Here is a 115,343-nt window from a genome sequence, read left to right on the forward strand (position 1 = left end):
GCGCCTTTAATAATACTCACACCACCAATCTCATAGCCCGTACCTTCACACGGTGCAATCAGTTCTAATGGAGCACCTTTATCTTTCTCTAGTGAATAATCATGTAAAAAGCCAATACCAATCGCTATTTCCCCACGAGCAGCATTACGAGATGGAGCAATACCAGACTTAGTATATTGCGATACGTTTTTATCCAACGCAGTGAGGTAATTAAACGCCTTATCTTCATCCCATAATTGAATAAATGTCGCTAACGCGGTGTAGGCGGTACCCGAGCTTTGTGGATCGGCCATTTGAATTTCGCCTTTATATTCAGGTTTGGTCAGGTCAGACCAACATCGAGGGATGTCTAACCCTTTTTGTTGTAAACGCTCCGTGTTGACACCAAAGCCTAAAATTCCCATATACACAGCAGAGGAATAATTCCCTTTACGTTTAGCCGGATCTCGAAATTGCTCCATAATATTAACCAGCTCTGGTGACTGATAAGGAGTGAGGAGATCCATCTCTCCCGCCTGAGATTGAGGATCAAGCGTTCCACCGTACCAAACATCAGCACGAGGGTTGTTTTTTTCCGCTTCAATTTTAGCAAAGGTACTTCCCGAGCCGTTGCGAACCACGGAAGTGCGTACATTGTATTTTTCAGAAAACGCTTTGGTTTCAGCCTCACACATTGCATTAGTAGCGCTACAATAAACCACCAAACGACCCGCAGCACTCGCCTGTAAAGGGGAAAGTAAAGCGCCCGCTACGCACAATCCAAGCAAGCTACGTTTTATATCAACTTTCATCGTCCATTCCTTATTATTATCTACCGTTAAGTATCCTCAACGGTAGGTTTCACGTTATCGTCAAGGTCATAATTTATCCTGACGAGGATGCTCTGAAGCAGTTCGACAAACAGATAACCGATGATTTGGATGAGCTCATCAAACTGGTAAGAGTCACTTTTATTCCATTTGCTGTGCTTTAATAAAAGGCAGTAAATGTAAGCTGATTAACGCAGCGCACACCGTGAGTAGACAAAAGAAGCCTTCCCACCCCCATGCTTCAATCAGCAATGATAATGGGTAACCCGTTAAAGCCGCACCAAGATAACTAAACAGGCCAATAAAACCCGTTGCTGTTCCTGCTAAATCTTTACGTGAACATTCAGCCGCAGCCATACCTATCATCATTTGAGGGCCAAAAACAAAAAAACCAATCGAAAAAAAACAACCTGATAAAAACCAAACATGATTAATAGGCGTTAACCATAGTGCTGTTACTGAAATAAAAATTCCCAAGGCAAACAACAAATTCATTGGCGCTCGATTACCACGAAAATATTTATCTGAACCCCAACCACCAAATAATGAACCGAGAAAACCGCCGACTTCAAATAAAGAGACAGAAAGGTTGGCAGTTAAAATATTATATCCATGTCGTTCAACTAAATAGAGAGGTCCCCAATCATTAATTGCCATACGAACCATATAAACCAACAAATAAGATCCACATAACAGCCATAAGTATCGATTGAATAATACATAACGCATCACTGCGGTTTTAAATTTTAAAGCTTGTCCTTCTTTCTCATGAGCAAGCTCTAACTTATCTTGTCGCCATTGTCCGACGGAAGGAAGCCCTAATTCCATCGGTTTAGGTTGAATACGGTAACAAAGCCAAACCCCAACACAGACAGCAATACAGCCTGGAATAATAAAACCATAACGCCAACCAAAAGCGAGACTAATAGAACCAATAGCTATCGGAATCAACGCCCCACTTAAATTATGACAAGTATTCCAGATTGACCACCAAAAACCACGCTCACTTCTTGAATACCATGTGGTTAAAATTTTTGCACAGGCAGGCCAACCCCATCCTTGAAAAAAAGCATTACTCATCCACAACACAGAAAACAATAACAACGATGAGCTAAAACCAAATAAAATATTGATGATACCTGTTGCGATTAACCCTAACCCCATAAAATATCGAGAGCCTGAGTGATCGCTTAATAATCCTGATAAAAACTTTGAAATACCATAAGTCAGATAAAATAACGTGCCCAGAAAACCAATATCAGAATAGCGTAAGCCTAAATCATTGAGCATTTCTGGCATCGCAAAGTTCAGACTCTTGCGAGTGAGATAAAATACACCATAACCTAAATACATCGACACCATTAAATGCCAGCGCCAATAACGGTAACGTATTGCTACCTCACTATCATGAGTCTGCGCTGTACTTATCATCTGGTCGCCCATCCTCGCGCTTGACCTTGCCTCATCCTAGACAATGAAACGACAAAAAACATGAGACCTCACTTTAATTGACTAGGAATAATTCCTATTTTTGGATAACCAATGACTATTTTGTGGGCAAGTTAACAACAATATGCATGCCTTGACCGCTTCGTTGACTGGTTAACACAGAAAAATCGCCACCTAGTGCACTCACACGTTCGCGAATACCAATCAAACCATGCCCTCTTATGGACCAGTCATCAGGCAAGCCAATACCGTTATCTTTGACTTCTAAAGTCAAATCACTACCAGGAAAAAGGGTAATTTGCACTTCGCTTGCTTGAGCATGCTTAGCAATGTTGTTGAGTAATTCTTGTAGCATTCGAAACAGCGTCACTGACGTCATATCATCGAGTTTATAGCTGTCTAAGCCAATATTGAGCAACACATTAATTCCATGTTCGGCAAAACGCATATCTTGAATAAGCTGTCGTATCGCAGATTCAAGTCCTAGCTCATCTAATAGATGAGGCCTTAACCGTTTTAGTAATTGGCGGGTGGCTTGATGGATATTCATTGCAATGTGATGAATTTGGCTAGCGCTTTGCCGTACTGGGTCTGTCGACGCCAAACGTTCGGTTAACCTTGCTTGGATCTGAATTGCGGTAATATTTTGTCCAATATCATCATGCAGTTCACGAGCAACCGATTTACGAACCTCTTCCTCGATAGTGATCAACTGCCTCGCGAGACGCTGCTTATCCATTAGCTGAGTCGCTAAACGCTGATTGGCTTGCTGTAACGCCTTCGCCAAACTATGCTGACGGCTGATAGCGATCCCTAATCCCAATCCCACTAAGGATTGAGAGGCCATAAAGATCAAAAGCTCCTGCTCAGACGAAAATGAGCCACTCACCTGTCTCGCTGCAGCCAGTAAAATGGAATTCATGACACTAGCCAGTACCCCTCCCTGCCAACCATACCGATACGCCAAGAAAATATTTGGCAAAATAATGATCAGTAGAGCTAATGGTTTCATCTGCTCCAGCAAAACCAGCTCAGCCAATAACCCCAAGCTAAAAAAGAACAGACTCCACACTAAGACCCAAGGACTTAAGCGAACGTCTTGGTGAATGAGACTTGGAGTGAGAGGTAGCCAAATTTGATGTTTTAAATAATCAGATAATAAATAAAGAAATGGCGTTACCACTACAGCGCCGGTTAAGGTCACCACAGAGGCGTTGATCATATCAATGAAAGAAAGTGCTAATGGTTTGGATAACAAAAAAAAGACGATACCAACGAAGAGGGCATGGCTAATCATCAATCCCATCAGTAGTAAAAGTTTCTGCCAGTAATGAAGTAAAGCCGCTTTATATAAACCGCATATAGCCGCAAGGCTAAAACTCAAGATTGGAAAAATAAACATAAAATAGGTCACTGGCGTGGCAGATAATAACCATAAAATCACCCCAGCGAGTAACAAATCTGTCCCTAAGCAAACCCAACGCACGAAGTTAGGGGCTAATAATCCTACTGCAAGCCTCAAACCAGACGGAAAGAGTAAATATGCCATCAAATGATCCGTCGTTAGATAACGACTGATATTCCATAAACAAAACTGACTTATCCCATAAAAAAGAAAAGCAAACATGCCATGAAATAAATAATGACTATTTTTCATTACGAATCTTGAGCAAGTAAACGATGTTGTATCGCGAAACGAATCAAATCGACAATATTACTTAAACCAAGTTTGTTCAAAATATTGGCTCGATGAACATGGACAGTTTTATAACTCAGAAATAGCACTTGTCCAATTTCCTTAGCATCTTTGCCTTGGATCAATAAGAAAAAAATCTCACGCTCTCGTTTGGTTAACTCCATCAGCACATTTTTTTCTTGAGGATTACTCAAATTAAACAACGCATCAGCACACAAATAACGGTGTCCACGTGCCACCATACGAATCGCATCGACTAATTCACTAGGACCACATCGCTTCGATAAATAACCACTCGCTCCACTATCGATCGCTTTACTCACAAAAGAAGCTGAGTCATAAATACTTAAAATAATCGCTTTGAAATGAGGGTGCAGCGTTTTCAGACGAGCCAAGAGACTTAAGCCACTTTCATCAGGCATCGAGATATCCATAATCACGACATCTACTGGTTTTTTTGAAAGCGCTAAAAATGCAGCTTGTGCATCACCGTATTCACCAACCACTTGAATATCATCTTCTACATTAAGCAATTGAGCAAAGCCAGAACGAACCACTGCATGGTCATCCACTAACGCAACCGTAATCATTACTGACCTCAACAGACCTCTTTTCCTGTGAGAGTTATCATTACAGTGATGCATGATAACTGCAAATAAAGTCGGTCAAGCTGTGATTTCGGTTAACTAAATACCCCTCTTATCACTTCCTCACCAAGCGTGACCTTATTCACGCTTTGTACAACACCTTGCCGTTTCTAAGACTTTTTCTTAGTTGATCTAAGACCCTCTCTCATGCTCAACCAGCCAACAAGCCATACACTTTGCGACAACGCTTAAATACCCCTTTTATTTATACGGCAAAGAGAACGTATTATGTTGAAATTTCTAGAGCAGGTCAGAAAACCGACGTTAGATCTTCCACTCGAAGTCAGACGGAAAATGTGGTTTAAACCCTTTATCCAATCTTATTTGGTGGTCTTTATTGGCTATATGGCAATGTATTTGGTGCGTAAAAACTTCAATATTGCCCAAAATGATTTGATTTCGACTTACGGTTTATCAATGACGGAGCTGGGCTTAATTGGCCTTGGTTTCTCAATTACTTACGGCATCGGTAAAACGGTGGTGTCTTACTATGCCGATGGCAAAAATACCAAACAATTTCTGCCTTTTATGCTGATCCTCTCCGGTATCGCCATGCTGGGCTTCAGTTTCAGTATGGGCGGCGGTAGCGTCAGTCTATTTTTGATGATCGCCTTTTACTCTTTAAGCGGCCTATTCCAAAGTACTGGGGGACCATCGAGTTATTCAACCATCACCAAATGGACCCCGCGTAATAAACGCGGCTCTTATTTAGGTTTGTGGAATATGTCACACAACGTGGGAGGCGCTGGCGCAGCTGGGGTCGCTTTGTTTGGCGCTAACTACTTGTTTGATGGCCATGTGATCGGCATGTTCGTTTTCCCTTCGCTACTGGCGATTGTCATCGGTTTTATTGGCCTACGCTACGGTAGTGATTCGCCAGAAGCCTATGGTTTAGGTAAAGTAGAAGAACTGTTTAATGAGGTCATCAGCGAAGAAGATACCGCCGCCGAAGAGAACCAGATGACGCAGCGACAAATCTTTGTTGAATATATACTAAAAAACAAAGTGATTTGGTTGCTCTGTTTTGCCAATATCTTTCTCTACGTGGTACGTATTGGTATCGACCAATGGTCCACGGTTTATGCCTTCCAAGAGCTAGGACTATCAAAAGAAGTCGCGATTTCCGGCTTTACCATGTTTGAAGTCGGTGCGCTGGTCGGAACCTTAATGTGGGGATACTTATCCGATTTAGCGAATGGTCGCCGAGCCTTAGTTGCCTGCGTATCGCTTGCGTTGATCATCATGACCTTAGAGTTTTATCAACACGCCACCAGCGAATTGATGTACCTTTCTTCACTCTTTGCCTTAGGCTTTTTAGTGTTTGGCCCTCAGTTGTTGATCGGTGTTGCTGCGGTCGGTTTCGTGCCGAAAAAAGCCATCTCGGTGGCCGATGGCGTCAAAGGCACCTTTGCTTATCTGATTGGTGATAGCTTTGCGAAATTAGGCTTAGGTATGATCGCCGATGGCACGCCGATTTTTGGATTAACCGGCTGGAAGGGCACTTTTGCCGCGCTCGATACCTCAGCTTTCCTCTGCATTGGTCTACTGGCATTTGTCGCGATTGCCGAAGAGAAGAAAATCCGTAAAGAGAAAAAACGCTTATTATCTCTTTCTAGCTCACAAGCTTAATCTCCTCATCAATCTCCCGATCACATCCATTCACGGTGTGATGGGGAGAAGCTCAATAACTACCGATTGCCAGCGCGTCTATTTAGCGTTAATTTACCCTCTTGGTTACAGACTGATTCAATTTTATGCACAACGTGGTACTCGTCGATGATCATGTCATCGTCCGCTCAGGCTTTGCCCAGCTGCTCAATTTAGACCCAGATATTCAAGTTGTCGGCTCTTTTGGTTCCCTTGATGAAGCTCGGCGAGGCCTACCAAGCTGCCATGCCGATGTGGTGATATTGGATATTTCGATGGCCAATGAAAGTGGCTTTAGTTTATTGGCGGATCTGCCCTCTGGGTTGGCAGCGATTATGCTCAGTGTTCACGATTCTCCCGCCATGGTGGAAAAAGCGTTAGAGCTCGGTGCTAAAGGTTACCTGAGTAAACGCTGTAGCCCTGATGAATTAATCCAAGCGGTAAAGACCTGCGCGAGTGGAGGCTGTTATTTAACGGCTGATATTGCCAGCCGTTTAGTAACACCGAAACATCCGATTTCACCGCTGGCATCACTGACCCCACGCGAGCGAGAAGTGTGTCAATTGCTCGCCGATGGTATCGACGTTAAAACGATCGCCCAACAATTAGGACTGAGCCCAAAAACTGTCCATGTCCATCGAGCGAACGGTATGGAAAAGCTCGGCGTGAGTAACACCGTTGCTTTGGCGAACCTCATTCATCACAACTTAACCTAATGCGCTTACATCCTTTTACCGCCGTATGTAGCTTTTGCCTCATCGCTTGCACTTGGTTTTGCTTATGGGTGATTGGTTTTTACTTTGTCAACGATCCTGAATTAGCGATCCTGTTTTTCCCTTTTGCTTTGCGATTAGGAATTGCGCTCCATTGTTCCCATCGCTATTGGCCGATTCTGTATTTCACCGAGTGGGCGCTGACCATCAGTTTAGCGCTGCTCTTGGCACAACCGCAGTGGCTAACAATTTTGATTGCCAGTGGATTGAGTATCCCGATCACCGCTTTTGCTCAGCGCTATTATCATGGCGAACAATGGCGACGCTTAACGGTGATCTGTCTGACCATTGCGCTATGCGCCACCCTCAATACCGCTTCGGTAAGTTTCCATGTCCCTTCAATCTACCTCACTTGGTTAGTCAGTTTAACTGGTGGATTAATGCTTGTGCCAACCTGCTACTTACTCTGGAATTATCTGTTTCAAACACGTTGGTTACCACTTTCCGTACAACTGATCCGTCGAAAACCCAGCTTTAATGTCAAAGCGGTTTTGCTTTGTGGTCTCTTATTTACCGTTAGTATTATTCTACAAACCAGCCTACCAGAAGAGCTACGCCGCTTTGCCCCTTTTTGTCTTGCTATCCCGATCATCGTGTTGGCTTTTCGCTACGGTTGGCAAGGCGCGTTATTAGCAACCCTACTCAATAGCGTTGCTTTAATCGCGACGCGAAATGATGTCTCTAACTTAGCCATCACTGATTTACTGCTGTCGATTTCCGCGCAAAGCCTGACTGGCATTTTCCTTGGCGTCGCCGTACAAAGGCTACAAGATCTCAATCGCCAACTGAGTAAAGAGTTATACCGCAATCAGTCGCTCTCTCAACAATTGGTCAGAGCCGAAGAATCGGTCAGAAAAGAAGTCGCGCGTGAATTACACGATGAAATTGGCCAAAGCATCACCGCCATTCGTACTCAAGCGAGCATTATCAAACGCACCGAACAAGCCCAGATGCGTGAAGACAGTGCCAATACTATCGAGTCTTTATCGCTTAACGTTTATGACACCACCAAACGACTGCTGAGTAAACTTAGGCCGCAATCATTGGATGATTTGCAGCTATTAGAAGCGATTGGGCAGCTCATTCGTGAAATGGAATTTGCTCACAATGGCATTGAGGTTCGTTTAACTAGCCAAGGGCCAACGGAGCAACTGAGCGATACTTTGCAAGTCACCGTATTTCGACTCTGCCAAGAAGCGCTTAATAATGCCCGCAAATACGCTCATGCGCGCCATATTGAGATTGACTTAACCATCGACAAACAGGTGTCTTTGACGATTAAAGATGATGGTGTCGGGATCAGTAAAATCGACCCACTCAAGGGAATGGGAATTAAAGGCATGCAAGAGCGCGTACAAGCGCTCGGCGGACACTTTAAGCTACAATCGCAACCAATACTTCCTAGCGGAACCCATTTGCACATTCAATTGCCTAGGGTATGACATCGCTTATGTTTCGTTTTCTTTATCACTCAACCACGCCACCAGCGCTGACTAATCCGCATACCATCAAAGCCACGTACGATCATTGGCGATTGCATATCATGATCGGCATGTATTTGGGCTACGCTGGCTTTTATTTTACTCGGCGCACACTCAATTACGCCGCGCCGAGTTTGCTGACTGATTTAGGATTGGATAAAGGCGATTTAGGACTGCTCGGGACACTTTTTTATATCACCTATGGCTGTTCAAAGTTTCTCTCTGGCACCATCTCAGATCGGGCCAATCCTCGCTACTTTATGGGGCTGGGCTTAATCGCCACCGGATTGATTAACATCGCTTTTGGTTTTTCCAGTTCGCTCAGCGTCTTTATTTTGCTCTGGGTCTTGAACGCTTGGTTTCAGGGCTGGGGATGGCCAGCTTGCTCAAAGCTGTTAACCACCTGGTATTCACGATCTGAACGAGGCTGGTATTGGGCCATTTGGAATACGGCGCATAATGTTGGCGGCGCATTGATCCCTATTTTAGTCGGATTTTTAACCCTGCATTTTGGCTGGCGACACGGCTTTATTTGGCCGGGAGTGATTGGCGTGCTGATCGGCATCGTACTGTGCTGGCGACTTAGAGATAAACCCGTTTCATTAGGCTTGCCAAGCATCGGGCGCTGGCGTAAAGATACCCTTGAACTTGCGCAAGAAAATGAAGGCAAAGGACTGAGCTATCGAGAGATTTTAGCGCAATATGTCTTTAGTAATCCCTACATCTGGTTACTTGCTGCGAGTTACATCTTGGTGTATATCGTGCGCACCGCGATCAATGATTGGGGAAATTTGTATTTAACCGAGCAGCATCATTACAGCCTAATTAATGCCAATGCCGCGTTATCACTGTTTGAAGTGGGTGGGTTTGTTGGTTCTCTTGTCGCAGGCTGGGGGTCGGACAAGCTTTTTTCTGGCAATCGTGGACCAATGAATCTATTGTTCGCCAGCGGTATTTTCCTTTCTGTGGCCGCATTATGGTTAATGCCAATGACCCATTTTATCTTTCAATCCGCCGCACTATTTTGTATTGGCTTTTTTGTATTTGGCCCGCAAATGTTGATTGGTATGGCCGCCGCAGAGTGTTCACATAAAGATTCAGCAGGCGCTGCAACCGGATTTGTCGGCTTATTTGCCTACATGGGCGCAGCTCTCGCCGGTTATCCATTAGCGATGATTTTAGAAACCTATCATTGGAACGGTTTTTTCATCGCCATTTCTCTTTGTGCCAGCGTAATTGGTTTATTGTTACTGCCCTTTTTATTAGCGCAGTTACCGAAGGCTGAGTGAAACATTGAGATTAAATACAAACAGAAAATCGAAGTCCTGATCAATAAAGAAGATTAAAATGGTATCACAATGCCGAGAGTAAGATTCAATATTGTTGCTTGTTGATAATCCAGTTGATCACTTTGAACACCAAAAGTAAACCATCGCCATTGACCTTCAACTCCAATGGCCTTGGTTTGCCAATTATAACTCAAACGGGAACGGAAATTGTCTCGCCATTGAGTTGACCATTCCAAGTCAGTTAACCAGAGTCTATCGACATAAACGTTTTTGATACTGTAAGCATGTTGTCCAGAAAGATAACCGAATCGAGTATGATACTTAACGGGGAGACGCTGAGTATAATCGCGAAATCCTTCAACCCCATTAACTAAAGGTTTAATAGAAACAAAACCATTTTCATCAGTCTCCGCCGTTGCCGTATTAGCGGTAGCAACCGTATAAGGCATATCACGCCAATAAATACTGCTGTAGAAATCTTGCGCTAGCAAGGAGAGGAATGCTCGCTCGTGGAACTGCCAATGAATGCCGATATCACTGGTATAACCAAAGTAACTGGATGGCGCTTGTACCTTGCGTTTTAATAATACATCTTTACTGTAGGCATAATCTAACTCGAGTAGGCCATCATAATCATTCTTTCCCGTTTGCCCTACTTGCCCATGTAACCGGCCACTCATCATGTCTTGAGCTTGTAAATAACTTGCGGAAACATGCCAGATAAAAGACTGAGAGGGATCCGATGTCCACGCCAGTTTAATGCCTTGGCTGATTAAATGCTCAACACGTAAGTCAACATCATAACGTTTACCCGCTTGCATATCTTGTCGATTGACCGATTCGCCATACAGCAACATGGTATCGGGACTAAAGCGCAAGTACCACTCATAACGAGCGAGTAAAGAAAAAGAAAACTGCTGATAACGGACCCCCATTTCCGCTTGGTTTAAAGTAAACGCATGTTTGGCCGGTGTATAGGCCATTTTATCGCCCTTCACCAACGGATAAATACCATTCTCTTGTGAATAACCAAAAGCCTGAGCCTGGCTAAATAGCTGCCATTCGGTATTCGGTTCGGATACTGGAAACAGACTTAAGCTTGGCAATAACAAAAAAGCACTCGACATAATGACATCTCAAACGTTCAAGAGCCCTGTATAGGGCTCTTGAGTATAGCAACACCTAATTAGAATAATGATTCAAACTGGCCATTGATATAACGGACCACACTGACAGAATTACGTGGTGCATCAATACTAGCCACTTGTTTATTGCCAACTCTGATCGTTCCTACCACTTGTCCCTTATCATCTTCACGTAAATGAGCAATTGCTTGACCATTAGAGAGTTCAACGTTTAATGGCTCATCTTTCTCAGTATTGATTTGAGTTTTTAACGTCAATGATTGCTCGTTATAAACAATGGTGCCATTCAGATTCAACAAATCAAACGCTGGGCGAGAGGCTTGTAAGCTAACTTTCGCGAGTTGTGGGTTATCTGGATTAACTTTACTCTCTAAACTCACTAATAAAGAACCACGCAGGAACTGCGTTGGCGTCTCTGGCTTAATGTCATCCAAGCTTGAACCCGGTAGCGCAAGATCACTTCCTTTGCTAACGTCATAGTTATAACCCTCACCCCATTGCCATGCTTCACGCATACTGGTGAAATAAACCACACCGTTTGGATTATCGAGAGCAATACTTAAAGAAGCCTCTAATGTTTGATCTTGATAGTCTAAACGAACCCCTAAGTTAAAATCGAGGCTACGCGCGCTGAAGGTTTCTTCATCAAAGTTCTCCGACTGGCCTTGCTGTCCCGTCGATGTGTATGAAGAAGAATGCTTACCTTTTATTTCAGGTTGGTTAGCGGTAAATGCAATACTACCAGTTAATAACAAAGGATTTTCTTTATTATCCTTGGCTTGAAGGCTGATTTCATTCAACGCAAAATGCAATTTTTCAGCTTTAAGCATCCATGTTTCGCTAAAGTCATGATCGCCCTCTGAAGCTTCGTGCTCCCAACTCTCTTGCGAGACAAACGACACCACCTCAGCTTTACCACTGGCAGCTTCCAGCTCAACCGAGCCCTGTTTTATCCACAGTTCAGAAATAGTCAGATTAATAGCAGCACTGTCATTCATCGAACCGCCTTGTTCGGTTTCTTGCTCATCCAAAACAAGGCTGGCTGAACCAGAAACGACCAGCTTCACCGTCTCTGTATTAATCGTATAGGTATCGCCTTGCTGAGTGATTTGCCAATCACCCGCCTCTTCAACCAATTGATCATCGATTTTATGGGCGATAGACATGAGCGCAGAAGTCAATGTTTCAAAAGTGGTTGTCACATCATCTTGTAATAAATCAGGGATCGGATCTAAGCTGTCGCCTAAACGAATAAACCCTTCTCGCAGTGCTCCCTCCTCTTGAGTGGCGTCGTACACAGTACGAACTTGCTGAACTAACGCTTTAGCTGTAGTAATCTCATCCGTTTCGGCAGGCGGGGTAATATTGGGTTTGGACGCTTTGGCTTCGTCAATTTTTTGCACGACATCATCTAACTTAAGATCGACACTTTCATCTTTAGAAAGTTCAGTAACCACGGTATTAATGACTGAAGAAGCACCGTTTAGTAAAGCTTTACGCTCCTCTTCCCAAGTGTTGGTCTCATCATCATCTACTGAGTTAATCAGATTATCAGCCAGGGTAAATAAATTATCTAAATTCGGTTTTGTATCTGCAAATGCTGCAGACAGCGCGGCAACTTTGAGAGACTCAACATCACCAGCATCCGCGGCAGCTTGTATCGCCGCCGCGTCCGTTAAATCGACAGCACCTAACGACATCACTTTTTGTGCATCAAGCCCAAATAATTGAGCCATCACACTGCGGCTACTATTAATCACGTCAAGGTTGACTTCTTCACTGCCACGTGAAGCACGAATAGTGTGTTTAGCGATCGCATCAGTGATACTGGTCATGTGTGCGGTTATTGAATCAGCATCAGGGGCGAGAATCGAGATGAGTTTAAAATCATCATCAACATTCATCCACTCACCGAGGGTTTTACCCTCATCAAGACAAGCCTGAAAGTCACACTTCATTTGCGTGATAATGTCAGGATCATCATGTGAGGTCAGCACAAACAGTAGCGCTCTATTTTGAGGTAAGCCACTGAAAGTATATTGTCCACGTTCATCGGTTTTAGTGCTACCTAGCACTTCTCCATTCGGACATTGCTGTTCAGTAACATTTGCTGCACTAGCCACACAAACTTTCACTAAACCATCGCGAACTAAACCTTTATTCACCACACCAGATACTTTTGATTGACTCTCAGGAGTCACTTTGGAACTGCTACTTCCACCACCACAGCCAACCAAGGCAATGGAAGTAAGAATAGCCGTTGCTAATAACGTTCTGTTCATTCCATGTATTCCTATATTATGAGGTTATCCATAGAACAGACCACCCGCCTGCTCAGTCACAAACCCTTACCATTAGTTACAGGTATGCTCAATGTTAAACTATAGTCCACGTGAATAAATCAGAGCAATTTAATTGTGAATTTAGTATGAAATGAAAGTTGAAACGAAACATAAAAGACCGAAGGATCTAGGTTCTATGTAAACGGAAATCTAGAACCCATGATGAAGATCATTACATAAACTCAAAAAATCAGCGGCCAAGATCTGAATACCGTATACAACAGAATAGTAAACGAAATCTACGACACCTAGGTCCCTAGGCTCGAAATCTTGCGCACTCCACACTCCAATGTTATATCTAAATTCTAACCTCTCCCCTATAACCGATAATTTCCAACGCTTTAGCAAAACCTTGCTTAGCTGAGCGTTCACCGTGAATCAAATGTATTTCCTTTGGTGGTTGGTCGATACATTTAATAAACGCGAGTAATTCAGATTGATCCGCGTGGGCGGAGTACCCCGATATAACATGAATACTGGCTTTCACATCAATCTCTTCCCCATCAATACAAATCGATTTTTCGCCTTGGGCAATTGCTCGACCTAGGGTTCCCTCCGCTTGAAAGCCTGCAAAAATCACATCGGTACGCTCATCTCCAAGCAAGGCTTTTAAATATTCAACGATTCGTCCGCCTTGGCACATCCCCGATGCGGCAACCACAATCGCGGGCGCACCGGTTGAGGCGAGACGATTGACTAGCGCCTGATGAGTACGATAATCACTAATTTGTATGCACTGATCGAAAGCCAGCGGATGACGATGCATCTCTAAACGCTGCTTGGCCTCTTCTCCCCATAGTGTTTTGAAGCGGCGATACGATTGGGTGACTTGTTGAGCCATCGGTGAATCAAGAATAATCGGCAGATCGGCATCAATTTTGTGCTCAAAAATCAAGCGTTCAATATCAAACAATAGCTCTTGGGTACGGCCAACACTGAAGGCGGGAATCAAAATCGTGCCGCCATTTTCTAATGAGCGTTGGATGATTTCGCGTAACTTCTCAGCGCGACCAGCCACATCGTCATGATTACGGTTACCATACGTTGTCTCAATGACAAGATAATCGGCGCGCTGTGGTGATTGGGGATCAGGTAATAACGGAGTATTGCTTGGTCCTAAATCGCCTGAAAACACCACCACTTCACTGTTAGCTAAACGAAGCTCAACATAAGCGGAACCGAGAATATGTCCAGCCGGTTGAAAGCGAAGTTGCAGTGACGCCTGAGCCTGACCATAGTCCGAAATGGTTACCCATTCACCATAACAAAGAGGACGTAACCATTGTTTTATGGCTTGCAAAACTTGCTGAATTTGCTCACGATTCAGGCCCAATTGCAATTTAAGCCCATCTTCTAACATTAATGGGATAAGCTCTGCACTGGCTGGCGTACAATAAATCGGCCCGGTAAAACCGGCAGCAAGCAACCACGGTATACGGCCAATATGATCAATATGAGCATGAGTCACAATCAGTGCATCGATATGCTCCACCGGAAAATCCAACTCAATGTCTGTCGCATCTTTACCTTGAAACAGCCCACAATCGATCAGTACCGCTACACCATCGACGCGCAACTCGTGACAAGAACCGGTGACAGTATGTTTACCGCCATGATGAAGTATTTGCATATCCTTTGCCTTATTCACAAACCCAATAAGCAAACACTAGCATAATGAATAAAAAAACAAGATGGGGAGAAAAAGAAAATTCGAGGCAGTTGGCAGGAAAAGATAGTAACAGAGTGGGATTTTCTAAAAACTAATTTAGCCTTCATTATTTTTGATAATAAATAAAACTCAAATGTAAAGGCATAAAAACAAAAAGCAAACGATAACTCTCTCAAAAAATAAACATCGTTAAAAATAATTACAATTAATGTTTAATTAGTGATCATCCATATATATAAACTGATTAACCATTTTTAAATATTATAAGTCCAACACTAATCACAATGATAATTTTAGTATCGTTTAAAATATTGATATAAATTGCAGCTTATAGATATGAGTTTATGATGAATAAAGTAAATATAGTCGCACTTGCAATAATGTGCGCATTACCAGCCCATAGCCAAATAATCATTTCAGAAACAACTGAAGGTTCAGGAAACAACAAAGCGATAGAACTCACTAATATTAGTCAAGAAAATATCAATCTTGAACAATACACGCTAAGAATTGCCCATAATGGTGCACAGGACTGGAGCAGTAGTACACTCAGTCTTCCTATTACCGTTATGCAGCCTTCACAAACCTATGTAATTGCTCATTCTCAAGCAGATCCAGAATTATTAGCACTGGCCGATCTACAAGATACTCGCGTAACAACCTTTAATGGCGACGATATTGTTGGCTTATTTCATCAACAGCAACTGATTGATATTGTTGGAACACTCGGTATTCGTGAAGACTTTAATAAAGATACATCATTACGAAGAATTAACGTTCAATCCTCGACCACCTTTAAACCTGAACATTGGCACAGTACAGGAATCATCAACGATTGGAGTCATATCGGCACTCCACCGAAACTGGATAATCAAGAGATACCACCAACGATCCCACCAATCACCGCTATAGATACAACTATCATGGATCTACAAGGGGACGGTTGGGCCTCACCTTATACGGATCCAGCTAATGGTAAACTTGAATCTGATGAAGTTTTTCGAGTTAATGGCGTGATTACCCATATTCAAACTAATAGCGACCTTGGAAAGGATCTACCAATTGGATTTTTTATACAAGATGAATTTGGTGACAATAACCCGCTGACTTCTGACGCTATTTTCGTTCAGGGCCTCGTACAAGGCTATTCGATTGGCGATAAAGTGACTGTTACAGGAAAAGTGATTGAGCAATTTGGTTCAACCCAGTTAGTCCCTACTGGTAATATCACAAAAATATCGTCCGGCCATAATATCGAACCGACAACCGTGACCAGATTACTATCTGATCGCTATTACGCCGAAACCCTTGAGCGCCACGAAGGGATGTTGGTGCGCTTTACCGATGATTCAAATATGTACGTTTCACGTAGCTTTGCTTTCGATACCGGCCCTCAGCGCTATAATATGGTGCTAGCTTATCAACAACCTAACATTCATCCTCATCAAAATCATTTACCCGGCAGTAATGAAGCGATCCGTCAAGCCGATTGTAACCTAGACCAACGATTGGTTGTCGAAGCAACCCAAACAGGAAGCAAACATCAACCGATAGTTTGGTATCCCGATTTTGCAAAAAACACTAACGGTATTGAGCAGAATTTGATCTCAATTGGCGATCGAGCCTCGAACATTGAGGGGATCATTGGTTACTCTCATTCTGATTATCGTTTATATGTCACTAAACAAGCCAATTCAGAGTCATTCACTCGACAGATAAATAGCTCTGATCCCGTCATTAATGAAGGTAATATAAAAATTGTCACCTTCAATACCGAAGGATTGTTTATTTCCCACCTTCACGGTAATAACAATCCAGCGGTCGATAATCATAGTCAAACTGGATTTGTGACTGGTGGAGCTAAAGATCAAGCCGATCTTGACTTACAAATTAAAAAATTAACGGCTGCCATTCACACTATGAATTCCGATCTAATTGCACTCTTACAAGTCGAAAATAACGGTTTTGAACAGGGCTCCGCTATTGATTATTTACTAACGAAAATCAATAAAGGCCAAGAGAACAAACAGCATTATCAAGTCGCTAAATGGAACGCCAGCAATCAAGATCACTACGTAGGGAATAATCCAACCGCAAGTTATATTCTTTATCGGCCCTCTGTTTTCAAGTTAAATGATCTTGAATTATTAACAATGCCAAGCGATGACAAGCAAAGCATCTCCATGAACGAGACTGTTATCGCAACATTAAACATTCACTCTAAAGAAAACCCCATAGAGCTAGTTGTGGCCGCTGTTGACCTAGTCAATCGCGATCAAAACTGTCATGGTGACACGACTCAACAAACGACTCCTTGTGACCAATTACGCCAACAAGCCAGCCAAGCAATTATTGAAGCGATGAGTAAGAAAACTGACCACCAGTTAATTCTGGGTAGCCTACACGCTTATCCAAAAGAAAAAGCAGCTCTCGTTTTTAGCCCAACGGAGCTAAATTCATACGTCGATGCTGTTGCGATCCGAGATAGAAACTCTGAACGGTATTCTATTGAACGCAACGCTGAATCAGGTCGAGTGGACTATATTTTCATGTCAACTTCGCTGAGAGATAAATTCGTCGATTCTGCACCTTGGTCAATTAACTCAGCTCAATCTGCACTGTTAAATTATCAATCTGGGATGACATTTGACGAAACCAATTGGTACCGCTCATCTTCCCACGATCCGATCCTTTTGACGCTAAACCTAGCGCTTAGCTCAAACAATGATCTTGGTGATGATTCAGAGACAGGTACACAACCTGATGCTGCTGAAAATAGTAGCAGTGGGGGTGGCCTTGGTTTGTTCAGTTTTTTACTGTTATTGCCATTGTTACGCCGCATACGCAATCAACAAGCCTAATGCCGTTTAAACTCCATCAGAATCAGAATAAGAGATACAAATAATGAAAAAGCTATTGTGCATCGCCTTAATGGTTAGCTTTAATGCCAGTGCCAAGTATATTGAAGCTCATCACCCTCATGTGATGCAGCCATTTTCTTCGACTTGCATCATCAATGCTACACCGACGCCTCCTGAAAATTCGGATATTTTTAATCCTAATGGCTACTATAATGCGGCCTTGGAAAAAACGGGCGATGAATTAAAGCACGCCTTGAATACAATCGTCTCCACCGGTCATATTCGTCTGCAATATACGGATAATAGTAATCTTCAAACACCAGATGTTTGGCGAGCATTAATGATCACCGATGAAGACCCATATAACTCAGACAACGTGATTTTACTGTATACCGGACGATCACAATCAAAAGAGCAACGCACAGGACAAGGCTCGTTGGGACAAGATAATTGGAACCGGGAACATGTCTGGCCAAGGTCAAAAGGAGGATGGAGTCGTAGTTCATACGCTGACACCGATATTCATCATCTTCGCCCCGCAGATGAGGGAATGAACAATGAACGAGGTAATTTTGAATTTTATGAAGGTGGCGTCGCGACGAGTGAATCACCAGATGTCGGTAATAAAAAAGATACCAGTAAACAAACCTTTGAGCCACGTGATGAGGTGAAAGGTGATATTGCACGGATGATGTTTTATATGGCTACGCGTTATCAAGGTAACGATAATGATGGCCTAAAGTTAGACCTCCTCCCTGGATACAGTACACCTACAACTAAACTTGGTGATTTATGCACGCTACTCAGATGGCACCAGCAAGATCCGGTTGATGAATTTGAACGTAACCGTCACGAGAAAATTTATGACATACAAAATAACCGTAACCCGTTTATCGACAACCCAAGCTGGGTCGATGAGATATTCTATCATTCAGACTGTCGTTAGAAATTTTCCAGCGGTTATTTGGTCTGATCTGAACATAACTTAAAACTTGGTTATGGAGTACAGAGACAACAACATAAGTCCCTGTATTCCATAATCGATAATCAGAACTAAAAAGCACGATGATATCCCCTTCCTAGGATCTTAGTTTAAAACCTACTCCGTTAGGCTGTGGACATCAAACAGCAAGCTGCACATTATGATTAATGCTATCAATGACTAACGTTTTAAATAATGTTTGTAAGAGTAAGTCTTCGGCTTACTGACGATCTCAGTGTATTCAAACAGCTGACCGTCCGTTAATTTTCCTACTGAAATTAACTTCAATAATGGTGTTTGTTCACTAACCGTTAAACATTGAGCCATATGTTCATTGGGTAAAATGGCTTCAAAATCTTGAATCGCACCATCAATCTTCAACCCTAAGATCTGTTCTAGATAGTAGTACTTAGAGCCTCTCAAATGATTCAGGCTAAGATCTGGAAATAAGCGCACTGGCATATAAGAATCTTCGTAAATCGACAACACCTCATTAATGTACATAAAGCGTCGAATAAAAAAGACTTTTTCATTGCGATCGATCATTAAAGCCTGAGCGACATGATCGGGTGGCGTTATCAAGGAAAACTGATCAACTTCATAACTCAGTTTTCCTCCCGACTCAGCAAGGTATTCTCGATTACTACGCAGATTAGACATAGAACCTGTCATACTTTGACCAATTACCGTTGTTCCAGCCCCTTGGCGTTTTTCGACCATCGCCATTTTCACTAATTCATCTATGGCCTTACGCACGGTAATTCGGCTAACAGCGTACTCTTCAACCAATTTGCTTTCGGTCGGTAAATTATCACCAATTTGAAACTCACCTGAATCAATACGCTGCTTTAGCGCCAACATGACTTTTTTATATAACATTATCTCTCTCCAGCGAGAAAGCATCATGCACCAAAAAGTAACAAATTAAATACCTATCAACTCGTAGATTTTACTTTTAGCTCGAACTCATGCACAGCAACTACGAATACATTATATATTTATATCTAAATCACAACTTGTAATGATCACTTTGTTTTTTTATTACCAGGATAACAATAAATACATCCTATATTTGTACTATATATATCATATCGGTACATTAACTCTGTCTTAAGGCAATTTACCATTATCTCCCAAGAAGTTTGGGACACATTAATCGATACACTAGAAGGATTTTCCAATGTTAAGTGCAATACAACGCTTAGGTGGGGCAATGTTTACCCCCGTACTGCTCTTTCCTTTTGTTGGGATTATGGTTGGCCTGACGATCGTACTCAAAAACCCAATTTTTGTCGGTGATTTAGCGAATCCCGACGGCCTGTATTATCAGATACTCTTTATCATTGAAGAAGGAGCTTGGACACTTTTCCGCAATATGCCACTACTATTTGCGGTTGGTCTGCCGATTGGCTTGGCAAAAACGGCTCATGCTCGGGCTGTACTCGTGGTCATGGTCTCCTACTTAACCTTTAACTATTTTGTTCATGCGATGGGCTTACAGTGGGGGGCATTCTTCGATGTCGATTTTTCACAATCGATTGGTGGGGTATCAGGACTGACTGATATTGCTGGAATAAAAACCTTAGATACCGGTATCTTTGGAGCCATTATTATCTCCGCCATTGTCACGGGATTACATAATCGTTTTTTTGATAAACCCCTCCCAGCGTATTTAGGTATTTTCCAAGGCACCGCTTTTGTCGCAATCATTGCTTTTTGCGCTATGTTACCCGCGGCTTGGTTAACCCTTTATATCTGGCCTAGTATTCAACACAGCATCTTAGATTTACAAGGTTTTCTTGTAAATTCAGGGGCATTTGGAGTTTGGCTATATACTTTCCTAGAACGAATTTTAATTCCGACTGGCCTACATCACTTTATTTATGCGCCTTTTGTCTTCGGTAATATCGCCACCCCTAATGGAATTTATGTCGACTGGTTTGCTGGCTTAGAAACCTTTAATCAATCTAGCCAAGCGATTAAAGACCTTTTCCCTGCTGGCGGTTTCGCCTTACATGGTAACTCTAAAGTCTTCGGTTGCAGCGGAATCGCCCTTGCCATGTACCATACCGCTAAACCAGAAAATCGTAAAAAAGTAGCCGCGTTACTGATCCCTGCCACCTTAACCGCGGTGTTTGTTGGCATTACCGAGCCCTTAGAATTCACCTTCTTATTTATCGCTCCTTGGCTATTCGCTGTTCATGCGTTATTGGCTGGAACCATGGCGATGGTGATGTATATGTTCGGTGTCGTTGGCAATATGGGAGGCGGACTGATCGAAATCGTCACTGGCAATTGGATTCCACTGCTTGGCAGCCATACTTATATGATGGTGACCCAAACCGCTATCGGACTGAGCTTTACCGTTATTTATTACTTAACTTTCAAATACTTAATCATTAAATTTAATGTACTGTTACCTGGCAGAGATGGCGCTGAACTCAAACTGCGCACCAAACAAGACTTCAACCAAAAACACGGTATTGTCGACAACGGCTCTTCATCAGCCACACCACTACAAGTCCAAGCCATGCAAACCATTGAAGGGCTTGGAGGCATAGACAATATCACTGACTTAAGTAATTGCGCGACTCGCCTGCGTGTGACAGTCAAAGATCCACAACAAGTTGCTAACGCCACCTATTTTATGGAAAACGGTGCTGTGAACCTAGTCAAAAACGGCTGCGCCATTCAAGTGATTATTGGCTTACACGTTCCGCAACTCAGGGAGGCTTGTGAACGAATTATGCAGCAAAGACAAGAAATCACAGATTCAGTCGTCATTGCCGCAAGTTAGCTCAAAAGAGCAACAGTGAATACACCCATATACGACATAACCAATGAATAACATGATTTAAAGGAGCGCCGCAATGTGGCGATGCTCAACACAAACACAGACTAATTTAAAAGTGAGGTTTAACATGAAAAAACAATTCTCTATCGTTATTGCAGGTGGCGGCTCAACATTTACCCCAGGCATCGTGATGATGCTATTAGAAAACCAAGAACGCTTCCCTATTCGTCAATTAAAGTTCTATGATAACTTCGCCGAGCGTCAAGAAGTAGTGGCTAAAGCTTGTCAAATCTTGCTCAAAGAACGGGCTCCGCACATTGAGTTTTCTTACACCACGGATCCAAAAGAAGCCTTTACCGATGTTGATTTTTGTATGGCGCACATTCGTGCTGGCTTGTATGCCATGCGTGAACAGGATGAGAAGATCCCTCTCAAGCATGGTTGTGTAGGACAAGAAACTTGTGGTGCAGGCGGAATCGCTTATGGTCTACGCTCTATTCCAGCGGTCATTGAATTAATTGACTATATGGAAAAATATTCACCGAATGCTTGGATGCTGAATTACTCTAATCCAGCAGCGATTGTCGCTGAAGCTTGTCGAGTCATGCGTCCAAACTCAAAAGTATTGAATATTTTGTGATATGCCAATTGGTATCGAAACCCGTATCGCGGAAATTCTTGGTTATCAAGACCGTAAACAGTTTGATGTCATGTATTACGGCTTAAACCACTTTGGTTGGTGGAAAGAGTTTAAAGATGGCAAAACAGGGGAAGATTTACTACCACGCATTAAACAATACATTAAAGAGCACGGCTATTTACCGCCAAGTGCCCTCAATGGCGCTCAACATACGGATGAATCTTGGAAAGAGACGTTTATTAAAGTACGTGATGTTTACGCCCTAGATCCTGAGACGATTCCAAACACCTATTTAAAATACTATTTATTCCCAGACTACGTGGTGGAACATTCAAATAAAGAATACACCCGAGCCAATGAAGTGATGGATGGAAGAGAAAAAGAAGTGTTCACCGAATGCCGCCGGATTATTGCACATGGTACCGCGATTGATACCACTATCGAAGTAGAAGAGCATGCTTCTTACATCGTCGACCTTGCGACAGCCATCGCCTTCAATACTAAAGAGCGCATGTTACTGATTGTTCCCAATAATGGTGCGATCAGCAACTTTGATCCAACGGCTATGGTAGAAATACCTTGTATTGTCGACAGTACTGGGGCAAAACCGCTGCAAATTGGCGCTATTCCCGAGTTCCAGAAAGGTATGATGAATCAACAAGTTTCAGTAGAAAAACTGGCCGTACAAGCTCATGTTGAAGGCTCTTACCAAAAACTATGGCAAGCACTAACACTGTCAGCCACCATTCCTAGTGCTTCAGTGGCTAAAGCCATTTTGGATGATTTATTGGAAGCAAATAAGGACTATTGGACTGAATTAAAATAATCCGTGGTAGGTAATGATTGCTCCTCACTTTCGTGAGGGGCAAATTAAGTGAAATTCATTAAGTGATTGATTAAACGCTCCCACTCACGTTCTTCATCCCCGCGCAGGCGGGGATCCATTCCGCCGAAAACGCCAAGTGACGAGCGCAGGTGCGAGACTAACCCTTAGCGCCATATAAATTTTCATAACAGTAATTGGTCGCTTCAATGTAGCCCTCAACACTGCCGCAATCAAAACGCTGGCCCTTAAACTTATAGGCCAATACACAACCGGATTTGGCTTGCTTTAACAGCGCATCAGTAATTTGAATCTCGCCACCTTTACCCGGCTCAGTTTGCTCGATCAGCTCAAAAATATCCGGCGTTAAAATATAGCGGCCAATAATCGCTAGGTTACTTGGCGCCGTGCCTGGCTCAGGTTTCTCAACCATGGTATCAACTCGATAAATATCATCTTTGATCATTTCACCAGCAATCACGCCATACTTATGAGTTTCATCTTCAGGCACTTCTTGCACGGCAATGATTGAACAACGAAACTGGTTATATAAAGCCACCATTTGCGCTAATACCCCTTGCTCAGGATTAACACATAAATCATCCGCTAACACCACCGCAAAAGGATTATCACCAATCAAAGGCTGGCCGGTTAAAATTGCATGACCTAAACCTTTCATTTCACGTTGGCGGATATAAGTAAAGTTGGCCGCATCAATCAGTGAGCGAATACCGGTTAAGAGATTCTCTTTGTTAGTGCCACTGATCTGATGTTCTAATTCATAGTTTTTATCAAAGTGATCCATTAAGACATTTTTTCCACGCCCAGTGACCACACACATATCGGTCATCCCCGCCTGAATGGCCTCATCAACGCCGTATTCAATTAAGGGCTTGTTGACAACCGGCATCATTTCTTTAGGCATTGATTTGGTGGCAGGTAAAAAGCGGGTGCCGTAGCCAGCGGCAGGAAATAAGCATTTTTTAATCATAATAATAACTTACTGGGTAATGGGTAATGGTTAATGGTTAATGGTTAATGGTTATAGGATCCTAGGTCCTAGGAAAACAACACTCTCAGGTTTGGCATACATACTCACGTTTGGCATCCGCATTCATCAACGTCATCGGAGCTCAAATACAGCATCTGCACTTACGTTCGTCATCCCCGCGTAGGCGGGGATCCATTCTGCCACATACGCCAAGTGGTTGGGTGAGCGATTTACTTACCGCCAACGCTGTCGGGTTTAATTCCCTCTTGAGGGGGAGTTTGGATCTGGCTTTTGCTTTCCCTAGGACCGGCTTTTCCCTAGGACCTAGGTCCTGCTCTTCCCTGGACCTGCTTTTCCTAGAACCTAGGACCTCATAGTTTATAAAACTCGCGATACCAATTAATAAACTCCGCCACACCTTCTTTGACACCAACCCGTGGGCGATAACCTGTGGCCGTAAATAAATCTTCGGTATCTGCGTAAGTTTGATAAACATCCCCTGGTTGCATACCACGGAAGTTTTTCTTGGCTTCAATGCCAAGTTGATCTTCAATCGCTTTAACAAATTCCATCAAATTAATTGGCGAACCATGACCAATGTTATAAATCGCGTAAGGGGCTGAGCTGGTCGCTGGCGTGCCAGATTCTACCGTCCAAGCCGCATTACGAGTTGGTAGCACATCTGCAATGCGTACTACGCCCTCAACAATATCGTCAACATGGGTAAAATCACGCCACATATCACCATGGTTATTAATATCTATGGTTTCGCCCGCTAAAATCTTCTTGGTAAAGATAAATGGAGCCATATCAGGACGCCCCCAAGAACCATAGACAGTAAAAAAGCGCAACCCCGTGGTCGGAATATCGTAAAGGTGCGAATAACTGTGCGCCATTAGCTCATTAGATTTTTTAGTGGCTGCATATAACGAGACTGGGTGATCGACCGAGTCAGAAGTCGCGAAAGGGACTTTAGCATTTAAGCCATACACAGAGCTGGACGAAGCGTAGACTAGATGGCCCACTTTATTTTGTCGGCAACCTTCAAGAATATTCAGATGACCGACCAAGTTTGAATCGGCGTAAGCATGAGGGTTTTCAAGTGAATAACGTACCCCGGCTTGCGCGGCAAGGTGAATCACGCGCTCAAACTTCTCTTGTTCGAAAAGCTGCGCCATGGCAGCACGATCAGCGATATCGAGTTGAATAAAACGAAATAGCGGGTGGTCAATCCGTGCCAGTCTGGCGTGTTTTAGATTAACATCGTAATAGTCGTTGATATTATCAATGCCAACCACATGATGGCCTTGGTCGGTCAATTTTTTAACGGTGGCGCTACCAATAAAGCCAGCAGCACCAGTAACTAGATATTTCATGTTTAAGTCTCGAAAATAATGGGGGAGTTAGGTTTTAGGTCCTAGGTTCTTGGATTTTGCTTTTCCCCTAGGACCTGCTCTTCCCTAATCACTACCAAACAAATCACGGGTGTAGACCTTATCGACCACATCCGCTAACTCTTCCACCATACGGTTAGAGACAATCACATCCGCGGTTTGTTTAAACTCGTTTAAATCTTTAATTACTCGTGAATGGAAAAACTCCGGCTCATCGAGTACCGGCTCGTAAACCACCACTTCAATACCCTTAGCCTTAATCCGTTTCATAATGCCTTGAATGCTCGATGCACGGAAGTTATCTGAGCCCGCTTTCATGATCAAACGGTAAATACCCACCACTTTTGGCTGGCGCTTGATAATTGAATCAGCCACAAAATCTTTACGGGTACGGTTCGCCTCGACAATCGCACCAATGATGTTATTTGGCACACTGCTGTAGTTAGCGAGTAACTGCTTGGTATCTTTCGGTAAACAATAACCACCATAACCAAAAGAAGGGTTATTATAGTGACTACCAATACGAGGGTCTAAACCGACACCTTCAATGATCTGACGCGCATCTAAACCATTGGCCTCAGCATAAGAATCTAATTCATTAAAGTAAGCCACACGCATGGCTAAATAAGTATTCGAGAACAGCTTCACCGCTTCTGCTTCGGTAGAATCGGTAAACAGTACAGCAACGTCTTTCTTTTCAGCCCCTTCCAGCAACAAATTGGCGAATACTTGTGCCCTTTCGCTGCGCTCACCGACAATAATTCGTGATGGGTGCAGGTTATCGTACAGCGCTTTGCCTTCACGTAAAAACTCAGGGGAGAAGAGGATATTATCGCAATTGAGCTCTTGTTTAATCCGTGCGGTATAGCCCACAGGGACGGTCGATTTTATCACCATCACCGCATCAGGGTTAATCGCCATCACATCGCGGATCACCGCCTCAACTGAACTGGTATTAAAATAGTTAGTTTGCGGGTCGTAATCGGTGGGGGTGGCGATAATCACGAACTCGGCATCTTGATAGGCTTGCTGCTTATCTAAGGTGGCCACAAAATTAAGCGGCTTATGAGCAAGAAAGTGTTCAATTTCTGCATCGACAATTGGCGATTGCTTATGATTTAACATGGTGACTTTATGTTCAACGATATCAACCGCCACCACTTGATGATGCTGGGCTAATAACATCGCATTGGAAAGGCCAACATAGCCAGTACCTGCTACTGCAATTTTCATTGTTTGTTCCTGATTTGAATATTTGAGATTCTGATTTGAGGTTCTAGGTGCTTAATGCGTAATGATGACAAAGGTTATGGGGCTGGATACTCTAGGTCTTAGGAAAAACACCACTCTCACCATCGTCATCCCCGCGAAGGCGGGGATCCATTCTGCCACATGCGCCAATTGGTGAGGTGAGCGCCTAAGTTCTAACTGTCTAGATACAGACTCAGTTTAAGCCGTCTGGGTCGTTTTTAACTCTACAATATTAGACTGAGCCTGCTCTTTTTTTTGTTTTTCATTCCACACCAAATCACCGATACCATCAGTAGGGTCAAAACCTGTAGGTGCATCTAATAGAATTTGGCGAATTGCTTCATGATCAAAGTGATGACAAGCTTTATCAAGATTATCGAGGATAATCGCAAACTCATTTAATGGTAAGAAACGCTCATTCGCTGTCATGATCCGCTCATGTTCAGTGCCCTCAACGTTATCGCCGATCAAGAGTTCTTCATAGAGCTTCTCGCCTGGGCGTAAACCGGTGAATTTAATTTCAATATCACCATTCGGGTTTTCAACACTTTTCACTTCTAATCCCGATAAACGAATCAAGTTTTTCGCTAAATCGACAATTTTAACTGGCTCACCCATGTCCAGAACAAACACATCTCCACCTTTACCCATGGCGCCAGCTTGAATCACCAACTGTGCTGCTTCAGGAATCGTCATAAAGTAGCGAATAATATCTGGATGAGTCACAGTGATCGGCTTACCTTCAGCTATTTGACGTTTAAATAAAGGGATAACCGAGCCTGAAGAGCCCAATACATTACCAAAGCGAACCATACAAAAACGCGTGCCACGGGCTTTTTGCGCTTCTTGCTGGGCTAAAGCTTGCAATCCTAATTCTGCCATACGTTTAGTGGTGCCCATGACATTCGTTGGCCGCACCGCTTTATCGGTTGAGATAAGGACAAAAGATTCAACTTTGGCTTCAATCGCGGCTCTGGCGCAATAATAAGTGCCAAACACATTATTACGTACCCCTTCAACCACATTGTACTCAACTAAAGGAACGTGCTTATAAGCCGCAGCATGATAAACCGTTTGTACATTAAAAGCCTTCATCACTGTAGATAAGCGGTTAATACGTTGCACAGAGTCCAGCAGTGGGATGATCTCCACCGCCAGCTGTTCAGCTTCAACAAACAGTGATAACTCTTTATCGATTTGATACAAAGCAAATTCTGACAGTTCAAATAAGATCAAGGTGTTAGGCTTTTGCATCACAATTTGACGACAAAGCTCAGAACCTATCGAGCCGCCAGCGCCAGTGACCATCACCACTTTGCCTTGAATATTTGACTGCATTAAATCCACATCGGGAGCAACCGGATCGCGACCTAATAAGTCTTCTATCGCGACATCTTTTAATTCATCAACAGTAGCGTGCCCCTCAACAATATCGGCAAAATCAGGTACGGTGAGCACTTCTACTGGTAAATGCAGTAACTCATCAAGGATCTGCTTTCTTTCTGCACGAGAAGTACGAGGAATAGCCAATAAAATTTTATCTACCTGATATTTATCAACTAATCTTTCAGCCATCTGTGCCGGATAAACGGTTACCCCTTGAATAATGGTATTGGCCAGGGTCAGATCATTATCTAAAAATGCTTTAATTTGGTAATGAGGGGAATTACGCAGTGCAATGGCGAGTTGCCGCCCGGTGCTACCAGCCCCATAAATCAGCACTTGAGCGCGATCATTATTACGGCACTGGGTTTGTACTATCATTGAACGCACTAACATGCGCGCGCCACCACAAAGCAACACGAGAAAAGTTAAATAAATAACTGGCACGGTGCGAGGTATGGCAGCGTTAAAATAATAAGCAAAGGATGTTAATGCTAATGAAGACAGCAAGGCACCAGCGAAAATCACCACCAGCGCATGGAAGGTTAAAAAGCGCAGCACCGCGCGATAAAGCCCTAAACGAGTAAAGACTACTAAGGTGACAACCACAGTACCAAGTAAAGTCAATGTGGTTAAAGATGAAGGGGGTATAACTACCTCACCTAATCTCGCCCATAGCGCAGCAAAAAAAGACACGGTGATTAACAAGGTGTCAATTGCTAAGCTAATTAAACGTTTATAAGCTCTGGGTAAGGACCAAAGGTAAGCCAACTTGTCCATAAATACTGATCACTTTTATCGTAGATTAAGATTTTTTAACAGCGTCACCCGAACCGCTACCTGTTACTGTCATGATTATATACTTAAAGTAGTTTGTTATAGTTAAAGTATCAATCATTTCACGGTCTGTTTGTGCCAGTAGCGCTGGGGTGGACATATCGATATTTTGTACTTGTGCTAAGCCAGTAATACCAGGGAGTACATCATATACCCCAAGGGCATCACGCTCTTTAATTAATTCTTGTTGGTTAAAGAGATTGGGGCGCGGGCCCACTAAGCTCATTTCACCTTTCAGCACATTAATCAATTGTGGTAGCTCATCGATCTTGGTTTTGCGCAAAAACGCACCTAATTTAGTGATTGAAGCATTACTTGCTAAGTGCGAGGCCACTGACTGAGTATCCACTGACATAGTGCGGAATTTCACCAGTTTGAATGGTTTTTTGTTTCGCCCGACACGCTCTTGCACGAAAATCGGCGAACCCGTATCGAACAAACCGATGAGAGTGACGACAAGTAAAACTGGCCATAAAAATAGCAAGCCAAAGAAAGCTGCTAAGAAATCTATTAGACGAATCATGATTTACCACTATTTTGCTTAGAATTTAAAAAGGCTAATGCAGTTTTCTTAAAACCTTCTTGTAAGGTTTGAGGAGGAGTCCAGCCAAGCGTCTCTTTTGTGTGTGAAATATCAACTTGCAATGAGCCAACCAATCTATCAACAATATCTGATTTATTAAATAGCTTTCCTGCTAGATTATAGCACCAAATAGGGACAGGCAGCTGCCAACTTGGTTTGCCTAAAGCAATGGCCATTTCACGCACCATTTCACTAGTCGACACATCATAATCATCCGAAACTAAGAAAACCTGATTTGCTGCTTTCGGGTGATCGATACAGGTTATGATTAAATCGACTAAGTTATCAACGGAAACTAGGCTTCGTTTATTATTCGTGATACAGCCAAATGGTAATGGAATACCTTTTGCCACCAATCCCATTAGTGAAGCAAAGTTGGCTTTTACACCTGGGCCATAAACAAGTGTCGGACGGATTATTACTATCTCCATGCCTGTTTGTTTACCTAGCTCTAAAAGCTGCTCTTCCGCTTCGGCCTTAGACTGACCATAAGGATCTTCTGGACTACGCGTATCAAACGCCGTAAAAGACTGACGACCAGACGTGGATTCACCGTTTACTTTGATGGAGCTTAAAAAGATGAAACGTTTCACACCCGTTTTTGCGGCTTGGCGAGCTAGGTTTAACGTACCTTCCGTGTTGACGGCTCGAAATTCAGATAAGGGATCAGAGGAGTCATCATTCATAATGTGGACGCGAGCGGCGCAGTGTATTAATACTTCAACCCTATTCAACTTACTTGCTAAATCTAAAGCATCAGACTTAGATAGATCAAAATCATTAAAATGAGGATAATTCGTAAGAGAGTTTCGCCCTAACAACAAACAATCTGTTGTATTTAACATCTCTAATAAATGCAGCCCTACAAAACCTGTATAACCAGTTATTGCAATCATTTTTCCACACGACTTAATAAGTTATTATAAATTTCTAAATGCTTATTAACTACACTGTTTACATCAAATTCTTTTTCAGCAAAAACTCTAGCTTTAGCACCCATTGAAATTCTTAATTCAGGTTGCTCTATAAGTTTAAGTATTGCTGCTGCAAGGGCTTTAGCATCACGTATCGGCACAGTAAGTCCTGTTTCATTTTCAATGACTGCATCTCTACAGCCAGGGTTATCGGTTGTTACAATAGCTCTGCCACAGGCAGCAGCCTCTATGAGCACTTTGGGTACTCCTTCACCATAGAATGAAGGTAAACAAACAATATTAGATTGCGAAAATACATTAGGTATATTATCACTATGACCCAGGTAATTTATCGTACCTTCACTTATCCACTTGTCAACTTCAGTTTGTTTAATTGAATTTGGATTTTCTAAGTCAGGTGTACCAACAAGTAAAAACTCAGCGCTGGGGTGCTGATTTTTTACAATTTTAGCAGCATCTACATATTGATACACACCTTTCTCTTTTAATAGGCGGCAAGCCATAACTATTTTAATCGTGTCATCTGTACTTTCTGGGAGGTAATTATAGACAGAAAGATCCGCGCCCGAGCCTTTAATCAAAGTTTTATCGACTAATTTTAATTTAGCAACTTTTGTTAAAATAGCCTCGTCATATGTATTCTGAAAAATAACTGTTTTATATTTTTGCGACAAAGAAATCTTATAAAATACAGTCGCAATTAGTTTTGTAACTTTAGCTCGTAGAGTATTAGCGGTAAAGACGTAGCCAAGCCCCGATATAGCAGCAACGAAAGGAATATCTTTGTATATATTTTTAAGCGCTAAACCTGTATATAAAATAGGTTTAATTGTTACTGCATGGATAACAGATGGCTGTTGCTGAATAACTAAATTACGTATTGCTTTAATTGTTCTCAGCTCATTACCAATACTTCCACCACTCCGAGTAAATGGCAGATCAACAACATTAAACCCCATATCAATAAGCTCTTGTTTATGCTCTGTGAAATAACAAGCTAAAGTAACTTTATACCCCTGTTTTAGAGCTTTTTGCGCAATGGGCAAACGATGAGAAACAAAAAACCAATCAACATTTACAATAAAAAGTAATTTCAAACTACAAACCCCTAGGAAATATCACCCTTAATTTTGATAAAAACTTATTAAAAATAAAACTAGAATTTTATTTTTTAGATATGCAGCCATAGTGACAAGAAAACTTCCATTGAGCCAATGATTATTACAAGTATTAATTGAACCAAACCTGGTGGTAACATCCACGGCAATCGCAAGAGCACCCTCGTCATACAAGGACTCCAAGTACCTTACTTAAGTATTTCACATCCATCGCGCACTTCATCCGCTTGCATACAGAGCGATTAAAAAGCAACCAAAATAATCGTCCAGCTGATCTTTAATCGGTTGCGAATTAGGGAAAAATCATGAACATTCCCGTAAATAAAGGCTTCCCAACACCTTCAAAAGGTACTCTGGATCCATCGCGCACATCGCTCTTTTGTGTTTAATACTCGATTTTAGCGTCGTTTCACTTTTTAGCATGTTTAAGCACATTTGTCTGATCCTGGCGAAATTTTCTGCTCGTTCTTCCGCTCGTTTACGGCAAGCATCTTCACCAAATTCTGTATCCAACATCCAATGCATCGACTCAACTAACCAGTGCGAGCGTGAAGCATTTAACAATTCTTTAGCACTGAGCGCTTTCGAACTAATATAATATCGAACCGTTACATCTGACTCTTGAGCCGCTGCTGATTCTTGACGAATAGATACCACAATTCCCATCGTTTTGAGCCCTGGCCAATCAAATTCAAGATCGCCCAAAACACTTAAATCTTCATTCACTAAGGCCAATCGTGTTTCTTGTCGGCCTCGCGATTTTTCTTGAGTACTGTAAGAATCACCGTCATGTTTTTGCAGCATGCTCATATTAAAATAATTGTTAAAAGCTTGCTCAAGTCGGCCTTGGTTTCCTTTCACCGCCAACAAATAATCTGCGTTCTTTTCAAGGATTTTTTGCGCGATTTTCTTTTGGCAACCCATCGCATCAATCGTCACTAAACAACCAGATATATCCAGTAGTTGCAGCAATTCAGGAATAGCGGTTATCTCATTGGATTTCTCGTATACTTTATGTTGTCCGAGGCACACGCCATTCTCTGTAGCAAAGGCATTAACCATATGAATCGCACCAAGACCACGGGAATCATCATAAGAGCCTCGAACGGTTTTACCGTCTATCGCTATCACTTCACCGTCAGTGAGTTCACAGCATGATTTCATCCATTCGATAAAACACTTTTGTAAGCGTGTCGCATTAATCATGCCCATCACTCTAGCTATGGTAATGGCAGAGGGAACACCATGACTAAAATCACCAAAGCGTTTGAGAAAATCTAACCACCTTGTGCCGTAAAGATGAATGGCTTTCCAATCATCCTGACCGGAAAGTACTGCACAGATTGTTAACAAAATGATATCCGTTAACTTGTGTTCGACTTTGCCTTGTTGGCGGTAATCTGGGATGACATCGAAATGCATAAATGGGTGCTGGTTACTCATTATTTGACCTCCAATTTGTCTATGGAGGTATTAGAAAACATTGAAAATGATCGTCAAATTGATCATCGGTTAATTGTTTATTGTGTGATAACGTTATCCATCGGAACAAGAAAACTGTGAGCTATCTAGACCAAAAACCCTTTAAACATGGGCATGTTCATTATTTTTCCCTAGGTTTCAAATAAGCTAAACAATATAAAACCACAAGAATATATGGCATGAAATCTTGGCGATATCGAATAGCACTACCATAATTCATAACGCCAAACGGATACGCCGAAAATAGCAATAAAACGAAGGAATAAAACGTAAGAGAAAATACAGATAGTCTAACTTTTTCCATTTTAAATATTTTAATATTTATACGAAGAAAAAGAAATATCAACAAGAAAATTAAAGCTAAAGATTCAATAAAAACAATCATCACAGAAATGTTTCTTCTTGCTTCTTGAAAGGTAGGTCCTAAAACTGTCAATAACATCCCTTCCGGCGCTTTCATGTACCAATCAGAATATGAATTCCAAAATGGTTCTCGACTAGCTCCAGCCTCAAGATCAAAACCGCGTACAACTCGAAGTACAGTATCGCCTATTAAATCACTAAAATAAATCATGGCTAGAATTATAAAAGACCAGCCGAAAATAGAGGTTAGGAAAAATGACCACTTTCCAAAATTTAATCTACCATAAAATAATGCAGAAATATAACCAACAAACACCCCAGGAAAAAATTGTGGTTTAAATACCAGTAAAATATAGAAAGAAAAAACAATCCAAGTTTTAGGTATACGACAGCGATTAAAATAAACCCTAATTACTTGAGATCCAATTAACAGGATAGCTCCTGAAGCAAATACTTCTTTTGACGGGACGCTAGTCCATAAAATAAATGAAGGGAAGTTGAGTATAATTAAAAAAAAACTTAACTGCTGAACATTATCAAAAAGACCATCTAATGCTTTATATATAAAAATAAAATTAATTAAAGCAAACCCTCCTGCAGCTAATGGTCCAAGAAGCAAACTTAGCACACCTCCTAAGAAGTCCAAGAAAAAAGATGAGTCATATAGAACACGAAATGAAAAAGAAATCCCTGCATTCAAATAACGATAAGAGTCACCAAGTTTGATGAAGTTGCCAAGTCCATAAAAAACAATGAGAGAAAAAATAAATTTTAGCAAAAAAAATAAAAACCAGACTTTAGAAACTCTCATATTCAAAATCTTTAGCCTTATTAGATGATAGCATAGATAGAGGTATATAAAATAAAACCCAAGCTAATCTAATCATTGAGTGAATAATCCCTTTAAGACCAACAATCATAAAAATAAAACCTAAAAAAATTAAGGAATATTTACTACAAAAAATAGTGGTTGCAATCAAAAAAACAACAAGCAGTAGGATACCTAATTGATTTTTTATCAAAGGGATTGTGCAACCTCCCAACAATGATTTCCAAAAGTAACGAGAGAAATAATAACCTGTGCCATAAAATGATAGGTAACTTTTTATTGAATTAACTGCTGTTGACCTATTTCTGTTGTAGTGTGTGATAAAGGGTATATTTATTCCATATATATTCTTAGCTTTTGCATTAATTCTTACTAATAAATCCTGCTCTTCCCACATTTTCATATAGGGGTCAAAGCCACCACACGCCAGTAGTGCACTCTTCTTAATAAACAACGCACCACCAATATGTGATAATTTACTAATCCCTCTTTGAGAGTAGTAATTAGACGATTGTTCAATGTATCCGGCTTCGTTATCAAAAAATAACATTTCTCTTCTAAAACCGATCACCCCCGCAAAATCATCTTTTTCTAGCAGTTGGCTAGTATATAGCCTATTCAAAAAAGAACTATCGACTTCCATATCCCCATCCAAGAATAATAAATAGTCAAATTTACTCTGTAGCTCACCAACTTTTCTTGCAGCAGCTGCTGACTTCACTCCTTTCAACATAAAACAACGTATATCAGGATAGTTTCGCAGAACATCAAATGTGCTATCAACTGAGCCACTATCAACATAGATCAACTCAAATTCAGTAATATCACGCGAGTTTTTCATTAAAGAATAGATCGAACAAAAACATCTATCGAGATTTTTTGATTCATTTAGACCTATAACTACAATTGAAATTTCCATATAAATCTACTCAAAAATTCCTTTTAGATAAGCACATGTCCTAGAGTATTCACTTGGATATATAGAAAATGATCCATTCCTCTGTTGTAATCCACTCAGAATATTATCTACTCTGGTAGTTGAAATATTTTCATTCGTCAATCTAACTGATGAATCCATACCTATTAAGTCATTAAAGTCTCGACACTTTTCGTGATACTCAACAAGACAAAAAGATACTCCTGATAAATATGCTATAATTCCACCATGTAAACGAGTAGTGAGAAATAATTGACTTCGAGCTATAATACTAACTGTTTCTATTGGACTATGGTGATACATCAAACGGCTAGAAATACCATTGGACTCTAAATGTTCGGAACACTCTAAGGACAACATTTTATCTCCAATGAAGTTATTAGAATTTAAAACCAATATATCTACACAATATATATCATTCTGTTTGCAAAATTTCAACACACCTTCCAGTAGAGCTCTATTTCTCTTCCTTTCCACTTCGACATCACCTGAAATATAGGTTTCATAATTACATAAAGAGATCGTCAATTTAGAACTAGAGTCGTCAGATCGAGCATTCTTTAACTTTCTAATAAGCGGATACAGTAATCCTGCCATATCATTTACAAGGTTACTTCTAGAACTAATACCCAAACTTTTCAATTCATCCATTGATTTTATATCTCTAGCTCCCAAAAACTGCAATTCATCAATAAACTTCCGAAAAAATAACCTGTCTCTTTGACTATTAAATGGACCAACAGAAACACCTATAGCATACATCTTCACTACATTAAACTTAGCCAAATAATACTGTAGCTTCCTCATTCTAAGAGAAGTATTAGAAGATAATACGGACCCTCCAGCCAATATCAATTTATCATAAACAATAGCTGCGTATACCATCGAAAAAAGTCTAAATACTTGCCCAAAAAAACCTGAAGACTGATATACCTTTGACAAAAAACTCGGAATAATAAAGTCAGCTTCAACACCTTCTATCCTTGGAGATAATATAGAAACCTTAACATTAGACTTATCTTTTATTGTTTCTAAACAAGCCAAAGGAAATAAATCATCTCCAAAATTTGAAAACCCATAATAACCGGTAAAAACAATTTTCATATTATAGCCTTTTTATGAAAACAGCAGGATTCCCTGCATATACACATTTTTTTGGAATAGATTTTGTAACAATACTGCCAGCACCAATAACTGAATTATCACCAATTTCTACTCCTTTTAGAATAGTAACATTATCAGCTATAAAAACATTATTTCCGATTGTTACATCAGCCCCCATAGCATGACCTTTACTTCTATCTTCAAAGTTTAATGAATGGAAGTCACTAGAAAAAACCTTAAATGAACCACCAATCAAGCAGTTCTCTCCGATGAAAATCCGTTCCACTCTAGAGATCAAAGAGAAATTATTATTAAACTTAACATTATCACTAATAATAATAGAGCTACCTTCCTCTCTACAGTCAATATATCCGACTGTATTTAAATAATTTGGTGATTGACCAACTCCAAACGTCACGTTCTTACCAATAGTAACTTTTCCCTTTCCTCGCATTAATACTGGTTGACCAAAAGAAATAACTCTCTGACTATTGAAAAGTACCATATATATTAATCGTCTAAAGAACTGGCAAAGCTCAATAATAACGAATGATTTCAGCCTAAATAATCTTTCTACACTTATCAAAGAAGATTCCCCCAAATTGTTTTATATCCCAAAAAAAATGAAAAATAACAATTCTAACTCTAGCAATAAAACTAATTCCTTCACCTTTTAGAGCTTCCTTTCTACATTTCTTAAAATATTCTCTTCTAGAAAGATAACTAGATAAAGAAGAAAAACCATTTGTTATATTTGTTTCATGTCTTCTATAATAGGAATATAGATTAGGCACAAAGTGTAGGCTACCAAGGCGAGCAATTTTCATGTAAATCAACCATTCACCAAATAGTTTATAGCTATCATCCCAGCCTCCAGCCTCTAAAAATGAGGCTCTTTTAAAGCTAAGTCCACAACTTTGAAATATATTCCGTTTACACATCTCAATTTTATAATTTTCAGTGACCTTTCTAATTCTATCCTCGTCAACAAAGATACCAATAGGACGATTATCACTATCAATCATTATCGAAGCATTATGAGTTATAGATATATTTGATTCTTTTTTGTATATACCATCAATTATTTTTAGATGATTACGATCTAGAATATCATCTTGACCCAAGCATATTACAATATCACCTGATGCAATTTTCACTCCTATATTTACACTATCAGAAAGTCCATTATTAGATTTTTTTTCAAGAATAGTTACTCGTTCAAATAGTACAAATGACTTTGCTAGAACGACAGTATTATCCGTTGAACAGTCATCTACGATAATTACTTCATAATCTTCAAAGGATTGGTTCAAAATCGAATTTAGAGTTTCCTCTATATATTTTTCGCCATTATAAGTAGGCACTATAACTGAAAATCTCATAATCTTCTTATATTAAATTCACAACCAACACATGTGTGCTAGGTTAAAAAACACTCTAGTGGCTTTCCATATTACACGCAAAAATCATGAACATTATCATAAATAAAAGGCTTCCCAAAGTAAGGAAAAATAGTTTTTTAGCTTGAGAATCTTTTAACATTCAAAAACATAAATATGAAAAGAAATGTATAATTTATTAGATAAGCAAATACTACTCCACTTCCTTCTAATATTGGTACAAGTAAGAATGTCAATGAAACAAAACCTAATGAAAAAAACACCTGAGAAAAGATAAACCACTTTGTTGCCCCACGAGATATCATGGGATAGGCATACAAAAAACTCGCAATTTTCATCACATCACCGCACAGCTGTATGGCAAAAAGGTCACGTGCGGGTTTAAATTCTTCGGTAAATAGTAACCAAATAGCGACATCACGCAGTAAATAAACCCCTAGCGCCAATACCATTACAATCGGCAAGATCACTCGTGCTGTTTTGTGGATTTCGCTGACAATGGCATCAACACCTTTTAATGAAGCAAGTCTCGGTAGGTAATAAGTACTCAACGCCATGGTGATTACCCCAAGATAAACTTCAGATATTTTCCAGACAGCTTGCCAATGACCAGTAGAATCCCAGCCAACTTGTGAGATCAAAATATTACGCACTAAAATCAAAGAAATAGGTACAGTCAGTGCGCTGGTTAATGCCATAAGCATATAACCTAATATAGCCTTACGTGCTGCTTTGTCTTTTCCTCCCCACCAGTAAGTGACTTTCATCCAAGGTTGACGTAAATTAGCAACTAACATCACCAATCCAATCAACGCAGATTGCATTGAAGCCGCAAGTAATGCTCCTTCAATGTTCGCCGCAATAATTAAGCTAACCATTACCGTGGAAGAGATTAAGGTGGAAAGCATCCCTAATCCCACATAACGGCGATATTGTTGCTGACCATTAATGACCGAGTTACACAATGTTCCTAAAGCGGAGAAGGGTAAAACACTGACCGTGACAATCACAATCCAAGCGAGTGCAGGATCGTGCAATAGCCAGCTGGCAATTTGGGTTGAAAACAATAAGCCAATCGGTAGTGCAAAACAGGTAACAATGGCAACCCAATAAAGGGATGCTTGCCACCAAGGGGCACAAGCGGCAAATCCCTGCTTATGATGCTCAGCAGTAAAACGCACCACGCCAGCACCAGTTGGCGCATTAATGACACCATTTAAACTGCTGACCATGCTTTGCACTTGGCCAAGCATCGCCATTCCCGTTGGCCCAGTATACACGGCAACAACTTTTGCAATCACAAACCCCATTGCCATACGTAACAAGGTCAACAGCCCCGTCATGGCTGAGACTTTTAATAAACGTTTCACGCTTTAAAGCCGTTCATCACAGTAATAACCTGTTGCACTTGCTCATCACTCATGGTTGGGTCAAGGGGCAAAGAAATCACTTGTTGATGGATCATTTCCGTTAATGGTTTCGATTGCGAGTTCCACTGTGCATACGCCTGCTGCTGATGCGGTGGGATCGGATAATGGATTAAGGTTTGTATCTCGTGCTTTGTTAACCACTCCTGTAGCGCTTCACGTTGCTGACAACGCACTACGAACAAATGCCAAACATGGGATTGATAATGCTGAATGGTTAATGGTGAATACTGCAAGGCAAATGCATCGGCATCAATCGGTAATACAATATACGGATTATTAATACCCTCACAATACATAGCAGCGATTTGTTGTCTACGTGCCGTATCACTGTCTAAATGCGCCAACTTGACCCGTAACATCGCGGCTTGAATTTCATCTAGGCGGCTATTAACACCTTGGTAAAGGTTTTCATACTTTTTATGTGAACCATAGTTACGCAGCGCTTTTAAAGTATCGGCTAACTGATCATCATTGGTGGTAATCGCTCCCGCATCGCCTAGTGCACCGAGATTTTTTCCTGGGTAAAAACTAAACCCCGCCGCATGCCCCCAATTACCGGCACGCTGGCCATTAATTTCTGCGCCATGCGCTTGCGCACAATCTTCTAGCACTAATAAATCATGCTCTTGAGCAATTTGCATAATCTCAGCCATCGGCGAGATTAAACCATACAGATGCACCGGAAGAATCGCTTTAGTCTTGGGTGTGATCGCCGCTTGAATACCTTCTTGGCTCAAGTTATAGGTATTGATATCCGGTTCAACCAGTACTGGCGTTAAGCGATTTTCAGTAATGGCTAAAACACTGGCAATGTAAGTATTCGCTGGGACAATCACTTCATCCCCCTCTTGCAACTTACCTAACTCTTTCCACGCGCGTAGCACTAAGATTAACGCATCAAGACCATTCGCTACGCCAATTGCGTGTTTAGTGCCACAATAGGCGGCAAATTCGGCTTCAAACTGCTGTAATTCTTGACCTTGAATATACCAGCCAGAGTCAATCACCCGTGCACAAGCTTGTTTGAGTTGTTGTTGGTACTGTTGATTGATTGATTTTAAATCTAAAAAATTAATCATTTTTATTCTCTGGAATATATATTTCGGCTTCACCAGTAATTACTTTGTGCCGACCTACTTTACAAAAGGTATTAAAAAATACTCGTCTTTTCTCTTTATCAATTCGCTCGATGACAACCGTAGCTGTAACAGTATCATCAATATAAACTGGTTTTCTAAATTTTAACGTCTGTGAAACATAAACACAGCCTTCTCCTGGTAGTTTTGTACCAAAAAGAGCGGAAAAAAAGCTAGAGCTGATCATGCCATGCGCTATTCTCTTCTTAAATCGTGACTTTTCAGCATATTCTTTATCCATATGGACAGGATTTCTATCTCCCGATATACCAGCAAATGACTTAATATCTGAATCAGAAATCGTTTGTGAGTAAGAAGCACTCATTCCCACTTGTAAATCTTGGATATCATACATTTTCAGACTGCTCCATACTCCACTGACTAATTATGTTTTCTGGATAACCTCGATGGAAATGTTTACGCCAAGGATAGGCTGGCTGTCTCGACCCATCTTTTAATTTAATTTTCGACGTTGGACCAATTTTTTTTGCAGGGGAGCCAGTGTAAAGCATATCTTGTTCTGTACGACCACCAATGCAAGAATGCGCACCTATAAAAACACCTTCAGCAATCTTAGTTCCAGGTAAAACTACAGACATAGTAGCTATCACTGCAAAATCACTAACTGTAACACCCTGCATAACATTACTAGGTGGATGAGGATCATTGGTAAGCACGACATACGGGAATAACCATACAAAATTACCAATTTGGCTATGCTGACCAATATGAACATTGCTATGTGTTCTTACATAATCACCAATTTTACAGTGGCCTTGTATATCACTCAGTGTACCCAATTGAAAATTTTCTCCGGCAATCGTATTTTCACGCACAGTAACGCTGTGGCCTGTAACTAAATTATTACCAAATGTTGAACCTTCATAAAAAGTACTACGAGAACGAATATGTGAGTTCTCGCCAATTGTCAAAATATGGCCGCCAGAAAGATGATTAGAAACACCTAATTCGCAATATGATTCAATAATAGTATTATCTGCAATAACAACATTATCATATACAATTGAATAAGCTCCAATTGATACATTTTTACCTATCTTCGCTTTCTCTGAAATAATCGCTGTAGGATGAATCATATTTTTTTATTCCTTAAAAAATCGTTATAATCACGAATATAATCACTTTCATCATAATGCTCGCTGGCTAACACCATTAGCACACAATCTTGACTAAAATTGCTCATTTCATGCCATTGCATCACATCAATCAATAAACCTTTGACTGGAGAATCTAAAGCGACAATTTGTTTCTCTGTTCCATTGTCCATCAAGATATCACAAGAGCCTTTAACGCAAACTGCACATTGTACGATTGCTTTATGAGCATGAAAACCACGTGGTATATTGGACTGCATACCAAATAAATAATAAACTCGCTTGATCTCAAACGGTATATTCTTCATCCCTTCTAACACGACGAGGTTTCCTCGCTCATCCCCTAAGCAAGGGAACTCAATCCATTTAATTAAACTCATGCCTGACCTTCTAAAAGTGATGAAAGATACTGCCCATACCCATTCTTGGCCATCAACTCTGCACGCGCTGCCACTTCTTGAGTAGACAACCACTGTTGGCTATAAGCAATTTCTTCAAGACAAGCGACTTTATAGCCTTGGCGCTTTTCAATGGTTTCCACAAACTGCGCCGCTTCTAATAAACTTTCATGGGTGCCGGTATCAAGCCAAGCATAGCCACGACCGAGTAGTTCAACATTGAGTTGATTACGCTTTAAGTACATCTCATTCAGGCAGGTGATTTCTAGCTCACCACGGGCTGATGGCTGAACTTCTTTGGCCAGTTTTACTACCTGATTATCGTAAAAATACAGCCCAGTGACGGCAAAGTTGCTTTTCGGTTGGCTTGGTTTTTCTTCAATGGAAATCGCGCGTTTATTATCATCAAACTCGACCACGCCAAAGCGTTCAGGGTCTTTAACTTGATAGCCAAACACGGTTGCCCCTTGGCCGTTATTGGCATTAGCAACCGCTTGTTGCAACTTAGGCCGAAAACCTTGTCCCCAAAATATATTATCACCCAACACTAAACAGACTGAGGAATCGCCAATAAATTCTTCACCAATTATAAAGGCTTGGGCAAGGCCGTCTGGTGATTCCTGCACTGCATATTCAAGGGTAATACCAAACTGGCTACCATCACCCAATAAACGTTGAAAACTGGCTTGATCTTCTGGGGTGGTGATGATCAAAATCTCACGAATACCGGCTAGCATTAATACTGACAACGGATAGTAGATCATCGGCTTGTCGTAAACCGGTAGCAGCTGCTTGGAGACTCCCATGGTGATGGGATAAAGGCGCGTGCCGGAGCCGCCGGCCAAAATAATACCTTTCATAAAAAATAGGTCCTAGGTCCTAGGTCCTAGGTCCTAGGGAAAAGCTAGGGCATAGAACCAGAGATTTGAAAAAACTTGAAAGCTAATTTACGCCTAATCGTTCACGTTGGTAGCTACCATCTTGCACATTTTGGCACCATTGTTGATTATCTAAATACCATTGCACGGTTTTTAGCAGTCCGGTTTCAAACGTTTCAAGTGGCGTCCAACCAAGTTCATTTTGCATTTTACTTGCATCAATCGCATAGCGTCGATCGTGACCAGGACGGTCTTGTACGTAAGTAATTTGCTCGGCATATGGTCTAGCCTTGGGCACTAAGGTATCTAGAATTGAACAGATTGCTTGCACGACTTCTAAATTTTGCTTTTCGTTATGCCCACCGATGTTGTAGGTTTCCCCCACTTTGCCTTCTGTTACCACTTTGTAAAGTGCACGAGCATGATCTTCAACAAACAACCAATCACGAATTTGATCCCCTTTGCCATAAATTGGAAGGTCTTTGCCCTCTAGCGCGTTCAGAATCACCAAGGGGATCAGTTTTTCAGGGAAATGATACGGACCATAATTATTTGAGCAGTTAGTAACTATGGTGGGTAAACCATAAGTACGTAGCCACGCGCGAACTAAATGATCGGAGGAAGCTTTAGAGGCTGAATACGGGCTTGATGGAGCATAAGCGGTGGTTTCAGTAAACAGCGGCAGATGTGGCAATGAATTATTAATGCTTAATGTTGAATTGTCTTGAGTTAATTCACCATTCACCATTAAACATTCATCATTATTCTCAACTTCATCTGGATGTGGCAGGTCACCATACACTTCATCGGTTGAAATATGATGGAAGCGAAACGCGGCTTTATGCTCTTCGTCTAAGCGATTCCAATAACTACGGGTGGCTTCTAATAGCGTATAAGTACCGACAATATTAGTTTCAATAAAAGCGGCAGGGCCATCGATAGAACGGTCTACATGAGACTCAGCAGCCAAGTGCATGACTGCATCCGGTTGATGCTGAGCAAAGACGCGATCCAATTCAGCGCGGTTACAAATGTCCACTTGCTCAAAGGCATAGCGTTCACTGTCTGCGATCAAGGCTAACGATTCTAGATTGCCTGCGTAGGTCAACTTATCAAGGTTAACCACGCTATCTTGGGTATTTTGAATAATATGGCGAATAACTGCGGAGCCAATAAAGCCCGCGCCACCGGTGACAAGAATTTTCATTATTATTTCCTGAAAAAGGTTCTAGGTTCTAGGTCCTCAGTATCTTCTTTCCTAAACGCAAATCTGACCAAAACAATCGCTACGCCAAGCATGCCGCCGAGTAGCGTGCCTAACACACAAATCAGTGCGCGTTTCGGGCCATCTTTTAGCTCTGGCACGACTGCTGGGTCAATCAGCTTAAATACAAACTCATCTTGCGCTTCCGCCAACATCAGGCTTTTGGTTTGTTCTTCAATTAGGGAGTAAAAAGTCGCTTGCATGGCGGCAATGGAGGTGCGTTGCAGCTGCTCTTGCAAATAAGCGAGGTTTCTAGTCGCCTCAGTAATGGTGCGCTGACGCATCACTTGGTTAATATCATCCACCAATAAACTGACCCACTGCTGGGCAATATAAGGGGACAAGTGAGTAATACTGATTGTATATAAGCCGTTATCGCGACTGGAATTGACGCTAAACATCTCTTTAAAGTCTTGAATCGCCTCTTGAGCGGTGGGCTCAGCGCCACGCAAGCCTTGCGGTTCACGCAACCAAGTTTGGGTTTGCGAGTCGTAAATCTCTTGATTAATCACTAACTGGTTATTATCTGCATCCCATTCTTTGGTTGCCATTAACGGCACCCAGAGATTATGCTTATCAATAAAGTATTCTAAAAACTGACGAGATTGCATAATTTGTGCCGCCAGATCGGTTTGAGTAATTTTACCACTACCCAAATTAACGCCTCCTAACGCCGCTAAGCCACCCAGTTGACCTGCCATCCGCGAGAGACCGCCTCCTTCTCCGCTGTCTGCCGGAGCCAATAAAGCATCGGCTTTATAAGTATTAGGTTGACTAAGGGCGTATAACACCGCACCGACGGCAAAGATGAAGGTGGTGGCGATGATGATCCATTTGCCTTTCCAGAGGGCGATGAAGAGTTCGCGTAAGTCGATTTCGTCATCGTGCCGCGGCAGCGGCGCGAATTGCGCATCTGGTTGGTATGGTGGGTTGTTTTGGGTCATTTGTGTGTTCATAGGTTCTTCAGGTTTAGGGTCTGGTGAAGAAAGAGCGGGCTTCGCCCTGCTAGAGCGTCGCTGCGCGACTGCGAGAAGCTAGATTCTATAAAAACGTAAAAGCAGTTCTCGTTTTTAGCTCTTCTCATTCTTACATCTTTCTTTGCTTTTGTTTAATCATTGCGCCCAAAATTTTGGCTAATTCTTTTGCTTCTTGAACCATACCTAATGCCGGTTCTTTATCTAAGTAGCCAATCTCGATACCGATATAAAGTTGAGTAACTAACTCACCAAGTGAGCCACGGAAATCGCATGAATACCCCCGTCATTCAAGGGCTCCAAGTACCTTACCTAAGTACTCCACATCCATCGCGCACTTCATTCGTTTGCGTTGAATGCCTCCCTTAAAGCTCGTTTCTTGCTTTAAAAGGTTCAAACATACTTGCCTGATCCTTGAAAAAGCCTCTGCGCGATCATCGACTCGAATGCGACATGCATCTTCTCTAAAAGTAACATCAAGTTGCCAGTGCATCGACTCAATTCCCCAGTGAGAACGCGTTGCATCATGTAACTCTTTCGCACTGAGTTTTTTCGAGCTGATGTAGAAGCGGACAGACATATCTTGCTCTGTCGCACGCTCTTCTGTTTTACGCATGTTGACCATGATGCCGACACTTTTCAGGTTTGGCCATTCAAGCTCTAAATCACCTAAAAATGACAACTCATGCGTGACTAATGCACAGCGTGTTTCCTCGCGGCCATGCCCTTTTTCTTGGCTCGCATAACTGTCGCCCTCTGCAAACTCCTGCAACATCGAAGGGCGATAAAACTCACCTATTGCTTTCTCTAACGAGCCTTGGTTTCCCTTTACAGCAAGTAAGTAATCGGCATTTTTATCGATTATCTTTTGCGCGATTTTTCTTTGACAACCCATAGCATCAATCGTCACCAAACAACCAGAAATATTTAGCAATTCCAACAACTTAGGTATTTCTGTGATTTCATTGGTTTTTGCATTCACCTTAGATTGACCAAGACAAAGCCCTTGTGCGGTTGCAAATGCATTGACCATATGAATTGCAGAGCGTTCTTCAGATTTGTTATAAGAGCCGCGAACGGTTTTACCATCGATTGCAACCACTTCGCCATCTGTGATTTGATGACAATCTTTCATCCAACTAATGAACGCTTTTTGCATCGCTGACGGGCTCACCATCCCCATAACGCGAGCGATGGTATCTGACGACGGAATACCATTCTCAAAATCACCCAATGATTTAAGAAAATCGGTTCGGCTTTCACCAAAATCACAGATACCTTCCCAGGTATCAAAGCCGGAGAGCACACCACAGATCGTCAACAAAATAATGTCTGACAATTTGTGTTCTACCTTAGCGGCTTGACGGTAATCTTTTATCACTTCGAAATGCATAAATGGGTTCGTTATTGTCGTCATAATTTGGCTCCGTTTAAGTACAGAACCATTAAAAAACACTCAAAATGATCTACAAATTGATCCTTAATGAGTTTCCAATATTGTGATGGATGCTAAAGAAATACCTTGTAAATTAGAAGGCACTAATTTGACGAAAACCCTTTAAAAATAGGCATATTCATGCGATTTCCCTGCCAAGTGAGCTTTTGGCATAGTACAAAAAACGAATTTGATCTTTTAGGGTTTCGCGCTCTTCACCCTCTGCAATATTAGAAGGAACTGAAAGTCCAGAACGAGTGATTTGGTCTTTAAATCCCCAATTACTGACTGACTCTGTCATTTGATATATTTGACATGAGAGTCGTGATGCTCTTTTCCAAACATCCAGTTGTTCAAAGCGCATGGGTGATCCTTATCAGATATAGAGCCCTGCTAGAGCGTTGCTCTCGTGTCTAGACTAAGAGCGGACTTCGCCCTGCTAGAGCGTCGCTGCGCGACTGCGAGAAGCTAGATTCTAGCAGGCCGTTAGGCCGCTCTAGTAAGTTGCGTTAGCAACGCTCTCGTGTCTATTACTTCAACGCATTGACCGCTACACCGGTTTGATACAAGATTTGCGTCGCAGCGGTCCAGACGTTAAGTGCATCGCGGTAATCGGTATCCACTGGGACAACAATCGTATCACCTGGGTTTAACGTTTCATTGCGGCGACCGAACCAGAAACTGGTGTTGGGGGTAAAGACCGAGCCGTCAGCACGGACCACGAAAATACGCCCTTCATCCGCTTGCTTCTTAATACCACCGGCGCGGTTGATGTAATCTTTCACGGTTAAACTTGGGTCGAGTAAGTAGGTGATCCCCACTTGTACTTCACCCATGATCGAAATGGTATTACGGAATTTAGGCACGTATAAAAAGTCACCATCTTCGAGCATAAAGTTGGCACTTGGCTGACCAGCAATCACTTCATCGAGTTGTACTACCATACGCCCTAGGGCGCGACTCTTGGTCGCTTCTTCAATAAAGGCTAAGGTTTTATCTGGATTAGATATTACACTTGAAACACGACTATCGGCATTAAAACTTTTTTTGGCGACTTCGCGGCGCATATCTGCAGCGTATTGAGTAAGCAGTTTTTGCTCTTGCAAACGCAATGCTTCGCGGGTAAATACTGCACCTTGTGGGTGAGCAAATTCGGTCAAACCACCCGCACGTTCAATCACTTGCGCTAAGGTATCCCCAGGCAGTACGGTATAATTCCCCGGGAAGCGAACTTCACCTTGTAGCGTGATGGTATTTTGCTGGCGGACATCTGGTCGTTCAAATACGCTTAGCCTATCTCGTGGCTTAACGACCACTTGATAATCCCCATTAAGCACGGCGGTTAAGTTAACTTGCTCAATATTGGCTCGGTTATCCGCTTGGTTAATCGCTGCGCGGGTTAGCTCAGCACGGGCACTGTAAGCATTGGCGGTTAAACCACCAGCAGCAGTAAGTAAGCAGTTTAAATCATGCTGTTGAGTTATCGGGTAACGACCTGGGTAACGCAGTTCACCCACGAGCTCAACAATTGGTGCTGGCTCGCCGTAACGTGCTTGTTGTTGTAAGCGAAACAGTACAGGGGTTAATAGCGCACGACGTGAATTGGTGGCTTGGTTACTATCTATAACTAACTGGGCACTGATCTCTTGTTTATCTTGACGAGCTTGACGCTGAGCTTGATCTAAAGATTGAATGGTTTCTTCTGTGGTGCCGTTATCGCGATCAACACCATTACGGCTAAAAATAATCAGTTGATCGCCATTATTAAGCGAGAGATTATTTTTTCCTGCAGGATTGAGTAACGCATCCGCTAGGCTAAATTGTAAAACTTTAATGTCACGTTGATGATTAATTTCTCTAACCACCAGCGCATAATCTAAATCAGCCGTTGGATTAAAAGCGCTGTCTTGAGATTGAAAGACGTCGCTAATAGTCATGCCATCACGCCACTCGAGCAATCCTGGATGACTCACATCCCCTATCACTTGTATTACATTAGTTAAAGGATTAGTGCGGGTGGCAACCGTAAGAATATCACCGCGACGAGCAGGTTGATTGAGTACACGGATATCGGTCAAATTGAGGTCAATCAGTTCGACACTTTCTCCTGACAATAAACGTTTAACTTGACTACGCTCAGCAAAGGCATTGATACGCAATCCGCCTGCCATGGCGATTAAATCTTGATAGGTTTCTCCCGACTTGATCTCATATATAGCAGGACGTTGCACTTGTCCTTCAATGGTTACCACATCGGCTACCGGAGCAATCCAAACCACATCACCCGGCAGTAGGCGGACATCACTGCTGGTATCGCCTTTCAGTAACAGATCGTACATATCTAAAATTTGCACGACTTGACCATCACGTTTAAGCTGAACGTTACGTAATGCACCACTGTTGTTAAAACCACCACTGTGATAAATCGCTTGTGATAGGGTAGTTAAAGCACTCACGGTATAAGCACCCGGTTTATGTGCTTCACCCATTACAAAAATCTGCATACTACGTAATTGGCCTAAAGTGATATCGCTACGCACACCGATCATTTGCTCTTGAACGCGTTGCGTAATGCTAGCTCTCACATCACTAAAAGCTAACCCTGCCACAGAGATAGGGCCTAAAGTAGGAAAATTGATCACCCCTTCCCGGTTAACCAACAACCGATGCGTAACATTCACTTTACCAAACAGTTGCACGACAATTTCATCTCCAGGGCCGACAGGATAATCACTGGGTACAGGGGAGTCATTCGTCGGAGCAAAGGTAGAAGGCGAAGAGGCAAATAAACCCAAGCCAAAGCGCTTTAAACCATTCGCTTTGCCATTATTTTCTTTGTTTTTATTCAGCTCATCATCTTCTGAGTCTCTTGGTTCTTGCGTTGCAGCCTCTTCTAGCTGACTAGGCGACTCGCTATTTGTCGCTTGTGCTTGTGCCTGCGATAAATCAACACCAAATTGATCCGCTAGCGCTTGTTGCTGACTGGCTGGAAGATTTTGAAACATGTTGATCTGTGCTGGCGTTGGACCTTGAGCAATAGCTTGGCTAGCTAATAAACAAAGTAATAGCGGCGCAAAAAGGGTAAAGCGTCCTTTAAACATGGTAGTTTCCGATGGTTGGGTTTTTAAGTTCCTAGGTTCTAGGATCCTAGGTTCTAGGGTTTTTTGGTTCTTTAGGTTCTGGGGTTTTAGGTTTTGGTTTTCCCTAGGACCTGCTCTTTCCTAGGCCCTGGTTTTTCCTAGGACCTTGCTTTCGCTTTTACCTAGAATCTTTTCAATCAAAATTTAAATTGAATACCCAGCTGAAGTGCGCTTAAACGAACATCATCACCATGCAAATAGTTAATCCACTCACTGGTGATGGCACTGGTTGAGCTCAACGCATAGTGAACCCCCAAACCAAAACTTATGCTGTCGTCATAATGTGATTGATTGCGATAATCAGCACTCACATAGCTGTAACCGCCAAGGGCATAAACTGAAGTACGAGGAGTTACGGGGATATTGGCTTTGATAAAGGCACTTGAGAGGCTATCAATGGCTAAACCTGCATCACGCTTAACACTCGCAGCGTGGCGGACTTCAATAGCAAGATAATCATTGAAAAAATAACCAATTTGCGCTTGTGCTAAAAGGGGAGAAGCTTCTTGCCAAGTTTGGCTACGAAACTCACTACTACTATAGAGGCCGTTAAAACCGAAGTAAGTATCAGCATGAGCAGATGCGCCAGCAAAACAGGTTGCAAGTGCTAAAAGAGGGGGAATGCATCGGCCTGACGTTAGGGCGCTAATGCCTGAAATATAGGTGTTTGCCATGATATTTAAATAACTCTTATTGGTAAATGAACCGTGTGGTTCTATACTTTATTATTGCTTGGCTTTGATTGCCAAGTCTGAGTTAGCAACAAAAGATGACTGAACATCACATTGCTTCATTTTTAGGCATGCTACCGCCCTACGCTGTCACACGCATTCCGGGCAATCATTGTAATTAGTTTGAAAACCTTGTTGCCAAACTTAAACAGAAAATGAAAGCCAGATTTACTGCTGCTAATTAAAGCATTGGGTTGGAACAATTAATTCAGCGCAGGATTACATCACAAACTGGCGTTGATAAGCAAACACTTCCCAACCAACAAAACGTGACAACCATCACACTAAAAGCAATCATCAAGCTCATGAATGGTTATTTAATCAACTAAATTATCATTAACAGGTATTGTGTTTACAAATGCTTTTTTTTGTACTTACAATGGGCGCGGAATGCCTGTCATTTCATAACATCGATGTTATTTTAACCCTTAAAAATCCATGGAGAAACTTATGAAAAAAACAGCAATGGTTTTGCTGGCAACATTCGCAATGGCACAAGGTGCAATTGCAGCTGAAACAGTAGGTACTGCGGGTAGCACAACTGGTACTACAGCAACGGCTGGCGCAGGTTCTGCAGGCGCTGCAGGCGCTGGCGCAGCGGCTGGCGGCGTGGCAGCAAGCACCGCAGCAGCAGTAATGGCAGCAGCAGTAGCGGTAGCAGCGGTAGCCGCTAGTGACAATGGTACACCTGGCACAAACGCTTCAAACGCTAGTGTGCAAAAGTAAAAATAATGACTGATCGCACCTAATACAGAAAGCCGCTCTATTGCGGTTTTCTTTTTCTAACGGTATCTATTTTAATAGGTTATGTATACACGATTTCATCATCCCGTTGATAGCATTGATTAACTCACCACATTACCGTTATTCTTTGTCGACTTGCCTGTATTAAGGATTGTGATATGCGCTTAGCCCATCACGGCTTGCTTATTGTTACGCTTGCGCTTAGCGGTTGTGCGCCGCAAACGCAACATATTTCAGAAACACTCTCAGTGGCACTGTTTGGGGTCAGTGATGAACGCGCTACCGTGGATTACGCCCAAACGCTGCCTTATGCGTCTTTATTTGCTAGCTTAGATAACGCGCCTCATGCTCTGTTAGTGTTAGCTTGGGATGAACCCGGTCAACATGATGCACTGGCTTTAAAATGGATTTCCGCTCAGCAAGAGCTCATTGTTACTGAAGCGGGACGCATTACCAAAACGGTTAATTTGGTGGTCGGCAACCTTCAACATCTCTATGCCAGCGAACCCGATCCACTGAGTCTGAATCTGTTGCTCGATAGCACACCGAAAACTTGGCGTTATCAATTAAGTTGGCAAGATACTCAGCGTCATCAGCAACCCGCGGTTTCGACATTTATTATTCATCCGCAACAAGAAAAAGCCTTGCCTAATGGCACTCAATCACTGATTTGGGTCGAGGAGCAAGTTTCATTGCCACTGATCAAGCAACGCTATACCAATCACTATTGGCTAAATCCAACGAGCGGCAAAGTGATTGCCAGTGAACAGCGTTTGGGACCAAACGGGTCTCAACTGGCCTTATCCATTGCTAAACCTTTTGCAGGAGAATAAACCATGCGCTTTGCGTTATTGTTCATGCCATTCTGGCTTCTGGTTAGTCAATCTAGTTTGGCAAGCACACCGGTTTCTCATCCTATTGCAAGCTCTCGTAGCAATGATTCAACCTTTAGCGCACAAGTGGCGATTTCAACCGCTCCACCGATGCTTAATTTGGTTGCCGAAGGCCCAGTACGTTTAGAGGCGATGATGATGGAGGCACTGCACGCCCAACAACCTACCTTAAGTACCTTACAGGTCGATTGGCAGCGCGCCGCTTTGTTTATGCTCAATGCTCCTTTTGCTCATCAAGCGCAAGTATTAAAACAATTGGCCCTGCAACAAGACAATATCTCTGCGGATCAAGCCCGAGCTTGGGAGCAGTTACGTAACCAATTGCGACGCAGTGAATTTGCTCAGCGTGAGTTTATCCCTCTTGATCCGGATGTGATTCGTGTTGTTGATCGGCACAACCCGTTATTGAAGGGCCATTTTGCCCTTCATTTACCGCTGCTCAGCGACCAAACGAATGTTTCGGTATGGGGCGCAGTTAACGAGCCAACCCGCTTTGAGTGGCAAGCCAATTTCAGTGCCAAAGATTATGCCCAGCAAGCACAGTGGATAAATCCTAGATTAAGTGCCGTGATGGTGATTCAGCCGAACGGCGACGTGCAATCTCACCCGGTTGGCTATTGGCAATCGCAGCCTCTACCCGTTCAGCCCGGTGCCATTATCTACGTACCTTTTACGCGCAGCCTGCTCGCTTCTCTGTCACGCTCTGAGTTAGATCAAACCAATCAGCAAGTGGTTGAATTGCTTCGCCACCTTTTGCCCACTGAGTAACCATGATGATGTTAACTAACGGTTTCTTTAAATATTTAAGCTACACTGGTGTCTTATTGTTGGCCCTCCCCGCCACCGCACATACGTACACACAATCGAATTTTGGTGGTACTGGATTAATGCAAATGCCCAGCGCACGCATGCAGCCGGAAGGGGAATTTAGCGTCGGTTTTAATCATAACGATGCCTATGATTTCTATACCGTTTCTGTCCAGCTTTTTCCATGGTTAGAAACCACCGCTCGTTACGCCCAAGCACACGATCTATTGTATAGCAACGATCCTTCTTTTAGCGGTAATACCAAATACACCGACAAGTCGTTTGATATCAAAATGCGTTTATTGGAAGAGAGCTACTGGCTACCTCAAATTTCCGTTGGCTTTCAAGACTTTGCAGGCACAGGGCTATTTGATGGGGAATACCTAGCAGCCAGTAAACGCTGGGGACCTCTTGATGTTACCCTCGGCATTGGCTGGGGATATGTCGGTAACCGAGCTAATCTACGCGGCGATAAATCGTTATCTGCTGACTGTGGTCGAGACACCAACTATAAAGCGAATGGGGGCAGTTTTGATGTAGAACGCATGTTTACCGGCTGCATGGCTCTGTTTGGTGGCATTGAATATCAGACTCCTTATCAGCCGTTGACCTTAAAAATCGAATACGATGGTAATGATTATCGCAGTGATTTTCCGGTTGAAAGGGGCAAAACCTTAATGACCCAATCAACGCCATGGAATTTTGGGCTTAATTATGCGGTGACCGATTGGGCCAGTGTACGCCTTAGTTATGAACGAGGTAATACGGTTAATCTAGGAGTTAGGCTGCACAGCAATTTCTCTTATATTAAACCATTGTGGCTTGATGAACCCAAACCCGCTTATCAACCCAATGAACCTCGCACCCAGCTCAGCAACGAAGAATGGCAAGCCTTGACCGAAGAAGTAGCTCAAGTCGCGGGTTATCAATCGGTTCGACTCTACCAAAGTGATGACGCAGTGACAGTGACAGGCGAACAAAAACGCTATCGAGATCGCCAAGAAGCCCATGAACGAGTCGCACGCGTTGTGCTTAATAGTGGCATTGATACCGATGAAGTGCGGATCATTGAAACGCGTAATCAACAGCCATTAACTGAAGTCGTTATTAACCGCGAACAAGCCCATCAAGTGCTGAACCAAGCCTATATTGGTAGCCATATTGGTGATGCAACCACATTACAAGAGCCGTCGCCGATTGTCGGTGAACAACACACGCATCAAGATAAAGCGTGGGATTTTGGGTTAGCTCCATTACTACAACAATCGTTTGGCGGGGCAGAAAGTTTCTATCTTTTTTCGATTGGTGTACGTGCGGATGCCAGTTGGCGCTTAAATGATCACTGGCTACTGTCTGGCAGCTTATACGGCAATATTTACGATAACTACGATAAATTTAACTACATCGTGCCACCCGATGGTACCGATTTAAAACGCGTTCGTACACTCGGTCGAGAGTATTTAGAAGATACGATACGAGTTAACCATGCTCAGTTAACTTACTTTGATCACTTAGGTCACGGTGTCTATAACCAGTTCTATGGCGGTTATTTAGAAAACATGTTTGCCGGTGTCGGAACCGAATGGCTTTATCGACCACTTAATGACAACTGGGCATTTGGGGTTGATATTAACTACGTCGCGCAGCGTGAAGCGGGATCAGTCTTTGGGATTTATCATGACGAAGTTCAACGGGATCACCAAGATACTTATCGAGTGCAAACCGGTACTGCCACTGGCCATGCCACGTTATATTGGCAGCCGCAATTTTGGTCATTACTGGATAACAGCTTATTAAAAGTCAGTGCTGGACGTTATTTGGCGGAAGATATTGGCGTGACTGTCGAGTTTTCTAAGCAGTTTGCCAGTGGCGTGATTGTCGGCGCTTTCGCGGCGAAAACCGACCTCTCTGCTGATGAATTTGGCGAAGGAAGCTTTACTAAAGGCTTTTATATCTCAGTCCCACTAGAGATGATGACGGCGAAACATAATACCAACCGCGCGGCGATCAGTTGGATGCCGATTCAACGTGATGGTGGGCAAATGCTCGGTCGTCAACATAGTTTATTTGGTATGACGGACGCAAGAAGCCCATGGTATGAAAAACCAGTGAGTCGATAGAAGGTTCTAGGTTCTAGATTTTGTTCTTCCTAGGGCCTGCTTTGCCTATGTCCTAGGCCCTAAGATCTTTTTATGGTCCGATTTTTGCTTTGTTTTTATCAATGAGATTCGGCAACGTCAATAGGCGACATTCAGAGACTTCATACTATGCAAAAACAAATTATAACCAGCGCTATCGCCCTTACCCTATTCGGCTGCGGCGGTGGAGAAAGCGGCAACTCTGGCAACCCGGCGCCGCCGGTAAAAAACTATACGATTAATTTTTTAGGGACTGGTTTACAAGCTACTGTTGGTAACTGCCAAGTTTTTGGGTATGGTCCTAAAAAAGAAAATGGATCACGCGATAAAATTATCGCCTATCGCACCCAGCCAATAAATACTCCTACAAGGCAATATGAAGTATTTATTCATAATGCGGATGGCAGTGTACGGCAGCATTTTAGGGGAAGTGGTCTCAATACCAATCAACTCCAATTTGCACAACGTGAAATCCCTAATGATGGTTATTTGAGTTTTGTCATCTTTGAAAACTTCGGAACTAATGTAACGACTTTTGCAAAATCTTTATTACCTGACGCATTTTCTGTCTATACCGAGGGGAATATAACCTCGTGTTTAACGCCTAATAGCGCAAATCCACGGGAATTTGAAGTAAAAGGGCGGATTCAAAGGGTGTCTGGTGAACCACTGTCCGGTTTTAATACCGCCTATCAAAACTTAGACGATATTACAAAGTTTTATCTACTAAATAATCCAGATATCGAACCAATAACGTTTCTCTCACAAGATCGTCCTTTGCTAGCAATAAATTATGAAACCGACAGTGAAAGCAAAGCAATTAAATCCCTCCTTGGATTTAAATTTACCCCTTTTACGCAAACGGGTACTTCAGGAAATCCAATAAAACTTGATCTATTAGTTCACCGAAATGCTCCATGGGAGTCACCTACGGATATTAATGTTGAAAATGCATTTCTATTTGTGAATGGGAAAAAACAACTACCCAGTGCCAATTATGCTTATTTATGGCAGCCATTTATTCAAAACGGTGAAGTAATTCATGATAAGTTTAGTTATACCGATAGCATTGGTGATAATAATTACTATCTCTATTTACAGGGTCAGCAAAACGTCAATGGTCACCCATACTACTGGGGTATACAGCATGTAGCCCAAGGTACAACAAACGCAGGTGCAAGCCTAAGTGCTGACCAAGTTCTGGATCCTCTTCCACAAGCTGAAACGCCAATACTAGAGGCTTGTACTTTGAATGAGTCGCGTCAATGTTTAATCGTTAATACTGGTGAGTTATCAGCTAACGATGGTATCCAACGAACAGTATTAGATGCAAAACTACGTGCAAGCTCATCCGTAAGCCTAAGACAAGTATTCTATACTCCGATTCAAGCTACGCTACCTATATTATCGTTTAACAAACCAAACCTCGATCAAGGGTTGGCAGAAAATACCGCAACGACTTCAGTATCGTTGTTGATCAGCAACTCTGTAGAAGTACGTGAAGCATTTTTATATCAGCATCAGAATTTACAAGGCGGAAGCGAAAATCTTTTTGACCCCAAAGTAGATATCATCCCACTCCTAAAAAATATCGCTGCCCAGCAAGATCAACAAGACTTGCTGAAGCGCCAACCTTATACGTGGGTATGGTTAGAAGAATAAAGGAAATAGGGATCTAGGATCTAGGGCCTATGAACCTAGGTCCTAGATTCCTAAACCTTCCCCACCTCCCCCTTTCCTGCTACTATTTTGTGAGACTTTTTAGCATAAGGTAGAACAGGTTATGATCATCGTCACTGGCGGTGCTGGCATGATTGGCAGCAATATTATCAAGGCCCTGAATGAACGCGGCATTAGCGATATTTTAGTGGTAGACCATTTAAAAAATGGCCGTAAGTTCAAAAATTTAGTCGACTTAAACATTGCCGACTATATGGATCGTGATGATTTTCTGACCCAGATTATGGCCGGGGATGATTTTGGCCCAATTGATGCCGTATTTCATGAAGGCGCGTGCTCTGCGACGACCGAGTGGGATGGCAAATATGTGATGCTCAATAACTATGAATACTCTAAAGAGCTACTGCATTACTGCCTCGACCGTGAAATCCCATTCCTTTATGCTTCCTCGGCGGCAACCTATGGCGATACCGATACCTTTATTGAAGAGCCACAATATGAAGGTGCATTAAACGTTTACGGTTATTCCAAGCAGCAATTTGATAACTATGTCCGCCGCCTATGGCAAGACGCTGCCGAGCATAAAGAGAAGCTATCGCAAATTACTGGCTTTCGTTACTTTAACGTCTACGGCCCACGTGAGCAGCACAAAGGTTCAATGGCCTCGGTCGCTTTTCACTTAAATAATCAAATGAACGCTGGGGAAAATCCAAAGCTGTTTGCGGGTAGCGAACACTTTAAACGCGATTTTGTTTATGTTGGCGATGTCGCAGCGGTCAACTTATGGTTTATGGACAGTGGCGTATCGGGCATTTTTAACTGCGGTACCGGTAATGCAGAATCGTTTAATGAAGTCGCCAATGCCGTCATTAAGCATCATGGAAAAGGCCAAGTAGAAACCATTCCCTTCCCTGAGCATCTAAAAGGTGCTTACCAAGAATATACGCAAGCGGATTTAACCAAATTACGCGCCACGGGTTGTGACGTGACGTTCAAAACCGTTGCTGAAGGCGTCGCTGAGTATATGGCGATCATCAACCATTAATTTTATTGAGAGAGGATGATACTGTGAAAATAGCCGTTGCAGGAACAGGCTACGTGGGCTTATCAAACGCCATGTTGCTCGCTCAGCACAATCAGGTGGTTGCTGTCGATATTATTGAAGAAAAAGTCGCGATGCTCAACCAGAAGCAATCGCCCATTGTTGACCACGACATTGAGGATTTTCTGCGTAACAAAAATCTTAATTTTGTTGCGACTCTTGATAAAGTCCAAGCTTATCAAGACGCTGATTTTGTGATTATTGCCACGCCAACAGATTATGACCCAACGACAAACTATTTCAATACCGCCTCTGTTGAAGCGGTTATTCGTGATGTGATGGCAATCAATCCTAATGCGGTGATGGTCATCAAATCTACCGTTCCGGTTGGTTATACAGAACAGGCTAAACAGCAGTTCCAGTGTGAGAATATTCTCTTTTCACCTGAATTTTTGCGTGAAGGAAAAGCCTTATACGATAATTTGTATCCTTCTCGTATTATTGTCGGTGAACAGAGTGAGCGGGCGCAAGTGTTTGCCAATCTATTATTGGCGGGAGCGATCAAAGATCAGGTTCCCGTACTGTTGACCAACTCAACCGAAGCCGAAGCGGTAAAATTGTTCTCTAATACCTATCTTGCTATGCGTGTGGCTTATTTTAATGAACTCGATACTTACGCTGAAGTGCATGGCTTAGATAGCCGACAAATTATTGAAGGTGTAGGGTTGGATCCGCGAATTGGTAACCACTACAACAACCCTTCATTTGGCTATGGCGGCTATTGTCTCCCCAAAGATACCAAACAACTGCTAGCAAACTATCAAGCGGTACCGAATAATATTATTGGCGCGATTGTCGATGCGAACCGTACTCGTAAAGATTTTATTGCCGATTCAATACTAAAACGTAATCCCAAGGTGGTTGGTATCTATCGGCTGATCATGAAAACGGGATCGGATAATTTCCGCGCTTCAAGTATTCAAGGGATCATGAAACGCTTAAAAGCCAAAGGAATTGAAGTGATTGTCTATGAGCCGGTACTCAAAGAGAGTCACTTCTTCCATTCACAAGTGATCAACGATTTAAATGCGTTTAAGCAAGCGGCTGATGTGATTGTCTCTAACCGTATGACCGATGATCTCAAAGATTGTGCTAGTAAAGTGTATACCCGTGATTTGTTTGGTAGTGATTAGTCTTTAATACGATTTAACCTTACTCCTACTCTTGCATAGTCGTGGTGCAACAATTGCGCCGCGACCATCACGGCGCCTTTTATATCGTAACGTTATACAGAGCATTGCCTATCATTTTGTCAGATTGTTTCTGTTCCGTACTGTAGGGAGCTGCTATACTTTTCTGATAATTCAAACAATATTCTCGCTTTTATACTGGGTAGTTTATGTCTTTACCACGCAATGACTTTGATCAATACGCCTATAATCCAAGGTTTCAATGGCGTTTTTTTCACCCTCGTTACTGGGGAACGTGGCTAGCGATTATCATCGCTTGTCTGATCAGCTTTCTACCTACTGGCTTTAAACGTGCTATAGCAAGTGGACTTGCTCGTTTAGCCGTTAACGTAAAAAGTAAAGCCAATAACCGCGCCAGAGTGAATTTGGCGATGTGCTTTCCAGATAAAACTGAGTCTGAACGAGAAGCTATTCTGAGCAAAATGTACGTCACTTCAACGATGTTTTTGATGAGTTTTGCTTCGACAACACTCAGAAGTAAACAGTGGCTAGAAAAACAAACGACCGTGCGTGGTTTGGAGCATGTTGAACAGGTACTAGCAAAGGGTGAGAACGTAATTCTTCTCGTCCCACACACTTGGTCAATTGATATTCCGGCCATTTTGCTTGCTTCACGTGGATTACCGGTTTCAGCGATGGCAAAAAGCCAGAGTAATCTACTTTCCGATTGGTTGATGCACAAACAGCGTGTGCAATACGGTGGGCGAGTTTACGATCGTAGTGTCGGTATTAAGCCATTTATAAAATCGGTTCGTAAAGACGGTTATTTAGGCTACTACTTACCCGATGAAGATTTAGGTCGTGAGCACAGTGTGTTTGTCGATTTTTTTGCCACTCAAAAAGCGACCATTGCTGGATTGGGCCGCATATCAAGCCTTAGTAAAGCGAAAATTGTTCCTCTGTTCGCGATGTTTAACACCGACACAGGGGGTTATGAACTGGATTTTTATCCCCCTTTGCCTTTTCCAACAGGTGATGAACAACAAGACGCACGAATGATGAATGAGTGTATTGAAGCATATGTCACCGAGCGTCCAGAGCAATATATGTGGATTTTACGTCTGTTAAAAACGCGCCCTGATTCAGAGGTTAATCCTTATAATGCAAATCGATAAATACACATCTGTTGCTATGATGGACAATGGCCATCCTGCATTACAGATATGCAGCAACAAAAATCACTCATACACTATCGTTGAAAGTGAAAAAAGTATAACTTATATAAGTGAACGCTGATGATAAAACCATATAATACGCGCTATAATAATCTAATTTCTTTAGTCCTATGCAGCTTCCCAGTATTTTGTTTAGCGCTCGGTAAAGGCTACAATTATCCAGCTATTTTGCTTCTGATTACTTCACTGCTAACGTGCTCTTATTGGGTAAAAAAAGCCACCTTTACTCGTCCTGTTATCATTATTAGTATTACATTTATTGCTTACTTTGCTTCTTATCTTCTATCTTGGTTTGTTTATGATGGAAAGCTATCAGATTTAGATCAGGCGAGTCGATTTATTCTTGTTCTACCCATTTTATTTATGCTAATTCACTTTCGAATTCGATCTCAATGGTTTTTTTATTCATTATGCATCGGGGCGATAATCGCTGGAATTATCTCTATCATTCATGTTTACCATATGGACTTCTCACGGGCATTTACTGGGCAAAATAGCCATTGGTGGCTGAGAGGTTATATGCCGATTCAATCTGGCAATATGGCAATGACGTTAGGTTTTCTTGCCCTAGCAATCAGTTTTTATGCTTTAAAAACACGTCAATTCACTTTGCTCATCGTCAGTTTACTAGGTAGTTTTGGTGGGGTGCTGGCGAGTTTTCTATCAGGAAGTAGAGGAGCATGGATTGCGGTACCTTTTGTCTTACTTTATTTACTCTGGGCCAATAAGTCATTGTTGAATAAAAAGATAATTGTGATCATCTCAGTAATCACTATTGGCATTGCCTTAACTATTTCATCGATTGACCGTGTACAAGACCGTGTCGCCACGGCAGTGCATGAGATTCAACAGTATGAGCAAGATAATCGATACTCGTCATTAGGCATACGATTCGAGCTGTGGAAAAACGCCCTACTGACGTTTAAAACTTCTCCGCTCATTGGCGTTGGTGAAGTAGAACGTTACACGCTGCAAAAAATACATGGCGATCAGGGTCTTATTGACTACAAAGTTGCTCACAACTTTTTTTCTCATGCACATAACCAATATTTAGAAGACCTGTCGATTCGTGGTTTAGTTGGTTTGACCGCTCTATTAGCCCTATTTCTGATACCATTAAAATTAAGTGCTTCTCGTTACGTCAACCCGCGAAATCCTAAGCATCAATTAGTTTCCCAATTAGTGATTGTGCATATTCTGTTATTTATTTTTTATCAGCTGACTCAAGCAATGTTTAGCCACAACTCTGGAACCATTTTTTTCTCGGTTATGACGGTTGCACTATTAAGTTTAGTTTACACTATAGAACCATTAGAAAATGAGCAAATTTAAAGCAATGTCTCATCGTGCATTTAATAACAGAAACAACATGAAAATTCTAATCATTGGCCCATCTTGGGTGGGCGATATGGTGATGTCACAGTCTTTATACATTACCCTTAAACAGCAGCACCCAGACGCTTTGATTGATGTTATGGCTCCCGCATGGTGTAAACCGATTTTAGAACGGATGCCTGAAGTCCATCGCGCATTAGAACTGCCTTTTGGGCATGGTGAATTTCAATTTTTTGCTCGTCGAGCCCTTGGCTTATCTTTGCGTGGTCAATACGATCATGCCTACGTTCTGCCTAATTCCGCTAAATCAGCTCTGATCACTTGGTTTGCACGTATCCCTGAACGTACAGGCTGGAAGGGAGAGATGCGCTATGGTCTTTTAAACGATATTCGGAGCAACAAAAGACAATTCCAATATATGACTGAGCGCTATGTGGCACTGGCTTACGATAAATCAACCATGACTGGCTCTGATGCTTTAGGGGGTTTAGATAAGCTGCCAAAGCCTAAATTAACCATTACACCAGAGCAACAGCAAACTACCGCTAGGAAGTTTTCTTTATCGCTAGGTGATACGGTTGGCCTTTGCCCTGGCGCCGAATTTGGTCCAGCCAAACAGTGGCCAACCACTCATTACGCCCAAGTTGCCACCTATTTGCTGCAGCAAGGTAAGCAGGTATGGTTATTTGGTTCAGCAAAAGACAGCTTGACGACCCAAGCGATTATTGAACAGGTTCCCGAAATGCTTAGGGCTAACTTGGTTGATTTGGCTGGAAAGACTAGCTTAATTGAAGCCGTTGATCTGCTCGCTTGCTGCCAAACCGTCATCAGCAATGATTCTGGCTTAATGCATGTTGCGGGAGCGGCGGGTTGCCAAGTTATCGGTGTTTATGGTTCAACTTCCCCACACTACACGCCACCATTAGCTGAGAAAAGTGCTATTGTTCATACAGACATAGAGTGTCGTCCTTGCTTTAAACGTGAATGCCCTTACGGTCATTTAAAGTGCTTAACTGAGTTAGCCCCACAACAAGTGATCATGGCCTTGCAGACTTTTGAGTCGTCAAGTGTGGAGCTATAACGTGTTGATTCGTTGGCTATACAGTGCACTGTTATTACTCGCAGCGCCTTTTATGCTTCGTTCATTGTATAAAAGTAAGCTAGGTAAACCACCTTTTGGTTCTCGTTGGCCAGAACATTTTGGGCGTACTCCAAAGCTCAATGATGCTGGAAATCCAATTTGGATTCATGCTGTATCCGTCGGTGAATCGATAGCCGCCACACCGATCATTCATGCGATAAAGCAACGTAATCCACAGCAATCGATCATTGTTACCACGACCACCAGTACTGGTGCACAACAAATTGCCAAATTAGGCAATCTGGTTGAACATCGCTATATGCCGTTGGATTTTTCCTACTGTGTACGTCGATTTTTAAACGTGGTCCAACCAAGCCAGCTACTGATCATCGAAACGGAATTATGGCCGAATACGCTGCGCTGTGTTGCTCAACGCTCAATTCCGATCACCATAATTAATGCTCGTCTTTCTGAACGATCTTGTCGGCGATATCAACGGTTTCAAGTGGTTTTTGATCAACTAGCCTCTCATATCACGAGGCTGTTATGCCAGTATCCAAGTGACGCAGAACGCTTTTTACGGTTAGGCGTTGCAAAAGAAAAAGTCATGGTCACGGGTTCAATAAAGTTTGATCTAAATATCAATCATGAGGTAATCCAAGCAGGTGAGCAGCTTCGTCAACAGTTGGGTCCACATCGCCCAATATGGATCGCCGCAAGTACCCACAAAGGTGAAGATGAGCTCTGTTTAGACGCTCATCGACAAGTATTGCGCTCTTACCCAGACGCTTTGCTGATCCTTGTACCACGCCACCCAGAACGTTTTGATTCTGTCGCGGAGCTTTGTTTATCACAAGGTTTTACGCTTAGTCGACGAACGCAGCACACCAAGACGTGCACTCAGGTTTATCTCGGAGATACCATGGGTGAGATGTTGACCTTGATTGGTAGCGCCGATATTTGCTTTATGGCTGGCAGCTTATTGGGTAATAAAGTCGGTGGGCACAACCCACTAGAGCCAGCAGCGTTAGCAAAGCCGATCCTTAATGGTCCCAGTTATTATAATTTCAGTGAGGTGACAGAGGCTTTATTAGCGGCGAATGCGCTACACCTTTGCGCTTCCCCTCAAGAGATCGCACACACCCTGATTGAGCTATTCAGTCATCCTGACGTTGCACGAGAGAAGGGACAGCAAGCAGAGCAGGTCGTAAGTAATAATCGAGGGGCACTAGAAAGAACTCTTACGGCCATTTTCTCGTGAACGGCCATCGTATAATCTATACTAGACCAGAAACCTAGCAGAACGTATCTAAAATGAAAGTCTTTGATTACTTAATGGCGATTCCTAAAAGTTTGTATTTTAACCTGCGTTATTTTGGCTGGCGAGGATTCACATTTCCAGTACTTGTTTCTCATCGTACTGTGCTCAAAAAAATGTCTGGTCAAGTGATCTTGCCTGAAAAAACACAAGTTGCTGGAATTAGAATTGGATTTGGCGATGTACCGATTTTTGATAAACAAAGAAGTCGGGCAATTTTCTACAATCAAGGTACCATTTGTTTTAAAGGTCGAGCAAAAATTGGTCACGGTGGTAAAATTGTTGTCAAAAAAAATGCATGTTTAACTTTAGGTAATCGCTTTAACATGTCAGCAGAAAGTACTGTCTATTGTTGCCATAAAATAACATTCGGCGACTATAATCTACTTTCTTGGCAAGTACAGTTAATTGATGATGACTTGCACCATATCTACGCTGAAAATGCGGTTGGTACTATCATTAATCCTCCCGCTGAAATCAAGACGGAAGATTCCGTTTGGTTTTGTTCTCGGGTGAATGTTATTAAAGGAGTCACGATTGCATCCAATTGTGTTATTGCTGCCGGTAGTAATGTTGTGACCAGCCTCAATGACAGTTTTTGCATTTATGGCGGCAATCCAGCAAAAAAAATCAAACAAGGAATAAACTGGGATAGCGCAGAAAGAGATTACATAACCAAAGCTAATACGTGATGATTTTATTCCCCCTCCCCCTCAACCACTTGTTTATAGACAAACGATGTGCCTTGATAGTTGGCGAGCAATAGTTATCTTCCTCATCTGATCGTTATCAATGCCGATATTAACGTTTTTCTTCAACATAGCCCGCTAATAGTGACTGCCATTGCTGCGTTTGCCAGTGAATACCAAATCGCTGCTGTTCTTTATGAAAAGAGCGCAGCAAACGCTGTAAATTAGCTTCTTTCCAATTTTCACCGGGTTGCTGATAGCATTTATCAAAATCGATAATCCATACCTTGTCTTGATCATCGATTAAAATATTGTGAATATTGAGGTCGGTATGATTGACTTGGGCGCGATGTAACTTGGCAATCTGTTGACCTATTAAAAAATAATGTCGCTCATCGAGCGGGTTTTCCTGCAAAATCGCCACCAGATCACGGGCATTGGTAATTTTTTCACTCAATAAATCGGCTTGATAAACCAGTCCGCGCTTAACCGCTCGCGCAGCTATCGGACGAGGTACATTCACTCCTTGTTGACGTAAATGTACCAACAGATGAAATTCGGCATAGCTGCGCGTTTTATGCCATCCTTGAAACCAATATTGATCGCTAACTACCTTGCCAAATAATCCACCTCGACGGTAATGACGCAACGCCGCCTCTATATGCTGCATAGCAACAAACCACGTCGTTCCCCGCCCCTTAGCACTGCCAATGATTTTTTGTTCAGATTGCCAATAGTCGGTATCAAAAAGATGGTGAAGAGGCTCACTGACCCATTGGTCGTCATACCAAATCATTTGCTGCTTGAGCGAGCATTGTTTAATCATTACGACTGATCCTTAACGCCTGTTATAGATAATGAACATAAAGTAATACACTCCAGATAAGCCCTGCGAGTAATAATGTCACCATTACCGCCGCAGAGCCGATATCTTTCGCACGTCCACTCAACTCATGACGCTCAGAACCGACCCTATCCACCACAGCTTCTATCGCTGAGTTAAGTAATTCGACGATCAATACCAGCACGACGCTGGAGAACATGACTAATCGTTCCAACACAGGCAAATCGAGCAAGCACAGAATCGCTCCAGCAATCACCAACAGTAGCAACTCTTGGCGAATAGCCGCTTCATGTTGAAAAGCTGCTTTTAACCCTTGCCATGAATAACCGGTCGCGTTGATGACGCGGCGTAATCCTGTTGCGCCAGGTTTTCCGCTAAAGGGAGGTTGCATGATGAATATCTCTCATTTTATGGTGAATTCAAAAAGGCTTATTTTACATTTATCGGCAGACTCTGCATAATTTAGGCTCATTAATGAGTGAGCTTTTTCCATGTCCCTGTTTTCTTCACCACCTCAGTCTGTCTGTTTTTTACGCCTTTCGGCGATAGGTGATGTCTGTCATGCCGTCGCCGCCGTTCAAGCTCTGCAAAAACACTGGCCAGACACCAAAGTGACTTGGATCATTGGCAAAGTTGAAGCCCAGTTATTGCAAGGCTTAAACAATGTCGAGCTGATCATCTTCGATAAAAAAGCGGGCTTCGCCGGCATGAAAGCGGTTTGGCGACAGTTAAAAGGTCGACGATTTGACGCCCTTATCCATATGCAGCTTGCGCTGCGAGCCAGCTCACTGACGTTAGGGATTCACGCTCAATACAAAGTCGGCTTTCATCGCCAACGAGCGAAAGAAGGTCAGTGGTTATTTACGAACCGTAAAATTGCTGATCATCAATCTACTCACGTCTTAGACAGTTTTTTAGCCTTTGTTGAGTATCTCGGTGTACCTCGCACAGCCCCAACGTGGTCAATGCCGATTGGCGAGCCAGAACGAGCTTTTGCTCGTCAACAATTACACGATAAGCCAAGTGTGGTGATTTGTCCTGCTGCCAGTAAAGATGAACGAAATTGGTTAACCGAGCGTTATGCCCAATTTGCCGATTATGTCACCAATCAAGGTTATCAAGTGGTGCTATGCGGGTCGCCTGCACCACGAGAAGTTCAATTAGCAGCAACAATCTCAGAATTAATGACTCAGCCGGTCATCAATTTGGTAGGCAAAACCAGCTTAAAACAATTAACTGCTGTACTGGGTGAAGCTAAGTTAGTACTTGCTCCTGATTCAGGGCCGGCTCATATTGCAACAACCCAAGGCACGCCTGTGTTAGGCTTGTATGCGCACAGTAACCCCAAACGCACAGGTCCTTATTTTAATATTGGGGATGTCGTCAGCGTCTATGAGGATAACGTGATCAAACAACAGGCAAAATCTCTCAGTGAGCTGGCTTGGAGCACGCGGGCCAAAGGCACGGATTTGATGCAACAGATCACGGTATCCGTAGTGATTGAAAGATTTGAACATATGATGAAAGGTGTAGTACTTAATGACTAAATCCACTCCGACGTTGGCTGTCGCCTTAATCGTCAAAAATGAAGCAAAACATTTACAAGCTTGCCTCGAGACAGTCGCTGATTGGGTTGATGAGATTGTTATTCTTGATTCTGGTAGTGAGGACGCAACAGAATCGATTGCTCGTCGCTTTACTGACAAGTTCTTTGTGAACAAAGACTGGCAAGGCTTCGGATCTCAGCGCCGTTTAGCCCAATCCTACATAACTGCAGATTATGTACTATGGCTAGATGCCGATGAGCGAGTCACTCCAGAATTGAAAGCGAGTATTTTACAAGCCGTAAAACATGATAAACCCAACACTGTGTATCAGATCGATCGCTTAACTACGGCCTTTGGTAAACAAATTCATTATTCTGGCTGGTCACCTGATTGGGTTACTCGCCTTTATCGGACTTGTGAAACACAATATAACACGGCTTTAGTGCACGAAAGCGTTGAAATTCCCTCTCATCTAACACTCAAGTCTCTATCTGGTTATTTACAGCACTACACTTTTGAGTATCTACCACAATACACAGCAAAAACTCAGCATTATATGAAAGCGTGGGTTGATCAACGAGAAGGTAAAAAATCCGCAACCTTAACTGGCGCGGTATTACATGGCTTTTTCCGTTTTTTTAAAATGTATATTCTTAAACGTGGCTTTTTAGATGGTCGCCATGGACTATTACTGGCGATTTTAAGTGCTAACACCACATTTACTCGTTATGCAGACCTTTGGTTGCGTGATTATGTCCGCCAGCAAAAAAGAGAGCGCTCATGAAAATTTGTCATGTTAATCTCGCCTCTGGTTATCATGGTGGTGAGAATCAAACACTACTACTGATTCAACAGCAGATTAAGTTAGGTTACCAACTTACCGTTGTTGCTAACCCCAAAAGTCTTTTTTACTCACGAGTAAAAGAACTACCTTGTCGATTAATTGCTTGTAAACACTTTTTAACTCAGCACGGAAAAGCTATTACACAAGATTCAGATTTAATTCATGTACACGAAGGACGAGCGATTTATTGGGCTTGGTTACAATATCAGTTGTATAAAATACCCTATATCATCACTCGTCGAATTGATAATCCTCTCAGTGAACGATGGTTTGCAGCTCAAGCTTACTGCTCGGCTAGCGCATTAGTCGGGTTAAGTCAGGAAATTTGTCGACAAATTTTATTACGCTACCCGCTGAAAAAGGTGGTCACCATCCCAAGCTCACCAGTTCGTTATCCCATTAATCAGCAACAAGTCTCTCGGATTCGTGAACAATTTTCTCATCCATTCTTAGTTATTCATGCGGCGAATATGCTTCATCACAAAGGTTTTGATGTTACGCTTGCAGCCGCTCGCCTATTAATGGACTCAGAATCGGACATTCATTTCGCTTTGTTGGGAGATGGAAAAGAGCGTCCAGCATTAGAACAGCAAGCCAAAGGTTTAACAAATGTCCATTTCATGGGTAAGCAGAACAATATGGGTGATTGGTTTGCTGCTGCTGATATGCTTATCCATCCCTCTTACAGTGAAGGGTTAGGCTCTGTGATTTTAGAGGCAATGGGTAGTGGGTTACCTGTCGTGGGTAGTCGAGCCGGAGGGATCCCAGACATCATTGAAGACCGTGTTTCTGGCTTATTAATTACCCCCGGAGATGCCCAAGAATTAGCGCAGGCTATTTTGCAAGTTCGTCATGATCCAAATCTTGTTGACATATTAACCATCGGACGAGAGAAAAAGTTACGCGATTTTCAGATTGAACAAACTGCACAGCGTTATCACACGCTCTACTCAGAAATAATGAAAAGCAATGCTTGCTGTTCATAAAAACTGAAAGTTAACGAAAATAAAGCGGACACCATAAAGGTAAGATATACATGAGAATTTTAATTTTTAGCTCTTACAAAGATGCATGGAATAGCGTTCGTCCAGAAGCTGAAATGTTCATTGAAATGGTTAAATTAGGCCATCAACTTACGATAATGACTCAAGGCAATGCACCGTATGTAGCCCGTTTTCGTGACAGCGGTATCAAGGTGATTGATGCTTATCCCAGTAAAAAAATCTGCTGGAAGACCATCAAAAGGCTGCGTACAGAGTTACACGCTCATCACTATGATATTGTCTATGCCATGAATTCAAAAACCATTCCCAATGCTGCCTTTGCTTGTATCGGCTTTAAACAGACCAAATTGGTGACGTATCGAGGAACGGTCGGTGGATTATATCGTCATGACCCCAGTGCCTATTTAACCCATTTACACCCCAGAGTTGATGGTATCAGCTGTGTGGCACAAGCCGTTACTGATGACGTAAAAAAACGAGTGTGGAAGCATCAAGACCGCGTAGTCACAATTTACAAAGGGCATGATATTGCTTGGTATCAAGCTCAGCCTGCTTCATTGAAAGAATTAGGATTACCTAACGATGCATTTTGCATCATTTGTATTGCCAATGCTCGGCCGAGTAAGGGTGTCCATATCTTGCTTGAAAGTGCAAAACAACTGGCTGATTTAGTGAATCTGCATATACTGCTTGTAGGACGTGACATGCAAACTGAACAACATTTAGCCTTAGCTGAGCAAAGTGGGATGTCTGAACGTATTCATTTTCTCGGCTACCGAAGCGATGTTCCTGAGCTGTTAGCTTCTAGCTCTGTACAAATTCAACCTTCGATTAGTGGTGAAGGGTTACCTAAAACTATTATTGAAGCTATGGCGATGGGTATTCCTTCCATTGTAACCACAACGGGCGGCGGTAAAGAATTATTGGTTGATGGTGAAAGTGGTTTTATTGTGCCAGTACAAAACCCAACCGCCATTGCAGATAAAGTTCGCGTTCTCTATCAAGCACCACAACAACGTCTACAAATGGGGATGCGCGCACAACAACGCATGATTAATGATTTCTCTTGCCAAGCCAGCGCTAAACAACATCTGGCTTTTTTTCATTCATTATTAGGCAGATAACTCCGCTTTCACAGATGAGAACACGACCGTGAGCCAAAAACGTATTTCTCGGGTTATTTATCCCGGCACTTTCGATCCTATCACCAATGGGCACCTTGATATTGTTGAGCGTGCAGCTAGCATGTTCGATGAGGTGATCATTGCTGTCGCGGCAAGTCCAAGTAAAAATACCATGTTTACCCTTGATGAAAGAGTAACCTTTACTCAAGCAGTGACTCAGCACTTACCGAACGTAACCAGCAAAGGCTTTAGCGGCTTGATGGTCGATTTTGCTCGCGCAGAGCAAGCTAACGTGTTGATCCGCGGTCTACGAACCACAGTAGATTTTGAATACGAATTTGGCCTGACCAATATGTATCGTCGTTTAATGCCGGGATTAGAGAGCGTCTTTTTAACGCCATCTGAACAATACGCTTTTATTTCATCGACTATCGTCCGTGAAGTTGCGATTCATGGCGGCAATGTGGATGGCTTTGTCCCTACCGTCGTCGCACAGGCACTAAGTGCCAAAAAAGTCATTTAGATTACTCTGTGAGTTAAGCCGAGATTAACCCACAGAGTTCTTTCGTCGATTATGGTGTCATCGGTAATACTTGAGAACGCAAAAAGTATTCTTGTAATCGGTGATATTCTAATCCCCATTGGCGATCAAAGGTTTGCTCATCACTGGCTTGCGGTTCAGTCAGTAATGACTCATCACCTTGCCAAGGATGGAAGATAAACGGTGGATGGTTACTCACAGCACCATAGGCATTAATGCTCATACCACTATTGAAACCGATATTACTTACCTCCCCTATAGTAAGTAAGTTTTCTCCACCTAAAGAAACATAAGCTTGATCAGACAAACTAAAATGATACAAGGTTGGAAAAATATCTCGATGGGAACCGATACGCTCTGGCTGATAGTTAAATTCGGTGTGCGCCAAAATCGATGGTGGCACATAAAGATAAAAGGGAACCGCGTGAGTTAACCCTGCCTCACCAGGCCTGGCTATATCGGTATAGCGTACACGATGATCACCCGTCACAGCCATGATCACCTGATCACTTAATGATGATTGCTTGATATCACTGATAAATTGACCCACCGCATCACTGGCATACTGAAACGTTTTTAATAATTCTTGAGCGTCTCGATTACCTTTATAGCCTAGCATCTCTTGCAAACGAGGAGTAAGAGTGGTTGGTTTAGGTTGATAATACGCTGGAACCCGATACGGTGAGTGATTGGTGACTGTCATCACGTAAATAAGAGTTGGCCGCTCAGCCTTATCTAATAACTGCTGAGTAAATTTAAACGTAAACTCATCGGGTACACCCCAAGTCCCTGCGTATTGGGCAGCAAGGGGGAAAGCACCAACAATGTCATTTTCATCATAGACGCGATCAAAACCTTGAGTGGGTAAATAGTTCGCTAAGTTGCGCCACATACCGTTACCACCATAGACAAAAACCACATCATAGCCAGCCCGCTGATATGGCAATACCGCCGAGCTTGGAAGGGGAATTTTTTGCCAATTAGAATGACTGATCGTCGCCAATGGGCTATGCACTAGCATCATTACGATACTGTCTATTGTAGCGGAAGTGCCCGCCAAAAAACGCTCGAACAGAAAATCGTGTCGATAATGCTCCCGAAAACGACCTAATAAATCGTTTGTGGTTGGATCATCTTCAATTAAAACGCTCAACCCCATACTTTCCATCATCGCGATAACCACATGAGGCGGATGATCAGCGAGATAGTCATTGTGAGGGGTTTTATAATTCGCGTCAGGCTGCCCCAACAACTTTTGCATTTGCTGCTGCAATACTTGCTGAGATATCGGTTCTAAGTGAGCACGTGATGTATAATCACTGCGCGCCCAATCAAGCGCCATAAAGGCATTAGGGGTGATCATATTTAATGGCTGATAAGCCGAGACACTGGCATGATAACGTTTCAGAGGTAAACTGCCCGTCGAGCCCCTTGCCAGTAAAAACACACCGACCACCATGAAGACGACGGCTAAGCTAGTAATACTCCAATGCCAGTGCTGTTGCGAGGACCATAAGTTAAGACGTGTCAGGTAACGGGCAAAGTAGTAACCAATCCCAGCCATAACTAACGCTAAACTCACCCCGTATATAACCGGATAATCACCCCATAAGTTAGTCAGTACCGCGACTGAATCATCATCCATCAAGCCAAAAATAAATAAATCAATATGGCTACCATAGGTTAAGTAGTAGTAATAATTACCAACTCCACCAATGATATACAATAAAACAATTACTGCATGGTAGTAAGTCGATAAGCTTAACCAGCGTAAATAGGCTTGGGAAAATGCCGCGCATACAAGGCCAACTAACAGTAATGGGGCATAAGCAATCGCGGTGACTTTTGCATCAAATCGAGCGCCGACCATAAAAGCACGTTGAATATCATTCACTATATCATTAACAGGCAAACCAGGCTCAATATGCAAATAAAGAGCGTAGCGAGAAGCAAACAACAGTAAAAATGAAAAAACAAAGTAGCCAATGAATAACTGGCATATATGTCGAAAATGGCGCTGATAATACATATTAAGAAGGTGCTTAAGAAAACAGGAGGCTAATGTTACGCCAAGTGATTTTCATGTCCATCATTAGATAATAAAAATATTAGTCAATCTTGGCAGTGGTTACAGAACATGCTGTTACGCTGAGCAATTTTCTGTTCAAGAATCGGTTCCGCGCAAATAGGACAAGGTTTACCGCCTTTGCCATACACTTGCAGCTCTTGGGCAAAATAGCCTGGCTTGCCATCGGCTTGCGAGAAATCTTTCAGCGTAGTGCCACCTTGCGCAATGGCTGTCGCCAGTACGGCTTTTATCTCGCTGACCAAACATTGCCACTCGGTGTCCGATAAACTTTGCGCCGGTCTTAAAGGGTGAATTTTGGCTTTGAACAACGATTCATTAGCGTAGATGTTGCCCACCCCAACCACGTTTTTATTATCCATAATAAACGCTTTTATCGCTAAGCGTTTATTATTCGCACGTTTAGCAATCGTCTCGGCATTAAACGCGTCAGTCAATGGTTCAGGGCCCATATGTTCAAGTAAAGGGTGACTCTCTCCGGGCGCAATGTAGAGCCAAGCGCCAAAGCGGCGTGGATCGTGATAGCGCAGTAACTTGCCATTCGCAAGAACAAGATCAACGTGATCGTGCTTACCTGCTGGGAAATCCGCGTCTAATACTCTCAGGGCTCCCGACATACCGAGATGAATAATCGCATTGCCCGCTTCGGTTTCGATGAATAGATATTTGGCGCGGCGTGAAATAGCCGTGATCTGCTGGCCTTCCAGGTGAGTTAATTCATGGGGGATCGGCCAGCGTAGTTTTTCACAGCGCCAAGTGATCGTGGCGATGGTTTGGCCAATTAAATGCGGCGAAATGCCTAAGCGACTGACTTCGACTTCGGGTAACTCAGGCATCATAGCTCCAAGATGGTTGACGAATTAAGATCTTAACGACTGGATGAAGGGAAAAGATAATCGGCTTCCACTGAGATAGCAATCCACTTATCTTGCCAGTTTTTAAATAACCAAAACTGCGGTGATTGATAATAAGTGATCCGCTGTGGCTCTTCCTGATCGCGATACCAGACTTCAATGGTTTGCGGCCCGATCAAACTTGGCTGTAATGAACGTACGGTTTGTTCATCAACCTCGGTACCGACTAAAGCTTGCCAGCGCTGGGCTAATTGCGGCGCAGAAACCTCACCAGTCGGAGTCAACTGCCATTGATCTTGCTCTAACGTCAGCTCAAACGATCGTGTATGAACGGCCTGTAATGGTGTATTCGGAATAAATAAACTTGGGTAAACTTGCTCTTCACTGTTGTTAGACATCAGATAAGATTTAAGTAATGGCGGTAAGTTTAACACCCCAATAAACAGCAGTACCAAGATAATCAGGATATTGTTCCATCGCCGACGACGATGAGGGGCAATACGCATGCAGCATTCCTTAGCTTATAAATTAGATACCAAAAGAATAGCAAAGGAAGAGGACAGATCCTAGAACCTATCTCCTCCTCACCAACCGCCGTCATTCCCGCGCAGGCGGGAATCCATACGGAATGACAGTAAACGGTAAGCTGATTATTGATAAGCGAAATAAAGTTAGTGGTTAATCCAGTACCCATTCAATCACTTGGCGTATGCTGCTGAATGGATCCCCGCCTTCGCGGGGATGACGAACGAGAGTATCGTTGTTATCAATAATAATGCGGTTTTAGTTTTTCTAGCCTAGAAAATCGAGTAGGAGGCGGGATCACTCCCGCCGTCCTCTCACACCACCGTACAAGCGTGGATCGCATACGGCGGTTCCGAATAGATTTTCAATGTTTCATACCCTTCCAACAATGAGTATAACCCCAACTCTTCCAACCGTTTGTTGGGTAAAGCCTGATTGACTTGGGGCGTCCGTGAGAGTTTCCACCATCCTTTATCTGAACCTGCGACTTTCCATGCATTAGGTTTGGCGACTCCTAAACTAATCAGCCACATCGCTATGCTGTATTTCCGCTTTTTCTGTTTTAGACGGTAGCACCGCAGTCGGCGTCTTATCCAACTGTCTAGGTGACTCATCGATGACGGCCTTAAGCCCAGTTTAAAGTAGTTCTGCCAACCTCGTAGATACGTCGATAGTTCCTTGATGATTGCCGGGAACGTTCGTCCTCTATTTCGTTTGGTGACTTGTCGCACTCGTTTCTTCATTTGATGCATGGCGTCATCACTGATACCTATCACACCATCATCGTTGAAGCGGTGTCCCAAGTAGCTACGCTCACTCACTCTGGTCGCCGCACTTTTCTCACGGTTTACCCGTAATTTAAGCGTCTGCTCCAAGAACTCCGTAACCGAGGTTTTCACCCGTTGCGCTGCTGCTTCACTACCTACGTAGATTTGGCAATCGTCTGCGTATCGGCAGAACTTATGACCTCTACGTTCTAACTCTTTATCAAGCTCATCCAATACGATATTAGAGAGCAGCGGCGACAGAGGACCTCCTTGTGGGGTTCCTCTTTGTCTTCGCTCTATCACTCCATTTCGCATCAGACCACTTTGTAGATATTTCCTGATCAGTTTCAGCACCCGTTTATCCGCGATATCTTGAGACAGCCGATACATCAGTCTGTCGTGATTGACGGTATCGAAGTACTTCTCCAGATCTATATCGACTACATATCCCCGCCCTTCTCGAATGTATTCACTCGCTTTCGACAAAGCATGATGAGCACTCCTTCTTGGTCTGAACCCGAAGCTGCTCTTTGAGAACTTCGGCTCATACAACTGTGTCAGGAGCTGTGCCATCGCTTGTTGTACGATGCGATCCTGAACGGTTGGGATACCCAGTTGGCGTACTCCACCTTTTGGCTTGGGGATTTCTACACCCAGAACGGGAGACGGTTGGTAACTTCCATCCAGTAAAGACTGGCGAAGTTGCTGCCCATTATCCAACTGGCGAAGCTTTTCCAAGGTCGCTGTGATCGTCAGTCTATCTACCCCACCGCACCCCTTGTTGCGCTTCACCTGTTTGGTCGCAGCGTTTAAATTACCCGGACTGAACATCTGTTCGAGTAATCGAGTGGTGTCCATCAAGACTCGTCCTTCTTTCTATGCCAAATCAGCTTGTTACGCTTCGTTTCCGTCAGTTCCACTTTTGGCTTCACCAATCGGAACGTAGAGATGGGTCGCATCGTTACTGTTACTCCACTGATTTGAATATCTGGCGACTGCTTCTTGACCTATTCAGTTCCGGCCTTCCCTTAAGTTGTACTTCCTCAAGGTACTATGCCTTCTGCTGACTCCTTATTACCCATCAGCATCCATCACTGGCTGCTTAGTTTCGTCCGAAACAGATAATAAGATCTCCCGAGGTAAGACGTTGTTCTTTCTCGTGGTCATGCCTGATTTACTGCATCGCACTTCTCGTCGAGTCGTTGGGCTATTCTATCTATTGCTAGGTTACCCAAGTCGACACAGCCTACTATCAGATTTCTGTTCGTCATCACCACGTTTTGCCATTTGCTTCCTTCAGATTTCACCTCACGATGAACACCCTTGCATAGGCTAACGGTTCCCGCTCGACTGAGCCCGTAGAGGACTTTCACCTCCTAGATCAACGCCATGCTCGGCGCACAAAGAAAAACCCAACCAAATTGGCTGGGTTTTCGCTACTTTTACAACAGAGTGCGCAATCAATTACTTGATTTTGCCTTCTTTGTAAACAACGTGCTGGCGAACTACTGGATCAAACTTTTTGATCTCAAATTTGCCTGGCATGTTGCGTTTGTTCTTGTCAGTTGTGTAGAAGTGACCAGTACCTGCAGAAGATATTAGTCGAATTTTCTCACGAATGCCTTTAGCCATTGCTCAATTCCTCTTAAACGTTTTCGCCACGTGCACGGATATCAACAAGAACAGCATCGATGCCTTTCTTATCAATGATACGCATGCCTTTAGCAGTTAGACGTAGTTTAACAAAACGTTTTTCGCTCTCTACCCAGAAACGATGAGTTTGTAGGTTCGGCAGAAAACGACGCTTAGTAGCATTTCGTGCGTGTGAACGGTTGTTACCCGTTATTGGACGCTTACCAGTTACTTGGCATACTCGGGACATGAATGTCTTCTCCAAATCGTTTCAGCTCGATATCAACCTTGGTGGCCGAACCTCGTTCTCGATGTATTAAGAAGTTTGAGGTTAAAAACCGTTATGGAAAATCCATACAAGGCTATCAAAGGTCGCGTATTATACTAACTTGACATGCATTGCTCAAGACCCGAACAGATCCTTTTTACGGATTTGGTGATCTTTTTTAAGCAGAGCTGAGTTTAGGTTGATAATTTAGTGCGCGAATCATACCAGAATAATCTTAAGTCACAACATAAAATATCCGTCAAATCCATCCTCGTTCCGCAAAGGAAACCACCTCACCATCACCAATCACAAAGTGGTCAAGGACACGAATGTCGACTAACTGCAAAGCATCGACTAAACGCTGAGTAATTCGGCGATCAGCCTGACTGGGTTCTGCAATGCCAGAAGGATGATTATGGGCCAAAATTAATGCCGCCGCATTGAGTTGTAACGCTCGCTTGACGACTTCCCGAGGATAGACACTGGCCGCATCGATCGTCCCTTCAAACAAGACTTCACCTTGAATAACACGATGTTGATTATCGAGAAAGAGAATATAAAAGGCTTCACGCTGGCGATCACGCAGCACACTGGTTAAATATAACTTGGTTTGTTGAGGGCTGGTTAACGCGTCACCACGCTTTAAAGTTTCAGCCAAGTAACGCTGAGTCATTTCTAATACGGCTTGTAATTGGACAAATTTAGCTTCGCCTAGCCCCTTATGCGTGCAAAATTGATCTTTACTGGCAGAGAACAAAGCACGTAATGAACCCGCTTGACGTAATAAACAATCCGCCAGTTCTAAAACATTCATGCCTGGTGTGCCGGTGCGTAAAAAAATCGCTAGCAGTTCAGCATCGGATAACGCTTGTGGCCCTCTGGCAAGTAGCTTTTCTCGTGGCATTGATTCTACAGGAAGATCTTTGAGACCCATGACTATGCTCCAAGTCTACTAAATAGAGGATAACGACGCGGACCCCTTGCCAACAAAGCAACCCGTTTTTTCAAACTGGGTTAATGTCAGCACACGGGGCTCTCTTTTATAAGCGAAGAATGACTCAGGCCCAAATGGGCCTGAGTGAAGATGGGAATGAGATCAGTCTCACTTGTAACTCGCTTGTTGATTAAAGCTTAAAGTGACTGACGAGATTCCCCATTTGTTGTCCAGAAGCCGCCAAGCGTGAGCTGATCGATTCTGAGTGCTGTAAATTATCACTCAACTGGTTAACGATGTGCTGAATCGCGACCAAGTTCTGATTGATATCTTCGGCTACCGCACTTTGCTGCTCTGCCGCCGATGCGGTTTGGATCCCCATATCTTGAATTAAACCGACAGCTTGTGAAATCCCAGCCAAACTTTGTTTGATATGCATCGATTCTTCAGCGGTTTTTTCGCCCCGCTTTTGGCTAGTATTCATGCTTTCAACCGCTTTGCTTACCCCTTGGTGAAGAGACTGAAGCATTTCACTGATCTCTTGCGTACTATTTTGTGTCCGACTCGCCAAAGAACGGACTTCATCAGCGACAACCGCAAAACCTCGTCCTTGTTCGCCTGCTCGCGCCGCTTCGATGGCCGCATTCAACGCCAGTAGGTTTGTCTGCCCCGCGATTTCACCAATCACATTTAAAACTTGAGTAATTTTATCGGTACGCTGACTCAGATCTTGAATCGCGTCTGAGGTGAGGTTAACCTCACGCACCAATTCGCTGATCCCTTCAATTGCACTATTCACTTCATGCTGAGCATCTCGGATTTGACCATTAGCAGATTCAATCGCTTGCGAAGTCGCATTGGTATTATTCGCCACTTCTCGTGCTGTAGCGCTCATTTCGGTTACCGCGGTTACGACTTTATCCGTTTCAAGACAGTGGCTGTTCATTTTTTGATTAGATTGCGTGGTTTGTATATCTAACTCTCCGGCAGCCAATTGCACTTGTTGCGCCGACTCTCGCAACTGTTTTATCATCGGATGAAGTTTATCCATAAAGGCATTAAACGCTTTGGCGACCTCACCAATTTCATCTTGGCTTTCTACCTTCAATCGAGCGGTTAAATCCCCTTCACCAGCCGCCACATCTTGCAGTGAAGCAACCACGTGCTGTAATGGCGCAACGCCCTTAGCCACCAACACGCTGACCACAATACTGGTGATCAATAGTCCAACCAACGATAAACCAATCGTTGACCACATTTGCTCTTTCGCTTGATCTTGACGTAATACTTGAAATTGGGCGACTTGTGCATCGATATCATCAATATAAATCCCCGTACCCAGTACCCAATCCCATTTGGGTAAATATTCGGCATAACCCAATTTAGGTGCTTGCGCATTAATCGTCGGTTTATGCCAAGAAAAGTACAAAAAGCCATCACCGGATTTCGCCGCGCGGATAAGCCCTGCAATCACTGGCACGCCATTTTCATCTTGTAAGCCATAGAGATTCTTTCCTTCCAGAGAAGGATTGATGGCATGCAAGGTATTCACACCTTGTGAATCATAGGCAAAAAAGTAACCGTCACTTTCAAAACGCATCGCTTTGAGTAAGGTTTTGGCTGCGGCTTGATTCTCACCATTACGATCACTCTCATATAATGATTGAACCGCAGTCACGCCCATCATTAAATACGCTTGCAGCTCAGCTTTACGAGTCTCGACCAATTGCTCGCGATATTGGGTTAATTCTTGCTCAAGTGCACGCGCATTACTCCAATAATTCACCATGGTCATTAAGCCAGTGATCAGCACCAATGGAATCAGCGTCAGTAATAGCAATTTGGTTCTGCTCTTTAACGAGGTCATTCGGTTATCCTAATTGATTTGTTGTTGCTTTTATGATGCATAAAAAATCGTAATATATCTGTGAGTGTCCGTGAAATTTGACGATATTTAGGCCAACCAGTTGGTTTTTTGCTCTGCGTAAAGTGAGAAAATCCTCATAACTATTGATAAGCCATATAATGCAGAGAGAAAATGCAGCTAACACAGCAGCCACATATTTCGGGAGTTGTGCTAACATAACTCGCAGAATTTTCGAGGAATCCAGATGCAAACATTAGCAGGAAAACATATTCTGCTTGGCATTAGTGGCGGCATTGCGGCCTATAAATGTGCAGAATTAACGCGCCGATTGCGTGAACGAGGCGCGGAAGTTCGCGTGGTGATGACCCATGCGGCAAAAGAATTTATTACCCCTTTAACCATGCAAGCTGTCTCGGGGCATCCTGTTGCCGATAGCTTACTTGACCCTGCAGCCGAAGCCTCAATGGGGCATATCGAGTTAGCTAAATGGGCGGACTTGGTGTTGTTAGCACCGGCAACGGCGGATCTTATCGCTCGCTTAGCCGCCGGGATGGGCAATGATTTATTAACCACCGTCGTACTCGCAACGGATGCTCCCGTGGTGATCTCACCCGCCATGAACCAACAGATGTACCGTAACCAAGCAACGCAAGATAATATCGCGACCCTTGTGCGACGCGGCGTTTCGGTATGGGGGCCTGCCGCTGGAGAACAAGCCTGTGGCGATGTCGGGCCGGGACGCATGCTTGAGCCACTCGAATTGGTTGAGCGCTGCGACGCTTTTTTTGCGCCTAAACCTTTGCTTGGAAAGAAACTGTTGCTTACTGCAGGACCGACTCGCGAAGCATTAGATCCCGTTCGTTATATTACTAATCACAGTTCAGGCAAAATGGGCTTTGCCATTGCCGACGCTGCGGCTACTCTAGGCGCTGAAGTGACGTTAATCAGTGGGCCGGTCACCTTAACAACGCCCGCCAAAGTGAAGCGGATTAATGTTCAGAGTGCGCTAGAGATGCATGCAGCGGTGATGGATCATGCCCAACAACATGATATCTTTATTGGATGCGCTGCGGTCGCGGATTATCGACCTGATGTCGTCGCTGAACAAAAAATCAAAAAAACCGAACAGAGCGATACGTTGTGTATCACCATGGTCAAGAACCCGGATATCGTTGCTTCGGTAGCGGCATTAACCGAACGCCGTCCTTTCACGGTAGGATTTGCCGCAGAAACACAGGATGTGGAAAAATACGCCCTCGGAAAACTGACCAAGAAAAAGCTGGATATGATTTGCGCCAATGATGTTTCTATCTCTGGCCAAGGTTTTGATAGCAATGACAATGCACTCATGGTGTATTGGTCTAATGGTCAACACGCTTTGCCACTGAGCAGCAAACGTGAGTTAGCCCAAGCGTTAATGTTGTTAATTCATCGCCATCTATAGTCGATACACCTGAGTACTCGGTTTGCCAGCAAGTGCATCATCGCATAGCCATTCGTTAGCGAGGAATCCACTCAGTGAACTCGGCAAATCTTGCTGCTTATTGCGTCGCTATCAATGGTCATCAAAGGAAGTCGGGTTATGGCTGGTAACAAAAAAATCAATCGCCGTGAAGAAATACTCCAAGCACTGGCACAAATGCTGGAATCCCACGAAGGAGCATCTCGCATCACGACGGCTAAACTCGCCAAACAAGTCGGTGTATCAGAAGCGGCTTTATATCGTCATTTTCCCAGTAAAGCGCGAATGTTTGAGGGCTTGATTGAATTTATTGAAGAATCACTCATGTCACGTATCAATCGTATTTTGGATGAAGAAAAAGATACGTTAAATCGCATTCGTCTCGTTGTGCAGCTGATTTTGGCTTTTTCTGAACGCAACCCCGGCCTGACGCGAATTTTATCGGGCCATGCGTTGATGTTTGAAAATGAACGGCTGCGGGAGCGAATTAATCAGTTGTATGAACGAATCGAAACGTCTTTGCGGCAGATTTTACGCGAGCGAAAACTGCGTGAAGGTAAATCGTTTCCGGTCGATGAGAGTATTTTAGCGGCGCAATTGCTCGGCCAAGTCGAAGGCAGTTTAAACCGTTTTGTTCGTTCTGATTTTAAATACCTGCCCACCGCTAATTTCGATGCGTACTGGGCATTACTGAGTGCACAGATTAAGTAGTAATCACCATGACAAATCCCAAAAAATACGGCAAACCAGAATTTTCAGTGGCATTACTGCACCCTAAATATTGGGGTGTATGGCTGGGCTTTGGTTTTCTCGCACTAATGGTTAATCTCCTTCCTTATTCATGGCTATTAAATATTGGCCGTGGCCTAGGTCGTTTTGCTATGCGCTTTGGAAAAAAACGGGTAAAGATTGCCGAGCGTAATTTTGAGCTGGCTTTTCCAGAGATGACCGCCACTGAGCGCCAGCAGTTTGTCGTTGAGAACTTTAAAAATACCGGCGCAGCACTGATTGAAACGGGTATCACTTGGTTTTGGCCAACGTGGCGTTTTAAAACCTTATTGGTCGAGAAAGATCTCTCCGCGCTGCGGACACATGACCAAAACAGCCACGGCGTATTATTATGCTGCGTGCATGCGTTGAATTTAGAAATAACCGCACGAGGCTTCGCGGTATTAGGTTTACCCGGTTATGGCGCATATCGACCACATAACAATCCAGCCTATGATTTTATTCAATACCGAGGTAGAACACGTAATGGCAACCAGTTAATCGATCGTAAAGATCTTAAAGCCATGATCCGTGTTTTACGTCAAGGTGGTCGTCTCTTCTATCTACCCGATCATGATTATGGTCGTAAAAAGTCGGTATTTGTGCCGTTCTTTGCGGTGCAAGATGCCTGCACTACGACAGGTACCAGCATTTTGGCTTACACCAGTCATTGTGCGATTGTCATGGGTTCTGGTTTTCGCAATGCACAAGGTCGCTATGAACTGATGGCCGATCTGTCTGTTGAGACCGACTATCCACAAAAGGATGAAACGACGGCGGCGGCTTATATGAATAAGTACGTTGAACAGGTTATCTTACGTGCTCCAGAACAATGGATGTGGCTGCATAAACGATTTAAAACCTTACCAGATCCTGAATTAAGAGATAGTCGCTACGCCTAAATGATTTGCCGGCACTATTCATTTTCCGACACGACTTTGATGAAATGAGCTTTATCAGCGCATGATCTGAATCATAGGTATGAAAAAGGGAAGTCCGTTACACTGACTTCCCTTTTTTCATTTCTCGCTCTTACCATGATGTATAACGACCAATTTGTGATGTTACTGGCGGTGTTTGAACGCGCGGCCCTACTGCTGATGGTGCTGTTTTGGTTAACACGCTTGCACCTGATTCAAACCATAGTACAAAAGACCGATCGCCGGCCCGCGGAAACCACCTTGCTGGCGGCGCTGTTTATCGGTTTTGCCTTGTTTAGCACTTATACTGGAGTCAATGTGGATGGCTCTTTGGTCAACGTACGGATTATTGCCATTGTCGCGGGCGGTATTTTGTTTGGCCCTTGGGTTGGAGTAAGTGCTGGAGTCGTTTCTGGGCTACATCGCTACTTAATTGATATTGATGGCCCCACTTCACAAGCCTGCTTGATTGCTAGCATAGTGGCGGGATTATTATCGGCGTTGATCCATTATCGAGCTGACAAAGCTCACTATGCTCGCTACGGTATTTTGGTCGGCATGGCGTGTGAAGCGCTAACCATGGGACTCATTTTACTGCTTGCCGAAGATAATCAGTTGGCTTATAGCATTGTCAGCCACATCAGTTTTCCGATGATTACCGGCACCCTATGCATCGGCTTAATTATTCAGTTGGTACAACACCTTGATGATGAAAAAGAGCGCCTAGCTGCCCAGCAAGCCAAACAAGCGTTACATATTGCCACGCAAACTTTGCCTTATTTTCGCCAAGGTGGCCGAGCGGCTTTAACGAAAGGCTGCCAAGTGATTTTGCAAAACACACAAGCCGATGCGGTAGCGATCACCGATACGCAAGATGTGCTGGCTTGTGTGGGGATAGGTGAAGAAGAATACTTTGATGCTCATCATCAAATCAGTGAACTGACCCAACAAGCGGTCAAACTCGGCCAACAAATCATTAGTAATAACTTAAATCTACATAACTTTCGCTCCTTGTTGATCATCCCTTTGTGGGAGAATCAACAAGTCACTGGTACCTTAAAGATTTTTTATCGCCAACCGAACCGTATTCGTCGTCCACTCAAAGAGATGGCGATTGGTTTATCACAGTTGATCTCCACGCAATTAGAAGTCTCGCGGGTGGAACAATTGAAAGAAATGGCCAGCCAAGCCGAGTTTTCTGCCCTGCAAAGCCGGATTAATCCCCATTTTCTGTTTAATGCGTTAAATGCGATATCCAGCTTGATTCGTCTGCGCCCCGATGAGGCGCGCAGCTTAATTGGTAATTTGGCCGACTTCTTACGCTATAATCTCCAGCGCACACAAATTCTTATCCCGCTGGATGATGCGTTAAAACAAGTGCGCGACTATGTGGCGATTGAACAAGCTCGCTTTGGGCGTAAGCTGCAGGTGCATTTTGATGTTGAGCCGGTGGCGATTTCGATTGCACCACTCCTTATCCAACCTTTGGTGGAAAACGCGATCCAACATGGCTTTCAGCCCTCTGCTCATACTTGTCAAGTCACGATCAAAGTACGCAAAACCGCGCAAGGTGCGCAAATTACTATCACAGATACAGGGGTTGGCATTGCCCCAGAGTTGATTGATAAGCTCTATCAAGGTGACATAGACAGTCAGCACATTGGCTTGATGAACGTTCATCAGCGATTGCATTTATTGTACGGTCAAGGTCTGCACATTGAACGGTTAAACCCTGGAACACAAATTCGCTTTGATATTCTCACTAAGGGGAAAGCATGTTACGCGCAATAGTGGTTGAGGATGAATATTTGGCTCAAGAGGAGCTACGTTATTTAATTGAAAAACATAGTGATATCGAGATTATCGCCAGTTTTGACGATGGTTTATCAGCCCTGAAATATTTACAAAACCATCCTGTAGAGGTGCTGTTTTTAGATATTAATATGCCCGCGATGGATGGCATGTTATTAGCTCGTAGTCTGCCAGCGGCCATTCGACCTCCTTATATTATTTTCACCACCGCTTACAAAGAGCACGCGGCGGAAGCCTTTGAGCTCGAAGCGTTTGATTATTTGTTAAAGCCACTCAATGAACAGCGAGTGAAAAACGTACTTGATAAGTTACAGCAGGCGCAACCCATCAATCAGCCAAAGCCGAACTGTTCGCCGCTGCATCTTATGCGTGAAAATCGGATTCGGATCACCGAGCCTGAGCAGGTCATTTACGCCATGGCGAAAGAGAAAATTACTCTGGTGTACTGTGAAGATGGCGAGTTTTATGTGCCGTATCCGATCAGTGAGCTTTACGAGCAACTGCCGGCGCAGCACTTTTTCCGCTGTCATCGCTCTTATTGTGTCAATCTCACTCGCGTGCAGGAGATCATCCCTTGGGTAAACAGTACTTACCTCCTGCACTTACAAGGTACGCAAAGCGAAATCCCGGTCAGCCGGAGTAACTTAAAAACATTCCGCGAGCGAATGCAATTGTAATTCATGCCAAATAATTGCATTTAATGCGCGAGTAATGCAGCTCATTTTATCTTGCTTTAACCCTATTGAAGTTAGGGGATTTAGGCTCGTATCTTAACGGTAGTTCCTACCCATTTTGTTATGGAGTACCGTTTATGTTAGGCATGATATCCCCACGATTACGGACCTTAATTGGTACCATTATTGCGCAATTTGCCCTTGGCTCTGTGTATACCTGGAGCTTATTTAATGCCCCGCTGGCGGAAAAATTATCCGCTCCCGTCAACCAGATTGCCTTCTCTTTTGGGCTATTAACCTTGGCGCTTGCCTTGGCCTCTTCCGTGTCCGGATTACTGCAAAAGCGTTTTGGCGTACGCCGGGTGACGATGGCAGCAGGCTTATTATTAAGCCTAGGTTTACTTTGGGCTGGACAAGTGACCCAAGTGTGGTTGCTGTATATCAGTGCGGGGTTAATCCTTGGTTTTGCCGACGGCACTGGCTACCTAATGACGTTATCCAACTGCGTGCGGTTTTTCCCTGAGCGTAAAGGCCTAGCTTCAGCTTGTGCTATCGGCGCTTATGGCCTCGGCAGCTTAGGGTTTAAGTATATTAATTTATACTTTCTTGAACACAGCAGTGTGAGTATGACCTTTACCATGTGGGCTCTGATTGCCGGCAGTTTGGTGGTATTGGGTGGATTATTGATGCATGACGCGCCGGTACAAGCGCCAAGCTCGTCGAGCAGCACAAGTAGCCAAGATTACTCACTACAGCAAAGTACCAAAACGCCTCAGTTTTGGTTATTGGCAACGGTGTTTTTTACCATTTGTATGAGCGGATTATACGTGATTGGCGTCGCGAAAGATGTTGGCGAGCTGCAAGTGCATCTCTCCACCGCGGCGGCCGCTTCTTCAGTGGCGATCCTCGCGATGGCGAACCTTGCCGGACGGTTAGTATTAGGTATTTTGTCCGATAAAATGGAGCGCCGCAAAGTGGTCGGGATGGCGCTGCTGATTTGCACGATAGGCATTAGCACCTTATTGTTTGTTCCTCTCAATGAAATGCGCTTTTTCATGGCAATTTCTTGTGTTGCCTTTAGCTTTGGTGGCGCGATTACGGTATTTCCAACCTTGGTCAGCGATTATTTTGGGCTAAATTCTCTGACTCAAAACTATGGGGTGATTTACTTAGGCTTTGGTTTGGGTAGCTTCTTTGGCTCTATCGTAGCGTCATTATTCGGCGGCTTCCAAGCGGCGTTCAGTGTCATGCTCATACTGCTTGGCGTATCATTGTGTATCGCCCTTTGGCTACGTGCGCCAAAAGAGAAAGCATCCGCCGCGCTGACTTGGCAGCCATCGCTTCATTCAAGCAGTCGTTAATCACGCCGCACTTAGGCTACTTAGCGTTGCCGCCAACACCACGGTATCTTTAAATAAGCAAGGATCAACAGCAATAAGCAACGGCTCGGTTATCGACACTGAGCCTTTGCTTTCTCTAACGGGCTTTATCTAACAGACTTCCTGTTACGGAGTCGTTAAGCGACAACACCATATTGAGCTCGGTAAGCCTCTACTGCGGCTAACTGCACCGGATCGCCCCCTTGCTCTTTTAGATAAGTCACCAGATCGCCCAAGCTAACGATAGAAATAATCTGGCAATCAAAATCGCGCTCAACTTCTTGAATCGCGGATAATTCGCCTTGGCCTTTTTCTTGACGGTCAATCGCCACCAAGACACCGGCCAGCTGTGCGCCATTGGCTTGAATGATTTCCATCGACTCGCGAATGGCGGTGCCCGCGGTGATCACATCATCCACCAACATGATCCGCCCTGCTAATTGTGAGCCAACCAGGTTACCGCCTTCACCATGATCTTTGGCTTCTTTGCGGTTAAAGCAGTAAGGGGTATCGATTTCATGGTGATCGGCTAGAGCCACCGCGGTGGTGGTCGCAATGGGAATGCCTTTGTAGGCCGGTCCAAAGAGCACATCAAATTTAATCCCCGCATCCACCAAGGCGGCGGCATAAAAACGGCCTAAACGGGCCAGATCTCGACCAGTATTAAACAGGCCAGCATTAAAGAAGTAAGGGCTTTTACGACCAGACTTCAAAGTAAACTCACCAAATTTCAATACTTCCTTTTCTAAGGCAAACTCAATAAATTCACGCTGGTAGGCTTTCATTTGTTTTCTCTCTACGTTAACTAAAACTAACCATCTTCTCAGTCATTAGCTTGAGAGCAAGGCAGCGAAGATTTGAGACCCAGGGAGCTTACTTTTGTAAGTGACTTGGGCGAAAATTGCCGCTAACACAGCTATCAAGTTAATGACGACGAAGATAGAGATAAAAAAATAGCCCCCTCAACGGGAGCTACTTACTCAATCATTCCGCTAACGCGGCTTTCTGGGCGGCGACAATATCAACAATGCCTTTTTGCGCCGAGGCAAGTAACGCCAGCAACTGCTCATGGCTGAACGGTTCGCCTTCTGCGGTGCCTTGGATCTCGATCATCTTGCCTTCTTCGGTCATCACCACATTCATATCAGTGTCGGCGGCAGAATCTTCCACATACTCTAAATCGCACAGGATGTTTTCACCTAAGATGCCCACTGATACCGCGGCAACATGGCTTTTCATCGGATTCGCTTTCAGTTTGCCTTTGGCGACTAAATGCGCGAAAGCATCAGCCATGGCCACACTGGCACCACTGATCGCTGCCGTGCGTGTCCCGCCATCCGCTTGAATCACATCACAATCGACGGTGATCATGATTTCGCCCATGGCTTTTAAATCAACTACTGCACGTAAACTGCGCGCAATTAGGCGCTGAATTTCCATCGTACGGCCACCTTGCTTACCATTGGCCGCTTCGCGACGGGTGCGCGAATGGGTAGCTCGTGGCAACATACCATATTCAGCCGTTACCCAGCCTTTACCTTGACCTTTCAGCCAACGCGGTACGGTTTCTTCCACGGTTGCGTTACACAACACTTTGGTATTACCAAATTCAACGAGTACCGAACCTTCAGCGTAAGCCGTATAGTTACGAGTGATTTTAATTGGGCGAACTTGATCTGCAGCGCGGTCATTTGGACGCATGGATGAATGCCTTTTGTGAAGGGAACAACAAGATTGGGGCGAGATTATACTGGAAGTGGCGGTAAAATCCTAGGTGCTAGGCCCATCCCCTTCCTACTTGACGCCGCAGCAGTGCTGGTTACATTCGTTCGTGCTTATCTAACCTAGGATCTCGTCAGTCTTTGCCGTATTATTGATTTATTGCACTAAAAGCAGACCGACTAATAAAGGATACCGTAATGATTTACAGCATGACCGCTTACGCACGTAAAGAAGTCAAAGGCGACTGGGGCACGGCAGTATGGGAAATTCGCTCCGTTAACCAACGTTATTTAGAAACCTACTTTCGTCTTCCTGAGCAGTTTCGCGGTTTAGAGCCGGTGCTGCGTGAGCGTTTTCGCCAACGCCTTGCCCGCGGTAAAGTCGAGTGCCATTTGCGTTATGAAGCCAATCCAGCGGCCAAAAGTGAACTCAATATTAATGAAGCATTAGCCAATCAAGTGATCAAAGCCGCTAATCAAATCATGCATATGACTGGTGAGCTCAGCCGCATCAATCCATTCCAAATTATGCAATGGCCAGGTGTGATGGAAACGCCTGAGCAAGATATGGACAGCATTAATAAAGCGTTATTGGCCGGTTTTGATGAAGCGATTGTTGAATTTATTGACGCTCGTGGTCGTGAAGGCGACAACATGAAAGCGTTAATCGAGCAACGCTTAACGGCGATCAGTGAAGAAGTGGTCAAGGTTCGCGCGCGAATGCCAGAAATTCTGCAATGGCAACGTGAACGCCTATTGAACAAGTTTGAAGAAGCAAAAATTGAACTTGATGCCACCCGTGTCGAGCAGGAACTGATTTTACTGGCGCAAAAGTCTGACGTGGCAGAAGAGCTTGACCGTTTAGATTCTCACATCAAAGAAGCGCGCAATGTCCTCAAAAAAGGCGGCGCTTGTGGCCGTAAGCTTGATTTCATGATGCAAGAGTTTAACCGCGAGTCCAACACACTGGCTTCAAAATCGATCTCGACCGATATCACGGCTTCAGGGGTAGAGCTGAAAGTGCTGATTGAACAAATGCGTGAGCAGATCCAAAATATCGAATAGATTCCCCTCTACTCCACACACTTCCACAAGGCCCTTATTTATAAGGGCTTTGTTATTTTCACCATCCATATACATCCATAAAATTCATCAACAGCCATGAAAAAACGGGGAGTATCTTGGGTAGCACTTTGCTATTTACTCCCCACCGTAGTATAAATATCACAACATACTCCCCACTTCTGGAGGGTGATGTAATGATAACTTCGATTAGAGCTATAAATTCAAGGAGATAGAGATGGGGAATCTCACCGTCAACCAAGTTAAGGCGATAGTAAAAGACCAAAAAACGGGTCGTCATGCCGATGGTGATGGTTTCTATCTAATGATTCCTAGAGTAGGTCGACCATACTGGATGCTAAGGTACACCCTTTTTAAGAAAAGAAAGGAGGTGACTATTGGCAAGGTCGATGAACTTTCTCTTGCAGATGCAAGGTTGAAAGCATCTGAGCTTCGAAAGCAAATCAGCGAAGGGATTAACCCAATTGCAGAAAGAAAACGGAGTAAGCAAGCCGATATACAAATAATCGATGACCTCTTCGAAGACTGGTACAAGGATTTGTCCAAAAGGCTCAAGCACCCCAATATACCTAAGCGTATTTATCAGAAAGAAATCTCCCCACACATTGGCCAATACACGTTGAAACGAGTTACCCCTTTAGATATCCGTAACATCATCCAAACAGTCGCAAACAGTGGCCGCCCAACCACAGCTAATGACACGCTGATGTATTGTAAGCAGCTTTTTAAGCACGGTATGAAGATTGGAGTTATTGAGTCTAACCCTGCACTAGCATTTTCTAACTATGATGCTGGTGGCATTGAAGAGAGTCGAGATCGGGTCTTAGATCTTGAAGAGATTAAACATGTTTTTTCCGTCTTCAACCAAAACATTTATAGTTTCAACCGAGACAACTACCTAGCTTGTACTCTGCTTCTTTGTCTTGGCGTTCGTAAATCAGAGCTAACAGAAGCAAAGTGGGCTGAGTTCGATCTAGATAATGCTTTATGGCACCTACCAGCGGAGCGAAGCAAATCTGGGACAAGTTTCACTATTCCGCTTCCGGAGCTGTGCATTAAATGGTTTAAAGAACTACATCAGCGAGCTTGTCGTTCGGAGTACGTCTTCCCAAACAGAAGGGAAAGCAAAGTACCTCACATGGGCAAAGACACACTGAACAGGGCTATTTCAAAGCTATTTGGTCGAGAGCCCGGTCGTAAGGTACAACCACCAAATAAAATGGGCGATATCAAACACTTTGCGGTTCACGATCTACGCCGCACCTGCCGTAGCCTACTCGCTTCAGTCAAAGTGCCTAGCCATATCGCGGAGCGCTGTTTAAATCATAAGCTGAAAGGAGTCGAGGGTATCTACGATCGGTATGACTACTTGGAAGAGCGCAAAGAAGCACTGGAAAAAGTCACCGATCAGGTTAAGAATCACATTGTCATTTAGACATACACATAAGCAAAAAAAGAGGATGCCACTGGCATCCTCTTTTTAAATGTGCTGATTCATACACGATCTGACAATTTTGATTTAGTAGTACGACAGAATCGCTTGGTGATCAGTAACACGTTTCTGGACATAAATCAGTTAGACTTTATGCTCTAAATCAGTCATCTAGGATAACTTAAGATTGGGGAAATTAAGCTGGACTGCTTTGTTGTTTGAGAGCATGTTGGCTGCTTTCGCAGCCAAAAACACCCAACACCAGTAATTGACTCAAATTATTGTTTTTAAGTTTAATATTTCATGAAACGCTCTGCCAAATTAAGAACAAGAAATATAGAAGATTGGAGTTAGCAACTTTATAGACTCAGCTCCTTAGTTTAGCTGCGGCGCTTCTTCAGAGCCTTGAAGTATTCGTCCAAAGCATTTACATCTTTCTCAAATTCACTCGCGCGAGGACAATCAACTGCCAAACCAGTTGCGTTGTCATGACCGCACATATAAGTACTGCATTTAGACATCGCTGCATTGATAATATCATTGTCTTCAGAGGTCACGTCGTCGACGATCTCTTTCAAGCTTTGAGTTTTAACTGCGCGACCAAATCGCTCAACAACTTTTCCCAGTAGCCACTCTTCAACAAGACGCTCATAAGTTTCACGCATCAAACCGTAAGCATGCTTAACTCTCCATTCATACTCAAAATTACCTGATGCTTCCATCTTTTTGAGTTGAGGCGACAAATTCTTCAGTTCACCAACTCGAGCTTTTGTATTCTTGACATCCCAGGGTGGCTCTCGGAAAGGATAACCGGCTATATTCCCTAATTTACGAATAGAAACCACTTCCAAAGGAGCCTGAGATACCCCTGTTGATTCCTCTAACATCTTTAGGAAGGACATATCGTGAGTGAACACAATCACCTGACGCGTTAAAGCTTCTTGAGCGATGCGATCAGCGAACAAGCGACGCCATCTGTGATCGAGTGAGTTAATTGGGTCATCAAAGATAATGGCTGATTTTCTGTTATCTACAGTAAGCTCAGCCAAGAAACCAGCTAGGGCAATGCACTTTTGCTCCCCTTCACTTGCAACATCAGTGATCCCGTTGGTCTTATCTGTAAGACGAATCTTGAGCATTTGCTTGCCACGATGTCCGCGAGTAACGGTACCTACATCAAAGTTGTCAAAGCCCAGCTTCTCTAGTTCCGCTCTGAATGCATCCTGCAGAACACCTACGGCACCACTATTCGCAATAGCGTTGGCTTGAGTGTAAGCGTCTATTTAAACCCACCTACCAATAACTCAGCATTCTAGGCATAGTGATTTCGCAACCAAGGAGTCACTATGAACCAATCGAACAAAACTCAATTCTGGGCAGAAATCATTGAGCAACAGAGCCAAAGTGAGTTATCCATTGTCGCGTTTTGCAAGGCAAACCAACTGACGGTAAATACCTTTTACTACTGGCGCAAAAAGCTTTATGGGGGCGAACAGCAACAAGTGGTGCATCCTGTCCTGATAGAAGATAGCCCGAAAAGCATAGGGGAACGCCAGTCGGTTATGCTTTCACTACCAACAGGAATGACCGTTGAATTTCCCTCTAACATGCCAGCACACCAAATCCAAAACTGGTTACAGGCTCTGACGTGTTAATACCGAACTTGGGTATTTACCTGGTCTCGGGCATAACTGACATGCGCAAGTCTATTGATGGCTTGTCATTGATTGTGGCTGATGTGTTGGAAATGGATCCGTTCAGTGAAGCCTGGTTTATCTTCTGCAACCGCGGCCGAGACAAAATTAAGATCTTGTTCTGGGATACTAATGGTTTTTGGCTTTATTACCGCCGACTGGAAAAAGGTCGTTTTAACTGGCCTAAACCCAATGCATCTGGTCATGTCGCTATCTCCAGACAGCAACTTCAATGGTTACTCTCTGGGCTTAATCTGGAACACCCTAAAGCTCATCAGCCCTTATATGGCCTTGAAGTGTGAGCCAATACCATGATCGTGATAAAGGACTTGAACGATCCTTTTACCCTGTCAGACTAACAGCATAATCCTGACCAAGAGCAGCCTGACCGATGAATCACCTTCCTGACGATGTAGAACAACTGAAAGCGATACTGTTAGCACTTCAGGAAGAAAACAAAGCGAAGGACAGGCAACTACAGGCCCAGCAAGAAGAAATGGCTGAGCTTAAAACACGGGTGGAACTCCTGCTTGAGCAACTCAACCTCAGTAAATCCAAACGGTTCTCTTCCCAGAGTGAAAAGGTGGTTAAAGGTACCTTCAATGAAGCCGAGCAGCAAAATGCACTGCACAAACCAGAGCCAGCTCATCATAAAAAAGGACGTAAACCGCTACCTGAAGAGCTGGAGCGAGAAGTTCAGGTTCACACTCTGAATGCCCCACACTGCAAATGTTGTGGGCACGAATTACATAAATGTGGGGTGGAAACCTCTGAAGAGCTGAAGATCATCCCTCAGAAAATCAGTGTGATCCGCCATGAACGAACCAAATATGCCTGCCGTCAGTGTGAACACACCGAAACCAGCAGCAAGATCGTCACAGCCCCCAAACCCGCCAGCATGATCCCGAAAAGTATCGGTTGTCCAGAAACCTTCGCCGCCATCGTTACTGCCAAATACGTTGATGCGCTACCGCTATACCGTCAGGTTGATATTCTTAAGCGAGGCGACATCGATATTAGCCGAGGTACGCTGGCCAACTGGTGTGTTCAGCTAGGGAACAACGTTGACGTCATTATCGACCAGATGAAAGCACGCTTGTTATCTGAAAGCTTAATCTGCGCAGACGAAACCACGGTACAGGTACTGTCAGAGCCAGGGAAAACAGCGCAAAGCAAGTCCTATATGTGGGTCTATCGCAGTGGCGAGTTCCATAAGTCACCTGTGGTTATCTATGATTATCAGCCAGGGCGCGGGGCAAACTGCCTCAACACCTTCCTTGGTGATTACTCTGGTTATCTGCTGTCGGATGGGTATCCCGCATATGACACTCTTAAAGATGTCACGCAAGCGGGTTGCATGGCCCATGCAAGACGTAAGTTCACCGATGCTCAAAAAGCTCAACCGACCAAGAAAGTTGGCCGTGTAGAAAAAGCGCTGAACTATATCGGGAAGCTTTACGGTATAGAACGGGAGACTAGAAAACTAAGCCCAGAAAAGCGGCGACAGATAAGGCAACAAAAAGCCAAGCCTATACTCGATGAGTTCCATCAATGGTTGGTCGGAATTAAGGAAACACAACTACCGAAAGGTAAGCTCGGGATCGCCATCAACTATGCGATAAACCAGTGGCCAAAACTTCTTACGTATCTTGAAGACGGTCATATCAGCATCGATAATAACGTGACTGAGAGAGATGTGCGTCCGTTTACCACGGGGCGCAAAAATTGGATGTTCTCAACTTCAGTAGACGGAGCAAAGGCCAGCGCAAACCTCTATAGCCTGGTCATGACTTGCCGTGCCAACGACATCAATCCCTACTTCTACTTCGTGCACCTGTTCAGGGAGTTACCGAAGCGTTCACCAAGCGATGATTTAACTGATCTTATGCCATGGAATGTAGAAATCAGCGAGGCTGAATAAGGTCTCACTGGTTAACTAGGCGCTTACGTTGAAATGAGTGTTCGTTTGAGTGTAGATGATGCGCGCATGAGAACTCCTTGAAATAATTCTGTACCAAGTCACATGAATCCCAATTTAATAGGAGGTGTATCGACAAAGTATTCGTAAAAAAAATATAGTCCAATCAATGGCTTTGTCAATGAATCCACCTCTCTCATTAGTTCATCTCAAAAAATAGAGGTTTTCCGCACCATAAATGTTGTAAATTCATTGCTAAGCATCAGTTTTTACTGACAACTAAATAACGATAAAAAATAAATATATTTAAAAAGGAGATGAATTGTTTTAAAAATGTATTTAAAAATCGTGTTCCTCGTGCTTGAAACAAAAATGCCACTCGCATTAGACGAGTAGCATTCTTATATTTACAAAGTCAGTTGACTCTCTTTGCAACCAATATTCAGTAAATCAATCCACGGACTCCCCAAACGAGGTAATCACTTTTAAGCACTTGTCTTTACTTAAATAGCGTTGGGCACTTGTTTGTACTGACTTAATATCAGCTGCGGCAATATGATCATAAATTTGCTGCACGCGCTGATAATACTTGGGTTGAGTGTGGCTCATCACAGCAATCTCTAACCAGAAACCATTGCTATTATCGGCATTGGCAATCGATTGTAGTAACGGCTGCTTGGCTCTGGCCAATAAATCGGCGTCTATTCGCTGCCCTGAACTGAGCTGCTCGATGAGCGTGTCAACTTTCCTTTCAATGGACAACACATGCTGTCTGTCAACTCGTGCGAATAAACCGATATGACCTAATTCTGAAGGTTCTGTCGCGTTAAAGTGAAAAGCATAAGGTGAATAACTCATCCCACCTTGTACTCGCAGCTCTTCAGTGATCAGCAATTGGAGAACGCGCTCCAATAACCATATTTGTGCCGCTTGCTCAACGGAGTAACTATCACTATTTGGCCAAATCCAAGCTAACCCAGTGGAATCAACCGCTCCTTGATGGCTCAACTGGCGGCTCGCTGGTAACTCAGGCAGGCTAGCTACAACTGGACGCTTGGTGATTGGCAACGGATGACGCTCTATAGCCCCCAATGTTTCGGCTACCGCTTGAATCGCCTGAGATTCATCAATATCGCCAACGATAGTGACTTCGAGTACTCCGCGATCCACTGCCGATGTAAGCACAGGAGCTATTTCAGAAAAATCTCGCTTTAATAACTCTTTATCGCGTCCAAGGGCGTAACGTATATCTTCTGGGTGTAATAGCTCCGCAAATCGCTCCCAAAATAACGTTTCGGCATTAGCATTACGGCTGATTGCATGTTCTCGCACTTGTTGCCGAAACTGATGTAACGCTTCAGGTCTAAACCCTGGTGCGGTCAAAAAGGCCGTGTGTAGCCCTAGCTGCGCTCTTAATCGATCAGATCTCACAGAAACGGTATCAACAAAACCTTGCTCCGATAGACTCCACCCCACGGTTAAACCTTGCCCGGCTAATATTTGCCCTAATTCTGTATAACTATGCTGAGCTAATCCTCCCAAGACAAAGCTACGTTGAAAGAGCGTGGCTAGCCCTTCAATTTTAGGTAATGCGACATCACCAAAACCGACCTTAAGCTGCACTCTTGCTTGACCTATTTCAAATTGAGTTGGCTTTAAAGTCAGTCGAACGCCGTTAGCAAAACCCAGTTGGCGGATCCCTGTGTTCTCATCACGCTGATCACTAATGACTTTTCCCGGCTCACCGAAATTTGCATAAGCAAACGGAGTCATTTTTTGCTCTTGATGAGTGCTAATCGGCTGCTGCTGACTTTGCTGATAGACGCTCAGAAGTTGTTTTGCTACCTGCTCTTCTGGTTGAGAGTGAGTCAGATAAATCCATGGTGTACCTTGCCAGCGCTGTTTTAATGCATCGTGCAATGTCGTTGGGGTTAAGCTAGGCTTCAGCTGTTGAAATAACGCACATTCCTGCTGGACATCTAAAAAATATAAGCCGCGGGCGTTATAATCCACCAATTGCTCTGCCAAACCAAAGCTATTCACGTTCAATGGCTGCTCTACGGCATGCCATATATCTTGCTCAATCAAGTCCAGTGCTCGATTAACTTCCTGTTCGGTAAAACCACCGACTAAAGCTTGACGCATGGTCTGTTCGAGCAGTTCAAGATTTTCTCGCCACTGGTGAGGCGCTGAATTAAGTGATAACTCAAAACGTAAGCCATGTTTGAACTCTTCAAATAAAGCAACATCCACTCCACGACCCATATCTTCTTCTGGCAGATGGGCGGTTAAGCGGCGATACAAAAGATGGCTCAGTAACCAATCGGTGAGCATCTGATGCCGTCTAGCGATACCATCAGCAAGTGCATTATGAGGTTGTAATACTCCAAGGGTAACCGTTGTGGGTAGACGAGGGTCAAAAAAACCATCCGCACGCAACGCTTTCTTCACCGTCAATTTGGGCAATGGATCCTCACTAACAGCGATCGCCTGAGGATGTGGTTGCCAGTTGGCAAAACGTTGCTGAATCTGACGCTCTGTGGCCGCAATATCAATATCACCGACAACAATTATGGTCGTGCGCTCTGGTGTATAAAAGCGCTGATAGAGATCACGTAATTGTGCTACTGTCGCTTGACTAACTACGCTTTCCAAGCCGATTGGCAGACGACTCGCCAATGGGCTGTCTGGGTACAAAAATGCCTGCTGATATTGATAATCATCTAGCTCCATCGATTGTTTTTCGCGTATTTCCGTCATTACGATCGGCTTTTCTTGTGCTAGAGCTTCGGGTGTTAAAGTCAGTTGATCACCAATCTCACGCATTAACATCAGCCCAGTTGTAAGCTTATCTTGAGTGCCTTCCGTGATATTAAATTGATACACCGTTTGATGATACTCAGTAATTGCATTGGTATCCGAACCAAAACTAAGACCAAGCTTTTCTAGCTGAGCAATCATATCCCCTTGTGGAACGGATCGAGAGCCCTTAAACGCCATATGCTCTAATAGATGCATCAATCCCTGCTGCTGTTCAGACTCCACCAGCGAGCCACCGGCAATTTGCATGCGCATGATGATGGCTTTTTCTGGGTATGGATTAACCATCAACTGATAAGTTAAGCCATTAGCTAAACGACCTTGGTGGATTCGTGGATCAGGGGTTAATTCATTGGCAACCGAGTGTAGAGACATGATGATGTAGCAAGCGCCAAAGAATGGCATTAACCGAGTAAAGAGAGACAAGAGACAACCTCGAATAACATCAGTAAAAAAGAATCGTTATTATTCATGTTTTATCTCGCTTTAGAATGGTTACATACAAAAGCATACAAAAACATCAAGCAACTCAACGAGTAAACCGCTGAGGTTTATTCAACAAAGTTGGCATTTTTGCTCTTAAAATCGGATCGTTTCGCCAAATATCGCTACACTTTTATCTGTTTGTGCACCAAGGTGTCATGCCGCTAGTTGATTGGAGTGATAAAATGAATAAACCGCTTTGGCTACTGCTAGGTGTAAGCCTAATCGCTTGGCCTACTTTTGCCGCCCAGTATGTATTTAAAAATGTGCAAGTATTTGATGGACGAGAAGCAACACTCAGCGCAGCAAAAAATGTCTATGTGCAAGATAACCTGATCAGCAAAATCGAAGATTACCAAGATCTTAACATCACTGACTCCAATACTATAGTGATTGATGGGCAAGGCAAAACCTTAATGCCGGGATTGATTGATGCTCATACTCATTTAATGCTCGCCGCCCTGCCTCAACAAACCTTAATGCTTGCTGATCAAGGTTTTATTAATATTGTTGCCGCTAAAACCGCTGCCGATATGCTGCAACGGGGTTATACCAGTGTGCGCGATTTGGGTGGGCCAGTATTCGGCTTAAAAATGGCGATCGATAAGCAGATCACCACCGGACCTCGTATTTGGCCAGCCGGGGCTTTCATCTCTCAAACTGGCGGCCACGGTGATTTTCGTCTACCCAATGAGTTAATAACCGCTGATAGTAAAAAACAGACCATCTCTGTTAGGACAGGCACTTCAGCGATTGCTGATAGTCCGGACGAAGTTCGCCAGCATGTACGAGAGCAGTTAGCCCTCGGGGCATCGCAGATTAAACTCATGGCAGGTGGTGGCGTCTCATCATTTTATGACCCGCTTGATGTGACTCAATACAGCCTGGCAGAAATTCGCGCCGCGACGGAAGCGGCAGAAAATTGGGGCACCTATGTGACGGTGCACGCTTATACTCCTCGCTCGATTAATCAAGCGATTGATGGTGGGGTTAAATCGATTGAACACGGTCAATTGATTGATGAAAAAACCGCAAAACGAATGGCCAAAGAAGGCATTTGGTGGAGCTTACAACCGTTTACTTCTGAGCGAAAATCCAGCTTTGCCGAAGGCTCGCCGCAACGTCTGAAACAAAAAATGGTCGAACAAGGCACAGACAGGGCCTATCGTTTAGCGAAAAAACATCAAGTAAAAGTCGCATGGGGAACCGACATTTTGTTCAGTGCGGAAAAACTCAAAGGGCAAACGCAACTTTTGAGTATTATGACTCGCTGGTACACCCCTGCTGAAGTACTGAAAATGGCTACCTACGACAATGCGCAGCTACTGATGCTCTCAGGAGAGCGTGCGCCTTATCAAGGTAAGTTAGGGGTTATTGAGGCCGGAGCTTTGGCCGATCTGCTGATCGTCAATGGCAATCCGCTACAAGATTTAACCATTTTAGAAGCAACGGATAACCTACAACTGATCATGAAAGACGGTCGCATTTATAAAAATACGCTCTAATCAATACGTCTGCTGAGGGGATCTTATCCCCTCAATTTTCACTACACCTTAAGTATAAAAACAAAGTAATATCAGCCTCATTCTGCCCTATTGGGCTTTGTTGATGGTTACTTTAAATGGAACGTATTATCGAAAAACTGCTGTACTCTGCTCGCTGGATCATGGCACCTATTTATCTCGGTTTGAGTTTTATCCTCCTCGCCTTAGGGATTAAATTTTTTCAAGAAGTGATTCACCTACTCCCAAATATCTTTGCTATTCAAGAAGCTGACCTGATTCTAATCGCGTTATCATTGATTGATATCACCTTAGTTGGCGGGCTGATTGTGATGGTGATGTTTTCTGGCTATGAGAATTTTGTTTCTAAAATCGACGTTGAGGAGCATAACGATAAGTTAGGCTGGTTGGGTAAACTCGATGCTGGTTCACTGAAAAATAAAGTTGCTGCGTCAATTGTCGCGATCTCTTCAATTCATTTATTGAAAGTGTTTATGAACACCGAAAATATCGCCAATGAAAAAATACAATGGTATTTGATGCTGCACATTACCTTTGTCATCTCTGCTTTTATGATGGGTTATTTAGATAAAATCACCAAAAAATAATCCGCCGCTAGAGCTAAACATAAAAAAGCCCTGAACCAATCGGATCAGGGCAAAATCATTCACCAACAGGGGGAAGGTGAACTAACTTAAGTCAACATCTTTGCAGCCAAACCAAAGCGTTGCAAAAAAACCAACCACATAAGAAATGAATAGACCGCAGATAAATACCAACATCCCTGGGAAAATACCTTGCGCTGATGTCATTAACGGAATCGCAACAATACCCGATGGCCCAAATACCGTATTAAGTCCGACAGGTAAGCCAAGATAAGAGACTAAACCAATAAAGAAACCACCAGCCGCACCGCCAATACATGCCGTGACAAACGGTTTCACTCTGGGTAGGGTGACGCCATAAATCAGCGGCTCACCAATGCCTAAAATACCCGGAATGATCGCGCCCTTCACTTGGGTGCGCAGCACGGCGTCTTTTTTGGCTTTAAAGTAAAGCGCTAGCGACGCGCCAACTTGGCCGCCTCCGGCCATCGCCAAAATAGGAAACAACGAGTTAAAACCCTGCACATCCATCAAAGCAAAGTAGACCGGAACAAACCCTTGATGAATGCCAAATACTACCGAAATCAAAAATAAACCGGAGAGCAACGCAGCCCCTAGTGGATTATCATTCAGGTTGAGAAACAACCATGACATGCCTTTAAATAACTCACCACCAATCGGCATTATCACCAAAAAAGTCACCGCCCCCATGATCAATAACGTGACGCAAGAGGTTAAGATCATGTCTAAATCATCAGGCATGTACTGGCGAACTTTTCTTTCGACCTGAGCACCCAAAATCGCCGCTAACAGTACGCCGATAATATTGCCTCTAGGGTCAATAGCAAAACCGAAAAATTCGCTCATGCCAGAATAAACGCCCGTTGTCGCATCTGGGTTATAACCCAGCACAAACAGGGAAGCTAAAATAGCGCCATTGACCCCAGAACCGCCAAATGCCTGCTGCGCGTTATAACCGATTAAGATGCTCAGAAAAGCGAATAATCCTTTGCCAAACACCTTCATATAGGCGATTAGATCCAGCGTAAATTGACTTGGCGATTGACCAAGGACCAGCATCTGCTCTAATAAAGTGGCGAAACCTAGTAATAAACCAGCGGCAATAAAGCCCGGAATTAATGGCGTAAAAATGGTCGCAAACTTACTGAGGAAACGCTGCACGGCACTGGTTTGTTTACTCTTCATCTGCTGTTTCTGCGCCGCAGCAATTGTCGATAAATCCGGCGCATCTGACGTTGATGTAGCGGTGAGCCCAAGATTGGCGATCATCTCATTCATCATTTCAGCGGCAGTTTGCGCTTTACCAGGACCGAGAATAATCTGCAGTTGTTGATCGCTTTCTACCACCCCCATAACCCCAGCAATGGCTTTAATCCCAGCTTGATCGGCGAGGAGGTTATCATTCAATGTTAAGCGTAAGCGGGTCATGCAGTTACCACACTTACTAATATTATCACTGCCACCGACCGCGCGAAGCAGTTGAGCTATCATGCTCGATGTAATTTTAGCCATTTACCTTACCTCAACACGATTGGATTATTGATCGTTCAGTGCCGCACGAATAAAGCCATGATGCTTTGCCAGCCGCTCCGCTGCTTGCTCCGCATTCAGATCGGCAAGGATCATCAGAATCGCCGTTTTACAATGTCGTTGGCAGGCCGCGAGCGCTTGTTCCGCTTGATCTGTACTGCAGCCCGTTGCTTCACGAACAATGTGCGTTTGACGCTGAATAAGCTTGGCATTGGTGGCTTCAACATCGACCATTAAATTGCCAAAGACCTTACCGCTGCGAATCATCGCTCCTGTGGTTAACATATTAAGGATCAGCTTCTGCGCCGTGCCAGCCTTCATTCTTGAAGATCCAGTGACAATTTCAGGACCAACCACAGGCGTAATAGCAATATCCGCGGCTTGTTCCATTAAACAATTAGGGTTGCAGGCCAGAGAAATCACCGTCGCACCAACGGATTTAGCGTAAGCCATACCGCCCAGTACATACGGTGTTCGGCCACTAGCGGCGATACCCACTAAAACATCTTGTTTACCAAAGTGAAAACGCTGCAAATCTTGCTCACCAAGTTCTGTATTGTCTTCTGCATTTTCCACGGCTTTTAAAATCGCTTGATGACCACCAGCAATCAGGCCAATCACCAAATCGGGCGAGGTACCATAAGTAGGAGGACATTCGCTAGCATCCAGAATACCTAATCGGCCAGAGGTTCCCGCTCCCATGTAGAACAAGCGCCCACCAGATTGCAGAGCAAAAGTAATCACATCGACCGCTTGCGCCACTTGAGGTAAGGTTTTTTCAACCGCTAAAGCGACTTTCTTATCCTCCTGATTGATGATTTGTAACATCTCAAACGTGGATAAGGTATCAATCGCCGCGCTCGCTGGATTACGGCTTTCCGTTACCCATTGGGTTAAATCTATTTTCATGCACAAGCCTATATGTCTAATAACAACTGGTGGCGATTCTATAGAATAAAAAATTCCAATCGAGTGATAAGGATCACAGCCATGGTTATTCATTAACCAGCTAAAGCATGGAATAATCATCCAAAATAAGGTAAGACAAGCCAAAAGATACGCCAAGTCACTGAATATTATTCACCTTCAAAGCAGATTTAATTCCCAGCAAGGAATAAAAAATTCCAAAAACTGCACCATAAATCGTCTTTTGAATTGCGGATTCGTGGTAAAACTGCTTTTAGCATATGGAGAAATCATCATGTCTATAGTTAATCGAATGATCAGTCGACGTACTCAGCTCTCAGCAAATGAGTTAAAAATTGCCGACTGGATCCTTGCTCATCCTCAGCAAGCGGCCTTAATGACCAGTTTACAATTGGCCGAGCAAGTGAGTGCGAGCCAATCCAGTATCATTAAGTTTGCTCAAAAAATGGGCTTTAAAGGCTACAGTGCTTTTAAACTATTATTGGTAGAAGAGCTCAGCCGCAAACAAGCTCTCGAATCAACGCCTGTACAGCACAATATTTTTATTAATGATCCACTGGCAGTGATTGCACAAAAGTTAGTCCAAGCAAAAACGGATGCCATGTTTCATACCACCAACGCGCTCTGTTTTGAACAATTTCACCATGCGGTGAATTGGATTAATCAAGCGCATCGAGTGCAAATCGTCGGCATTGGCGGCTCGGCACTGACTGGGAAGGATTTAGCTTTCAAGCTATTGAAATTAGGCATTACCGCACTCGCTGAGCAAGACAGTCATGTACAAATTGCTACCGCGCGAACGCTTAGGCCTCAAGATGTCCAAATCGCGATTTCTTTTTCTGGGGATAGAAAAGAGGTCTTTATTGCCGCCGAAGCGGCTAAGCAACAAGGGGCCAAAGTTATTGCTCTGACCGCACCAAAGAAAAGTAAACTGCGTCAGTTGGCGGATATCGCTTTAGATACCATCGCCGATGAAACGCAACATCGCAGCTCGTCTATCGCTTCTCGTACTGCGCAAAATGTCTTAACCGATTTACTGTTTATTAGTTTGGTTCAGCAACGAGAAGATTCAGCGCGACAATTGATAGAGACCATTTCGTCGGACATTCAGCAAATTTTATAAGCCTCAGACTCAATCAGCGGCGGATGGGTGACCTGAAAGTAACTGAGCGATAAAGACCAGCTCTTCTCGGCCTTGCTCATCACTCAATGTTTCAAGCCAAATACTGGCGCTGTAATGCTCGGCTTTGAGTAGTAGCTGACAATCTTCAAAATCAATTAGCCAAGTATGTAAGTCGGCATCGAGCTGCTTATCGATAATCGAAGCCGATAACCACTGCAGAAAACGCTCGCCAAGAGCGGGGAAACTATCGATATCCCATTCTGGCGTATTCAGGATAAGTCGCCCCTGATCGGCAAGATAATCTTGTAAGGCAAACTCAGCCATGACCGGTTAAATGCTCCTGAATGACATCCAAAAACGGATCGGCGTATTTCTCTAGTTTGCGCTGACCAACCCCATTTACGGCCAGCATTTCGCCATAAGACGTTGGTAAAATATCCGCCATATCAATGAGAGTCGCATCGCTAAAGACCACATACGGTGGTAAACCTTCTTCATCGGCCAGCGATTTGCGCAGTTTACGTAATTTCGCAAACAGTTTTTTGTCGTAATTTTTATTCGACAATTTATCCGATTTCACCGCCCGTGCTGCGGTATCTAAACGTGGCACGGCTAATTCAACCGCTTTGTCGCCACGCAGAATCGGCCGGGCTTCTTCGGTCAACTGCAAGGTGGAATTGCGAGTAATATTTTGCTGTAGCAAGCCCTTATGAATCAACTGACGGAAAATGCTCACCCAGTAATCATGGCTGTGATCGCGCCCTAAACCATAGGTAGAGAGTTTATCGTGACCATTTTCACGAATCCGGATATTTTGCATCCCACGCAGCACTTCCACCACGTAACCAATCCCAAAACTCTGCTGAACACGATAAACACAAGACAGCGCTTTGCGCACTTGCTCCGTGGCATCGAAATGTTTCGGTGGGTCAAGGCAGACATCACAGTTACCGCAAGGCGTATCACGATATTCGCCAAAGTAGTTGAGCAATACTTGTCGGCGGCAGGTTTGCGCCTCAGCAAAATGACTCATCGCCGTCAGTTTATGGCTTTCGACCTGCTTTTGAGGCCCCTCTTCTTTTTCATCTAGCATGCGGCGCAGCCAAACGATATCGGCAGGGTCGTAAAGCATGATCGCTTCAGCAGGCAAACCATCTCGTCCCGCACGTCCGGTCTCTTGATAGTAAGATTCAATATTGCGTGGAATATCAAAATGGACCACAAAACGCACATTGGACTTATTAATCCCCATCCCAAAGGCGACCGTAGCAACAACAATTTGCACGTCATCACGCTGAAACGCCTCTTGAACATAAGCACGCTCATCAACCTCCATCCCAGCATGATAACTGGCTGCTCGAATGCCGTTATTGCACAACTTTTCCGTCAGCATTTCGACTTTTTTACGACTGCCACAATAGATGATCCCACATTGGCCGCGTTGCGTTTCTAAATAACGGATCACTTGCGATACGGGTTTGTGCTTTTCGACTAGGGTGTAACGAATATTGGGTCGATCAAAGCTGCCCAAATAAGTGTGCGGATTAGCCAATTGCAGGCGATGTAAAATATCAATTCGCGTTGCATCATCTGCCGTTGCCGTCAGTGCCATAAAGGGAACGTGAGGGAAAACCTGTTTAAGTTGACCAAGTGAGGCGTACTCTCGGCGAAAATCATGCCCCCACTGAGAAATACAGTGCGCCTCATCCACGGCGATCATCGCTAATGGTAGCTGTTGTAAACGTTCGATAAAATCGGCCATTAACACTCGCTCTGGCGAGACATAAAGCAATTTTATCTGCCCACGATTAATTCGGTTATAAATCGCAATCAGCGTCTCGCGTGAGAGACTGGAGTTGACACACTCCGCGGCAACACCATTGGCTTTGAGCTGATCGACCTGATCTTTCATCAATGAGATCAGCGGTGAAATCACCACGGTGAGCCCGGGAAACACTAACGCAGGGATCTGGTAGCAAAGCGATTTACCGCCCCCAGTAGGCATAATCACCAAGCTGTCTTGCCCAGCGATCGCCGCCTCTATCACCTCTTGCTGTCCAACCCGAAACGTCTGATAGCCAAACACCTCACGTAATACGTGCTGCGGCGATAAGTTAAGTTCCGGTTGTTCAACGAGTACAGTGGCGGTCATGCAAGCTCTCAATCATGAGTAGGGATGCTGATACTTCAAGTATCAGAACAGTCGGTTATTGTAGTGCCGTTTGCCGGTGAATAAAACCGCAAAGTAGTCGATGAATTCGATTTACAGGTTATACTCTCAGCGGTTAACCTTTGGTTACGTTTTTACGTATTAGTTAACACGCCCTGGCCAGCATTTCTCCTCTTTATCCCTTGCGACAGCAGAGAATTCAACATCATGACACTAGAACAACAACAAGAAGCTAAAAAAGGTATCTTTTTAGCGATCAGTGCTTACACCATGTGGGGCGTAGCACCGATTTATTTTAAATTACTGGGCCACGTTTCTCCGCTAGAAATTCTCAGCCATCGGATTATTTGGTCTTTCTTCTTACTAGCAGGCTTACTTCACTTCAGTCACCAGTGGCGTCATGTAGTGGACATTTTCCAATCCAAAATCAAGCTTGGTTATTTGTTGATCACCGCCCTCTTGATTGGGGGTAACTGGTTGATTTTTATCTGGGCAATTAATGCCAACCATATGCTTGATGCCAGTCTTGGCTATTACATCAACCCAATCCTGAATGTCTTTCTTGGCATGCTATTTTTAGGTGAACGACTACGTAAATTACAATGGTTTGCCGTGCTACTGGCGATGATTGGCGTTGGTATTCAGTTGGTGGTATTTGGGTCGCTGCCAGTGGTAGCGCTAGTGCTCGCCACTACATTTGGTTTATACGGTTTGCTGCGCAAAAAAGTCGGCGTGGGGGCGCAAAGTGGTCTATTTATCGAAACCTTATTTTTACTGCCTGTCGCCGCGTTATATCTGTTTATGCTGGCCGATACGCCAACCAGCCACCTATCGAACAATGACTGGTCATTGAATCTACTGCTGATCAGCGCAGGTATCATCACCACTTTACCTTTGCTCTGTTTCACTGGTGCGGCAACACGCCTTAAGTTATCGACGCTCGGTTTCTTCCAATATATCGGCCCCAGCTTCATGTTCTTACTCGCCGTTTTGGTATACGGCGAAGCGTTCAGCGCCGATAAAGCGATAACTTTCGTCTTTATTTGGGGCGCACTGATCGCCTTTAGTTACGATGGATTAACTTATAAACGCCATACGACGCGTATTGTTACCGAGTAAGGTGATCATTTTTTACAAGACAAGGCAATGGGTAACGATTAAGCTTAGTGGTATCGATTCTCATACCACTAAGCTCACATGGATACGATTCGATATTATTCAACGCCGCATCAAGCGATTAATCTCATTGAAGCTGACTATAAAAAGTTTGCCTTTCAACGCCACTATCATCTGGATTTTCATATCGGTTTGATCACCAGTGGCCAACAAAAGTTTGTTTATCGTGGCAGCCAACATCAGGTAGGACACGGACAGATCGTCATCATGCCACCGGATGAACTTCACGATGGTCAATCTTTATTTGACTCAGGCTATCAAGTACGAGTGTTATCAATCACTCCAGAATGGTTTAGTGAACATGTAGCATTAAGCAGCTCTCACGCTATGATCAATTTTAATCGCGTAATTGTTGATGACCAATCGATTTTTCAGCAACTGTCTCAGCTCCATCAACGCTTACTGTTACCTAACCTAAGCCAACTAGAACAAGATTGCCTCCCATACGAAGGACTCGCCAATTTAATTCATCGCTATAGTATAACTAAAGAAAAAGTGGCGATTCCGCTTGGCGTACAAACTATTGCGACGCTGAAAGAGTTTCTGATCTCCAATATCGATCAACCTGTACAATTGGCACAACTTGCCCAGCTTTGTCAGCTCAGTCCAACTCAGTTTCAACGTCATTTTAAAGCTCAAATGGGTATGACACCCTACGCTTGGTTTACTCGACTACGTCTAGAGCAGGGCATGAAACTGATAAAAAGTGGTCTAGCAGGAACGGAAGTCGCTCATCGAGTCGGATTTTACGATCAAGCCCATTTTACCAAAGCCTTTAAATGGACTTATGGTGTAACTCCCTCGGCCATCGATTAAACGTCAATAATTTACAATCGCACAGCGGTTTAATCTGGCATTCTTGATTCTCTCCAATTTTTTGAGCCAATAACCATGAATGAAATCAGCTTATTAATCACTTTAGCCAGTGTCCATTTCATTGCTTTGATGAGTCCGGGGCCAGATATGGCGCTGGTGATTCAAAACGCTACTCGCTATGGTCGCCACACTGGGCTTTATATTGCCCTCGGGCTCTCCTGCGGCATCTTGTTTCACTCGTTACTAAGCTTAACGGGAGTCAGCTATCTTGTTCATCAACAGCCCTTGCTGTTTGCACTCGTCCAAGTCGCCGGTGGCAGTTACTTACTCTATCTGGGCAGTAATGCACTACGCCATACCATGCAACACTGGAAAACAGACAGTGGGATTATCTCCCAGCGCACAGAACTGCTACTGAATAATAAGCGACAAGCGTTTTCTCGTGGCTTAATTACCAATCTGTTTAATCCTAAGGCCTTGGTTTTTTTCATCAGTTTGATGTCAACGTTAGTGCCAGCCAGTATGTCACTACAAGGTAAAGGGATGGCGTTACTGATTCTATGGGCTATCTCACTGCTGTGGTTTGCCGCACTAGCGTGGATGCTGTCAACCGAGCGCTTGCAGCGTAAATTGCAACGAGCAAGCCGCTATATTGATTTATTGTGTGGGATTATTTTCAGCCTAATTGGCTTAATGATTCTCTCTCAAGCGCTGATCGGCTTGTTTTATCAATCCTAATCGATCTTCGAGCTCAGCGAGCAAAGAGGAAGATTGGCTTGCCCTTTTGTAAGCGATCTCGCACAAATAAGTAAGCCAACATCGTTTTCTCTCTAGAGTAACGCCACTAAAAAAACCATAACCAGCTGAATTTAAAAACTTTAAAACAAAATCTATAGCATGAAATTTATTGTGCATTTATTTTTAGTCTCTTGTTGAATCCGCTTAAAAACGTAATATGAGTGGTGTCGGAAGGATGCTGACACGGAACAGAAATTACTACGGACAGTAAACGTCAGGATGACGAGTGATGGTTAAGGATCAATCATCAGCAAGGACTGCACAGGGACATTGAAAGGATGCACTCGTTACTAGGATGGTAACGACAACGGAATGACAATGGACTCCTCTGGATGAGGCAAGGATTGAACATCAGGATGATGTCAAGGACACTGCTCAGGGAACAAGTAAGCGAACTAACAGGATGGTTAGTCGATCAGGATGATAAAGGACACCGCTAGGAAGGCGATGGACGGATTACGCTAAAGGATATGGCATACTATCAAGGAATTGATGCAGGGAGCACCGATTGAGTAGCTGGATTGCTGCAAGTAAGACCCTAACCCCGCAGGCTTTGCCCGCGGGGTTTTCTTTTATCGGTAATCAGCGTTACCCACTTGTTTGGTAACGCTGAAAAACGTTAGGCTTTTTCTAGTCGAGCATAAGCGGTGACCAGCCATTTAATGCCTTCACCATTAAACGCGACTTGCACTCTGCTCTGTGGGCCACTGCCTTCAAAGTTGATGATCGTACCTTCACCGAATTTCGGATGCCGCACTCGAGCCCCTAAACTAAAGCCCGTTTCATTAAAATTCTCTTTCACCGCGCTAGTGCTAAACCGGCCACTGTTAGTGGGTCTGCTGACTTGCGCTTTCATACGCACTTCATCTAAACACTGCTCAGGTAATTCGCGAATAAAACGCGATGGCTTGTGATATTTGTCTTGGCCGTACAAACGGCGAATTTCTGCATGGGTGATGTATAACTTTTGCATCGCTCGCGTCATGCCGACATAACACAGACGGCGCTCTTCTTCTAAACGCCCCGCTTCTTCAGCGGACATTTGGCTCGGGAACATACCTTCTTCGACACCAACCATAAACACCAAAGGAAATTCGAGTCCTTTCGCGCTGTGTAACGTCATCAATTGCACCGCATCATCAAACTCATCCGCTTGCCCTTCCCCTGCTTCCAGTGCTGCATGGGTTAAAAATGCGGTTAGCATGCTCATCTCATCGGCTTCTTCTGGTTTTTCAAACTGACGCGTGGCGGTGACCAATTCCTCCAAGTTTTCGATTCGCGCCTTAGATTTCTCGCCTTTCTCTTGTTCATACATGGCGTATAAACCCGAAGTTTTGATTACGTGGTCCGTTTGTACGTAAAGTGGCATCTCAGCGCTATCATCTTCCAAGGCATTAATCAGCTCAACAAAACGGCTCAAAGCTCCCGCAGCACGTCCAGTTAGCACTTGCTCATTTAATAACGCGATACTGGCATCCCATAAAGTACAACCGCGATCACGAGCAGCAAAACGAATGGTTTCCAGCGTTTTATCACCCAGCCCTCGCACCGGAGTATTGATCACTCGTTCAAAAGCCGAATCATCATGACGATTAGCGATTAAACGTAAATAGCTCAGCGAATCTTTGATCTCTTGGCGTTCAAAAAAGCGCATCCCACCATAGATACGATAAGGTAGACCAGCTTGAATTAACGCTTCTTCCAATACCCGTGACTGAGCGTTATTGCGATAAAGCATCGCACAATCATTGAGTAAGCCCCCATTATCTCGCCACTCTTTAATTTTGGTCACCGTGAAGCGGGCTTCATCCAAATCGTTATAAGCAGAGTACACCGAGATCCGCTCGCCTTCATTACCATCGGTCCATAGCTCTTTACCCATCCGCTCGGTGTTATTGGCAATTAAGGCGTTCGAGGCCTGTAAGATGGTTTTGGTTGAACGGTAGTTTTGCTCAAGACGAATGGTGTTAACACTCGGAAATTCCAAGGTGAATTTTTCAATATTGGCGATATTCGCTCCGCGCCAGCCATAAATCGATTGATCGTCATCACCCACAATCATCACATGACATTCAGGTCCGGCTAACATGCGTAGCCAAGCGTACTGAATATTATTGGTATCTTGAAATTCGTCGACCAGAATATGTTTGAAACGCGCTTGATAGTGTTCGCGAATATGCTGTTTATCACGCAAAAGCTCATGAGTACGCAATAAAATTTCGGCAAAATCGACCAGCCCCGCTCGGTCGCACGCTTCTTGATAAGCGCTGTACAACTGCAGATAGGTTTGCGTCACCGGATCGCGGTAGACATCAATATGTCGCGGACGTAATCCTTCGTCTTTTTTGCCATTGACCCACCAACAAACCTGTTTAGCGGGCCACTGTTTCTCATCGAGATTTTGCGCTTTGATTAAACGGCGTAATAAACGCAGTTGATCTTCAGAATCCAGAATTTGAAAATCTTCCGGCAAATTGGCGTCTAAATAGTGAGCACGTAAAATACGATGACAAATGCCGTGGAAGGTACCATTCCACATACCCGATGCGCTGCCTTGCATTAGCTCTTCAATGCGTCCACGCATTTCTGCAGCGGCTTTATTGGTAAACGTCACCGACATGACCGAAAACGGCGACGCTTGTTCAACCGAGATTAGCCAAGCAATACGATGCACTAGTACCCGTGTTTTACCACTGCCCGCTCCTGCCAACACCAATAGATTTTCTAAAGGAGCGGCAACGGCTTCGCGCTGTTTATCGTTGAGACCATCGAGCAAAAGAGAGGGATCCATCATGGCTAATCTACTGTTTATTTATACATAATTTGTACGATTATACTCTTAAACGATGGGATAACCAAATGACGTCATAAGTCTCCGTTTCATCGTGATCGTCGAGTGATGGCATAGAAAAGGGCTGCATGTGCAGCCCTTCTAAGTAATGTTCACTTGACGTGTATTTAAGCGGCGATCCCGGCATGGCGTAGCATAGCGTCGATTTGTGGTTCACGACCACGAAAACGCTTGAATAGCTCCATAGGCTCTTCACTGCCGCCCATTTCAAGAATGTTTTCTAGGAAGCTTTGTCCAGTTTGAGTATTAAAAATGCCCTCTTCTTCAAAGCGTGAAAATGCATCCGCAGACAACACTTCAGCCCATAAGTAGCTGTAGTAACCGGCGCTATAACCACCAGCAAAAATATGGCTAAAGCTGTGAGAGAAACGGTTCCACTCTAAGCTTGGTAATACTGAGACCTTTTTCTTCACCTCAGCTAAGGTTTCTAGCACTTTTGGCCCGACTTCTGGGTCGTAGGTGGTATGAAGCGTAAAGTCGAACAGACCGAATTCCAATTGACGCAAAATAAACATCGCCGATTGGAAGTTCTTCGCAGCGAGCATTTTATCCAGCATGGCTTTTGGCAGCGGTTCACCGGTTTGGTAATGGCCCGAAATAAAGGTCAATGCCTCTTCTTCCCAGCACCAGTTTTCTAAAAATTGACTCGGTAACTCAACCGCGTCCCAAGGCACACCATTGATGCCAGACACCGAGCCAATCTCGACTTGAGTCAGCATATGATGAATACCGTGACCAAATTCGTGAAACAGCGTCACCACTTCATCATGAGTAAATAAGGCTGGCTTATCGCCGATTGGACGGTTGAAGTTACAGGTTAAATAAGCCACTGGCGTTTGCAATTCACCATTTTGCGTCACACGACGGCCACGGCAATCATCCATCCAAGCACCGCCCCGTTTATGCTCACGAGCGTACAGATCAAGATAGAAGCTACCACGTAAGGTATGGTTGGAATCAAAAATATCAAAGAAACGTACCGAAGGATGCCAAGTATCTACCCCTGCACGCTCTTTAACCGACATACCGAACACACGGTGAAGCACTTCAAATAAGCCTTTGACTACCGTCTGCTCAGGGAAATAAGGACGCAATTCCTCATCGGAAATGTTAAACAAGTGCTGTTTTTGCTTCTCACTGTAGTAAGCGACATCCCACAATTGCAGCTCAGACACGCCATATTCTTGCTCGGCAAATTGGCGTAAAGCTTCTACTTCACGCTCGCCTTGAGGCTTGGCTTTAGCCGCCAAATCATTCAGGAAGCCCAACACTTGATCTGGGGTTTCCGCCATTTTGGTCGCTAATGATTTTTCACTGTAGGAGTTAAACCCTAACATCCGAGCAATTTCATGGCGTAGCTTGAGTTTCTCAGCGATGATTTCGCTGTTGTCCCATTGACCAGCGTTAGGGCCGCGATCCGATGCTCGCGTCACGTACGCTTCGTACAACTCTTGACGCAGAGCTTGGTTATCACAATAGGTCATCACAGGTAGATAAGAAGGCATCTCTAGAGTCAATAAATACCCTTCTAACCCTTTCGCTTCTGCGGCCGCTTTCGCTGCAGCAAGGGCCGATTCTGGCATACCCGCTAACTGCTCAACATCGGAGATCTGTTTACTCCAGCCCATGGTGGCGTCAAGGACATTATTGGAAAACTTTGAACCTAACTCGGACATGCGCTTACTGATCTCACCATAGCGTTTCTGCTCCGCGGCAGGTAAGCCAATCCCTGAAAGCTCAAAATCACGCAGGCCATCGTCGATGGTTTTTTGCTGAGCTCGAGTTAAGGTTGCAAACTCTGGACTGGCTTTAATGGCTTTATAGGCGTCAAACAGCCCTTTGTGTTGTCCAACCCAAGTGCTGTACTCAGACAGCAGAGGCAGACAGCTTTCATAAGCGTCACGTAGCTCATCACTATTAACAACGGAATTCATGTGACTAACAGGCGACCATACTCGGCTTAAGCGATCATCGACTTCTTCAATCGGCGCAATCACACTCGCCCATGAAGGTTGAGTGTTACCCTCAAGAACTTGGTTAATTTTAGTGCGGCAAGCTTCAATCACCTGTTCAACCGCAGGTTTTACATGCTCAGGTTTAATGGCAGAAAACGGCGGTAAGTCCGTGAACGTGAGAAGAGGGTTTGACATATAACATTCCTTTTGAGTTAAGACGTGTCGCTCTCCTTCCTATTTGGATTAGCAAAGTAAGAAGGTTCTTGTTATGAGAAAGTAAATCGGGGTGGTGAAGCGAAATTTCAATAGCGACTTAAGTATTATGACTTAAAATCACCACAAGATTGACGATCTTAAGCTAACTTTCACCCCACTGTCCCAAACGACTTGGAGTTACAAGTAAGCGGCCAGTGAATCAATCCCCCATGAGCATAGACAAACGATATGACTGAGGTGAATGAACGTCGCCAACACCGCAGCAGCTTTAAGTACGAAGGAGATATCATCAACTCACCTCGCTCAGACTGACGTATCACCAATCTGCACCTGAAACGCTTTTGAGTATATAATCAGGCGATATTATTTGATTCACTAGCCACACTCGCTCAGGGTGTTTTGAGAGCTCATTTTGCTAAGTTATCGTCACAGTTTTCATGCTGGCAACCACGCTGATGTATTAAAGCATATCGTACAAAGTCTTATTCTCAATGCGTTACAGCAAAAAGAGACGCCATTTGTTTATCACGATACTCATTCTGGCGTTGGGCGCTACGATTTAACCCACGAGTGGTCAGAAAAAACCGGAGAATACAAACAAGGGATTGGCCGATTATGGCAGCAGACAGACACTCCCGCGGCAATAGACAGTTATCTGGATGCGGTTAAAGCACTCAACCAAGGCGAGGAGCTACGCTATTACCCAGGTTCACCACGCATCGCTCGCGCTCACCTTCGTGCCCAAGACCGCATGGTACTCAGCGAACTGCATCCCAGTGATTACCCATTACTGGAGCAAGAATTTGCTCGTGATCGCCAAGTGGCGATTTACAAACAAGACGGCTTTGCACGCTTAAAAGCCAGCTTACCGCCAAAAGAACGCCGCGGTTTGGTGCTGATTGATCCGCCTTATGAGCTGGCCAAAGAGTATCGCGATGTAGTGCAAGCCATCGCGCAAAGCCATAAACGTTGGTCAACGGGCATTTATGCGATTTGGTATCCCGTGGTTAACCGCTGCGATATTGAGGATATGTTAGATGGGCTAGCTAACCTTGGCATTCGTAAAATATTACAAATTGAGCTTGGCGTAGCACCCGATACCAACCAACGCGGTATGACCGCGTCAGGGATGATTGTAATTAACCCGCCGTGGAAACTGGAGAGTGAAATGCAAACCATTCTGCCGTTTCTCAAGCAAGCCATCGCTCCGGCAACGGGTCATTTTAAAGTCGAATGGGTTGTTCCAGAATAAACTGACCCAATCTACTTAATAAAGCACTGAAAAGAATAACGGAGAAAGGAATGACAACACATTTTGATTATATCTGTATTGGCGGCGGCAGCGGTGGCATCGCCTCGGCGAACCGTGCGGCAATGTATGGCGCAAAAGTCGCGTTGATTGAAGCAAAAGATCTCGGTGGCACTTGTGTGAATGTCGGTTGTGTGCCGAAAAAAGTCATGTGGCATGGCGCTCAAATTGCCGAAGCAATGCAGCTTTACGCGAAAGACTACGGCTTTGATGTCAAGGTTAATGGTCTAGATTGGTCAAAACTGATTGAAAGCCGCCAAGCCTATATTGGTCGTATTCATCAATCTTACGATCGCGTGCTCGGTAATAACAAAGTGCATGTTATTCGTGGTTTTGCCCGTTTTATTGATGCCAAAACCATCGAAGTCGAAGGTCAGCAATATACTGCCGATCATATTTTGATTGCCGTGGGTGGCCGACCAACCATTCCAAACATTCCTGGCGCAGAATACGGTATTGATTCCAACGGTTTCTTTGAGTTAACCGAGCAACCGAAACGCGTAGCCGTGGTCGGCGCTGGTTATATTGCGGTTGAGATAGCTGGGGTACTGCATGCCCTTGGCACAGAGACCCACTTGTTTGTACGCAAAGAATCGCCACTGCGCAGCTTTGATCCGATGATCATCGATACTTTAACCGAAGTAATGAAAACGGAAGGGCCAACGCTGCACACCCATAGCGTGCCAAAACAAGTAATTAAAGAGGCCGATGGCAGCCTGACACTGCATCTTGAAAATGGCCAAAGCTGCAATGTCGATACCCTTATCTGGGCGATTGGCCGTCATCCCGCGACTGATGCGATTAATCTTGCTGCCACTGGCGTAGCGACTAATGAGCAAGGCTACATTAAAGTCGATCAATACCAAAATACCAATGTTGAAGGCATTTACTGTGTCGGCGATATTATGGAAGGTGGTATTGAGTTGACCCCCGTGGCCGTCAAAGCGGGTCGTCAGTTGTCTGAGCGTTTGTTCAACAACAAACCTGAAGCGAAAATGGATTATGACTTAGTGCCTACCGTGGTCTTTAGTCAC

Annotated in this window: 98 protein-coding genes and 1 pseudogene (2 of these 99 cut by a window edge); 45 read left to right on the top strand and 54 right to left on the bottom strand. The window is 43.7% G+C overall.

Annotation, left to right across the window (positions count from 1 at the left end; all coding sequences use genetic code 11):
• The 4 genes from VIB_RS15710 to VIB_RS15725 all read right to left on the bottom strand — a co-directional run.
• On the bottom strand, positions 1 to 791 hold the 5' portion of the coding sequence (locus VIB_RS15710; protein WP_040905659.1) for an ABC transporter substrate-binding protein. The gene continues 244 nt to the left of window position 1, outside the view; 791 of the gene's 1,035 nt are visible here — the first part of the coding sequence; the start codon lies at positions 789 to 791; the stop codon falls past the left edge of the window.
• A gap of 159 nt (positions 792 to 950) precedes the next feature.
• Positions 951 to 2,240, bottom strand: a complete 1,290-nt coding sequence (gene uhpC / locus VIB_RS15715; RefSeq protein WP_004397388.1) for an MFS transporter family glucose-6-phosphate receptor UhpC — start codon at positions 2,238 to 2,240, stop codon at positions 951 to 953.
• Between the two features lie 115 nt (positions 2,241 to 2,355).
• A complete protein-coding gene (gene uhpB, locus VIB_RS15720) occupies positions 2,356 to 3,915 on the bottom strand; it encodes a signal transduction histidine-protein kinase/phosphatase UhpB (RefSeq protein WP_004397390.1) in 1,560 nt (519 codons plus the stop codon).
• Positions 3,915 to 4,544: a response regulator transcription factor gene (locus VIB_RS15725; protein WP_004397391.1), complete on the bottom strand. Its 630-nt coding sequence runs from the start codon at positions 4,542 to 4,544 to the stop codon at positions 3,915 to 3,917. Before VIB_RS15725 ends, uhpB (VIB_RS15720) begins: the two co-directional genes overlap by 1 nt.
• 285 nt (positions 4,545 to 4,829) lie before the next feature.
• Between VIB_RS15725 and uhpT the strand changes: the two genes are divergently transcribed.
• The 4 genes from uhpT to uhpC (VIB_RS15745) all read left to right on the top strand — a co-directional run bounded on the left by uhpT (position 4,830) and on the right by uhpC (VIB_RS15745) (position 9,791).
• Entirely contained in the window at positions 4,830 to 6,230 is a 1,401-nt protein-coding gene (uhpT, locus tag VIB_RS15730; RefSeq protein ID WP_004397393.1) for a hexose-6-phosphate:phosphate antiporter, read from the top strand.
• Between the two features lie 125 nt (positions 6,231 to 6,355).
• Positions 6,356 to 6,964: a response regulator transcription factor UhpA gene (uhpA, locus tag VIB_RS15735; RefSeq protein ID WP_040905665.1), complete on the top strand. Its 609-nt coding sequence runs from the start codon at positions 6,356 to 6,358 to the stop codon at positions 6,962 to 6,964.
• A complete protein-coding gene (gene uhpB / locus VIB_RS15740) occupies positions 6,964 to 8,463 on the top strand; it encodes a signal transduction histidine-protein kinase/phosphatase UhpB (protein ID WP_004397395.1) in 1,500 nt (499 codons plus the stop codon). Before uhpA ends, uhpB (VIB_RS15740) begins: the two co-directional genes overlap by 1 nt.
• Before the next feature lie 8 nt (positions 8,464 to 8,471).
• The gene (uhpC, locus tag VIB_RS15745; RefSeq protein WP_004397397.1) at positions 8,472 to 9,791 is read left to right on the top strand and encodes an MFS transporter; all 1,320 of its coding nucleotides are present in this window, start codon (positions 8,472 to 8,474) and stop codon (positions 9,789 to 9,791) included.
• 53 nt (positions 9,792 to 9,844) lie between these two features.
• Here the strand turns inward: uhpC (VIB_RS15745) and VIB_RS15750 are convergent, their stop codons facing one another.
• The 3 genes from VIB_RS15750 to VIB_RS15760 all read right to left on the bottom strand — a co-directional run bounded on the left by VIB_RS15750 (position 9,845) and on the right by VIB_RS15760 (position 14,908).
• Positions 9,845 to 10,918 (bottom strand): hypothetical protein, encoded by a 1,074-nt coding sequence (locus VIB_RS15750; RefSeq protein ID WP_004397399.1) that lies wholly within the window; start codon positions 10,916 to 10,918, stop codon positions 9,845 to 9,847.
• A gap of 59 nt (positions 10,919 to 10,977) precedes the next feature.
• The gene (locus VIB_RS15755) at positions 10,978 to 13,218 is read right to left on the bottom strand and encodes a hypothetical protein (protein WP_004397400.1); all 2,241 of its coding nucleotides are present in this window, start codon (positions 13,216 to 13,218) and stop codon (positions 10,978 to 10,980) included.
• 358 nt (positions 13,219 to 13,576) lie between these two features.
• A complete protein-coding gene (locus VIB_RS15760; RefSeq protein WP_004397402.1) occupies positions 13,577 to 14,908 on the bottom strand; it encodes an MBL fold metallo-hydrolase RNA specificity domain-containing protein in 1,332 nt (443 codons plus the stop codon).
• A gap of 386 nt (positions 14,909 to 15,294) precedes the next feature.
• Here VIB_RS15760 and VIB_RS15765 point away from each other — a divergent pair, with 386 nt between their 5' ends.
• Complete coding sequence (locus VIB_RS15765; protein ID WP_004397404.1) at positions 15,295 to 17,808, top strand: ExeM/NucH family extracellular endonuclease; 2,514 nt, start codon at positions 15,295 to 15,297, stop codon at positions 17,806 to 17,808.
• Positions 17,809 to 17,851: 43 nt separating this feature from the next.
• Positions 17,852 to 18,754: an endonuclease I family protein gene (locus tag VIB_RS15770; protein WP_004397405.1), complete on the top strand. Its 903-nt coding sequence runs from the start codon at positions 17,852 to 17,854 to the stop codon at positions 18,752 to 18,754.
• Between the two features lie 216 nt (positions 18,755 to 18,970).
• Here VIB_RS15770 and VIB_RS15775 read toward each other — a convergent pair whose 3' ends face one another.
• Positions 18,971 to 19,669: a GntR family transcriptional regulator gene (locus tag VIB_RS15775; protein ID WP_040905672.1), complete on the bottom strand. Its 699-nt coding sequence runs from the start codon at positions 19,667 to 19,669 to the stop codon at positions 18,971 to 18,973.
• Positions 19,670 to 19,970: 301 nt separating this feature from the next.
• Between VIB_RS15775 and VIB_RS15780 the strand changes: the two genes are divergently transcribed.
• From VIB_RS15780 to VIB_RS18260, 3 genes are all read left to right on the top strand, one after another.
• Entirely contained in the window at positions 19,971 to 21,587 is a 1,617-nt protein-coding gene (locus tag VIB_RS15780; RefSeq protein ID WP_004397410.1) for an alpha-glucoside-specific PTS transporter subunit IIBC, read from the top strand.
• 124 nt (positions 21,588 to 21,711) lie between these two features.
• Positions 21,712 to 22,224 (top strand): family 4 glycosyl hydrolase, encoded by a 513-nt coding sequence (locus tag VIB_RS18255; protein WP_004397411.1) that lies wholly within the window; start codon positions 21,712 to 21,714, stop codon positions 22,222 to 22,224.
• Position 22,225: 1 nt separating this feature from the next.
• A complete protein-coding gene (locus VIB_RS18260; protein WP_004397412.1) occupies positions 22,226 to 23,050 on the top strand; it encodes a family 4 glycosyl hydrolase in 825 nt (274 codons plus the stop codon).
• 157 nt (positions 23,051 to 23,207) lie between these two features.
• Here the strand turns inward: VIB_RS18260 and galU are convergent, their stop codons facing one another.
• The 26 genes and pseudogenes from galU to VIB_RS15910 form a co-directional block, all read right to left on the bottom strand.
• The gene (galU, locus tag VIB_RS15790; protein ID WP_050782772.1) at positions 23,208 to 24,038 is read right to left on the bottom strand and encodes a UTP--glucose-1-phosphate uridylyltransferase GalU; all 831 of its coding nucleotides are present in this window, start codon (positions 24,036 to 24,038) and stop codon (positions 23,208 to 23,210) included.
• Between the two features lie 371 nt (positions 24,039 to 24,409).
• Positions 24,410 to 25,414 (bottom strand): NAD-dependent epimerase, encoded by a 1,005-nt coding sequence (locus VIB_RS15795; protein WP_004397414.1) that lies wholly within the window; start codon positions 25,412 to 25,414, stop codon positions 24,410 to 24,412.
• A gap of 84 nt (positions 25,415 to 25,498) precedes the next feature.
• Positions 25,499 to 26,665, bottom strand: coding sequence for a nucleotide sugar dehydrogenase (locus VIB_RS15800; RefSeq protein ID WP_004397415.1), 1,167 nt, complete (start codon positions 26,663 to 26,665; stop codon positions 25,499 to 25,501).
• Between the two features lie 216 nt (positions 26,666 to 26,881).
• Positions 26,882 to 28,846: a polysaccharide biosynthesis protein gene (locus tag VIB_RS15805; protein WP_040905676.1), complete on the bottom strand. Its 1,965-nt coding sequence runs from the start codon at positions 28,844 to 28,846 to the stop codon at positions 26,882 to 26,884.
• 25 nt (positions 28,847 to 28,871) lie between these two features.
• Positions 28,872 to 29,426, bottom strand: a complete 555-nt coding sequence (locus VIB_RS15810; RefSeq protein WP_004397418.1) for a sugar transferase — start codon at positions 29,424 to 29,426, stop codon at positions 28,872 to 28,874.
• Positions 29,423 to 30,382, bottom strand: coding sequence for a UDP-glucose 4-epimerase family protein (locus tag VIB_RS15815; RefSeq protein WP_004397419.1), 960 nt, complete (start codon positions 30,380 to 30,382; stop codon positions 29,423 to 29,425). The genes VIB_RS15810 and VIB_RS15815 overlap by 4 nt, the downstream gene beginning before the upstream one ends.
• Complete coding sequence (locus tag VIB_RS15820; RefSeq protein ID WP_004397421.1) at positions 30,379 to 31,518, bottom strand: glycosyltransferase family 4 protein; 1,140 nt, start codon at positions 31,516 to 31,518, stop codon at positions 30,379 to 30,381. The genes VIB_RS15815 and VIB_RS15820 overlap by 4 nt, the downstream gene beginning before the upstream one ends.
• 324 nt (positions 31,519 to 31,842) lie before the next feature.
• Positions 31,843 to 32,982 (bottom strand): ISAs1 family transposase, encoded by a 1,140-nt coding sequence (locus VIB_RS15825; protein ID WP_004397424.1) that lies wholly within the window; start codon positions 32,980 to 32,982, stop codon positions 31,843 to 31,845.
• Positions 32,983 to 33,142: 160 nt separating this feature from the next.
• Entirely contained in the window at positions 33,143 to 34,195 is a 1,053-nt protein-coding gene (locus tag VIB_RS15830) for a hypothetical protein (RefSeq protein ID WP_004397426.1), read from the bottom strand.
• Entirely contained in the window at positions 34,182 to 35,132 is a 951-nt protein-coding gene (locus tag VIB_RS15835) for a glycosyltransferase family 2 protein (RefSeq protein WP_004397429.1), read from the bottom strand. The genes VIB_RS15830 and VIB_RS15835 overlap by 14 nt, the downstream gene beginning before the upstream one ends.
• A gap of 6 nt (positions 35,133 to 35,138) precedes the next feature.
• Positions 35,139 to 36,254 carry a polysaccharide pyruvyl transferase family protein gene (locus tag VIB_RS15840; RefSeq protein WP_004397430.1) on the bottom strand — a complete coding sequence of 372 codons (1,116 nt, stop codon included), beginning with the start codon at positions 36,252 to 36,254 and terminating at the stop codon, positions 35,139 to 35,141.
• Position 36,255: 1 nt separating this feature from the next.
• Complete coding sequence (locus tag VIB_RS15845; protein WP_040905680.1) at positions 36,256 to 36,840, bottom strand: acyltransferase; 585 nt, start codon at positions 36,838 to 36,840, stop codon at positions 36,256 to 36,258.
• Entirely contained in the window at positions 36,815 to 37,636 is an 822-nt protein-coding gene (locus tag VIB_RS15850) for a glycosyltransferase family 2 protein (protein ID WP_004397431.1), read from the bottom strand. Before VIB_RS15850 ends, VIB_RS15845 begins: the two co-directional genes overlap by 26 nt.
• Before the next feature lie 137 nt (positions 37,637 to 37,773).
• Positions 37,774 to 39,024, bottom strand: a complete 1,251-nt coding sequence (locus VIB_RS15855; RefSeq protein WP_040905683.1) for an O-antigen translocase — start codon at positions 39,022 to 39,024, stop codon at positions 37,774 to 37,776.
• Complete coding sequence (locus tag VIB_RS15860; RefSeq protein WP_004397433.1) at positions 39,021 to 40,163, bottom strand: DegT/DnrJ/EryC1/StrS family aminotransferase; 1,143 nt, start codon at positions 40,161 to 40,163, stop codon at positions 39,021 to 39,023. Before VIB_RS15860 ends, VIB_RS15855 begins: the two co-directional genes overlap by 4 nt.
• Entirely contained in the window at positions 40,156 to 40,575 is a 420-nt protein-coding gene (locus tag VIB_RS15865) for a MaoC family dehydratase (RefSeq protein WP_040905686.1), read from the bottom strand. The genes VIB_RS15860 and VIB_RS15865 overlap by 8 nt, the downstream gene beginning before the upstream one ends.
• Positions 40,568 to 41,317, bottom strand: coding sequence for an acyltransferase (locus VIB_RS15870; protein WP_004397434.1), 750 nt, complete (start codon positions 41,315 to 41,317; stop codon positions 40,568 to 40,570). Before VIB_RS15870 ends, VIB_RS15865 begins: the two co-directional genes overlap by 8 nt.
• Positions 41,314 to 41,715 (bottom strand): sugar 3,4-ketoisomerase, encoded by a 402-nt coding sequence (locus VIB_RS15875; RefSeq protein ID WP_040905689.1) that lies wholly within the window; start codon positions 41,713 to 41,715, stop codon positions 41,314 to 41,316. Before VIB_RS15875 ends, VIB_RS15870 begins: the two co-directional genes overlap by 4 nt.
• Positions 41,712 to 42,593, bottom strand: coding sequence for a glucose-1-phosphate thymidylyltransferase RfbA (gene rfbA / locus VIB_RS15880; RefSeq protein WP_040905692.1), 882 nt, complete (start codon positions 42,591 to 42,593; stop codon positions 41,712 to 41,714). The genes VIB_RS15875 and rfbA overlap by 4 nt, the downstream gene beginning before the upstream one ends.
• Positions 42,594 to 42,675: 82 nt before the next feature.
• The gene (locus tag VIB_RS15885) at positions 42,676 to 43,818 is read right to left on the bottom strand and encodes a dTDP-glucose 4,6-dehydratase (protein WP_004397436.1); all 1,143 of its coding nucleotides are present in this window, start codon (positions 43,816 to 43,818) and stop codon (positions 42,676 to 42,678) included.
• Between the two features lie 2 nt (positions 43,819 to 43,820).
• Positions 43,821 to 44,819, bottom strand: a complete 999-nt coding sequence (locus VIB_RS15890; RefSeq protein WP_115152550.1) for a Wzz/FepE/Etk N-terminal domain-containing protein — start codon at positions 44,817 to 44,819, stop codon at positions 43,821 to 43,823.
• A 142-nt stretch (positions 44,820 to 44,961) separates the two neighbouring features.
• Positions 44,962 to 45,102: pseudogene (locus tag VIB_RS18370) on the bottom strand (four helix bundle protein); the annotation flags it as partial.
• 33 nt (positions 45,103 to 45,135) lie between these two features.
• Positions 45,136 to 46,266 (bottom strand): ISAs1 family transposase, encoded by a 1,131-nt coding sequence (locus VIB_RS15895; RefSeq protein WP_004394916.1) that lies wholly within the window; start codon positions 46,264 to 46,266, stop codon positions 45,136 to 45,138.
• A 157-nt stretch (positions 46,267 to 46,423) separates the two neighbouring features.
• Complete coding sequence (locus VIB_RS15900) at positions 46,424 to 46,648, bottom strand: four helix bundle protein (protein ID WP_083797802.1); 225 nt, start codon at positions 46,646 to 46,648, stop codon at positions 46,424 to 46,426.
• A gap of 166 nt (positions 46,649 to 46,814) precedes the next feature.
• The gene (locus VIB_RS15905; RefSeq protein WP_004397438.1) at positions 46,815 to 49,385 is read right to left on the bottom strand and encodes an SLBB domain-containing protein; all 2,571 of its coding nucleotides are present in this window, start codon (positions 49,383 to 49,385) and stop codon (positions 46,815 to 46,817) included.
• Between the two features lie 176 nt (positions 49,386 to 49,561).
• A complete protein-coding gene (locus tag VIB_RS15910; RefSeq protein ID WP_050782774.1) occupies positions 49,562 to 50,098 on the bottom strand; it encodes an outer membrane beta-barrel protein in 537 nt (178 codons plus the stop codon).
• A 507-nt stretch (positions 50,099 to 50,605) separates the two neighbouring features.
• Here VIB_RS15910 and VIB_RS15915 point away from each other — a divergent pair.
• From VIB_RS15915 to VIB_RS15970, 12 genes are all read left to right on the top strand, one after another.
• Entirely contained in the window at positions 50,606 to 50,881 is a 276-nt protein-coding gene (locus VIB_RS15915) for a hypothetical protein (protein WP_004397444.1), read from the top strand.
• Positions 50,882 to 51,057: 176 nt separating this feature from the next.
• On the top strand, positions 51,058 to 51,732 hold the full coding sequence (locus VIB_RS15920) for a YjbF family lipoprotein (protein ID WP_004397445.1): 675 nt from the start codon (positions 51,058 to 51,060) through the stop codon (positions 51,730 to 51,732).
• A gap of 3 nt (positions 51,733 to 51,735) precedes the next feature.
• Positions 51,736 to 52,560: a capsule biosynthesis GfcC family protein gene (locus VIB_RS15925; protein WP_004397446.1), complete on the top strand. Its 825-nt coding sequence runs from the start codon at positions 51,736 to 51,738 to the stop codon at positions 52,558 to 52,560.
• A 2-nt stretch (positions 52,561 to 52,562) separates the two neighbouring features.
• Entirely contained in the window at positions 52,563 to 54,719 is a 2,157-nt protein-coding gene (locus VIB_RS15930; RefSeq protein WP_004397447.1) for a YjbH domain-containing protein, read from the top strand.
• A 147-nt stretch (positions 54,720 to 54,866) separates the two neighbouring features.
• Complete coding sequence (locus VIB_RS15935) at positions 54,867 to 56,399, top strand: hypothetical protein (protein ID WP_004397448.1); 1,533 nt, start codon at positions 54,867 to 54,869, stop codon at positions 56,397 to 56,399.
• 121 nt (positions 56,400 to 56,520) lie between these two features.
• On the top strand, positions 56,521 to 57,462 hold the full coding sequence (gene rfaD / locus VIB_RS15940) for an ADP-glyceromanno-heptose 6-epimerase (protein WP_004397449.1): 942 nt from the start codon (positions 56,521 to 56,523) through the stop codon (positions 57,460 to 57,462).
• Between the two features lie 23 nt (positions 57,463 to 57,485).
• On the top strand, positions 57,486 to 58,652 hold the full coding sequence (locus tag VIB_RS15945) for a nucleotide sugar dehydrogenase (protein ID WP_040905694.1): 1,167 nt from the start codon (positions 57,486 to 57,488) through the stop codon (positions 58,650 to 58,652).
• Between the two features lie 206 nt (positions 58,653 to 58,858).
• On the top strand, positions 58,859 to 59,824 hold the full coding sequence (gene lpxM / locus VIB_RS15950) for a lauroyl-Kdo(2)-lipid IV(A) myristoyltransferase (RefSeq protein ID WP_004397451.1): 966 nt from the start codon (positions 58,859 to 58,861) through the stop codon (positions 59,822 to 59,824).
• A 120-nt stretch (positions 59,825 to 59,944) separates the two neighbouring features.
• Positions 59,945 to 61,216 (top strand): O-antigen ligase family protein, encoded by a 1,272-nt coding sequence (locus VIB_RS15955; RefSeq protein WP_004397453.1) that lies wholly within the window; start codon positions 59,945 to 59,947, stop codon positions 61,214 to 61,216.
• A 37-nt stretch (positions 61,217 to 61,253) separates the two neighbouring features.
• Positions 61,254 to 62,300 (top strand): lipopolysaccharide heptosyltransferase II, encoded by a 1,047-nt coding sequence (gene waaF / locus VIB_RS15960; protein ID WP_083797804.1) that lies wholly within the window; start codon positions 61,254 to 61,256, stop codon positions 62,298 to 62,300.
• Between the two features lies 1 nt (position 62,301).
• Positions 62,302 to 63,561 (top strand): lipid IV(A) 3-deoxy-D-manno-octulosonic acid transferase, encoded by a 1,260-nt coding sequence (waaA, locus tag VIB_RS15965; RefSeq protein ID WP_004397455.1) that lies wholly within the window; start codon positions 62,302 to 62,304, stop codon positions 63,559 to 63,561.
• A 53-nt stretch (positions 63,562 to 63,614) separates the two neighbouring features.
• Entirely contained in the window at positions 63,615 to 64,310 is a 696-nt protein-coding gene (locus VIB_RS15970) for an acyltransferase (RefSeq protein ID WP_004397457.1), read from the top strand.
• 109 nt (positions 64,311 to 64,419) lie between these two features.
• On the opposite strand, the gene VIB_RS15975 is transcribed toward VIB_RS15970, so the two are convergent.
• On the bottom strand, positions 64,420 to 65,133 hold the full coding sequence (locus VIB_RS15975; RefSeq protein WP_004397459.1) for a 3-deoxy-D-manno-octulosonic acid kinase: 714 nt from the start codon (positions 65,131 to 65,133) through the stop codon (positions 64,420 to 64,422).
• Positions 65,134 to 65,155: 22 nt separating this feature from the next.
• Positions 65,156 to 65,542: a diacylglycerol kinase gene (locus VIB_RS15980; RefSeq protein WP_040905696.1), complete on the bottom strand. Its 387-nt coding sequence runs from the start codon at positions 65,540 to 65,542 to the stop codon at positions 65,156 to 65,158.
• A gap of 100 nt (positions 65,543 to 65,642) precedes the next feature.
• On the opposite strand from VIB_RS15980, the gene VIB_RS15985 reads away from it, so the two are divergent.
• The 5 genes from VIB_RS15985 to coaD are packed head-to-tail and all read left to right on the top strand — an operon-like array spanning position 65,643 to position 70,193.
• On the top strand, positions 65,643 to 66,698 hold the full coding sequence (locus VIB_RS15985; RefSeq protein WP_004397461.1) for a glycosyltransferase family 9 protein: 1,056 nt from the start codon (positions 65,643 to 65,645) through the stop codon (positions 66,696 to 66,698).
• Positions 66,691 to 67,482: a glycosyltransferase family 2 protein gene (locus VIB_RS15990; protein ID WP_004397462.1), complete on the top strand. Its 792-nt coding sequence runs from the start codon at positions 66,691 to 66,693 to the stop codon at positions 67,480 to 67,482. The genes VIB_RS15985 and VIB_RS15990 overlap by 8 nt, the downstream gene beginning before the upstream one ends.
• Complete coding sequence (locus VIB_RS15995) at positions 67,479 to 68,528, top strand: glycosyltransferase family 4 protein (protein ID WP_004397464.1); 1,050 nt, start codon at positions 67,479 to 67,481, stop codon at positions 68,526 to 68,528. Before VIB_RS15990 ends, VIB_RS15995 begins: the two co-directional genes overlap by 4 nt.
• Before the next feature lie 50 nt (positions 68,529 to 68,578).
• Positions 68,579 to 69,670, top strand: a complete 1,092-nt coding sequence (locus VIB_RS16000; protein WP_004397465.1) for a glycosyltransferase family 4 protein — start codon at positions 68,579 to 68,581, stop codon at positions 69,668 to 69,670.
• A gap of 28 nt (positions 69,671 to 69,698) precedes the next feature.
• Complete coding sequence (gene coaD / locus VIB_RS16005) at positions 69,699 to 70,193, top strand: pantetheine-phosphate adenylyltransferase (protein WP_004397467.1); 495 nt, start codon at positions 69,699 to 69,701, stop codon at positions 70,191 to 70,193.
• A gap of 49 nt (positions 70,194 to 70,242) precedes the next feature.
• On the opposite strand, the gene VIB_RS16010 is transcribed toward coaD, so the two are convergent.
• The 8 genes from VIB_RS16010 to VIB_RS16050 all read right to left on the bottom strand — a co-directional run bounded on the left by VIB_RS16010 (position 70,243) and on the right by VIB_RS16050 (position 79,144).
• Positions 70,243 to 72,240, bottom strand: coding sequence for an LTA synthase family protein (locus VIB_RS16010; protein ID WP_004397470.1), 1,998 nt, complete (start codon positions 72,238 to 72,240; stop codon positions 70,243 to 70,245).
• A gap of 83 nt (positions 72,241 to 72,323) precedes the next feature.
• The gene (gene mutM / locus VIB_RS16015; RefSeq protein WP_004397472.1) at positions 72,324 to 73,133 is read right to left on the bottom strand and encodes a bifunctional DNA-formamidopyrimidine glycosylase/DNA-(apurinic or apyrimidinic site) lyase; all 810 of its coding nucleotides are present in this window, start codon (positions 73,131 to 73,133) and stop codon (positions 72,324 to 72,326) included.
• Between the two features lie 32 nt (positions 73,134 to 73,165).
• Complete coding sequence (locus VIB_RS16020; RefSeq protein WP_004397474.1) at positions 73,166 to 73,657, bottom strand: hypothetical protein; 492 nt, start codon at positions 73,655 to 73,657, stop codon at positions 73,166 to 73,168.
• 333 nt (positions 73,658 to 73,990) lie between these two features.
• A complete protein-coding gene (ltrA, locus tag VIB_RS16025) occupies positions 73,991 to 75,301 on the bottom strand; it encodes a group II intron reverse transcriptase/maturase (RefSeq protein WP_000381813.1) in 1,311 nt (436 codons plus the stop codon).
• A gap of 606 nt (positions 75,302 to 75,907) precedes the next feature.
• Entirely contained in the window at positions 75,908 to 76,075 is a 168-nt protein-coding gene (gene rpmG / locus VIB_RS16035) for a 50S ribosomal protein L33 (RefSeq protein ID WP_004397475.1), read from the bottom strand.
• Positions 76,076 to 76,088: 13 nt separating this feature from the next.
• Entirely contained in the window at positions 76,089 to 76,325 is a 237-nt protein-coding gene (gene rpmB / locus VIB_RS16040; RefSeq protein WP_004397476.1) for a 50S ribosomal protein L28, read from the bottom strand.
• 277 nt (positions 76,326 to 76,602) lie between these two features.
• Positions 76,603 to 77,277: a RadC family protein gene (gene radC / locus VIB_RS16045; RefSeq protein WP_004397477.1), complete on the bottom strand. Its 675-nt coding sequence runs from the start codon at positions 77,275 to 77,277 to the stop codon at positions 76,603 to 76,605.
• A gap of 190 nt (positions 77,278 to 77,467) precedes the next feature.
• Entirely contained in the window at positions 77,468 to 79,144 is a 1,677-nt protein-coding gene (locus VIB_RS16050) for a methyl-accepting chemotaxis protein (RefSeq protein WP_040905699.1), read from the bottom strand.
• 244 nt (positions 79,145 to 79,388) lie between these two features.
• Between VIB_RS16050 and coaBC the strand changes: the two genes are divergently transcribed.
• The 6 genes from coaBC to VIB_RS16080 all read left to right on the top strand — a co-directional run bounded on the left by coaBC (position 79,389) and on the right by VIB_RS16080 (position 86,141).
• Positions 79,389 to 80,588, top strand: coding sequence for a bifunctional phosphopantothenoylcysteine decarboxylase/phosphopantothenate--cysteine ligase CoaBC (coaBC, locus tag VIB_RS16055; protein ID WP_004397479.1), 1,200 nt, complete (start codon positions 79,389 to 79,391; stop codon positions 80,586 to 80,588).
• 138 nt (positions 80,589 to 80,726) lie between these two features.
• The gene (slmA, locus tag VIB_RS16060) at positions 80,727 to 81,317 is read left to right on the top strand and encodes a nucleoid occlusion factor SlmA (protein ID WP_004397480.1); all 591 of its coding nucleotides are present in this window, start codon (positions 80,727 to 80,729) and stop codon (positions 81,315 to 81,317) included.
• Between the two features lie 8 nt (positions 81,318 to 81,325).
• The gene (locus VIB_RS16065; protein WP_004397481.1) at positions 81,326 to 82,276 is read left to right on the top strand and encodes a Kdo(2)-lipid IV(A) acyltransferase; all 951 of its coding nucleotides are present in this window, start codon (positions 81,326 to 81,328) and stop codon (positions 82,274 to 82,276) included.
• 138 nt (positions 82,277 to 82,414) lie between these two features.
• Complete coding sequence (locus VIB_RS16070) at positions 82,415 to 84,085, top strand: LytS/YhcK type 5TM receptor domain-containing protein (RefSeq protein WP_040905735.1); 1,671 nt, start codon at positions 82,415 to 82,417, stop codon at positions 84,083 to 84,085.
• On the top strand, positions 84,070 to 84,783 hold the full coding sequence (locus VIB_RS16075; protein ID WP_004397483.1) for a LytR/AlgR family response regulator transcription factor: 714 nt from the start codon (positions 84,070 to 84,072) through the stop codon (positions 84,781 to 84,783). The genes VIB_RS16070 and VIB_RS16075 overlap by 16 nt, the downstream gene beginning before the upstream one ends.
• 134 nt (positions 84,784 to 84,917) lie before the next feature.
• A complete protein-coding gene (locus tag VIB_RS16080) occupies positions 84,918 to 86,141 on the top strand; it encodes an MFS transporter (protein ID WP_004397484.1) in 1,224 nt (407 codons plus the stop codon).
• A gap of 155 nt (positions 86,142 to 86,296) precedes the next feature.
• Here VIB_RS16080 and pyrE read toward each other — a convergent pair whose 3' ends face one another.
• Together pyrE and rph are read right to left on the bottom strand one after the other, a co-directional pair.
• Positions 86,297 to 86,944, bottom strand: coding sequence for an orotate phosphoribosyltransferase (gene pyrE / locus VIB_RS16085; RefSeq protein WP_004397485.1), 648 nt, complete (start codon positions 86,942 to 86,944; stop codon positions 86,297 to 86,299).
• Between the two features lie 199 nt (positions 86,945 to 87,143).
• The gene (gene rph, locus VIB_RS16090) at positions 87,144 to 87,860 is read right to left on the bottom strand and encodes a ribonuclease PH (protein ID WP_004397486.1); all 717 of its coding nucleotides are present in this window, start codon (positions 87,858 to 87,860) and stop codon (positions 87,144 to 87,146) included.
• A 218-nt stretch (positions 87,861 to 88,078) separates the two neighbouring features.
• Here rph and VIB_RS16095 point away from each other — a divergent pair, with 218 nt between their 5' ends.
• Entirely contained in the window at positions 88,079 to 88,945 is an 867-nt protein-coding gene (locus VIB_RS16095) for a YicC/YloC family endoribonuclease (RefSeq protein WP_004397487.1), read from the top strand.
• 235 nt (positions 88,946 to 89,180) lie between these two features.
• Positions 89,181 to 90,398: a tyrosine-type recombinase/integrase gene (locus VIB_RS16100; protein WP_004397488.1), complete on the top strand. Its 1,218-nt coding sequence runs from the start codon at positions 89,181 to 89,183 to the stop codon at positions 90,396 to 90,398.
• Positions 90,399 to 90,775: 377 nt separating this feature from the next.
• Here the strand turns inward: VIB_RS16100 and VIB_RS16105 are convergent, their stop codons facing one another.
• Positions 90,776 to 91,678: an AAA family ATPase gene (locus tag VIB_RS16105; protein WP_083797803.1), complete on the bottom strand. Its 903-nt coding sequence runs from the start codon at positions 91,676 to 91,678 to the stop codon at positions 90,776 to 90,778.
• A 63-nt stretch (positions 91,679 to 91,741) separates the two neighbouring features.
• On the opposite strand from VIB_RS16105, the gene tnpA reads away from it, so the two are divergent.
• The 3 genes from tnpA to VIB_RS16120 all read left to right on the top strand — a co-directional run bounded on the left by tnpA (position 91,742) and on the right by VIB_RS16120 (position 94,010).
• Complete coding sequence (gene tnpA / locus VIB_RS16110) at positions 91,742 to 92,050, top strand: IS66 family insertion sequence element accessory protein TnpA (protein WP_040904403.1); 309 nt, start codon at positions 91,742 to 91,744, stop codon at positions 92,048 to 92,050.
• On the top strand, positions 92,044 to 92,391 hold the full coding sequence (gene tnpB, locus VIB_RS16115) for an IS66 family insertion sequence element accessory protein TnpB (protein ID WP_040904400.1): 348 nt from the start codon (positions 92,044 to 92,046) through the stop codon (positions 92,389 to 92,391). The genes tnpA and tnpB overlap by 7 nt, the downstream gene beginning before the upstream one ends.
• Positions 92,392 to 92,480: 89 nt before the next feature.
• The gene (locus tag VIB_RS16120) at positions 92,481 to 94,010 is read left to right on the top strand and encodes an IS66-like element ISVme1 family transposase (protein WP_004395543.1); all 1,530 of its coding nucleotides are present in this window, start codon (positions 92,481 to 92,483) and stop codon (positions 94,008 to 94,010) included.
• 447 nt (positions 94,011 to 94,457) lie between these two features.
• Here the strand turns inward: VIB_RS16120 and VIB_RS16125 are convergent, their stop codons facing one another.
• Positions 94,458 to 97,253, bottom strand: coding sequence for a M16 family metallopeptidase (locus VIB_RS16125; RefSeq protein ID WP_004397490.1), 2,796 nt, complete (start codon positions 97,251 to 97,253; stop codon positions 94,458 to 94,460).
• Positions 97,254 to 97,495: 242 nt separating this feature from the next.
• On the opposite strand from VIB_RS16125, the gene VIB_RS16130 reads away from it, so the two are divergent.
• A complete protein-coding gene (locus tag VIB_RS16130; protein WP_004397491.1) occupies positions 97,496 to 98,815 on the top strand; it encodes a metal-dependent hydrolase family protein in 1,320 nt (439 codons plus the stop codon).
• Between the two features lie 116 nt (positions 98,816 to 98,931).
• Entirely contained in the window at positions 98,932 to 99,420 is a 489-nt protein-coding gene (locus VIB_RS16135) for a TIGR00645 family protein (RefSeq protein ID WP_004397492.1), read from the top strand.
• Positions 99,421 to 99,501: 81 nt separating this feature from the next.
• Here VIB_RS16135 and murP read toward each other — a convergent pair whose 3' ends face one another.
• Both murP and murQ read right to left on the bottom strand, forming a co-directional pair.
• Entirely contained in the window at positions 99,502 to 100,950 is a 1,449-nt protein-coding gene (murP, locus tag VIB_RS16140; protein ID WP_004397493.1) for a PTS N-acetylmuramic acid transporter subunit IIBC, read from the bottom strand.
• 24 nt (positions 100,951 to 100,974) lie between these two features.
• Complete coding sequence (gene murQ, locus VIB_RS16145; protein WP_004397494.1) at positions 100,975 to 101,877, bottom strand: N-acetylmuramic acid 6-phosphate etherase; 903 nt, start codon at positions 101,875 to 101,877, stop codon at positions 100,975 to 100,977.
• A 292-nt stretch (positions 101,878 to 102,169) separates the two neighbouring features.
• On the opposite strand from murQ, the gene VIB_RS16150 reads away from it, so the two are divergent.
• Positions 102,170 to 103,018, top strand: a complete 849-nt coding sequence (locus tag VIB_RS16150) for a MurR/RpiR family transcriptional regulator (protein WP_004397495.1) — start codon at positions 102,170 to 102,172, stop codon at positions 103,016 to 103,018.
• A gap of 9 nt (positions 103,019 to 103,027) precedes the next feature.
• Here VIB_RS16150 and VIB_RS16155 read toward each other — a convergent pair whose 3' ends face one another.
• Entirely contained in the window at positions 103,028 to 103,342 is a 315-nt protein-coding gene (locus tag VIB_RS16155; RefSeq protein WP_004397496.1) for a DUF3630 family protein, read from the bottom strand.
• Positions 103,335 to 105,170: an ATP-dependent DNA helicase RecQ gene (recQ, locus tag VIB_RS16160; protein ID WP_004397497.1), complete on the bottom strand. Its 1,836-nt coding sequence runs from the start codon at positions 105,168 to 105,170 to the stop codon at positions 103,335 to 103,337. Before recQ ends, VIB_RS16155 begins: the two co-directional genes overlap by 8 nt.
• Before the next feature lie 225 nt (positions 105,171 to 105,395).
• On the opposite strand from recQ, the gene rarD reads away from it, so the two are divergent.
• The 3 genes from rarD (at position 105,396) to VIB_RS16175 (ending at position 107,918) form a co-directional block, all read left to right on the top strand.
• On the top strand, positions 105,396 to 106,307 hold the full coding sequence (gene rarD / locus VIB_RS16165) for an EamA family transporter RarD (protein WP_004397498.1): 912 nt from the start codon (positions 105,396 to 105,398) through the stop codon (positions 106,305 to 106,307).
• Positions 106,308 to 106,385: 78 nt separating this feature from the next.
• Positions 106,386 to 107,180 carry an AraC family transcriptional regulator gene (locus tag VIB_RS16170; protein WP_004397499.1) on the top strand — a complete coding sequence of 265 codons (795 nt, stop codon included), beginning with the start codon at positions 106,386 to 106,388 and terminating at the stop codon, positions 107,178 to 107,180.
• 75 nt (positions 107,181 to 107,255) lie between these two features.
• Complete coding sequence (locus VIB_RS16175) at positions 107,256 to 107,918, top strand: LysE family translocator (RefSeq protein WP_004397500.1); 663 nt, start codon at positions 107,256 to 107,258, stop codon at positions 107,916 to 107,918.
• Positions 107,919 to 108,597: 679 nt separating this feature from the next.
• Here the strand turns inward: VIB_RS16175 and uvrD are convergent.
• Together uvrD and prlC are read right to left on the bottom strand one after the other, a co-directional pair.
• Positions 108,598 to 110,772: a DNA helicase II gene (uvrD, locus tag VIB_RS16180; RefSeq protein WP_040905705.1), complete on the bottom strand. Its 2,175-nt coding sequence runs from the start codon at positions 110,770 to 110,772 to the stop codon at positions 108,598 to 108,600.
• Positions 110,773 to 110,936: 164 nt separating this feature from the next.
• Positions 110,937 to 112,979: an oligopeptidase A gene (gene prlC, locus VIB_RS16185; protein WP_040905708.1), complete on the bottom strand. Its 2,043-nt coding sequence runs from the start codon at positions 112,977 to 112,979 to the stop codon at positions 110,937 to 110,939.
• Positions 112,980 to 113,412: 433 nt separating this feature from the next.
• On the opposite strand from prlC, the gene VIB_RS16190 reads away from it, so the two are divergent.
• Positions 113,413 to 114,252 carry a 23S rRNA (adenine(2030)-N(6))-methyltransferase RlmJ gene (locus tag VIB_RS16190; RefSeq protein ID WP_004397502.1) on the top strand — a complete coding sequence of 280 codons (840 nt, stop codon included), beginning with the start codon at positions 113,413 to 113,415 and terminating at the stop codon, positions 114,250 to 114,252.
• 50 nt (positions 114,253 to 114,302) lie between these two features.
• A protein-coding gene (gene gorA / locus VIB_RS16195) for a glutathione-disulfide reductase (RefSeq protein ID WP_004397503.1) crosses the window boundary here: on the top strand, positions 114,303 to 115,343 show its 5' portion. Its footprint extends 315 nt past the window's final position; the window shows 1,041 of its 1,356 coding nt (coding positions 1-1,041); it begins with the start codon at positions 114,303 to 114,305; its stop codon lies beyond the right edge, outside the window.

Source organism: Vibrio metschnikovii CIP 69.14 (genome assembly GCF_000176155.1).
GTDB classification, from domain to species: Bacteria; Pseudomonadota; Gammaproteobacteria; order Enterobacterales; family Vibrionaceae; genus Vibrio; species Vibrio metschnikovii.

Coding starts and splice junctions, on each gene's coding strand:
- murQ (WP_004397494.1), bottom strand. CDS start 101,877: ATGAAAATAGATTTAACCCAATGGGTAACGGAAAGCCGTAATCCAGCG.
- VIB_RS15775 (WP_040905672.1), bottom strand. CDS start 19,669: ATGTTATATAAAAAAGTCATGTTGGCGCTAAAGCAGCGTATTGATTCA.
- VIB_RS15955 (WP_004397453.1), top strand. CDS start 59,945: ATGATAAAACCATATAATACGCGCTATAATAATCTAATTTCTTTAGTC.
- VIB_RS16150 (WP_004397495.1), top strand. CDS start 102,170: ATGTCTATAGTTAATCGAATGATCAGTCGACGTACTCAGCTCTCAGCA.
- VIB_RS16100 (WP_004397488.1), top strand. CDS start 89,181: ATGGGGAATCTCACCGTCAACCAAGTTAAGGCGATAGTAAAAGACCAA.
- VIB_RS15995 (WP_004397464.1), top strand. CDS start 67,479: ATGAAAATTTGTCATGTTAATCTCGCCTCTGGTTATCATGGTGGTGAG.
- VIB_RS16065 (WP_004397481.1), top strand. CDS start 81,326: ATGACAAATCCCAAAAAATACGGCAAACCAGAATTTTCAGTGGCATTA.
- slmA (WP_004397480.1), top strand. CDS start 80,727: ATGGCTGGTAACAAAAAAATCAATCGCCGTGAAGAAATACTCCAAGCA.
- VIB_RS16070 (WP_040905735.1), top strand. CDS start 82,415: ATGTATAACGACCAATTTGTGATGTTACTGGCGGTGTTTGAACGCGCG.
- VIB_RS16130 (WP_004397491.1), top strand. CDS start 97,496: ATGAATAAACCGCTTTGGCTACTGCTAGGTGTAAGCCTAATCGCTTGG.
- VIB_RS15725 (WP_004397391.1), bottom strand. CDS start 4,544: ATGATTACGGTTGCGTTAGTGGATGACCATGCAGTGGTTCGTTCTGGC.
- VIB_RS16170 (WP_004397499.1), top strand. CDS start 106,386: ATGGATACGATTCGATATTATTCAACGCCGCATCAAGCGATTAATCTC.
- VIB_RS15935 (WP_004397448.1), top strand. CDS start 54,867: ATGCAAAAACAAATTATAACCAGCGCTATCGCCCTTACCCTATTCGGC.
- VIB_RS15810 (WP_004397418.1), bottom strand. CDS start 29,426: ATGATTCGTCTAATAGATTTCTTAGCAGCTTTCTTTGGCTTGCTATTT.
- uhpA (WP_040905665.1), top strand. CDS start 6,356: ATGCACAACGTGGTACTCGTCGATGATCATGTCATCGTCCGCTCAGGC.
- VIB_RS15860 (WP_004397433.1), bottom strand. CDS start 40,163: ATGATTAATTTTTTAGATTTAAAATCAATCAATCAACAGTACCAACAA.
- VIB_RS15760 (WP_004397402.1), bottom strand. CDS start 14,908: ATGCAAATACTTCATCATGGCGGTAAACATACTGTCACCGGTTCTTGT.
- uhpC (WP_004397397.1), top strand. CDS start 8,472: ATGTTTCGTTTTCTTTATCACTCAACCACGCCACCAGCGCTGACTAAT.
- VIB_RS15840 (WP_004397430.1), bottom strand. CDS start 36,254: ATGAAAATTGTTTTTACCGGTTATTATGGGTTTTCAAATTTTGGAGAT.
- VIB_RS16175 (WP_004397500.1), top strand. CDS start 107,256: ATGAATGAAATCAGCTTATTAATCACTTTAGCCAGTGTCCATTTCATT.
- VIB_RS15780 (WP_004397410.1), top strand. CDS start 19,971: ATGTTAAGTGCAATACAACGCTTAGGTGGGGCAATGTTTACCCCCGTA.
- VIB_RS16155 (WP_004397496.1), bottom strand. CDS start 103,342: ATGGCTGAGTTTGCCTTACAAGATTATCTTGCCGATCAGGGGCGACTT.
- rfbA (WP_040905692.1), bottom strand. CDS start 42,593: ATGAAAGGTATTATTTTGGCCGGCGGCTCCGGCACGCGCCTTTATCCC.
- VIB_RS15800 (WP_004397415.1), bottom strand. CDS start 26,665: ATGAAAATTGCAGTAGCAGGTACTGGCTATGTTGGCCTTTCCAATGCG.
- coaBC (WP_004397479.1), top strand. CDS start 79,389: ATGCAAACATTAGCAGGAAAACATATTCTGCTTGGCATTAGTGGCGGC.
- VIB_RS15750 (WP_004397399.1), bottom strand. CDS start 10,918: ATGTCGAGTGCTTTTTTGTTATTGCCAAGCTTAAGTCTGTTTCCAGTA.
- rpmG (WP_004397475.1), bottom strand. CDS start 76,075: ATGGCTAAAGGCATTCGTGAGAAAATTCGACTAATATCTTCTGCAGGT.
- VIB_RS15885 (WP_004397436.1), bottom strand. CDS start 43,818: ATGAAAATTCTTGTCACCGGTGGCGCGGGCTTTATTGGCTCCGCAGTT.
- VIB_RS15805 (WP_040905676.1), bottom strand. CDS start 28,846: ATGGACAAGTTGGCTTACCTTTGGTCCTTACCCAGAGCTTATAAACGT.
- VIB_RS15765 (WP_004397404.1), top strand. CDS start 15,295: ATGAATAAAGTAAATATAGTCGCACTTGCAATAATGTGCGCATTACCA.
- VIB_RS15875 (WP_040905689.1), bottom strand. CDS start 41,715: ATGAGTTTAATTAAATGGATTGAGTTCCCTTGCTTAGGGGATGAGCGA.
- VIB_RS18260 (WP_004397412.1), top strand. CDS start 22,226: ATGCCAATTGGTATCGAAACCCGTATCGCGGAAATTCTTGGTTATCAA.
- VIB_RS15905 (WP_004397438.1), bottom strand. CDS start 49,385: ATGTTTAAAGGACGCTTTACCCTTTTTGCGCCGCTATTACTTTGTTTA.
- pyrE (WP_004397485.1), bottom strand. CDS start 86,944: ATGAAAGCCTACCAGCGTGAATTTATTGAGTTTGCCTTAGAAAAGGAA.
- rph (WP_004397486.1), bottom strand. CDS start 87,860: ATGCGTCCAAATGACCGCGCTGCAGATCAAGTTCGCCCAATTAAAATC.
- VIB_RS15795 (WP_004397414.1), bottom strand. CDS start 25,414: ATGAAATATCTAGTTACTGGTGCTGCTGGCTTTATTGGTAGCGCCACC.
- uhpT (WP_004397393.1), top strand. CDS start 4,830: ATGTTGAAATTTCTAGAGCAGGTCAGAAAACCGACGTTAGATCTTCCA.
- VIB_RS15865 (WP_040905686.1), bottom strand. CDS start 40,575: ATGTATGATATCCAAGATTTACAAGTGGGAATGAGTGCTTCTTACTCA.
- VIB_RS15770 (WP_004397405.1), top strand. CDS start 17,852: ATGAAAAAGCTATTGTGCATCGCCTTAATGGTTAGCTTTAATGCCAGT.
- VIB_RS16000 (WP_004397465.1), top strand. CDS start 68,579: ATGAGAATTTTAATTTTTAGCTCTTACAAAGATGCATGGAATAGCGTT.
- VIB_RS16135 (WP_004397492.1), top strand. CDS start 98,932: ATGGAACGTATTATCGAAAAACTGCTGTACTCTGCTCGCTGGATCATG.
- VIB_RS16075 (WP_004397483.1), top strand. CDS start 84,070: ATGTTACGCGCAATAGTGGTTGAGGATGAATATTTGGCTCAAGAGGAG.
- uhpB (WP_004397390.1), bottom strand. CDS start 3,915: ATGAAAAATAGTCATTATTTATTTCATGGCATGTTTGCTTTTCTTTTT.
- VIB_RS16010 (WP_004397470.1), bottom strand. CDS start 72,240: ATGTATTATCAGCGCCATTTTCGACATATATGCCAGTTATTCATTGGC.
- uvrD (WP_040905705.1), bottom strand. CDS start 110,772: ATGATGGATCCCTCTCTTTTGCTCGATGGTCTCAACGATAAACAGCGC.
- VIB_RS15980 (WP_040905696.1), bottom strand. CDS start 65,542: ATGCAACCTCCCTTTAGCGGAAAACCTGGCGCAACAGGATTACGCCGC.
- VIB_RS16095 (WP_004397487.1), top strand. CDS start 88,079: ATGATTTACAGCATGACCGCTTACGCACGTAAAGAAGTCAAAGGCGAC.
- VIB_RS15920 (WP_004397445.1), top strand. CDS start 51,058: ATGCGCTTAGCCCATCACGGCTTGCTTATTGTTACGCTTGCGCTTAGC.
- VIB_RS15755 (WP_004397400.1), bottom strand. CDS start 13,218: ATGAACAGAACGTTATTAGCAACGGCTATTCTTACTTCCATTGCCTTG.
- VIB_RS15890 (WP_115152550.1), bottom strand. CDS start 44,819: ATGACCCAAAACAACCCACCATACCAACCAGATGCGCAATTCGCGCCG.
- VIB_RS16050 (WP_040905699.1), bottom strand. CDS start 79,144: ATGACCTCGTTAAAGAGCAGAACCAAATTGCTATTACTGACGCTGATT.
- VIB_RS16080 (WP_004397484.1), top strand. CDS start 84,918: ATGTTAGGCATGATATCCCCACGATTACGGACCTTAATTGGTACCATT.
- mutM (WP_004397472.1), bottom strand. CDS start 73,133: ATGCCTGAGTTACCCGAAGTCGAAGTCAGTCGCTTAGGCATTTCGCCG.
- recQ (WP_004397497.1), bottom strand. CDS start 105,170: ATGACCGCCACTGTACTCGTTGAACAACCGGAACTTAACTTATCGCCG.
- VIB_RS15900 (WP_083797802.1), bottom strand. CDS start 46,648: ATGCGCTTTGAACAACTGGATGTTTGGAAAAGAGCATCACGACTCTCA.
- VIB_RS16120 (WP_004395543.1), top strand. CDS start 92,481: ATGAATCACCTTCCTGACGATGTAGAACAACTGAAAGCGATACTGTTA.
- VIB_RS15990 (WP_004397462.1), top strand. CDS start 66,691: ATGACTAAATCCACTCCGACGTTGGCTGTCGCCTTAATCGTCAAAAAT.
- rarD (WP_004397498.1), top strand. CDS start 105,396: ATGACACTAGAACAACAACAAGAAGCTAAAAAAGGTATCTTTTTAGCG.
- waaF (WP_083797804.1), top strand. CDS start 61,254: ATGAAAATTCTAATCATTGGCCCATCTTGGGTGGGCGATATGGTGATG.
- rpmB (WP_004397476.1), bottom strand. CDS start 76,325: ATGTCCCGAGTATGCCAAGTAACTGGTAAGCGTCCAATAACGGGTAAC.
- VIB_RS15815 (WP_004397419.1), bottom strand. CDS start 30,382: ATGATTGCAATAACTGGTTATACAGGTTTTGTAGGGCTGCATTTATTA.
- VIB_RS16020 (WP_004397474.1), bottom strand. CDS start 73,657: ATGCGTATTGCCCCTCATCGTCGTCGGCGATGGAACAATATCCTGATT.
- murP (WP_004397493.1), bottom strand. CDS start 100,950: ATGGCTAAAATTACATCGAGCATGATAGCTCAACTGCTTCGCGCGGTC.
- uhpB (WP_004397395.1), top strand. CDS start 6,964: ATGCGCTTACATCCTTTTACCGCCGTATGTAGCTTTTGCCTCATCGCT.
- VIB_RS15825 (WP_004397424.1), bottom strand. CDS start 32,982: ATGAGTAACCAGCACCCATTTATGCATTTCGATGTCATCCCAGATTAC.
- VIB_RS15915 (WP_004397444.1), top strand. CDS start 50,606: ATGAAAAAAACAGCAATGGTTTTGCTGGCAACATTCGCAATGGCACAA.
- ltrA (WP_000381813.1), bottom strand. CDS start 75,301: ATGGACACCACTCGATTACTCGAACAGATGTTCAGTCCGGGTAATTTA.
- uhpC (WP_004397388.1), bottom strand. CDS start 2,240: ATGATAAGTACAGCGCAGACTCATGATAGTGAGGTAGCAATACGTTAC.
- VIB_RS18255 (WP_004397411.1), top strand. CDS start 21,712: ATGAAAAAACAATTCTCTATCGTTATTGCAGGTGGCGGCTCAACATTT.
- galU (WP_050782772.1), bottom strand. CDS start 24,038: ATGATTAAAAAATGCTTATTTCCTGCCGCTGGCTACGGCACCCGCTTT.
- VIB_RS15970 (WP_004397457.1), top strand. CDS start 63,615: ATGAAAGTCTTTGATTACTTAATGGCGATTCCTAAAAGTTTGTATTTT.
- lpxM (WP_004397451.1), top strand. CDS start 58,859: ATGTCTTTACCACGCAATGACTTTGATCAATACGCCTATAATCCAAGG.
- VIB_RS15870 (WP_004397434.1), bottom strand. CDS start 41,317: ATGATTCATCCTACAGCGATTATTTCAGAGAAAGCGAAGATAGGTAAA.
- tnpA (WP_040904403.1), top strand. CDS start 91,742: ATGAACCAATCGAACAAAACTCAATTCTGGGCAGAAATCATTGAGCAA.
- rfaD (WP_004397449.1), top strand. CDS start 56,521: ATGATCATCGTCACTGGCGGTGCTGGCATGATTGGCAGCAATATTATC.
- VIB_RS15925 (WP_004397446.1), top strand. CDS start 51,736: ATGCGCTTTGCGTTATTGTTCATGCCATTCTGGCTTCTGGTTAGTCAA.
- VIB_RS15910 (WP_050782774.1), bottom strand. CDS start 50,098: ATGGCAAACACCTATATTTCAGGCATTAGCGCCCTAACGTCAGGCCGA.
- VIB_RS15930 (WP_004397447.1), top strand. CDS start 52,563: ATGATGATGTTAACTAACGGTTTCTTTAAATATTTAAGCTACACTGGT.
- VIB_RS15975 (WP_004397459.1), bottom strand. CDS start 65,133: ATGATTAAACAATGCTCGCTCAAGCAGCAAATGATTTGGTATGACGAC.
- radC (WP_004397477.1), bottom strand. CDS start 77,277: ATGGGTCTCAAAGATCTTCCTGTAGAATCAATGCCACGAGAAAAGCTA.
- VIB_RS15985 (WP_004397461.1), top strand. CDS start 65,643: ATGTCCCTGTTTTCTTCACCACCTCAGTCTGTCTGTTTTTTACGCCTT.
- VIB_RS15830 (WP_004397426.1), bottom strand. CDS start 34,195: ATGAGAGTTTCTAAAGTCTGGTTTTTATTTTTTTTGCTAAAATTTATT.
- VIB_RS15850 (WP_004397431.1), bottom strand. CDS start 37,636: ATGAGATTTTCAGTTATAGTGCCTACTTATAATGGCGAAAAATATATA.
- VIB_RS15835 (WP_004397429.1), bottom strand. CDS start 35,132: ATGGAAATTTCAATTGTAGTTATAGGTCTAAATGAATCAAAAAATCTC.
- VIB_RS15895 (WP_004394916.1), bottom strand. CDS start 46,266: ATGACGACAATAACGAACCCATTTATGCATTTCGAAGTGATAAAAGAT.
- prlC (WP_040905708.1), bottom strand. CDS start 112,979: ATGTCAAACCCTCTTCTCACGTTCACGGACTTACCGCCGTTTTCTGCC.